Genomic DNA, 112,220 nt, shown 5'->3' on the forward strand with positions numbered 1-112,220 from the left:
AACTACCGGAGACCTCACTCATTTCGGCCGACGACACGCCCAGCACAGTCAACTCCAGCTCAACCTGCCGGAGACAACTTCGATACAGGCCCTAGGACGTCCGGGTGGTGTGCCGGTGCCCCGACCCGGCACGCCACCCGGCTTCAGGCTTGGGCGGCGGTGAGCGCTTCGGTCCGCCGGAACGCGGCGGGGGAGAGCTGGAACCACACGAGGACCGCGCTGACACCCTGCACGGCCGCGCCCATCACCCAGACCGCGCGCAGGCCCCAGTGTGCCGCGACCAGGCCGCCGGCGAGGGCGCCCAGTGGCGTCAGGCCCCAGGCCAGCGCCCGGTGGCTGGTGAGCACCCGGCCCAGCAGCGGCGCCGGCGTGAAGCGCTGGCGGCTGGACTGCGAGCAGACGTTCCAGATCAGCACGGTCGCCGTCAGCGAGATCAGCACGACGCCCACCAGCGGCGGCCACGGCGGGACGATGGCGATCAGCAGTGTCGTCACCGCGCCGAAGCTCTGCGCGAACCGCATCGACCACGAGTAGCCGAGCCGGTCGACGATCTTCTGCACCACGAACGACGAAGCGACCCAGCCGACGGCGAGACAGGCGAGCAACAGGCCGTAGCCGACCGGGCCGACGTGCAGGACCTGCGTCGCGTAGAGCACGAACATCGCGTTGCCGGCGCTCGCGGCGAACGAGCCGAGGGCGACGTTGATCGTGATCGACCGCAGCAGCGGTGTCCGCACCAGGTGCCGCAGCCCGGCCGAGAGGTCCCGCAGCGGGTGCGTCGTCGCGGCCACGACGGACTGCGAAGGAATCCGGCGGGCGAGCACCAGGGCGAGGAGCGCGCAGCCCGCGGCCAGCCAGGCGGGCGCGCCGCCGCTCACCGCGATCAGGAATCCGGTCGCCGGCGGCACGACGAACCGCACGACACCCTGGTCGATCACGGTGAGCCGCGCGTTGGCGTGGGCGAGCCGGCCGGGACCCACCACCTCCGGGACGAGCGCGCCGCTGGCGCCGTCCCCGAGCACCCGCGCCGAGGTGATGACGAAGGCGACCACCACCAGCACGGGCAGGCTGAGCAGGCCGGCGGAGGCGACCGCGGCGAGCACGACGGCGGCCCCGGCCAGCACGGCATAGGCCCAGGCCAGCACCGTGGTCCGGCGCACCCGGTCGATGAGCACCCCGGCGAACAGGGACAGCAGCAGCCACGGCGCTTCCCCGACGACGTTGATCAGCGAGACTTCGCGCGGATCAGTGGTGACCGACACCGCCAGCAGGGGGATGGCGGCCAGCAACAGGCCTTCGGCGGACGAACCGGACACCGCGACGGCCTGCAGCCGCACCCACCTGGACGCCATGGCCCGAGCCTGCCGAAGCGATCGGTGAATTCCAACCGATTTAGCGGACCGGGCGGGGAAAGGTCAGCGGCGCACCCGGGTCGACTCGCGGACGACCAGCTCCGGCGTGAACACCACCGCCTGCCGCTCCGGTTTCGTGTCCGACGTCTCCGCCAGCAGCAGTTCCGCGGCCGTGCGGCCGAGGCGGCGGGCCGGCTGGCGGACCGACGTCAGCGGGACCGCCGCCGCGCCCGCGAACTCGATGTCGTCGTAGCCGACGATCGCCATCTCGTCCGGGACCCGGACGCCCGCGCCGACCATCGCCTGCAGCACGCCCAGCGCCAGCAGGTCGTTCGCGCAGAACACCGCCGTCGGCCGGGGGCTCGCGCCGAGCAGGCGTGCGCCGGCGTCGCGGCCCGAGGGCACGTCGAGGCCGATCGCCTCCAGCACCGTCAGTTCCGCGCCGGAGCCGGTCAGCGCGTTGCGCAGCCCCTGCTCGCGGTCGCGGCACTGGGTCAGGATCGCGGGGCCGTTGACGAAGGCGATCCGCCGGTGCCCGGTCTCGAGCAGGTGCCGCCCGCCGAGCGCGCCGCCGGCGACGTCGTCGACCGACACCGAACTCGCCTCCGACGCGGGGGCTTTGCGGTCGACGAAGACGTACGGCGTGCCGGTGCGCCGGAACGTCCGCAGCGCTTCGCCGGAGGTCGCGACCGGGCTCAGCAGCACGCCGCGGACCCGTTGCTCGGCGAACATCGCCAGGTACGACGCTTCCAGCTCGGACCGCTGGCCGCTGTTGCAGGTGATGATGTTGAGGCCCTCGGCGTGCGCGGCCTGCTCGGCCCCGCGGGCGACGTCGACGAAGAACGGGTTCCCGAGGTCGAGCACGAGCAGCCCGATGACCCGGCTGCGCCCGGCCCGCAGCTGCCGCGCGGACTCGTCGCGGACGTACCCGAGCTCCTCGATCACCGAAAGCACGCGGCTGCGCGTCGCGGCCGCGACCACGTGCGGCCGGTTGACCACATTGGACACCGTGCCGATCGAGACGCCCGCGCGCTTCGCGACGTCCTTGATGCCGACCACCACACCCCCTCGCCGAGAGGCGTGAGCCTATCATGATCTGAAACGTTTCAGAAGCCGATTACCGACGTTGGTCGGATGATCGCGCCGCTAGGCTCCGAGCCGGGTGGGCGGGTCGCCGGGAGGAGTGCGGGTGCGGATCTTCACGATCGTCCTTTCACTGGTGCTGACGTGGGTGCTGTCCGGGTCGGTCGCCTCGGCCTCGCCGGTCGTCGAAGGCGATACGGACAATCCCGTCGCCATCGCGCCCGGGGTCACCCGGCCGGACACGCCGCACTGCAGCGTCACGCTCGCCGACGGCTTCCGCTCCAACGCCGCCGACGGCAGCCCGCAGTACTACGAAGGCACCCTCGCGCCGCCCAAGGCCTGCCCCGGGCCGTGGGCGAAGGTCGTCATGGACCAGACCGTCACCGTGAGCGGGCGCCAGTACGACCGGATCGGCGACCTGAAGATCGGCGGCACCGAAGTCTGGTGGGGCACGACCGAGGAGCCCAGCGGGGAAGGCAAACGCGCGATCACCTACCACTTCGACAAGGACCTCACGCCCTACAGCGCGCTGCTGCGCACGCCGCAGCCCTTCCACGGCGGCATCGAGAACTACAACTCGCCGATCTACACCGGTGTCTACGCCCAGACCGTGACGCTCACCTACTACCAGGCGGACCGCAGGCACCCCGCGCCCGAGACGCCCGGCCACGTCGCCGGGTTCGGCCACGCCGACGCGACACCCGGCGCGCCCACCGTGCACTTCACCGCGAAGGACCTGCCGCGCAACATCACCCGCGCCTACATCGAGGTCACGCTCGAGGGCCACGCCTGCGACGAGCAGTGGTTCGACGACGTCCCCGACGACGTGGCCGCGAAGTACCCGGCGGCCGGCCTCTGCGGGAAGGGCCCGTACCGCGAAGCGAACTTCGCCATCGACAGCACCCCCGCCGGGAGCGCGTTCACCTTCCCGCACATCTACTCCGGCGGGATCGTGCCCCAGCTGTGGCGGCCGATCGTCGCGATCGACACCTTCAGCCTGCACGCCGAGACCTACGACGTGACGCCCTTCGCGGGGCGTCTCGTCGACGGCGGTACCCATGACCTCTCCTTCTCCTTCCCGGACATCGGCGGCGAATTCACCGTCGTCCCGACGCTACTGCTCTACACCGACAAAAACGCCGCGCAGACGTCCGGCGCCCTCACCCGGCACGACGTCGCGGCCGCACCGGACCGCCGGACGACGGTGAAGGACATCCCCGGCGGCGTGAACGTCACGGTCACGGCCAAACGCGACGACGTGACGGCGGGCTACGTCGACACCTCCGCGGGCCGCGTCTACACGCGGGTCGAGCGCACCCGCGACTACCGCAACAGCGACGACGTCACCGGCGACGGCTTCACCCAGCACGTCGTGCAGGCGGATTCCGGGCAGCAGACGTCGACGTCCACAGTGGACGGCCGGGTCCACGCGGCGAGGCACACGTGGTCCTACCCGCTGACCACCGACGCGACGGCCAACATCACCGACGACCAGAACCTGCGCATCTCGGGTTCGGTGGACATGACGAAGATCCTCGGCGACTTCACCGGCGACGGCCGGAACTGGCGGCCGGTGAGCGCGTCGCGGGAGTGGCTGGCGTCGTCGGGCGTGCTGGCCCGCACGAACGGCGTGAACACCGAGGCCGACGGCCGGTCGAAGACGCTCTTCACCGGCGCGGACGACCTGGGCCGGCCGTACTTCCACCACGTCGCCAGCGAGCACGGGCTGATCACCGGGAACCGGGAGCTGCCGCCGCACTAGTCTTCCGGCATGCCTTCCGGTCAGGTCTCGGTCTGGGTGCCGATCGTCGTGGGGATCATCGGCTTGCTCGGGGTCGTCACCGGCCAGCTGATCAACAGCCGCCGGGAAGACCGGCGGTGGGAGCGCGAGGCGGCGCGGGAGGAGCTGCGGCACCGGCGGGAGAGCGAACGGCTGGCCGCCGACCGGGCCCACGCGATCGCGCTGCACTGGGCGCAGGAGCGCAAGGACGCTTACGCCGGTCTGCTCAAGGAGACCGGTGAGTACCTGAGCGCTCTGCTCAAGTGCATGGAGGCAGTGGCGCGTGGCGAAACGCCCGGCGAGTCCATGAAGCTCATGGGCGAGCACGCGCACGCCGCCGCGTCCTTCCACGCGGCCGTCGACATCCTCGCCTCGCCGCGCATCCGCACGACGGCCGACGATCTGATGCAGGCCGCGGTCGGCGCGCGGATCACCGTCAGCTCCTCCACCGGCATGGACGTCCGCTCCCGGGAGGTGGCCCTGCGCGAGGCCGAGCGCGCCAGGGACGCGTTCCTCGCCGAAGTCCGCGCGGAACTCGGCGTGGACACTCCGGCGGAGCGTCCGGGGCCGGCCGATGCGGACCGATAGGGTCCCGGCTCGTGACCGAACCCGCCTTCGTGACCGAGACGCGGACCGCCTACGACACCGTCGCCGACTCCTACGCCGAGGAGCTGCGGGGCCTCCTCGACGAGAGCCCGTGGGACCGGGCGATGCTGGGCACGTTCGCCGAGCTGGTCGGGAGGAGCGGGCCGGTCGGTGATCTCGGCTGCGGCCCGGGCCGGTTGACCGGGTACCTGGCCTCGCTCGGGCTGGACGTGTTCGGCGTCGACCTCTCGCCCGGCATGGTCGGCGCGGCCCGCCGGGCGCATCCGGGGCTGCGGTTCGAGGTCGGGTCGATGGCCGCCCTCGACCTGGAAGACGGTGGCCTGGCGGGGGCGGTGGCGTGGTACTCGCTGATCCACACGCCGCCGGAGGAGCTGCCGGCGGTGGTGGCGGAGCTGGCGCGGGTGCTGGCGCCGGGCGGGCGGCTGCTGACCGGGTTCCAGGTCGGCGACGAGCGCCGTCGCATCACGCACGGCTACGGCCACGACGTCTCCTTCGACGCGTACCGGTTCCCGCCGGACTTCGTGGCCGAGCTGTGCGCCGCCGCCGGGCTCGTCGTGGAAGCGCGGCTGGTCCGCGAGCCGGACGGCCGGTACGAGAAGACGCCCCAGGCGTCGCTGCTGGCCCGCAGGCCGGGGTGAACCCCGTCTCGCTTCTCGTCACCCGATCGGGCTAGTACGGTACTGTCGGTTCCATGGGGAGTCTCCGCTCACGGGTAATGGGCTGGGTCGGCCGGCGCTACCTCGCCCGGCAGTCGAAAAAGGGCTTCGACCTCGAAAAGATGTCGGCCATCCTGCCCGATTCGGCGCTGCTGCCGTTGAAGCGGGAGGGCCTCGACCCGGTGCCCGCGATGGCCGCGCGGCGGAGCGAGGCGCCGATCGGCAAGCTCGACCTGCCGTTCGGGATGAACGCCTGGCTCGTCACGGGCTACGACGAGGCGAAGGCCGTGCTCGGCAAGGCGACCGGGTTCTCCAGCGACTTCGGCAACCTCGTCGGCAACGCCGGGGTGACCGCCGACCAGAACCCGGGCGGCCTCGGCTTCGCGGACCCGCCGGTGCACACGCGGCTGCGGAAGCTGCTCACGCCGGAGTTCACCATGCGACGGCTGAGCCGGCTGGCCCCGCGCATCGACGAGATCGTCGCCGAGCAGCTCGACGCGATGGCCGCGGCCGACGGCCCGGTCGACCTGTGGCAGGCGTTCGCGCTGCCGATCCCGTCGCTGACCATCTGCGAGCTGCTCGGCGTGTCCTATGAGGACCGCGAGGACTTCCAGCGGCTGAGCACCGCCCGCTTCGACCTCTTCGGCGGTGCGGGCGCCTCGCTCGGCGCGATGTCGGAGTCGCTGACCTACCTGCTCGACATCGTCAAGAAGCAGCGCGAACAACCCGGCGACGGCCTGCTCGGCATGCTGATCAAGGAACACGGCGACGAGATCGACGACCGCGAGCTGGCCGGCCTGGCCGACGGCGTGCTCACCGGCGGCCTGGAGACCACGGCGAGCATGCTGGCGCTCGGCGCGCTGGTGCTGCTGCGCGACGAGAAGGCGATGGACGCCGTCCGCGGCGACGACGAGTCGGTGCACCGCTTCGTCGAGGAACTGCTGCGCTACCTGACCGTGGTGCAGATGGCGTTCCCCCGGTTCGCCAAGGAGGACATGGAGATCGGCGGCGTGCGGATCGCCGAGGGCGACATCGTGCTGGTGTCGCTGTCGGCGGCCGACCGCGACCCGAAGCTGGGCCCGGACATGGAGACGTTCGACGCGACCCGCGAGCCGACGTCGCACCTGGCGTTCAGCTACGGCATCCACCGCTGCATCGGCGCGGAGCTGGCCCGGATGGAGCTGCGCACCGCGTACCCGGCGCTGATCAGCCGCTTCCCGAACCTGCGGCTGGCGGTGCCGGAGGAGCGGCTGTCGTTCCGCAAGGTGTCCATTGTGTACGGTCTGGACGAGCTGCCGGTGCTGGTGGACTGACGGGTCAGTGCGGGATGTGCCGCCACGGGCGGCGCGTGACGCGGTCCCGGTGCGCCTCGATGACCATCGCGACTTCGGCGGCGGTGTTCGTGGTCGCGAGCTGCGCCAGGTAGCCGACCCCGGCGGCCAGGGTCACCGGGTCCACGGCGAAGTAGACGCCCATCAGCGGGTTCACGAACAGCTCGCTGCCCGCGGTGCGGGTGGTGCCGTGCACGTTCCCGAACTCGCCCCGCAACGCGGCGGCGATCTGCCCCTGGACGATGCTCGGCCGGCTCGGCGTCGCGCGGTTCGCGTGCGCGACGGCGTCCAGGTAGGCGGCCGCTTCCGGGGACGCCGACGGGATCGACAGCGCGCCCAGGTACCCGCCGGCCCGGTCGAGGGCGGCGAGGTTCTCCAGCACGTGCGCGTGGCAGACGCCGTGGAAGGCGTCGATGCCGAAGCCGAGGCTGACGACGACGCGGTCGACGCCCTCGAGCGCGGCCACCGCGGTGAGGCTCGCCATGTCCTCTTCGGGGGTGCCGAGCCCGGACTCGTCCCCGCGCAGCAGGATGTCCGTGCCGCCGTCGACGAGCACCACCGCGTCGACCGCGAGCTGCGCGACGAGGGCTTCGTAGGCGGCTCGCAGCGGCCGGGCTCCGACGCGCGGAAAGGCGTGCACGACCGGCGGCCACCCCTGCGTGGCGAGCCACGCGGCGAGGGTCCGTTCGGGGAAGTAGGTGTCGTCGCCCGCGCTGCCGGGCCGCACCCGCGCGACGTCCGGCGCGATCCAGTCGTCCAGCTCGAGCCGGTTCAGGTCGCTGAAGGCCAGGTTCGCGAAGTGGACTTCCTTGCCCTGGGCGCGCAGGGCGAAGGCGAGCGGGAGGCCGGCGTAGACGTCGAACCCGCCGCCCGCGCCGGCGATCAGGACCCGGCGGGCGGGCCGCAGCCGCGTGAACAGCGGCGGTTCGGCGAGGGAGAACACGCCGCCATCGTAGGGCGGGTTTCAGCGGACGCCGCGGGGCCGGAACTGGATGCTGATCCGCGGCCCGGCCGCCCGGGTCGTCTTCGGTACCGCGTGCTCCCACGTCCGCTGGCACGAGCCGCCCATGACGATCAGGTCGCCGTGGCCGAGGGCGTACCGGTGGGACTCGCCGCCGCCGCGGGGGCGCAGGGCCAGCTGGCGGGCCGTGCCCACCGAGAGGATCGCGACCATCGTGTCCTCGGTGCTGCCGCGGCCGATCGTGTCGCCGTGCCAGGCCACGCTGTCGCGTCCGTCGCGGTAGTAGCACAGGCCCGCCGTGCGGAACGGCTCGCCGAGTTCGCCGGCGTAGTGCTCGCTCAGCGCGGCGCGGGCCTCCGCGAGCACGGGGTGGGGGAGGGGCGCCTCTTCCCGGTAGAAGCACAGCAGCCGCGGGACGTCGACGAAGCGGTCGTACATCTTCCGCCGCTCGGCCTGCCACGGGACGCCGGTGGCGAGGTCGGCGAACATCTCGTCGGCGCCGGCGAGCCAGCCCGGCTGCACGTCGACCCACGCGCCGGAGCCGAGCTCGGTCCGGCGCGGTGCCAGGGCGCGCAGGGTGACAGGGCCGGATTCGCCGAACAGCGATGCCTGCAGGGCCGGGGTCGTCATGGGTCCGACCGTACACGATGTTCGAACAGATGTTCTACGTGAAACATCGGCCGGACCCGGCGCCGGTCAGTGGGTGACGTCGTAGACCAGCTTCTGCACCCCGTTGCCGTAGGCCTCGCTCTCGACGAGCTTCAGGTTCTGCTTGTCCTTGTCGGTCTCGCTGAACAGCCGCTTGCCGGCGCCGAGCAGGACGGGGAAGACCAGCAGGTGGTAGCGGTCGATGAGGCCCGCGTCGGCCAGGGCGCGGTTGAGGGTGGCGCTGCCGGCGACGATGATCGGGCCGCCTTCGGTCTCCTTGAAGGCCGCGACCTCGTCCAGCGAACGCAGGATCGTGGTCTCGCCCCAGTTGTCGACCAGGTCCGCCTCGGTGAGGGTGGTCGACACGACGTACTTCGGCATCGCGTTGTACCCGGCGAACTCCACGGTCATGCCCGGCCAGACCGGCGCGAACGCCTCGTAGCTGACCCGGCCCATCAGGAGTGCCGTGGCTTCCTCCTGCTCGCTGCCCTTGATCGCGTAGGCGGCCGGGTCGAACTCGACGTCCTTGAACGTCCAGCCCGCGTTGCGGTAGCCCGGCTCGCCGCCGGGGGCTTCGACAACGCCGTCGAGCGAGACGAACGAGCTGGAGATCAGGGTGCGCATGTGGTGCTCCTCGGTGGTCGATCCGGTATCTGCAAGTCTGTCGAACGGGGAAAGCCGGATTCGACACCGGCCTGGTCGAAAACTTCCGACACACCTCGCGGCGGAAAGGGAAGGTCTTGCCCGTCGTGGTCCGGGCTCGTACAGTCACACCTACGCCGAACAAAGGTCTGGACCTGTTGTCGGTGACCGCCGCCTCGAGTGACACAGGAGGTTGACGGTGCACAGACTTCGCGGTGCGGGCGTGCTCGCGGCGACGGCGCTGGGGCTCGCGGTGTTCACCCCGACGGCGGACGCCCAGGTCGGGACGGGTCCATGGGTCTCGGATTCGCCGGGCTACTCGGAGCAGGAGCGGGGCTGCGGTGACATCTCCGGGCTGACGTTCAAGCTCACCTGCTCGACCGGCAGCGGCGACCAGCGCGCGGAACGCCGCTACACCACCTACACCGGCGGCACCCACCAGTTCGAGGGATCGTTCAAGATCACCAGCATGGGCGGCAGCCGGATCAGCCTGAAGCAGACGTTCCGGGACGGCTCCAATGCCGGGCCGTTCTTCCTGCTGGCGGTGGAGAAGGGCGGCCGGCTCTACGCCGTGCACGGCGGCGAGACGATCGCCACCGGGGCGACCGTAGGCACGAGCGTCCGGGTGAACACGATCAACCAGGTCGGCAGCACGCACAAGGTGTACATCAACGGCTCGCAGAAGGACTCGGTTTCGAGCCCGGGTGGCAGCTACTACGACAAGTTCGGCAGCTACCGCACCGCGAGCGGCAAGGGGCCGATCACGGTGGAGTGGAGCGGGATCAGGTTCTGGCACAAGTGAAGCCCGCGGCGTCCCCGGTTCACGCCGGGGGCGCCGCCCAGGCCTCGGGGTCGTCCCAGGCCGCCAGCCGCCGCCGGCTGGTGAACCGGCGGTGGGCGCCGGTCAGCGGGTCGTCGAAGTCGAGCACCTTGGCCAGCAGCTGCAGCGGTTTCGTGAAGTCGCCCAGCGGTTTTTCGCGCAGCCGCGGGTAGAAGTCGTCGCCGAGGATCGGGACGCCGAGGCCGCTCAGGTGCACGCGCAGCTGGTGGGTCCGGCCGGTCGAGGGGACCAGCCGGTAGCGGCCCCGGCCGTCACGGTGTTCGAGCAGCTCGACGTAGGTTTCGGCGTTCGGCTCGCCCGGCACCTCTTGGGCGGCCAGCACCCCGCGGTCCTTGACGATCCGGCTGCGGACGGTCCTCGGCAGGGCCAGCGCCGGGTCGTACGGGGCGATCGCCTCGTACTCCTTGTGCACCCGGCGGTCGCGGAACAGCGTCTGGTAGCGGCCGCGCAGCTCGGGGGTGATCACGAACATCACCAGTCCCGCCGTAACGCGGTCCAGGCGGTGCGCGGGGGACAGGTGCGGCAGGTCGAGGTCGCGGCGCAGCCGCACGAGCGCCGTCTCCAGGATGTGCTGCCCGCGCGGGATGGTGGCCAGGAAGTGCGGTTTGTCGACGACCAGCAGGTGCTCGTCGCGGTGGACGACGTCGATCGCGAACGGCACCGGCACCTCGTCGGGCAGGTCGCGGTGGAACCAGATGAACGAGCCGGGCGCGTACGGCGTGTCGACGCCGAGCGGGCCGTCCGTGCCGTGGATCCGCTCCTCGCGGAGCATCTGCTCGATGCGATCGGGGGTGACCCGCGGCAGCCGGTCGACGAGGTGGGCCAGCAGGGTCGGCCACTCGCCGTCGGGCAGTTTCAGCCGGGCGGGGTCCAGCCCGTGGCGGGGCGGGATCGGCGGGCGGAGCTTGCGTCTCATCGCCCCCGACTGTAACCGTGGCTAGCCCTCCGACGGCGTCCGGTAGCGCGCGAGGTAGCGGGCGGTCACCTCGGCGTTCTTCGCTTCGGCGGCCTCGGCCCGGATGCGGCGCCCGGTGCCGTGCGGGAAGCCCTGCCGGCCGAGCCGGTGCTCGACGCTCTCTTCCATGTAGGCGCACGAGTAGAAGTAGGCGACCAGGGCGGCCATCAGGACCAGGGAAAGCCGCAGCCAGATCGAGCCGGGCAGCAGCAGCCACACGGCGCACAGCGGCAGGATGCCGACCGACCGCTGGAGCACGTACCGCCCGCGCCAGTGCTTCGACGTCGCGTCGTGCAACGCCCAGTCGTTGTAGCGCTCGGGGAGCCGTACGCCCACGGCGTACCCGGACCAGCGGAGCACGTTCGGTCGTTCCATGGGGTCGATAGTACACTAATACTTAGTGCGCTAATCATTAGGACGTACAGTAGGATCGGACCATGATCGACCTGGGTGAGGACCCCCTGAAGCTCGACCGGCAGGTGTGCTTCGCGCTGTCGGTGGCTTCGCGCAGCGTGATCGCGATCTACCGGCCGCTGCTCGAGCCGTACGGCCTGACCCACCCGCAGTACCTGGTGATGCTCGCGCTGTGGGAGCGGTCGCCGCGCTCGGTGAAGGATCTCGGCGCGGCCCTGCGCCACGAGCCCGCGACGCTGTCGCCGCTGCTCAAGCGCCTGGAGGCACTGGGGTACGTGACGCGCACCCGCAGCCGCGCGGACGAACGCCTGCTGATGGTCGAGCTGACCGCCGCGGGCCGGGCGCTGCGGGCGGAGGCCGAGAAGATCCCGTACAAGGTGGTCGAGACGCTCGGGATGGACGTCGCCGAGCTGGAAGCCCTGCACGGCGTGCTGACCCGGGTCATCGACGCGACCGCCTGAGGAATTCCCGGCCGCCCGGCGCGTTGCTCACGGAGAGCCTTCCGGGAGGAACCTTGCTGAAGATCAGGCTGGGCGTCGCGCCCGCGGCCGGGACCGGGCCGGCGGAGTTCGCCGGGCTGGCGGCGCGGCTGGAGGACGCCGGCGTCGACTCGCTGTGGCTGTCCGAGCTGGTCCACTCGCCCGAAGTCGACCCGATGATCGGCATGGCGCACGCGCTGGCGCGGACGTCGAAGCTGAAGGTCGGCACCGGCGTCGCGATCCTGCCGGGCCGGCACCCGGTCCTGGTCGCCAAGCAGCTGCTCACGCTGGCCGGGCTCGCGCCGAAGCGGGTCCTGCCGGTGTTCGGCCTCCGGCCGGCCCGCGCGGCCGAAACCGGCCTGTTCCCGGTGCCCGCCGGCCGCCGCGCCGCGGTGTTCGACGAGTCGCTCGTGCTGCTGCGCCGGCTGCTGGAGGAGGACGACGTCTCCTTCGACGGCGAGTTCTTCCAGGTCGACGGTGTCCACCTGGGCCCGCGCCCGCGGAAACGCCTCGACGTCTGGCTGGGCGGATCGGCCCCGGCGGCCCTGCGCCGGACCGGCCGTCTCGCGGACGGCTGGCTGGGCAGTTTCCGGACGCCGTCGCAGGCTCGCGACGCCCGGATCGCGATCCAGCGGGCCGCGGCGGAGGCGGGGCGCGAGATCGAGGAGGACCACTTCGGGCTCAGCCTCGCCGTCGCCGACCGGGGGATCCCGGAGCAGCTCGCCGCGGCGGCGGCCCGCCGCAACCCCGGTGTCCCCGTGACGGACCTGGTGGCGACGAGCTGGCCGGACGCCCGGCGGCTGGTGGAGCAGCACATCGAAGCCGGCCTGTCGAAGTTCGTGATCCGGCCCGTGCACGGCGATTTCGACGGCTTCCTGGAAAAGTTCCTGGCGGAACTGGGGCCGCTGCAGAACTAGCCGTGGTTCAGGTTGCCGTGCACCTGGCCGATCTGGAACGCGGTCCCGCGCACCGTTCCGGTGATCGTGTTCGTCGTGCTGCCCGGTGCCGGCTCGATCGCCGCCTTGGCCGCGGCCAGGTCCTCCTCGTAGCCGTCCCCGGCGCCGTGCCGCAGCAGGTCCCCGCTCGGGTTCGGGATGTAGAGGTAGACCGTGCCGCGGTACTCCTTGATCGAGACGTCCACCGGGACGACCTTGGTGGTGGGCAGGCTCGCGTACTCGCCGGCCAGCACGTCTTCGAACACCCGCTGGGAGAGCGCCACCGCGAGGAACGTCTGGTCGGGGTCCGAGCGCTCCAGCACCGCACGCACCGGGGCGGCGTCGAGCAGCCGGTGCGTGGTGATCACGGCACGGCCGATCGCGGCGGCGGAGGACGTACCCGGCGCCGGTTCGAGCATCGGCCCGACGTTCAGGCCGGCCCGCATCCGCAGCCGGACCGACCGCGGCCGCGCGTCCCGCTCGGCGAGCACGGCTTGGAGCTCGTCGAAGAACCGGCTGACCACGGCGGGCAGGAACCGCGGGTCGAAGCCGAGGCCGTAGCCGTCACCGGTGCCGTGCGGGAACAGCGCGGTCTCCCAGACTTCCCGCAGCCCGGCGCGGGCGAACGCTTGGGAAAGAACGTCGGGAATGGCGGCGGAGACCATCGCTTGGGTGACGTCGGGGTTGCTGCCGAACCCCTTGGTGTCGACCACCAGCAGGGCCCGGTAGGGCGGGAGTTCGTCGACGGACAAGGGCAGGCCTTCCTGTTGCCGGTACCCCTGATTCTGACGGACGGGCGTGCTTCACGGGGATGGGTCTAGAACTCCAGTTGTTCGGTCTTCCGCGGCATCAGCAACAGCGCTCCCACCGACAGAACGGCCACGGCCAACAACCCCAAGAACACGTAGTGCGTCGCATCGGCCAGAGCCCCGCGCACGAACACCGCCGCCGCGGAGTCGGCATGCCCGCCGCCCAGTACCAGGCTGGTCGCGTCCACCGACGGCGGCAGCGGGCCCACTCCCGGCGGCGGCGAAGCGAACCGGGACGCCAAAGTCGCGTTCGCGATCGCCCCGAACACCGCCGCCCCCACGGCGCTGCCCAGCGAGCGGCTGAACAGGTTCGTCGCCGTCACCACGCCGCGGCGGTCCCAGCCCACCACCGACTGGATCGCCACCAGCGTCGGGCTCGCCGCCAGGCCCAGGCCGATCCCGAGGACGAACGCCGCGAACGCCGCCGCCCACAGGGACGACCCCGCGCCGAGCAGGGCCACCAGCACGCCGCCCGCGATGATGAACACGCTGCCGATCAGCGCCGTGTCGCGGAAGCCGATGCGCAGGTAGATCTTGCCCGCCAGGGACGCCGAAATCGGCCAGCCGACCGTCAACGCCGCCACCGCGAACCCGGCCACCAGCGCGCCCGCGCCGAGCACCCCCTGCGCGTACGTCGGCAGGTACGACGTCAGTCCCATCAGGACCGCGCCGACCACCAGCGCCACCAGGTTGCCGCCCACCAGTACCCGGCGGGTGAACACCCACAGCGGCAGCACCGGCTCCGCCGCGCGCTTCTCCACCAGCACGAACGCCACCAGCAACACCGCGCCCGCCACGAAGATCGCCACACTCGGCAGCGACCCCCACGCCCACGCGACGCCGCCTTCGAGCAGGCCCAGGATCACCAGCGAACAGCCGATGGTGAGCAGCGCCGCGCCCAGGTAGTCGACCTGGTGCGGCTTGCGCTCCACGCGCTCGGCGAAGTTGCGGTGCAGCATCAGCGCGGCGAGCGCGCCCAGCGGCAGGTTGATGAAGAAGATCCACCGCCAGTCCAGGTACTCGGCGAACAGGCCGCCGAGCGTCGGGCCGACCACCGAAGCGACCCCCCAGACGCTGGCCACGTAGCCCTGCACCCTGGCGCGTTCCTCCACCGTGTACAGGTCGCCGATCACCGTCATCGACATCGGCTGGATCGCGCCGGCGCCGATGCCCTGGACCGCGCGGGCGGCGATCAGCACCGGCATGCTCCACGCGGCGCCGCACAGCACCGAACCGACCAGGAACGCCGCGATCCCGAAGAACATCACCGGCCGCCGGCCGAGGACGTCGGCGAACTTGCCGTACAGCGGCACCGTCACGGCCTGGGTGAGCAGGTAGATCGAGAACAGCCACGGGAACTGCGCGAACCCGCCGAGGTCGCGCACCACCGACGGGACGGCGGTCGCGATGATCGTGCTGTCCAGCGCGACCAGCGCCGTGCTGAGCATGACCGCGATCAGCACGGGGCCGCGTTCGGACCGGAAACCGACCCCCGTGGTGGCGGCGGACGTCGTCATCGGCGGGGTGCTCCTCGGAACGGTCATGACCGGAGTCAACTGCTTTGCAGTCCTAAGCATTCCATCCCGGCGGTACCGGCCCCAGCGAATTTCCGGACGCCCGTGGCGCAAGATGGTCAGGATGAGCGACTGGATCCGGCCGATCGGGCGGGGCTGGGTGGTCCGCAACGCGGTCCCCGGCCCCGACGTCGACGAATTCGCCGAGCCCGAGCGGGTGATCGCCGCGCTGGCCGCGCCCGGTGGCGCGGACAGCCTGCTGGCCGTGCAGCACCCCGCCCGCACGCCCGCGGCCCTGGCCCGCGGCCTGGACCTGACGGCCGCCGTCCCGATCGCCCGCGCCGTGCTCGAACGGCTCCGCAAGCGGTTCTACCGGCCGGTGCGCGACGTCATCGCGCCCTACCGCGTGGAAGGGCCGGACGGCGTGGCGCTCGGCCTGCTCTGCCTGGTCGACCCGGCGGCGGTGACCGACGAGGGCGCCGCGCGCGTCCGCCACACCGAGGACGTCTACCCCGACGTCGTCGCCGAACGGGCCGCGGTGCTCGCCGGCCTGGGCTGCGCGACGAGCGCGGCGATGCTCGTCCCGGCCGCCGGCGGCCCGGAGCTGACCGAGCTGGTCGAGCAGGCCTGCGCCGGCCTCGGCCTGCCCGATCTGTCCACTTCGGACGCGGCCGGGCGGCGGCACGACCTGTGGGTGGTGCCCGAAGGACCGCTGCAGAGCCGCCTGCTGGCCGCGGTCGCCGGCACGGACCTGCTGGTGGCCGACGGCAACCACCGCGTGGCCGCCGCGGCGACGGCCGGCCACGGCGCCCTGCTCGCGCTGGTCACCGCGGGACCCGCGCTGCGGATCGGCGCGATCCACCGCGTGCTCACCGGCACCGGGCTCGGCCCGGAGGACCTGGTGACCCGCTGGTGCGCGGCCGGCCTGGACGTCCGCTACGACGAGCACGCCGTGCCGGCCGCCGGCGAGGTCGTGGTGCGCGCCGGCGCGGCCGTGCTGCGGGTCCCGCTGCCGGCCTCGGACGGGCCCTGGCCGGTGATCGACCACGAGCTCGTCGAGCAGGTGCTGTTCGCGACGGCGCTCGGTGTCGACCCGGACGGGCCGTGCGTCCGCCCGCTCCCGGCGGGGCGCCCGCTGCCGCCGGACGCGGACGCGGTGGTGCTGCTGGCGCCGGTGAGCTTCGCGGACGTCCTGGCCGTGCACGCGGCCGGCCGCCGGATGCCGCGCAAGGCCACCTACTTCACGCCGAAGCCGCGCAGCGGGCTCCTGCTGGCGCAGCTTTAACGGGCGCCCCACCAGTGCAGGACCCGAGCAGGTCCGCTACGCCCCCGTGACGCCGTCGATCGCCTCGCGCAGGAAGTCCGCGTGGCCGTTGTGCCGGGCGTACTCGTGGATCATGTGCAGCATCACCAGCCGGAGCGAGACGTCCTCGCCCCAGCGCGCCTGGTGGCCCGTGACGTCGAGCGACTCGGCCGCCTCTTCGATCTTGCGTGCCTGCTCGACCTCGGCCTGCCACGCCGCGAAGGCTTCCGACCGCGTCGACGAACTCGCGTCGTAAGCGGCCTGGAAGTCGTTCTCGTCCGACCACACCAACGGGACGTCCTCGGCGTTGATCACCCGCCGGAACCACGTGCGCTCGACCTCGGCCATGTGCCGGACCAGGCCGAGCAGCGAGAGGGTGGACGGCGGGCTCGAGGCCCGGCGGAGGTCCTCGTCGGACAGTCCGTCGCACTTCATCGCGAGGGTGGCGCGGTGGAAGTCGAGGAAGGTGCGCAGCATTTCGCGCTCGCCCCCGGTGAGGGGTGGTTCGGGACGTTCAGTGGTCACGAAGGAGTGTGTATCACGCCCGGAAATGTCGTACTCGTGTTTTAAGCTCGCGCGGTGGACTTGCCCGTCATGCCGCCGGTGCGGCCGATGCTCGCGAAAGCGGTGCACGAGGTGCCTCGTGCCCCGGGGCTGCTGTACGAGCCGAAGTGGGACGGCTTCCGCTGCGTCGTGTTCCGCGACGGCGACGAGATCGAGCTCGGCTCCCGCAACGACCGCCCGCTGACCCGCTACTTCCCGGAGCTGGTGGAGCTGCTGGCCGCCGCGCTGCCGCCCCGGTGCGTCGTGGACGGCGAGATCGTGCTGGTCACGCCGCAGGGGCTCGATTTCGAGGTGCTCCAGCTGCGGCTGCACCCGGCGGCCTCGCGGGTGCGCAAGCTGGCCGAGGAGACACCGGCCAGCTTCATCGCTTTCGACCTGCTCGCCCTCGGCGACACCGACCTCACCGGCGAGCCGTTCCGCGAGCGGCGCAAGCAGCTGGAAAGCGTGCTCTCCACCGGCGCCGAAGGGCTGCAGCGGGTCCACCTGACCCCGCTGAGCGAAGACCCGGCGCAGGCCGAAGACTGGTTCACCCGGTTCGAGGGCGCGGGCTTCGACGGCGTCATGGCCAAACCCGGCGACCTGCCGTACGAGCAGGACAAGCGCGTCATGCTGAAGGTCAAGCACGAGCGCACGGCCGACTGCGTGGTCACCGGGTTCCGCTGGCACAAGGACGGCGTCGGCGTCGGTTCGCTGCTGCTCGGGTTGTTCGACGACGAGGGCGTGCTGCACCACGTCGGCGTGGCCAGCAGCTTCACCAAGGCCCGGCGGGCCGAGCTGGTGGAGGAGCTCGCGCCGCTGCGCGAGAACGCGCTCGAAAACCACCCGTGGCGGTCCTGGGCAGTGTCCAATGCCGCCTCCGCGGGGAAGAGCACGTCGGCGGAATACGAGCCCGAGCCCGGCCGGCAACCGGGCGCGAACAGCCGGTGGGCGCCGCAGAAGGACCTCTCGTGGGAGCCGCTGCGGCCGGAATGGGTGGCCGAGGTCCGCTACGAGCACCTGCAGGGCGGCCGGTTCCGGCACGGCGGGCGGCTGGTCCGCTTCCGCCCCGACCGCACGCCGGAGTCCTGCACGTACGCCCAGCTCGACGAGGCACCGCCCGCCGAGCTCGCGAAGCTGTTCGGGGAGGCGCGATGAGCGCGGCGGTCCTGCTGGACGTCGACGGCGTCGAGGTCAAGATCAGCAGCCCGGACAAGGTCTACTTCCCGGAGCGCGGCGAGACGAAGCTCGACCTCGTCGAGTACTACCGGGCGATTTCCGGGCCGCTGCTGGCCCGGCTCGGCGGGCGCCCGCTGCTGCTGGAGCGCTACCCGGACGGCGCCGGCGGCAAGAACTGGTTCCAGAAGCGCGTCCCGAAGGGCGCGCCGCCGTGGCTGACCACCACCGTCGTCTCGACGCCGAACGGCACGACGAGCGACGCTCTGGTGGCCAAGGACCTGGCCCACATCCTCTGGGCGGTGAACCTCGGCTGCCTCGGCTTCCACGTCTGGCCCTACCGCGCCGACACGCCCGAGGTCACCGACGAGCTGCGCGTCGACCTCGATCCGTCGCCCGGCATCGGCTTCGACGAGCTGCGCGAAGCCGCGGTGCTGACCCGTGAGTTCCTGGCCGAGCACGGGATCGAAGGCCACCTGAAGACGTCGGGTTCGCGCGGGCTGCACCTGTACGTGCTGCTCGAGCCGCGCTGGGACAGCTTCCAGGTGCGGGCCGCCGCGGTCGCGCTGGCGCGGGCGCTCGAACGGCGGCACCCGGAGAAGATCACCGCGCAGTGGTGGAAGGAAGAACGCGGCACCCGGGTGTTCGTCGACTTCAACCAGAACGCCCCGCACAAGACGGTGTTCGGCACCTGGTGCGTGCGCCCGCGCGTCGGCGGCCAGGTGTCCACGCCGATCGGCTGGGCCGAGCTGGACACCGTCGAGCCCGACGCGCTGACACTCAGCACGGTGCCCGCCCGGGTGGCCGAGCGCGGCGATCCGTGGGCCGGCGCGGGGGAGCGGCCGCAGTCGATCGAGCCGCTGCTGGAGCTGTCCGAACGCGACATGGCGGCCGGGCTGATGGACGCGCCGTGGCCCCCGGTGTACCCGAAGATGCCCAACGAGCCGCCGCGGGTGGCGCCGAGCCGCGCGAAGAAGGCGTGATCAGGGTGGGCCGAGGCGCGGGTGGAGCTGGCTCCACCCGGTGAGCGCGACCAGGGCGGTCAGCCCGAACACCGCCGCGGACCCGACGCCGGCGGCCAGCGCGCCGGCCAGAGGTGAGCCGACGGTCTGGCCGACGCCGAGCCCGGCGAACGACCAGGTGATGCCCCGGGCGGGCCGTTCGGGAAACAGGTGGGCGGCCCACAGGATGCACAGCCCGGTCAGCGCCATGTAGGTGACGCCGAACAGCGCGCCGGAAAGCAGGGCGACGGGGACCCCCGGGTGCGGCAGGGCGAGAAGTGCGATGCCCGCGGCCGCCAGGGTCCAGATCGCCAGGTTGACCGTCCGCAGGCCCGCGCGTCCGGCCGCCCGGCCCGCGACGCCGCCGAGCAGGCCGGCCGCGCCGATCGTGGCCCAGCACCAGGTCGCGGCCACCGGGCTCAGCCCGGCTTCGGCGAGCCGGGAAGTGGAAAACGTCCAGTACGGCGCACTGGTCACGCCGATGAGCACGGAGTTCACCACGAGCGGGACCATCCCGCGGGCGGGACCGGCGGCCGCGGGGGTGCCCGGCGACCGTGGCAGGGTCCGCCACGCGAGGAACAGCACCGCCACGCCGAGCGCGGCGAACACCGACCAGATCACCGGCCAGCCGAAGGCGAGCAACGGGGTGAACGCCGACGCGGCCAGCCCCAGACCGGTCCCGGTGTTGGCCCAGGTCTGCGCCCGGTCGCGGGCGCCCGCCCCGACCGTCTCGCCGATCAGCTGCGCGACGCCCGGCGAGACGAGCCCCGCGCCGGCGCCCGCGACGACGATCCCGGCGCCGAACACCGCGACGTGCGGTGCCAGGGCCATGAGCGCGAGTCCGGCCGTCGCCGAGGCCGCCGCCAGCAGCACGGTGCCCCGGGCCGACCGCGCCGACGTTCTCGGCGCGAGCAGCAGCCCGAGGCCGTACCCCGCGGTGGAGAGGCCACCGAGGACGCCGACGCCGACCGTCGTCAGCCCGAACGTCTCGCTGAACCGCGGGACGAACGGCCCGTAGGCGTAGCGCGCGAACCCGTAGCAGAGGGCGATCACGACCGCGCCGACCGTGGCCGTGGCCCACCAGGTGTCCGTCTTCGTTCCGGTCGCCATCGACCCCAGCGAACAGACAGGTCTGTCTGGTGTCAAGCGATGGTAGGATCACCGCAGGTGAGTGCACATACCGATCTGTTCGGAGGAGTGCGGTGGGCCGGACCCGTCCCGGCGATGCGGGTGCAAAGGTGCTTCAGGCCGCGTCGACGCTGTTCTACCGCGACGGCATCCACGCCGTCGGTGTCGACACGGTGGCGGCCGAGGCCGGGGTGACGAAGGCGGCCCTGTACGGCAACTTCGGGTCGAAGAGCGGGCTCGTCGTCGCGTACCTGCGGGAACGCGACCGGCGGTGGCAGGAGGAGATCGACCGGATCACCGCCGCGCACCCCGACCCGCGGGCGCGGGTGCTGGCGGTCTTCGACGCCTATGGCGCCTGGCTTTCCCGCGACGGCTACCGCGGCTGTGCGTTCCTGAACGCGACCTCGGAGTTCCCCGACCCCGCCGACCCGGTGCGCGAAGTGGTCCGCCACCACAAGAGCGGGTTGCACGGCTACCTGCGGGCGCAGTTGCGCAATGGCGAACCCGGGCTCGCCGACGAGCTGATGCTCCTGCTGGAAGGTGCGGCGGTCACGTCGGTCGTCGCCCAGAGCTCGCAGCCGTTCGCCACGGCGAAGCGGCTCGCGCAGACCCTGATCTAGACCGGCAGGTCGAGGGCCAGCTGGCCGCGGTCCTCGCCGACGCCGGACAGTGTCGCGACGCACTCCGGGCACGGGGTCAGCTCGGCTGTCGTCAGGTCCACGGGCTTCCAGCTGCGGGACTCGCGCGCCCCGCAGGCCGAGCGCCGGTAGCGGAGGTCGCCGGAGCGGGTCATCAGGTGGGCCAGGGGGACGTCTTCGGGCAGCACGCCGACCAGGTACCAGCGTGGTGCGCTCACCGCGGTGGTCGTCATGGCGGTCAGTGTCCGTCGCGGTGGCCGGGACACCGGCGCATTTGCCGATCTTCGGCGTGGCGGGGAGCTCAGGCCTGGTCGGGCAGGTAGCGCAGGATGTGCAGCAGGCCGCGCTCGTCCACGGTGTCCGGGTCGTCGGCCAGGCACCGGTCCAGGTCGGCGAGCACGGCGTCGGTGTCGAGGCCGGCGCCGATCAGCACCAGTTCGGTCCGCCGCGGCTCGCCCGGCGGCCAGGCCGAGCGCTCCAGCTGCACGAACCCGCCGACGGTGTGCAGGTGGAAGCGCGCTTGCGGGCCGGTGGGACCGAAGTCGGCCTGCCCCTTCATCCGGTAGAGCCCGGCCGGCCGCCGCTCGAGGAACTCGACGAAGGCGCGCGGCGCCAGCGGCGTCCCGGCGGTGAAGGTGACCGTCTGGTACTCGGCGTGCAGGTGCCGCGAGTGGTCGTGGTCGTCCTCGCGCAGGTCGTCGAACGACAGCTGGCCGGCCCGCTCGCCGCGGGGTTCCGGGTCGAAGAACAGCCGCGGGTCGACCCGCCCGTGCTCGGTGACCAGCAGCGGGCGGCCCGGCGCCAGCTCTTCGACGGTCGCGGTGAGCTTCGCGAGCGTCTCGGCGGGCACGCGGTCGGCCTTGTTCAGCACCACGAGGTCGGCCAGCCGCAGGTGGTCGGCCAGTTCGGGGTGGCGTTCGCGGGCGGCCTCGAACTCCGCGGCGTCGACGACCTCGGCCAGCCCGCCGTAGCGGATGTCCGGGTTCTCGCTGGCGATCATCAGCCGGATGAGATCGCGGGGTTCGGCGATGCCGCTGGCTTCGACGACGATGACGTCGATGCCCGCCTCGGCGCTCGACAGCTTGGTGAGCATCGCGTCGAGCCCGCTCGCGTCGACCGCGCAGCACAGGCAGCCGTTGCCGAGGGAGACCATCGTGTCGACCTGGCCGGCGACGGCGAGCGCGTCGACGTTCACCCGGCCGAAGTCGTTGACCACTACGCCGACCCGGGCGCCCTCGCGGTTGGCGAGCAGGTGGTTGAGCAGCGTCGTCTTGCCCGCGCCGAGGAATCCGGCGACGAGGACCACGGGGATGCGCCTGGCGTTCACGAAACTCCCTCCTCTGCCGATCGCCGCGACTCTAACGCGGGCGCGCGTACCCGGGTGGCCGCCCCCGGTGAAGGCCGTTCGGCGAATGCCCACGAAAAGACGAACGCCGGCACCCGGAAAAGGATCACGGCGCTTTGCCGTCCCGGAGTGATCGATTGGCGGAAAACGCGCTGTGCCATGTCCGCCTAACGCTTCGTAGCAGTTATTTTTTCAGCAGGGGCCTGGTTTTCGCCGGTATTCCGGGATAGGCGGGACGACGTTCCCGACTGGCGGAGTCCACCCGGCGGAACGTGGGGTATCCTCCCCCGCCTGGCCGGAGTTCCCAGGGCGGTGGGGACTTCCGGTGCGCAGTGTCGTCGGCGACCTCGGAGGAACGGTGAATCTTTTCGTCGGGCTGCAGATCGCGATTTCGGAGAGTGGGGAACCGCGGTGACCGTTACACCCGAGCGGGTGACGGCAGCGTTGCCGCTCTACCCGCAGCGCGTCTCGGAGGAGCAAAGCGTCAATTCCGCGGAAGCGGAGGAATTCCTGGACCGGATGTTCGCCGAAGGGGCGGCGGAAGAGGGCGACCGGTTCGAGACCCGGTTGGCCGCGGTCCGCGCGGAAATCCAGGAAACCGGCACCTACCGGCACACCCCGGCCGAGCTGGCGTACGGCGCGCGCATCGCGTGGCGCAACTCGGCGCGCTGCATCGGCCGGCTGTACTGGCGCAGCCTGCGGATCCGCGACCGCCGCCGGGTCACCGACCCCGCCGCGATCGCCGGCGAGTGCGTCGCCCACCTGCGCCAGGCCACCCGCGGCGGGCGGATCCGGCCGACGGTCACGGTGTTCGCGCCGGACACCCCGGACACGCCGGGTCCGCGCATCCACAACGAGCAGCTCATCCGCTACGCCGGCTACCGCTTCGAAGACGGCTCGGTCCTCGGCGACCCGCGCTACACCGGGTTCACCGAGCAGGTGCGCGGACTCGGCTGGCGGCCACCGGAGCGGAAGGGCTCCTTCGACGTTCTGCCCCTGCTGATCGAGGCCGTGCCCGGCGAGCCGCGGCTGTTCACGCTGCCCCCGGACGCCGTCCTGGAGGTGCCGCTGACCCACCCCGACCACCGCTGGTTCGCCGGGCTGGGGCTGCGCTGGCACGCCGTGCCCGCGATCAGCAACATGCCGCTGGAGATCGGCGGCGTCACCTACCCGGCCGCGCCGTTCAACGGCTGGTACCTCGGCACCGAGGTCGGCGCCCGGAACCTGGCCGACGAGCAGCGCTACGACCTGCTGCCCGTCATCGCCGAGCTGATGGGGCTGGACACCGGGTCCGAGCGCACGCTGTGGCGCGACCGGGCGGTGGTGGAGCTGACGCTGGCGGTGCAGCACTCCTTCGACGCGGCCGGGGTCACGATGGCCGACCACCACACCGAGTCGCAGCGGTTCCTGTCCCACCTGGAACGCGAGGAGCGGGCCGGGCGCCGGTGCCCCGCGGAGTGGAGCTGGATCGTGCCGCCGATTTCGGGTGGGCAGACCGCGGTCTTCCACCGCTATTACGACGAACCGGACCCGGCGGAGCGGCCGGCTTTCCTGCCGCCGCCGTGAGCGATGCGGAGAGTAGCGTGGAAGCGCCCGTTCGGCGGATCGTGCGCGACCCGCGGGGCAGTCCGGCCCCCGAGGGCCGACAATGGAACGCATGACCGCAGTCCTCGTCGCCTACGCCGGGCGTCACGGCGGAACCCGGCAGATCGCCGAGGTCATCGCCGCCGAGCTCGGTGAAGCGGGCCTGACCGTCGACGTGCGCGACGCCGCCGACGTCGCCGGCGTCGAGCACTACGCCGCGGTCGTCGTCGGCAGCGCGCTGTACTACCACCGCTGGCGGCCGGAGGCCGTCCGGCTGCTGGAGCGCAACGCGCGGGCGCTCGCCGAGCGTCCGGTGTGGTTGTTCCACAGCGGACCGTGCGGCCCCGGCGCGGCCACGCACCAGGTCAGCCTGCCGGCGAACGTGGCGCTGCTGGCCGCTCGCATCGACGCGGAGCGCACGGCCACGTTCGGCGGCCGGCTGGACCCGGCGACCGTGCGAGGCCTGATCCCCAGGCTGCTGGCGTCGGGCCGGCGGGCAGGCGACTTCCGCGACTGGGACCGGATCAAGGCGTGGGCCCGGGACGTCGGCCGCCGGGTGCGCACCCGCGTCGCGCTCTGAGCCCCTTGCCCGCCCGGGGTGGTGGGTGATAGACCGAACCTGAGGTATTCCGGTGGGAAACCGACGGAACGGGGCGAACGTGACGGATCGGAAAGCGCTTACCTCGGACCAGCGCAACGCCTTCCTCGCGGCGCTGCTCGGCTGGAGCATGGACTCCTTCGACTACTTCCTCGTCGTGTTCGTGCTGGCGGACATCGCGAAGGACTCCTCGTTCGGCGCGACCGCCACCCAGCTGGCGTTCATCACGACGGCAACACTGGTGATGCGCCCGGTCGGCGCGCTCCTGTTCGGGCTGTGGGCCGACCGGGTCGGCCGCCGGATCCCGCTGATGGCCGACGTCCTGCTGTATTCGGTGGCCGGCCTGCTGTGCGCGTTCGCCCCGAACTTCGCGGTGCTGCTGGTGCTGCGGTTCGTGTACGGCATCGGCATGGGCGGCGAGTGGGGCCTGGGCGCGGCGCTGGCGATGGAGAAGATCCCGGTCGAGCGCCGCGGCTTCTTTTCGGGCCTGCTGCAGGTCGGCTACTCGATCGGCTACCTGCTGGCGGCGCTGGCGTACCTGCTGTTCCATTCGGCGCTGGGCCTGCAGTGGCGCTGGATCTTCGTGTTGAGCATCTTCCCGGCGCTGATCAGCCTGCTGATCCGCGCACGCGTCCGCGAGTCGGAGGTGTGGGAGGCGGCGCGCGAGAAGCTGAAGGTGACGCGGACGTCGGTGAAGGACATCTTGGTCAACCCGAAGGTGATCCGCCGCTTCGGCTACCTCATCCTGCTGATGACGGCGTTCAACTGGATGAGCCACGGAACCCAGGACGTCTACCCGAGCTTCCTCAAGGCCCACGACAACGGCGGCGCGGGCTTGAGCGCCTCGACGAGCACGTGGATCGCGGTGCTGTACAACGTCGGCGCCATCATCGGCGGGTGTGCGTTCGGGACGCTGTCGGAGAAGCTGGGCCGCCGCCGCACCATCGTGACGGCGGCGGTGCTGGGGCTGCCGGTGGTCCCGATCTTCGCGATCGACCACGGAGCCGGGATGCTGGCGCTGGGCTCGTTCCTGATGCAGATCATGGTCCAGGGCGCGTGGGGCGTGATCCCGGCGCACCTGACGGAGATGTCCCCGGACGCCATCCGCGGCTTCTACCCGGGAGTGACGTACCAGCTGGGAAACCTGCTGGCGGCGCTGAACCTGCCGATCCAACAGGCGATCGCGGAGTCCCACGGGTACACCTCGGCTCTGGTGTGGACGGTGGTGCCGGGGTTGATCGCGGTGGCGGTGCTGACGGCGATCGGCAAGGAGGCGAAGGGAATCAAGTTCGGCGAGTCCGCGGTGGCGACGGCGCCGGCGGGGTCGCGGTGATCAGTCGGTCCGGCCGCCGGATCCGAACTTCTCGAGCAGGCTCGCTGCCGCATGGTGCCCCTTTGCGACCGCGTAGGTCCGCAGTTGCGCGATGGTGTCGACTCGGTTTCGAACGGCGAGGCGCGCGTCGAGCCCGCCCGGGACGAGGAAGCGCTCGAGGTCGTCGAGCCAGACCACGGTGTCCGTGAGGTTCGCCCCGGCGATCGTCCGCAATGCCGGGCCGTCGATGGGGACCAGCAAGTCGTGCGAAGGACGCAGCCGGCGCAGCGCCTCGGCCGCCGCGCGGCTCTTGCCCGCGGCGGCGCGGCCGTGGAGCACCACCAGGCCGCCGCTCGCGATCGCCCACTCCAGATCCTCGTCGCGGTCGCGGGGGACGTACCGGGGGAGGTCCCGGTCGTCGGACGTGTCCACCGCCCGCTTCACCCGCAACGCCAGCAGTGGCACGTCGGCCACCTTCGGCAGCCGATCGCCGTCGAGGTGCAGAGCGCGGCCCACATACACGCCGTGCTCGACGACCGGTTCCGGGCGCTGCTTGCGCAGTTCGAGCAGGGCGAAACCCACACCCCCGAGCGCGGCCACCCAGCTGAGCGCTTCGAGCACATTGCGGACGGCGCCGCCGTCCGCGATGAGCCAGCTCAGCCGGCCGAACCGCAGCGCCACCAAGAACACGACGGGAACGAGAAGGAGCAAGGCGCGGCGAACCCAGCGGGAGTTCACGGCGTCACGAGCGCCGCTTCGTAAGCGAAGATCGTCAGCTGCACCCGGTTCGAAACGTCCAGCTTCGCGAACGTCCGCGTGATGTGCGTCTTCACCGTCGCCTCGCTGAGAAACAGCTCCGCCGCGATCTCCGCGTTCGGCTTTCCCTGCGCCACCGCCGTCACGATTTCGCGTTCCCGCTCACTGAGCAGCTCCAGCTTCGCCTGGGCCCGCGACCGCCGCGGGTTCGCCCGCGACGCCACGAACTCGCCGATCAGCTGCTTCGTCATCCGGGGCGACAACATCGCGTCGCCGTTCGCCACCACCCGGACGCCTTCGATGATCTCCTGCGGCGAGCCCTCCTTCAGCAGGAAGCCGCTCGCTCCCGCCGCCAGTGCCTCGAACACGTACTCGTCCAGGTCGAACGTCGTCAGGATCAGGACCTTCGGCGGGCGGGGCTGGGCCAGCACCGCCGCCGTCGCCACCAGGCCGTTCATCCGGCGCATGCGGATGTCCATGATCACCACGTCCGGCGCGTGCCGGGCGACCTGCTGGACCGCTTCGTCGCCATCGCCCGCCTCCGCGACCACCTGCAGGTCCGGCGTGCTGCCCAGGATCATGGACAGTCCGGTGCGGACCAGCGGGTCGTCGTCGACGAGCAGTACGCGCACGCTCACCCGCCCATGCTAGGGCGCCGGTGCCACCCACGGCAGCCAGGCCCGCAGCGCGAACGTCCGCCCGTCGACCGGGCCCGCCGACAACGAGCCGCCCAGGAGAGAGACGCGCTCGTTGACACCGGTGAGCCCGGTGCCCGAGCCCGGTGACGGCACCGGGTGCGCCGGGAGCGGGTTGAAGACCTCGACCGACAGCCCCGCGCCCGGGCCGCCGCGGACCCGCAGTTCCGCCGTCGCTCCCGGTGCGTGCCGCAGCACGTTCGTCAACGCCTCCTGGAGGATCCGGTACGCCGCCGTGCCGAGCGGGGCCGGGGCCGTCGACGCCTGGTCGAGCAGGATCGTCACGTTGACCGCCAAGCCGGCCTGCCGGGCACCGGCGACGAGGTCGGGGATGTCGGCCAGCGTCGGCTGGGGCGGCTCCGCGGGCCCGCCGGGTGGCCGGTCGGCGAAGCCCGAACCGCGCAGCACGCCGATCACCTGGCGCAGGTCGTCGAGTGACTGCCGCGCGGTGGTCCGCACCGTCTTGGCCGCCTCCACGGCGTCCGGCGCCGTCGCCGCGGTGACCTCCAACGCACCCGCCTGCAGCGAAAGCAGGGAGAGCCGGTGCCCGAGGACGTCGTGCATCTCGCGGGCGATCCGCGCCTGCTCCTCCCGGCGGGCGACCTGGTCGCGCAGCGCCGCCTCCTCGGCGGCGAGGCGGCGCTTCTCGGTGATGTTGTGCCGGACGATCCCCAGCGTGAGCGGGATCGCCGTGTACACCGCGGCGGTGATGGCGACCCCGATCAGCTTGGCGCCGGTGGTTTCGGTCGAGATCCACGCCTCGGCCAGTGAACTTTCGGTGACCCGGCTGGCGTCGCGCCACACCGCGAGCCCGGTCGCGGCGAACACCAGCGCCGCCGCGCCCCAGCGCCACCAACCGGTGTAGCGGGTCGCGAGCGCGGCGAGGGCGATCAACGCGGCCAGCGAGTCGGACACCAGCAGCAACGGCGGCACCACCGCGATGCCGGTCACCACCAGGGGCCGGTGCCACCGCCAGACCAGCATGATCGACGCGCCGATCCCGAAGAACCAGCCCAGTACCGCCGCGGCCGTCACGTGCAGTTCGTCGGTGCCGGGCAGGCTGATCTCCAGTGCCACGTTCACGATGCCGGTCACCACGCTCGCGGCGACTGCCAGCACGGTGCACACCACGCCCAGCACGGACCGTCCCATGGGGGCAGCCTACGAGGTGGCGACCGCGCGCCCATCAGCCGATCCGCTCGTCCACGCCGCGGCCGGTGACGACTTTCGTCGTAACGCGTCGAGGCTTGCGGACGACGCGGGCCGGACCGCGCCGCTGGTTTCCTTCACGCCGTCAGGAAGAGGCGAAAGGAAACCCCGATGACCGACTACACCCCGATCCAGCAGCAGGCGGCCCCGCCGGCCGCGCCGCCGCGCAACGGCCTGGGCACGGCCGGGTTCGTCCTCGGCCTGATCGGGCTCGTGTTCGCCCCGATCCCGCTGGTCGGCGTGGTCGCTTGGCCCCTGTGCGTGCTCGGCCTGATCCTCTCCGCGGTGGGCGTGGCCAGAGTCCGCTCCCGGAAGGCGACCAACAAGGGCCTCTCGATCGCCGGCGTCGTCGTGTCGCTGCTCGGCCTGGTCGTCTGCGTCCTGTGGGCGGTGGTGATCGGCAAGGCGATCAGCGACGTCAACGAGCAGGCCACCGCGCACCACACCATCGTCTACGAGGTGACCGGCGACGCGAAGGCCGTCGACATCGACTACAGCACCTTCGACCGGAACACGATCCTGGTCAACACCGAGGCCGGCGCCCCGGTGCCGTGGACCAAGACCGTCGAGGCCACCGGCTTCCTCGCCGGGGCCCAGTTCACCGCGACCGCCGGGCCGGACGGCGGTTCGGTCAGCTGCAAGGTGGTCGTCGACGGCAAGGAGGCCAAGACGGCGACCGCGGCCGGCGCCGGGGCCGTCGCCAGCTGCACCGGCTTCTGAACCGCCAGGGTGGCCGGGCCGCGTGACGGAGGGTGGGACCCGGCCCAGGGGCGGGTCCCACCCGTCGCGGTTCAGCTGCAGTGCTCGAATTCGCTGTCGTAGGCCTGGCCGCCGGCCGAGCCGCCCCACTTCACGCACTTGTCCGCCGCCGTCGCCTTGACCGGGCCGGCGAACCAGGAGAACGAGCCCGAGTCGGTCTGCCGCGCCGAGCCCTTGACCTCCAGGTAGGCCGAGATCGTCGTGGCCGTCCCGGCGGAGGCGTTCTTCATGGTGCTGACGCAGTTCTGGCCGTTGGAAGCGTTGTACGACAGGTAAACCGTGCCGGCCGCGCCGCCGGTGCCCAGCGGCGCCGAGTCGATGACGCTGTAGCCGCCACCGCAGGCCGGGGCGCCGAGCGCGGCTTCGGTGACCGTGGCGAAGCGGATCGCGTCGTAGGGGTGCTCGGTGGGGCCCACTTCGAACAGCACCCCGGCCGACGACTGCGACAGCTGCACCATGTCCGAGTACGCCGCGCCCCCTCCCCACACCAGCAGGCTGCCGGCGTTGCCGGTCCAGTTGGCGCCTTCGTCGAACGACGAGTGCACCCGCAGCTGCTCGCGCTCACCGCACACGGACGGCGCGGCGAACAGGATCCGGTTGTACTTGCCGCCGGTGTCGGTCGCGCTCATCCGGGCCGTCGAGCCCTCGACCGTCGGCGCGACGAGGTCGGTGGCGAAGTCGAACTTCGAGCTGAACGTCTCGCCGCCGTCCGAGCTGATCGCGAACGCGCGGTTGTGGGTGCCGTCCGCGAGGCACTTGTCGCCGTCGTTCGCCTGGTTGCGCGCGGCGGCGTAGATCCGGCCGTCCCGGAGCTCGGTGACGCTGATCTCCTGCGGGTTGATCGCGCTCGTCGTCGGCTTGTCGGTGGCGCCGAGGTGCCAGGTGCTGCCCTGGTCGTCGCTGTAGACCAGCGCGCCGATGTTCGAGTAGCTCATCCCGGCGACGAGCCGGCCCTTGTGCGCGCCGCGCGTCAGCACGATCCCGTGGGACGGCCCGGTGGCCAGCCAGCCCGGCGCGGTCGAGAAGCCGAGTTCCGTGGTCAGCGTCTTCGGCGCGCCCCACGTCTTCCCGTTGTCCTCGCTGATGGACACGCGCGGGATCCGGCCGCAGTCGGGGTTGGTGTAGCACTGCATGGTCGACAGCAGCACGATCCGGTTGCTGCCCGGGATCACGATCGGCGCGGGGTTGCCCTTCGTGTCGCCGAACGCGGTGATGACGGTGTTCAGCGCGCCCCACGTCTTGCCACCGTCGGTGGAACGCTTCATCACGAGATCGATCTTGCCCAGGTCGGCGCAGGCGTGGGCGCCGCCGTTGCGGCCTTCGGCGAAGGCGAGCAGGTCGCCGTTGTTCGCCTTGACGACGGTGGGAATGCGATAACAGTCGTGGCCTTCGGTGTTCTTGGTGAACACCAGCGTGCTGGCCACATCGGCCTGGGCGGTCGCGGCGCCGACGGCCGCCGGGACGCCGAGGGCGGCGCACCCCAGCAGCCCGGCCAGCAGCCCCTGGGCGAGTCGGGTGATCTTCACGGTTCGGGCTCCCTACGGATTCGGTCTTCGTCTCGCCAGCAGCGTCGACACGATCCGTACAAGAGCCGTACAACCTCACGTATAACGAACTATACGTGAACGGGAGGGAGAATTCAGGTGAACGCGGCCAGCGTACCGAACCCGGTCACCACCACCAGAAGCGTGGACAGGAGGCCCAGGAGCAGGGCCCGGCCGCCGCCGCGCAGCAACGCGCCCGGCCGGACGGCGCAGCCGAGACCGAAGAGCGCGCCGGCGAGCAGGAGGGTCGACGCGGTCTTCGCGACGTCGAGCACGAATCCCGGGACGAGCCCGGTGCTCCGGACCGCGACCAGCGCGAGGAAGCCGAGGACGAACAGCGGCACGAGCGGGGTGCGGGTGTCGCGGCGGCCGCGTTCGGCGGCCCCGACGAGCGCGACCACCGGGGCGAGCAGGACGACGCGGCTGAGCTTCACCACCACGGCGACCCCGACCGCGGCGGCGCCCGCGGGCCCGGCGGCCGCGACGACCTGGGCGACCTCGTGCACCGAGAGCCCGGCCCAGCTGCCCGTCCGGACGGCGTCGAGGCCGAGCGCGTGGGCGAGCAGGGGGAGTGCGGCCAGGGTGAGGCTGCCGAAGCAGGTGACGAGTGCGACGGCGGTGGCGACGTCTTCGTCGTCGCGCTCGATCACGCCTTCCACGGCGGCGATCGCCGAGGCGCCGCAGATCGAGAAGCCGGTGGCCACCAGCAGGGCGAGCCCGCGCGGCACCCGGACCAGCCGGGCGAGGCCGAGCGTGCCGAGGAAGGTGACCGCGACGGTCAGCACGACCGCGGCGAGCGTGCCGGGGCCGAGCGCGAGCACGGTCGGGACGGCGAGCTGCAGCCCGAGCAGGACGACGCCCGCGCGCAGCAGGCGCTTCGTGAGCCGGGCGACAGCTTGGCGGTGCTCCCCGGTCAGGACCGGGGTACTGCCGGCGACCACGCCCAGCACGACCGCGGCGGTCAGGGCGCCGACCACCGGCCACGCCGAGCTGAGCGCGTACGCCGCGGCGACACCGAGCCCGGTGATCGCCAGGCCGGAGGTCTTCGCCGTCGTCAGTGCCATTCCTGCAGCTTCGCCGCTGCCCGGCGTGCGCGGTAGCCGGTGGTGCGTGCCGAGGTCATAGACTGAAGCTATGACCGGACCGGACCTGGACTCCCTGCGCCTGCTGGTGCTCGTCGACGACCTCGGCAGCATCGGCCAGGCGGCCGGGGTGCTCGGCATCGCCCAGCCGTCGGCGAGCAAACGGCTGTCCACTTTGGAACGCCAGCTGGGACTGTCCCTGGTGGACCGGACCCGGCGCGGCTCGGCGCTGACCCCGGACGGCCGGGTGATCGCCGGCTGGGCGCACCGCGTGCTGGCCGAAGTGGACGGACTGCGCACGGGAGCGGAGGCCCTGCGCACCCAGCGCGGCGCGCAGCTGCGGGTCGCGGCCAGCATGACGCTCGCCGAGCACTTCGTGCCCGCCTGGATCGGCGAGATCAAGCGGACCGGCCCGGACACCTACGTCGGGCTCGAGGTGGTGAACTCCGAGCAGGTCGCCGAGCTGGTCGTGCGCGGCCGGGTGGACCTGGGGTTCGTCGAGTCGCCGGGGCCGTGGCCGGGCCTGGCGACGCGCCGCGTCGCGGCCGACCGGCTCGTGGTGGTGGTGCCGGCCGGCCACGCCTGGGCGCGGCGCCGTCGTCCGCTGCGGGCCGGCGAGCTGGCCGCGACGCCGTTGGTGGTGCGCGAACCGGGCTCGGGAACCCGCGAGACGGTCGAGGCGGCACTGCGCCGGGCCGGGGCGGGCCCGGTGAAACCGTTGCTGGAGCTGGGTTCGGCGTCGGCGGTGCGCAACGCGGTGATCGCGGGCGCCGGCCCGGCGGTGATCAGCGATCTCGACGTCGTGCGCGAAGTGGCGGGCCGCCGGCTGGTGCCGGTGCCGGTCGAGGACGTCGAACTGGGCCGCGTGCTGCGCGCGGTGTGGCCGGCGGGGCGGCGGCTGACCGGCCCGGCGGCGGACCTGCTGACGCTGGCGGTGAAGTCCGGTTCTCAGCGGTTCGGTCCGGCCGAGGTGCCGGGCCGGCACCTCGGCTGACGCGGTGGTGGCCTTGCCCTCGATCGAGTGGCGATATATCGTGTGAATGTCGCCGATACGATAGGAGAGCATCATGGAACCGAGCGCGGGAGCGGGCCGGATCTTCGCCGGGTTCGGGGGGCACTTCGGGCACCACGGACCCGGGCACGGTGGGCACGGCCACGTCGGGCACCCGGGGCACGACGTGCTCGGGCACCTGGGGCACGGCGGGTTCGGGCGCGGGCATTTCGGGCCGGAGCGGGGAGGTGGGGGGCACGCCTACTTGGGGCCCGAGCCTGGTGATGCCGGGCAGGGGCACCTGGGGTCGGAGCATGCCGGTGCAGGGCGCGGACGCCTCGGGCCGGAGCACACCGGGCCAGGGCGCGGGCACCTCGGGCCGGAGCACGGGGTGCCGGGGCAGGAGGACTGGGATGGCGGTCCGGAGCTGGCGCGCGGATTCCCGCCGCCACCGCCCCACCCACCCCACCCGCCGCAGCCTCCCGGTGGGCCGGGCTTCCCCGGGTTCCCGGGCGGCCCGGGCTCGTTCGGCGGCCCGGGTGGCTGGTTCGGCGGCGCCGGACCGTTCCAGCGGGTCCGCGAGTTCCGCGGCGGCGGCCGCCCGCAGGCGCGCCCGGTGCGGCCGGCGGTGCTGGCGCTGCTGGCCGAGGAACCGAGGCACGGATACCAGCTGATGCAGGAGATCCGCCGCCGGACGCACGACCGCTGGCGCCCCAGCCCGGGGTCGGTGTACCCGATCCTGCAGCAGCTCGAGGACGAAGGCCTGGTCCACACGGTGGAGACGGCCGGCCGCCGGGTCGCCGAGCTGACCGATGCGGGCCGCGAGCACGTGGCGGGCCGCGAGGAGGAGTTCGCGGCACTGTGGGAGGAGCCGGAGGAGGAACCGGGCGCCGACCGGTTCGCCGCGCTGTGGCACGCACTGGGCGAGCTGTCCGGCGCGGCGGCGCAGGTGGGGTACAGCGGCAACGAGGCCCAGGTGGCCGAGGTGAAGAAGATCCTGGCCGACGCGCGCCGCCGGGTGTACGCGGTGCTCGCCGACGCGGGCCTGGAGGACGAGGACGCCTGACCGCCCGCCCGGCCGGATCGTCCACATCGGACGGTCCGGCCGGGCGGGTACGCTACCCCCATGGAGGAGAAGGACTTCGCCGCGCACCTGACCGCGACCATGACCGGCAGCGCCCTCACCATGCTCATCGGCGTCGGCCACCGCACCGGCCTCCTCGCCGCCGCCGCTCGCGGGCCCGCCACCAGCGCCGGGCTCGCCGAACGCGCGAACCTGCGGGAACGCTACGTCCGCGAGTGGCTCGGCGCCATGGTCACTGGCGGCATCTTCACCTACGACGGCCGCGAGTACACCTTCCCGCCGCAGCACGCCAAGTTCCTGCTCGGCGAAACCGCGGCGAACCTGATGCCGTCGCTGCTGACCCTGTCGGCGTTCACCGGCATCCTGCCGGAGCTGGAACGCGCGTTCGCCGAGGGCGGCGGCGTCCCGAGGGCCGCCTACGGCCCCCACCTGGAAAGCCTCGGCGCGAAAACCGGCGACAGCTGGAAGCACATCTACCGCGAGCACCTCGTGGACGGCTTCTTCGGCGCGGTCCCCGGCCTCGTGGACCGGCTCAGCGACGGCGTGCGCGTGCTCGACCTCGGCTGCGGCACCGGGAACGCCGTCGCCGTCGCCGCCCGGGCGTTCCCCGCCTCGCACTTCACCGGCCTGGACATCAATGCGAGCGTCGTCGAGCAGGCGAACGAAAACAGGCCGGCGAACGCCGGATTCGTCGTCGGGGACGCCGCCGAGCTGACCGCCGATCCGCCCTTCGACGTCATCACCGCCTTCGACGCCGTCCACGACCAGGACCGCCCGGACGTCGTGCTGCGCCGGGTCCGCGAGGCGCTCGCCCCGGACGGCCTGTTCTTCATGGTGGACACCAACTTCTCCAGCCACCTGGAGAACAACGTCGGCAACCCGCTGGCGGCGCTGACCTACGCGATCAGCCTGATGTACTGCACGACGACGTCACTCGCCGAGGGCGGCGCCGCGCTGGGCGCGGTGTGGGGCACCGAAAAAGCGGCGGAAATGCTGGCGGACGCGGGGTTCCGGCACGTCGAAGTGCTCGGATCCCCGCGCCCGCAGAACTGCATCTACGTCTGCCGCCCGTGACTCACTGCTGGTACGGCGCCGCGGCGGCCTTCGCGGCGGTGACCAGCGCACCCTTGTTCTTCGGCCAGAACGTGCTGTCGACGCAGGTGTAGCGCGGCAGGAAGCCACCGCACGTGCCGCTCGAGCTGCCGACCTCGAACGTCACGCTGGCGACACCGAGTTCGCCGTAGGTGAAGTCGTCGGTGGTGCCGGTCGTGTCGTAGCCGACGGTCTCCTCGTTGGTGCCGACGAGGTAGCCGTTGGACGCGGCGTACTTCGCGCCGAGCCTGCGGTACTGGGCGTCGTTCGGCGAGGTGGCCTGGGTGAAGCCCCACGGGATGATGATGTCGTTGCCGTAGCTGTGCAGCGTGATCATCGTGCCGGTGGCGGTCGACGGCGCCGGGTCGTTGTTGCCCGTGCCGCGCTGGTCCGGGTAGATCGCGCGGGCCAGCTTCTCCAGCGCCTGCACCTCCGGCTCCGAACCCGCGCTGACGCCCTGGTAGGTCTCGGAGCAGGCGGAGTTGGAGTCGCCGCCCCACTTGAACGTCGAGTTGCGGTTGAGGTCGACGCCGATGCCCGTGCCGGTGCAGCTGCCCCGCGAGTTGTTCGCGTTCTTGCGCTGCAGCTTCGGCGAGTTCCCGCCGGAGGCGACGATGTCGACGCCGTCGGGGTTGGCGATCGGCACCACCCACACCTCGGTGGTGTCCAAAATGGACTTGGCGGTGGCGTCGGTGGCGTAGCCGTCGGCGAGGTAGTCGATCCAGCGCCAGGCGAGCTCGCCGGTCGACAGCTCGCGCGCGTGGATCTGGGCCATCAGGAAGAACTTCGGCTTCTTCGACGTCGTCGACAGCGTGCAGTCGCCGGTCTGCTTCTTGGTCAGGCAGATCGCCTGGATGTCGTGCCCGCCCTGGCCCTTCGTCTTCTTCCACGACTGGCCGATCGTGTACTTCGTGGCCAGGTCGGGGTGCGCCGAGGCGACGGCGGCGAGGTGGTTCTCGTGCGCGGTGACGGTCCGGTACCCGCCGTAGTAGGTGTCCGCCGCCAGCCGGTTCGTCTCGGCGGGCAGTTCCTTGTAGACGGTGTCGAAGAAGGAGGGCCGGTAGCCGAGCGCCCGCAGCTTCGCGGCGACGGCCCGGCCGCCGACGACGTTGACGCTCGCGGCGTCGTCCCCTTCTTCGACGTCGAAACCGGCCTCGGTGAGCGCCTGCGCTTGGGCGGCGGTGGCCGGGACGCGCCAGAACACCGGCGTGTCCGCCGTCTGCGCGGTGGCGGTGCCCCCGAGCAGGGAGGTGAGCAGGACGCCGGTCGCCGCGAGGGCGAGCCGGGACAGGGACCTTGACGCCATCGGGTGATCTCCTCACGCCGCACGGATGGACGCCGGCGGGGACCCGTGCCCACGGTCACCGTACCGGCACGCACAGTGTGTCGGCCCGCCGCAATGGGGCCATACCCCCGAAAGTCGCGAAACCCGCGCATCACCGCCCCGTGAGGTGGGGCCGCTGCGAACAGCGGCCCCACCGGTGCCGGCGAGCCGGCGGTTCGTCCACCAGGTGCTGTCAGCCGCAGTGCGAGTCGAACTGGTACCAGCTCGCGGACCCGATGACGCCACCCCAATCGACGCAGTGACCACGCCCGTACACGTAGACGGGGCCGGCCCACTTGCTCCAGTTGCCGGGGTCGGTGTCCTCCCAGTTCGGGTCACCCGACAGGCCGATCAGCGCGTCCATGTGGTTCGACCCCGTCGAATTGCGGATCGTCACCGCGCAGTTGTTGCCGGAGGAGTTGCTGAAGGTGAGGAAAATCGTGCCACCGGTGATGTTGTGCTGGTCGATCACGCCGTAACCGCTCCCGCACTGCCCGCCGTAGGTCGCGGCGGATGCGGTTCCCGCGCCGACCAGGAGCGCCGTCGACACGACCGTCGCGCTCACCCCTGCCACACAGGCGATCTTCTTCAGGTTCACGGCTGCCCCCCGTAGTTCGCTCGATTCCCGGTCATGGAAATCGTCCTCCCACTCGCACAGCGCCGAATCGACGCGGGTACCGGTGGTACCCGGTACGTCCACGCGGGAGTACGCGACCCGGTTTAGTCGCGGCGACGGAGAAGCCGGAGGACGGCACTTCCGGGAAGTGCCGTCCTTCGGCGATATCAGCGCTTCAGGCCGTGTTCGATCGCTTCGATGATCCGCGGCCGCAGCTCGGCCGCCGAGATGATCGCGTCCACCGAGCCGACCTCGACCGCTCGCTGGATGCTGTGCACCCGGTCGAACTCCGCCGCCACCTCGCTCACCTTCTCCGCGCGGACCGCCGACTGGACCTCCGCCAGCTGGGCGCTCAGCGCGGCCCGCGCGGCGCCGCCGGCCGCCGCCACCCGGGACTGCAGCTCCGTGACGCGCGGGTCGTTCGCCGTGCGGTTGTTCACCTCGCCCGCGAACACCACCGCCGCCGCCGGGGCGCCGCCGAGCACCGAGGCGAACGAGCCCTCCAGGGCCAGCACCGTCATGTTCGGGTTCAACGCCTTGGAGAACACCACGAACGCGCCGCCGTGGTAGCGCGAGATCACGCAGAACACGATCGGGCCCTCGAAGTTGACGATCGCCCGGCCGATTTCCGCGCCGTACTCGAGCTGCAGCTTCCGCAGCGACTCCGGCGAGCCGTCGAACCCGGACAGGTTCGCCAGCACCACCAGCGGCCGGTTGCCCGACGCCGCGTTGATCGCGCGGGCCGTCTTCTTCGACGAGCGCGGGAACAGCGTGCCGGCCGTGTAGGTGTCCGGGCCGTCGGTGGGCGGGAAGCCACGGCGGGGGACCGACCGCGACTCGATGCCGATCAGGCAGACCGGGCGGCCGCCGATGTGCACGTCCTGCACCGCCGCGGTGTCCGCGTCGGCCATGCCCGCCCAGCGCTCCAGCACCGGGTGGTCCTGGTCGGACAGCGCGCGCATCACCGTGCGGATGTCGAACGGCTTCTTGCGGTCCGGGTTGTGTTCGGCCGAGAAGATCTGGCCCACGGTCGTGAAGTCGCTGCCGACGATCGCGTGCGGGAACGGCGAGACGTCCCGGTCGACCGGGTCGGTCGTGCCCACCTTGCGCGGGCCGGCCTCACCCGGCACCACGTACGTGTGGTCGTAGTGCGCCATCAGCACTTCCCGCGCGGCCGGCAGGTTCGGCGCCCAGTACTGCGCCTGCCCGTTCGGGCCCATCACGCGGTCGTAGCCGCCGATGCCGAAGTTGTCCTCGGCCGACACGCCACCCGAGAAGTCGAGCGCCTGCTTGCCGGTGAGCACCATCGCCGAATCCGGGGTCATCACCAGGATGCCCTTGGTGTGCATGAGCATCGTGGCTTCGGCGTTCCAGTACGGCTGGGCGCCGACGTTGATCCCGTTGACGATGATGTTGATCTCGCCGCCGTCCTGGGTGAACGTGACGATCCGCTTGAGCGCCGCGGCGACCCAGTCCATGTTCTCGGTGCCCGAGGACATCGAGATCCGCGCGCCCGACGACAGCGCGAACCACTCCAGCGGGACCTGCATCCGCTCGGCCAGGTCGAGCGCCGCGATCACCCGCGAGCACTCCGGCTCCGACAACGCACCCAGCGACTTCGTCGGGTCGCCCAGCAGCACGACCCGGGTGACGCCCTCGGGGTGCCGCTCGGTCGGCGTCGTGACGACACCGGCGACGATCGCCGCGGTGTTCTTGCCCTTCGGCCGGTCCACGGGCACCAGGGTGCCGCCGCCCGAGGCACTCTTTCCCGCCGAGGGCGCATCGGACCCAGTGTCCAGGTCGTGTTCGACGAAGGTACCCGCCGGGCCGGAGAGCAGGCCGGTGAGCTCGTACGGGTAGAAGGTCCCGCGCCGCGCCGCGCGCAGCACCTTCAGGCGGTAGTCGTCGAGGGGTTTCACCGGCTCGGCCGACGGCGCCTCGACGTGCAGCCGCGCGCCCTGCCCGGCGTCGAGGGCGATCCGGACGGCGAGCTCGGTCAGCTTGCCCGCGTCCGTGCGCCGCCGCGCCAGGAACTGGACCTCCTCCAGGCCGGCGCCCACCGAGGTCGGCAGGATGCGCTGGACGAGGGTGTTCAGCTCCTCGGTGGTCAGGTCGGTCGGCGGCCAGACGTACATCATGATCCGGTTCGTGTCGAACCGCTTGTTCGGCGGCCGCTGCGCCTGGATGTTGCGGATCGAGTCGAGGCACGCGGTGACGGCGTCCTCGAGCGCGGGCAGCGCGACCAGCCGGCCGTCGGCCTCGCGCAGTGGCGTCAGGTCGCGGACCTGGCCCATCGCGATCAGCCGCTCGTCGGCCGGGTTGGTCTTCGCCGCGGCCTTGAACAGGTAGATCTCCTCGTCCGCCGACGGCAGCCGGGTGAGGTCGAACTCGCGCAGCCGCTGCAGCTGCAGGCGCTGGGCGATCTGCGGGTGCAGGCCGCGGATCAGCCGGTCCTCGGTGAAGCCGTCACCTTCGCGTTCGAAGGTGAAGTGGTGGTGCATCACCGCGCCGCCGGTGCCGGCCACGGTCACCACGACCCGGCGCACGCCGGCGGGCAGCGGGTGCTCGGCCAGCAGCGTGCCCAGCCGCTCCGCGGTCGCGTCGACGTCCGGCTGGTCCTCCCAGCGCAGGTACAGGTCGGCGACGACGCCGTCGGTGGCCACCTCGCCGAGCGCGTGCAGGGCGCCGGGCAGCTCGGCGATGTCGACGGCGGTGGTGACCAGCGGCAGCACGCCTTCGGGGGCGTTCAGCTCGGCGGTCAGCCAGCGGTGCCCGCCGGCTTCGCGGACGGCGACCCCGGAGAGCCGGCGGTTGCCGTAGTACCGGCGGGTCAGCACCTCCAGCAGCGGCGAGTGGTCGCGGCCCGGCCGTCCGATCCGCTGCCCGATCAGCCGGACCAGCGGCTGCGAGCCGGTGATCATGGCCTGGATCCGCTCGGCGCGGTCCGGCGCGTCCGGGTGCTGGTCGAGGTAGGTCAGCTCGGTGCGGACGGCGGCGTAGACGCGGGCGCGGTTGCGGCGCAGCAGCGGCTGGGCGAACCAGCGGAAGACCACGCCGCGGGCCAGGTCGGACACCGCGGGGAAGCGGACCTGGGTGGCCTCGACCACGTGTTCCAGGGTGAGCCCGGCGCGTTCGCTCAGCGCCTCGGCCGGCGGGGCGCCGGTCAGCCACTGGCGCAGCAGCTCCGAGACGACCGCGACGTCGGCCGCCGTCCGCTGCTGGGCCAGGAAGATCCGGAAGACGGCGGCCTCCAGCTCCGGCGTGCGCTCCAGGTCTTCGACGCCGTAGTGCGCGAGGACGCGCTTCAGCTTCGCCTGGAAGCCTTCGGTGACGCCGGCGCGTTCGACGTCGAGGCTCTGCAGGTAGGTGTGGAAGAACTCGCGCGGGCTGTGCACCGCGCCGTTGGGCACGGTGTCTTCGCCGCCCGGGGTGTTGCGGCTCAGCTCGCTCAGGTCGGCGAAGACGGTGAGCAGCTCCAGCTCGCCCTCCACCGGCCGGTTGCCCAGCTCGGTGCGGGCCTCGAGGTACGCCGTCACGAGCCGCTTGCGCTCGGCCGGGTCGACGTCGAAGCCGAGCAGGAGGCTGCGGAGGTCCTGCAGGCCGCGCTCGACGCGCTCGGCGGCGGACACGCCGTCCGGCACCGAAGGCAGCTCGATCTCGACGGTCTCGCCGGCTTCGGCGGCTTCCTCGGCGGCGTCGTCGGCCAGTGGCTCCAGGCGCATCAGCGGCGCGCCGGTCTCGACCTGGCTGCCGACGGACACCGGGCACTCGCGGACGCGGGCGCGGAACGGCGCGCGCAGCACCGTCTCCATCTTCATGCTCTCCAGCACGAGGATCGGGGCGTTCGCCTCGACCTCGTCGCCGACGGAGAGGGGCGTGGCGACGACCAGCGCCGGCGCGGGGGAGCGGACGACGCCGCCTTCGTCGCGGCTGATGCGGTGGGTGACGCCGTCGACCTCGACCAGGTGGATCGGGCCGTGGGTGGCCGCGACCAGCCGGAAGCGCCGCCCGTTGACCAGGATCTGGCCGCTGTGGGCGTCGAACCGGTCGATCTCGATGTCGGCGTGGTGGACGTCGGACGCGCCGGCCGAGATGCCGACGCGGAAGCGGCTGCGGCCGGCCCGGGCGACGGAGACGCGGTAGCCGACGCCGCGGAGCTTGAGGTCGAGGGGGCGGCCGCTCTCGTGCTGGACCTGCGGGCGGCCGCCGTGCGCGGTGGACAGCAGCCGCTGGACGGAGACCTCTTCTTCGTCCTGGTAGGCCTCGATGGCGGCCGCGGCGAGCGCGATCGCCGAGTGCCGGTGGGTGACCAGGCGGCCTTCGGCGCGGACGCGGTCGATCCAGCCGGTGTCGGCGCTGGCGTCGATCACCTCGGGCTGGTCGAGCAGGTCGAGCACGAAGCTCTTGTTGGTCGCGCCGCCCTCGATGATGACGGTGGTCTCGGCCATCGCGCGGCGCAGCCGGCCCAGCGCCTCGTCGCGGTCGCGGCCGTAGGCGATGATCTTCGCGATCATCGAGTCGAAGTCGGCCGGGATGGTGTCGCCTTCGCTGACGCCGGTGTCGACGCGGATGCCGGGGCCGGCGGGCAGGGCCAGCCGCGCGATGCGGCCGGGGGAGGGCGCGAAGTCGCGGTCCGGGTCTTCGGCGTTCAGGCGTGCCTCGACGGCGTGGCCGAGCTCGGCGGGCTGCTCGCCTTCGAGTTTGCCGCCGCCCGCGACGTGCAGCTGCAGCTTGACCAGGTCGGTGCCGGTGGTGATCTCGGTGATCGGGTGCTCGACCTGCAGGCGGGTGTTGACCTCGAGGAAGGCGAACAGCTTCTCGCCCGGGTGGTAGAGGAACTCGACGGTGCACGCGCCGCGGTAGCCGACGGCCACCGCGAGCCGCTCCGCCGACGCCTTCAGCTCGGCCGTCTGCGCCGGGGCGAGGACCGGCGACGCCGACTCTTCGATGATCTTCTGGTTGCGCCGCTGCACCGAGCAGTCGCGGACGCCGAGCGCCCACGCCGTCGCGCCGTCGGAGATCACCTGGACCTCGACGTGGCGGGCGCCGGTGACCAGGCGCTCCAGGAAGACGACGCCGGAGCCGAAGGCCCGCAGCGCCTCCTGGCTGGTGCGCTCGTAGGCGTCGGCGAGGTCCTCGCCGGAGGCGACCATGCGGATGCCGCGCCCGCCGCCGCCCGCGGTGGCCTTCAGCATCAGGGGGTAGCCGATGCGCTCGCCGGCCGCCAGCGCGTCTTCGAGGGTGGCGACCTCGCCGCGGCTCCACGGCGCGACCGGCACGCCGACCTCTTCGGCGATCAGCTTCGCGCCGATCTTGTCGCCGAGCTTGCGCATCGCGTCCGCGCTCGGCCCGACGAAGGTGACGCCGACCTTCTCGCACAGTTCGGCGAACGCCGGGTCCTCGGCCACGAAGCCCCAGCCGACCCAGGCGGCGTCGGCCTTCGTCTCGACCAGCGCCTGCTCCAGCTTGGCCAGGTCGAGGTACGGACGCGCGGCGGCCGGGCCCAGGTCGTAGGCCAGGTCGGCCTCGCGGACGAACGTGGCGGTGCGATCGGCGTCGGTGTAGAGGGCGACCGTCTCGATCCGCGTCCCGGTTTCCGCCGACAGATCCCGGACGGCGTGGATGAGCCGCATCGCGGCCTCTCCGCGGTTGACGATGGCGACACGACTGAACACCGGCTGAGCCTCCCAAGTACCCACGCGCAGAAGGCGACGTACCCGTCCTGGAACGTCGCGGCGCACCTGTCTACACCCTGGTGGATGACGACGGGTCGGACCAATGTCCGCCATGGCGCATGCCGAGGCGGCTGCTTTGTGGGAACCCCACAAAAAGCGACCCGCGCCACACCGTCCGGACGCGCTTTCACGCGAGGTTCGCGACAAAGCACGCTACGGGCGCGCAAACGGCGGGTGACGCGGGGACGATCAGGAGGCGAGCAGGACGCCGGAGTCCAGCACCTGCCCCAGCTCACGGCGCTCCGCCTCCGACAGCGGGACGGCGGCGACGTCGCTGCGGCCGTCGGCGCCGGGCGCGGTGGTGACCACCAGCGTGGGCCGCCCGTCCACCTCCCGCAGCGTCACGCGGCCGCCGCACGCCAGGTCGACGGTGACGCCCGGGCGGTCGCGATGCCTGCCCAGCCAGCGGCTGACGAAATCGAAGGTCATCGCGGTCTCCCCTCGGTACGGCGCACTCCCCCGGAGTACAGGTGTCTCCTGGTCATTCCCCGGATACCTCGGGTTTACACCCGTTCGAGCGAAACGACGGGCCGGCACCCCCCGACGCGGTGCCGGCCCGTCCGCTCTTCCCGGTGGTCAGCGCAGGGGTGCCTCCAGGACGTACCGCTTCGCGAGCCCCGCGCCGCAGTCGACTTCGACGGTCCGCCGGACGACCGGAGCACCGTCGTCGCCGCGCAGCGCGTAGCCGACCGCCGTCGAGTCCGGGATCGTGCGGACCTCGGCGGGCACGCGGCCGCCGGCCGCCAGGCGGCGCAGCAGCCGCTGCAGCGGGGCGTCGAGCGCCTCGTCCACGGTGGACGGCGCGCGGGTGGGTTCCGCCGCCGCCGACGGCGCGGTGGGTGCGCCGTCGCTCAGCCGCTCGACCTCGCGGGTGGCGTCGACGATCGTGGTCACCGTGCCGCCGCCGTCGATGGCGACGCGCACCTCGCCGAGGCCGGGCGTGACGACCGGGTGGCCGTCGACCAGCTGCGTGAACACCACGTGGGTCTCGCGCACCCGCGGGTCGGCGACGTCCTCGGCCGTGCCGCCGGCGTGGTACTGGTGGCGCACCTTGTCGGCGACCAGGTCGACGCGGTCGGCCAGGCCGAACGTCTCGACGGCGTCCTGGGCGATCCGGACGGCTTCGTCCGCGCTCGGCGCGTCCCGCCCGGTGCCGTCGGCGTCGGCGAAGGTGATCTCGCGGACGCCGCGGTGGTCGACGCTCAGCCGCGGCCCGCCCTGGTCGGCGCCCAGCACTACGCCGTGCGGGCCCATCGCGTCGTCGGCCACCCCGCTGCCGAGCCGGACGCCGTAGTGGCCGGCCAGCTCGGCCAGCCGCGCCCCCGAAAGCCGCGGCGGCGCGAACCGCGCGGTCTGCGCCGCGCCCGGCAGTTCCAGCCGCGGCGCCCGGATGCTCCTGGCGGCGTCGTACCAGGTCCACCACCACCAGTTCTTCGACGCGGCGGCGGTCTGGAAGGACCCTTCGTTCCACAACCGGTCCTGTGCCTCGGCCTGCGTGGCCCCGCAGGCGACGGCCGAGGGCGCCTGGTGGTGGTCGATGTCCCACGACGCGTCCAGCCACGCCTTGCTGAACTTGTGGCCGTTGCCGTTCCACTTGCTGAAGAAGTAGGCGCCGTAGTTCGGGCTGTCGACGCTGGTCGTCTCGAAGCCGAAGATCATCCGCAGGCCCAGGTTGGCGGCGTCCCACGTGCGGATCGGGCTGTTGCCGTCGCCGATGCGCAGCGAGAGGCAGGTGGAGAAGAACAGGTACCGCGCGACCTCGTTGCCCAGCCGCATGTCGGCCGAACTCGCCCAGGCCGACCCGCCCCAGGTGCCGCCCATCGGCATCCAGAAGACACCGTTGCCGTCCATCGTCCCGTGTCCGGAGTGGTACTCGGCGACGCAGGCGTCGAAGCCGTAGGTGCCCTGCCAGTCGTCGTACTGTTCGCCGTAGATCCACGACAGCACACCGCCGTCGGTGTACCAGAAGTTCGGCGCGGTGAACTGCTTGACGTAATTGTAGAAACCACCGGCGTCGTCGTGGGTGTAGGAAAGGTCGTTGATGCCGGGCGGGAAGTCCTCGATGGAGCAGACCCCATACCGGTTCGCACCCCGATCGGCGGCGGCGCCGGTGCCGGCGGCGAACGGATCTGCCGAGGTCAGCGCCCGTGCGCCGGCGGGCGCGCCCGGTGGTGCGGCGACCACGCCGTTCTTGAGCAGTGCCATGGTTCCTCCCCGTGGGTGGCAGAATGCAGCGCTCGGACGGTAGCCGCCGAAGCGGTGAAAACTTTCGGATACCTCTTTTTGCCACACCTTCAGCGCAATTTTTTCAGCGCTGCACCGATTCCGTGGAACGTTTTTGCGCGCGGCCGGGAACCGGCCAGCGGGCACCGGCCACTGTGGACGGCGGGCGGCTGTGGACGGCGGGCGGCCGCGGGGGCGCCCCCCGTTTTCCACGCTACCGGAGACCACCGACAAAACCGGGTTCTCCGCCACCCATGAGGCGCGCCCGAGCCCGGCGGCGGCCCATGCTGGCCGGATGGAACTCGGGCAGCTGGCATCGGCCGCGCGGCGGATCTTCTCCGCCCGGCTCGTCTACGGCGAACCGGTCGAGCGCGATGGCGTCACCGTGGTCCCGGCCGCCGCCGTGTTCGGGGGTGGTGGCGGGGGTGGCGGCGACGCCCTGCCCGTGCGCGAGGGCGCCGGGTTCGGCGTGTTCGCCCGGCCGGTCGGGGCCTTCGTCGTCCGCGGGGAACGCGTGACCTGGGTCCCCGCCGTCGACGTCACGCGGCTCGGGCTGGCCGCCGCCGTCACCGTCGTCGCGCTCGGCAGGATCCTGGCGAAACGCCGCTGATTCCGCCGAAAGTTCACCGCCGGTTCGTGTTCGCGTTCGTCCGGGACGCCTAGCGTCCGATGCGGAGGTGGGCATGAGTGACTTCAGCCGCCGGACGCTGCTGCTGGCCGGTGGGGCGGCGATGCTGCCCGGTGTCGCGTTCGCCGATCAGCCGGGCGGCACCAGCCGGACGCAAACCGTCGCCGGCACGCTGGAACCGGACGTGCCGGACTGGTACTACCTGCCCGTCGACGTCCCGCGCGGGGTGCGGCAGCTCGACGTCGTGTACTCCTACGACAAGCCCCCGGTGCCGGCCGGCACCCGCGGGAACGCCTGCGACATCGGCATCTTCGGCCCCGAAGGCCACGACCTCGGCAACGCGCGCGGGTTCCGCGGCTGGTCCGGCGGCTTCCGCGACCGGTTCTCGATCAGCGCGTCCGAGGCCACGCCCGGTTACCTCGCCGGCCCGATCAAGCCCGGCCGGTGGCACGTCATCCTCGGCCCGTACACCGTTGCGCCCCAAGGGCTGAACTACCGGGTCGACATCACCCTCACCTTCGGTCCCGACGGCCCGCCGTTCAAACCGAACCCGGCGCCGGAAACCGCTCCGGCGCGGGACAGGGGCCGGGCCTGGTACCGCGGCGACAGCCACCTGCACACCGTCCACTCCGACGGCCGCCGCACGCCGGAGCAGCTCGTCGCCGACGCCCGGGCCGCCGGCCTCGACTTCATCGTCTCCACCGACCACAACACCTCGAGCTCCCAGCTCGTCTGGGGCGACCACGCCACCGACGACCTGCTGATCCTCAACGGCGAAGAGGTGACGACCCGGTCCGGGCACTGGCCCGCGATCGGCCTGCCCGCCGGCACCTGGATCGACTGGCGCTACCGCGCGGCCGACCCGCGGGACTTCCGGCGCTGCACCGAGCAGGTGCACCGCGCCGGCGGCCTGGTCACCGCGGCGCACCCCTTCGCGAACTGCTTCGGCTGCACCTACGAATTCGCCTACGAGATCGCCGACCTCGTCGAGGTCTGGAACGGCCCTTGGACGCAGGACGACGAGGCGAGCGTCGTCCACTGGGACGGGCTGCTGCGCGGCGGCCGGTTCATCCCGGCGATCGGCGACTCCGACGCGCACCACCCGGACCAGCGGGTGGCCCTGCCGCACACCGTCGTGCTCGCCGACCGGCTGCGCCGCCGGGAACTGCTGGCCGGGCTGAAGGCCGGGCGCTCGTGGCTGGCGGAGTCGGCGTCGGTCCAGCTGGACTTCACCGTCTCCGGCGGCGGCGGCGGCGCGAGCGCGGGCATCGGCGAGCGGCTCGCCGCGGGCACCGGGACGCCGGTGACGGTCAAAGCGGTGGTGGCGGGCGTGCCGGGGACGACGGTGACGTTCCTCGACCAGCTCGGCCCGGAACACACCGAGCCGATCGGCGGCTCGGGCGCGGCCACGGTCACCTGGACGACCTACCCCCGCTACAGCCGGTGGGTGCGCGTCGAGGTCCGTCGCCCGTCCGGTGGCCCGAACACGACGGTCCCGAACGCCATGGTGGCGATGTCCAACCCGATCTTCCTCGGCCCCGGCCACTGAACCCCGCCCGCCGCACCGCGTCCTCCTATTGGGCAGACTGGTGCGAACGGGTGAAGGGGAGGCAGGGTGCGCGGTTGTGGCCTGAAGCTGGCCATGGTCCTGGGGGCGGTCATCGCGGGAGTCGCGGGGATCGTCGTGGTGGTGGCGCTGACGCGCGACCCGGTGCGGACGCCGGGGTGCACGGTCGCGCTGCCGGGGGACGACGCGACCGCCTACACGTTCACCCCGGAACAGATGAACAACGCCGCGACGATCTCGGCCGTCGGCACCAAGCTGGGGCTGCCCGCCCACGCGGCAACGGTCGCGCTGGCGACGGCGTTGCAGGAGTCGAAGCTGCGCAACCTCGAGGGCGGTGATCGCGACTCGGTCGGGCTGTTCCAGCAGCGGCCCAGCCAGGGCTGGGGCACGATCGCCCAGCTGCGCGACCCGGTCTACGCGGCGACGGAGTTCTACGAGAAGCTCGAGAAGCTGCCGAACTGGGAGACGATGCCGATCACGGTGGCCGCGCAGGCGGTCCAGCGCTCCGGCGTCCCGGACGCGTATGCGCAGTGGGAGCCGCAGTCCCGCGCCATGGCGGCGGCGTTCAACGGCCAGTTCCCGGCCGCGCTGACCTGCCGGAACCTTACCCTGGCCGCGCCCGCGGACCTCGCCGCGGCGGCCACGGCGGAGCTGGGCACCGCCGGCCTGAGCGGCGCCCACCCGGCGGCTCAGGGCTGGACGTACGCGACCTGGCTGGTCGGTCGGGCGGAGGCGCTGGGCGTGGACAAGGTGAGCTTCGCCGGCCGGACGTGGACGGCGGAGTCCGGCGCCTGGGCCGACGATGCGGCCGCGGGGCAGGACCTCTCGCTGCACCAGACCACGGCGGCCCAGGTCAGCGAATAGCCCCCGGCTTATACGCCCCAATGTGGCATTGGGTGCATGTGACGCACCCAATGCCACATTGGGGCGCTTGGGGTCAGCGGGTGGCGGCGGCCCAGCGGACCGCCGGGCCCATCGCCCAGCCGGCGCCGAGGAACACCAGGCCGAGCACGAGCCAGCCCGCGAAGCCCCACCCGAGCACCACCGTGCTCAGCAGCACCGGGCCGACCGCGCGGGCCACCGAGACCCCGCTGCCGAAGAACCCCTGGTACTCGCCCTGCCGGTCCGCCGGGGCCAGGGCGAAGCCGAGCTCCCACGAGCCGGCCGACTGGAGCATCTCGCCGAGCACCTGCACCAGCGCCCCCACGACGAGCACCGCGAACGCCACCGCCGGTGACGTCCCCAGCGCCGAGAGCGCGAACGCCACGCACGACGCCAGCAGCACCACGCCCGACCGGCGCACCGTCCGCGCCGCCGAGGCGGGCGAGGCCGGCCTGCCCGCGACGCGGACCTGCAGCAGCACCACCACGACCGTGTTGAGCACGAACAACGCCGACACCGTCCAGCCCGGCGCCGCGGTGCGCTCGACGATCCACAGCGGGATCGCCACGCTCAGCAGCGGCATCCGCAGCAGCAGGATCGCGTTGAGCAGCGTCACCAGCGCGTAGGGCCGGTCGCGCAGCACGGCCGGCTTCGGTGCTCCCGGGCGCGCGGAAGCCCGCGGGACCGGCGGCAGCGCGTGCAGCAGCGCCGCCGTCACGACGAAGGCCGCCGCGTCGAGGACGAACACGGTCAGGTACGCCGACGCCGTGTCGGCCGACAGCGCGAGGCCGCCCAGCCCCGCGCCCACGGCGAGCCCGGCGTTGCCCGCCGACTGCAGGTGCGCCCGGACGCGCGTCCGCCGCTCGGGGTCGGCGAGTGCGGCCAGCAGGGCCTGGCGGACCGCGGCCAGCCCGGTCTGGCAGCTGCCGTAGAGGCACGCCGCCAGGACGAACGCCACCGGCGAGCGCACGACGAGGAACGCGAGGATCGACGTGCCCGTCGCCAGCGCCAGCAGCACCGCCGAGCCGCGGGCGCCGTGGCGGTCGGCCAGGCGCCCGAGCGGTACCCCGGCGACCGAGCCCACCGCCCAGCCGAGCGTGAGCCCGAGCCCGACCTGTGCCGGGGTCAGCGCGGCGATCCGCGTGAAGAACAGCACCGAGCAGGTCAGGAACGCGCCGTCGCCGAGCGAGGCGACCAGCTGGGCGGCGGCGAGCAGGCGGGCGGCCGGCCGGGTCTTCGGGCGTTCGGGAAGCCGTTCGAGAAGCGCTGTCATGGGAGAAACGTTAGGGCGGGATTTGGCCCGATCCCAGATCCAATTCCAGCCGATCGGATTGGGCCAATATAGGCTCGCCGGATGGACTTCCACGTGAGCCTGGCCGGCCGCGGCGACCTGAGCGTCCGCATCTACCGCCAGCTGCGCGACGCCGTCCTGGACGGCAGGCTGCGGGCAGGGGAGCGGCTGCCGCCGACCCGGGAACTCGCCCGGCGCCTGGCCGTCTCGCGCAACACCGTCGTGGTCGCCTACGACCGCCTCACCGCCGACGGCTTCCTCACCGGCCGCGTCGGCGCCGGGACCTACGTCACCGCGGAGCTCCCGGCGCCGAAGCCGCGCAAAGCCCCTTCGACGCGGGGGCCGCAGCCCAAAGCGGTGTGGCGGTCACTGCCGTCGCCGTCCGTCGCGGCCGCGGCTCCGGTGTTCGACTTCCGCGTCGGCATCCCCGACGCCACGCTCTTCCCGCTGGACACCTGGCGGCGCCTGCTCGCGCGGGAACTCCGTGACACCGCGGGATTCGCGCACTACGCCGAGCCCGGCGGCCACCCCGGGCTGCGGGCGGCGATCGCCCGGCACGTCGGCGTCTCCCGCTCGGTCCGCGCCGGCGCCGACGACGTGCTCGTCACCCAAGGTGCCCAGCAGGCCCTCGACCTGCTGTGCCGCGTGCTGCTCGAACCCGGCGACCGCGTGGCCGTCGAGGAGCCGGGCTACCGGATGGCGAAGCTGCTCTTCGCCTCGCACGGCGCCGAAGTCGTCGGCGTGCCGGTGGACGGCGAGGGACTCGACGTCGCCGCGCTGCCGTCGCGCGCGAAACTGGTGTACGTCACGCCGTCGCACCAGTTCCCGCTCGGCACCGCGATGTCCCTCGCCCGGCGCACGGCGCTGCTCGCGTGGGCCGCTCGGGCCGGCGCGGTCGTCGTCGAGGACGACTACGACAGCGAATTCCGGTTCTCCGACCGCCCGCTCGAGCCGTTGCAGAGCCTGGACCGCGACGGCCGGGTGGCCTACGTCGGCTCGTTCTCGAAGACGCTGCTTCCCATGCTGCGCCTGGGTTTCCTGATCGCGCCGGCGTCCCTGCGCGACGCGCTGCACCACGCCCGGCAGCTGTCGGGCTGGCACGGCGACCTGCCCGCGCAGGCCGCGCTGGCCGGGTTCGTCGACGAAGGCCTGTTCGCCCGCCACCTCCGCCGCGCGACGAAGGTGTACGCGGACCGCCACGAGCGCATCACGACGACCCTGGAAAGGGTTTTCGCGGGCCGGCTCAAGCCGGTGCCCTCGGCGGCGGGCCTGCACCTGTGTGCACTGGCCGGCGACGAGGTGGACCTGGCACCGATCGCGGCCCGCGCGGCGGCGGCCGGGGCGGCGATCCAGACGCTGTCGGACCTCTGCGGCGGTTTCCCGCGTCAGGGCGTGGTCCTCGGCTACGGCTCGATCCCCTCGGCGAGCATCGACGCCGGGCTCGCGGTGCTGGACGCGGCCTGGGGCTCGGCGTAGTGGTCCGTCCGCCGCCGTGCGGCGATCAGCACGCCGCCGGCGCAGGTCGCCACCGCGGTGGCCAGGATCACCAGCCAGCCCCGGCGGAAGTCCGCCAGGTCCGGCGTCCCGGCGAAGACCGCGATCAGCACCGCGGTGCCCAGGACCGTGCCGACCTGCCGGGCGGTGTTCACCATCGACGAGCCCGCGCCCCAGCGGGACGGCGGCAGGACCGTGCCCACCACACCCGACAGGCTCGGCAGGATCAGCCCGACGCCGAGGCCGGTCAGCAGCTGGCCGGGCAGCATCGACGCCGCGTAGTCGGGCGTCGATCCCATGCGCAGCACCCAGACCAGCACGCCCGCCCCGAACGCCACGCCGCCGAGGGCGACCACCGGGCCCGGGCCGAAGCGGTGCACGAACCGCCCGCCGAAGATCGACACCGGCACCACCACCAGCGGGCCCGGCGCCAGTGACAGCCCGGCGACCAGGATCGAGTCGTGCCAGACCGACGTCAGGAACAGCACGTTGCCGAACAGCATCGCCGCGAACCCGGCCGCGAACACCCCGGTGGTCAGGCAGGCCAGCCACAACGTCGGGACGCGCAGCGCCGGCAGGTCCAGCACCGGCACCGGGTGGCGCGCCGAGCGCAGCGGGACCCAGGCCAGCGCGACGGCGGCCACCGCGAAGGCCGGCAGCACCGGCTGCCCGCCCCAGCCGTGGTCGGACGCTTCGACCAGCGCGTACGCCAACGCGCCGACACCCACCAGCAGCCCGGCCGCGCCCAGGACGTCCGGGACGCCGGTGGTGGTGTCCCGCGACTCGCGCAGCACGCGCGGCCCGGCCAGCAGCGTCACCGCGCAGATCGGCAGGTTCACCAGGAACACCCAGCGCCAGGACGCCTCGACGAGCAGGCCGCCGACCGGCGGGCCGAGCGCCGCGGCCGCCGCGCCGACCGACGCCCAGACCCCGACCGCCACCGGGCGGCGGTGCGGCGGGAACGCCGTCAGCAGCAGCGCCAGCGACGTCGGCATGACGAGCGCGGCGCCGATCGCCTGCACCGCGCGGAAGGCGACCAGCACGCCGATCGACGGCGCGGCCGCGCAGGCGGCCGAGGCCAGCGTGAACACCGCGACCCCGGCGAGGAACAGCCGCTTGCGGCCGTACCGGTCGGCGAGCCGTCCCGCCGGGGCGAGGCAGGCCGCGAACAGCACCGTGTAGCCGTTGAGCACCCACGACAGGCTCGCCAGGTCGTCGCCGGGGAACGCGGCCCGGATGCCGGGGAAGGCGATCGTGACGATGAACGTGTCCAGGCTCGCGAGGAACGCGGCCGTCGAGACGACGAGCAGCACGAGGCCGGGCTTCGGCGGGGCGGAAGTCATGGTCCTCCTAGGTTCGATAAGACAACCTAGCTGGACGCAGTAGGTTTCAACAAGAGACTCAGGCGGCGGCGCGTTCTTCGGCCCTGGCCTTCAGCGCCGCGAGGGTGTGCTCGATCGACCGGACGTTGTACCCGGGCCGGTCGGCGCGGCCGGTGACCCGCGGCCCCATGAACTTCCGCACGATCCAGCTGCCGATCCGGTACCAGTTCTCGGTGACGACGCAGCCGTCCGCGGCCGGCGCCAGCACGTACTCCCACCGCGAAACCCGCGAGCCGAACGGCGTGCGCACGTCGAAGGCGAACCGGCGGCCCGGCTCGAACGCGACCACCCGCACCCGCGTCCACCACTGCAGCTCGCCGTTGCGGTTGCGGCCGCGGAACCGCGCGCCGAGCGCGGGCCCCGTGTCGTCGAGCCAGCGGCCGCCGACGTTCTCCGGGCTCAGCTCGCCCATCCTCGGCAGGTCGGTGACCCACGACCACACCGTGCCGGGGTCGGCGGAGACGGTCACACTGCGCGAAATCGTCGGTTCCACGCCCCGACGGTGACAGCGGCCGCCGGGGCCGGGCAAGGCGCCGGGGCGTACTCCGCAGCCGAGAAGAGGCCGCCTGGGAAAACCCGGCCGCCGGATCGGGTTGCGAACCCCCGGTTGTGGGTATTACGCGCGCGAAGGACGACTCCCCCGACACGGAGGGTGCGGTGGTCGGCGTGATCCCGATCGAAGTGGTGGGCATGGCCGTTCCGGTCCCCGGTGAGGCGCCCCTGATGTTGCTGCGCGAGCCCGAGGGTGCTCGCCGCTGGCTGGCGATCATGATCGGCTACGGCGAGGCCGAGGCCCTGGTGCGGGCGCGGGAACAGATCGCGCAGCCGCGCCCGGGCACGATCGAGCTGCTCGGCGACGTGCTCGCCGCGTTCGGCCAGGGCCTCGCCGCGGTCGAGCTCACCGAAGTGCGGGACGGCATCTTCTACGCCGACCTCGTGCTCGCCTCCGGCACCCGCGTCTCGGCCCGCCCGAGTGACGCCGTCGCGCTCGGCCTGCGCCAGGGCGCGCCCATCCGCGTCGCCGAAGAGGTGCTGGACGTCGCGTCCGTGCAGCTCGAGGTCGAGCAGGAAGCCGAGGGACCGGCCGCCGACGTGCTGGACGCCGAAGCCGAGGTCGAACGGTTCCGCGCCGAGCTCGACGGCCTGCGGCCCGAGGACTTCGACGACCTGTAGAAAATGTTCTCCCGCGGTCGATGAATTCCGGCGGTGGCGCCGGTACACCCACCGAAGCCGCCGCCGACGGGAGAACGATGCAGGACTTCGCGACGCGCACCGAACCGCACCGGCGTGAGCTGCTGGCGCACTGCTACCGCATGCTCGGCTCGGTCCACGAGGCCGAGGACCTGGTGCAGGAGACGCTGGTGCGGGCCTGGAAGGCGTGGCCGGGCTACGACCCGGCGCGCGCCTCGGTGCGCACCTGGCTCTACCGCATCGCCACCAACGCCTGCCTGACCGCGCTCGACGGACGGGCCCGGCGGCCGCTGCCGTCCGGGCTCGGCGGCCCGGGCGACGATCCGGGCGCGCCGCTGACGCCGTCGTTCGAAATCCCCTGGCTGCACCCGTTCCCGGACGCCCGCCTCGACGACCCGGGCCGGGCGCTGGCCCGTCGTGGCACGCTCCGGCTGGCCCTGCTGGCGGCGATGCAGACCCTGCCGCCGAAGCAGCGCGCGGTGCTGATCCTGCGGGACGTCCTGGAATTCAGCGCGGCGGAGGTGGCGGGCTTCCTCGGCACGACTCCGGCCGCGGTCAACAGCGCCCTGCAGCGGGCCCGGGCGCGCCTCGGTGGCCTGTCGGCGGACGAGGTGCCCGAACCGGACGACACCGCGGTCGAAGCGGTGCTCGACCGCTACGTGCGGGCGTTCGAGCGCGCCGACGTCGCCGGGCTGGTCGAGCTGCTCACCGACGACGTCGTCATGGAGATGCCGCCGGTGCCGCTGTGGTTCCGTGGCCCCGACGACTACGGCCGCTTCATGGAGCGGCTGTTCGGCATGCGCGGCCCGGAGTGGCGCATGACGCGCACGGCGGCCAACGGGCTACCGGCGCTCGTGGCCTACTGCCGCGACGACACCGGCGTGTTCCGGCTGCACACCCTGCAGGTGTTGACCGTGCGGGGCGGGCGGATCGCGCACAATGTCGTGTTCGCCGATCCGGGCGTGCTGGCGCTGTTCGACCTGCCGGCGACTCAGCCGGCGGCGCGCGCCTCCGACGGTCGACCGTAGGCGCCGCCGTCGTTGCTGCGCTGCAACAGGCCTTCGTCGACGAGGTAGCGGCGCAGCGTCGCGTGGTCGTCGTGGACCATCGAGAGCTTCTCGCGGACGTCCTGCTCGGTGTAGAGCCGGCCGGGTTCGAAGCGCTCGGCGAGGTACGCCAGCAGCAGCTGCCGCCGCTTGCCCGAGTGCGGGACGGAGACGAGCCGCCCGTGACGGAAGAGCGCGTCGAGCGGATCGACCGGGGCCTTGGCGAGCGCGTCGCGGAACACCGACGGCACGGCCCGGTAGCGGCCCCCGGCCTCGGTGACGAGTCCCGCGTCGACGAGCCGCCTGGTGGGCTTGGCCGGAGCGGCGGACGCCTCGAGCCCGTCGGGGGCGGTGCAGATGCGGGCGAAGAGCTGCAGCCGGTCCTCGTCCGCGAGAGCGGAGACCAGCGCTTCCGGTACGGCCATGGTCTGCGACCGTACCCGCGCTCGCCCCGGGCGTGAACCGGGTTTCCGGGGGCCGGTAGGTTGCCCGGCGTGCCCCGTCCGACCGCGCCGGTGACCGTGCCCGAGGCGGTGCTGCGCACTTCGATCGTCGAGCACCTGTTCGCCCGCGCCGGTGACGAGCGTCCGCTGTTCACCCACCAGGACCACGGCCGCGGCGTCGAACACACGGTGACGTGGGCGGAGTTCGCCGCCCGGGTCCGCGTGGTGGCGGGCGAGCTGCGCCGGGTGGCGGCGCCGGGGGAGCGCGTCGCGATCCTCGCCGGCCAGGAACTCGCCTACCCGCTGGCGTTCTTCGGCGCGCTGGCCGCCGGCCTGATCGCCGTCCCGCTGATGGTGCCCGCGAACCCCGCGCAGGCGGACCGGCTAGCCGGCGTCCTGGCCGACGCGAGCGCGCGGGTGTGGCTGACGTCGAAGGCCGAGGTGGCGCGGCTGCCCGCGCACGAGCCCGTCGTGGTGGTCGACGAGCTCACCGGGCCCGGCGCCGATCCGGTGCCGGTGACCCCCGACAGCCCGGCCTACCTGCAGTACACCTCCGGCTCGACGCGGGAGCCGGCCGGTGCGGTGATCCCGCACCGGGCGATCGTCGCCGCCTGCTGGCAGGGCAGCCTCGCCTACGCCGTCGACGAGGGCACCACCTGTGCCGGCTGGATCCCGTTCTTCCACGACATGGGCCTGATCCAGCTGCTGTGCCTGCCCGTCTTCGCCGGCGGGCGGGCGGTGTTCATGGCCCCGGCCGAGTTCGTGCACCGGCCGATGCGGTGGCTGCGGCAGCTGGCGGCGTACCCGGCGGTGTTCACCGCCGCCCCGAACTTCGCCTACGACCTCGCCGCCGACGCCGACACCGGCGAAGACCTCGACCTGGGCGGAGTCCGGATCGCGCTCAACGGCAGCGAACCGGTCCGGCCGCGCACGATCGAGCGCTTCCACGAGGTGTTCGGGCCACGCGGCTTCCGGCGGACGGCGCACCGGCCGTCCTACGGGCTCGCCGAAGCCACGGTCTACGTCGCGAGCGCCGGCGAGGAAGGGCCGCGCGGCGCGGTGTTCGACCGGGAAGCCCTCGCGCAGGGCCGGGCCGTCGAAACCGAGGGCGGGCAGGAACTCGTGTCGGTCGGGCGGCCGGTCGGGCAGCTCGTCCGGGTCGTCCAGGACGGCCGGGAGCAGCCCGAAGGCCTGGTCGGCGAGATCTGGGTGCACGGGCAGAACGTCGCGGACGGCTACTGGGGCCGCGGCGACGCCGGCGCGTTCGGCGCCGAGCTCGACGGCCTGGGCGGCTGGCTGCGCACCGGCGACCTGGGCGTCGTGCACCGCGGCGACCTGTACATCACCGGCCGGCTCAAGGACCTCATCGTCATCGACGGCCGCAACTTCCACCCGCAGGACATCGAAGCGGCCGCCGGCGAGGCCCACCCGGCGGTCCGCCGCGACCGGGTCGCCGCGTTCGGCGTCGCCGACGACGAGGGCGAGGGCGCGGTGGTGGTGGCCGAGTGGGCGCGCGGCGCCGACGCCGACGACCGGGAGGTGATCCGGGCGGTGCTGCGCGCGGTGTCCCGCGAGCACGGCCTCACGCTGCGCGCGGTACGTCTGGTCCCTTCCGGTGGACTTCCGCGCACATCGAGCGGCAAGGTCGCCCGGTCGGCCGCCAAGGCACGTTATGGTGACTTCCGTGGGTGATCACCGCGCCGAGGTCACGAAGGTCGTCTGCGACACCTTCCGGCTCGACCCGGCTCTCGTCGAGCCCGACGCGCCCCTGGAGGAGCTGGGCATCGACTCGAAGGGGCGGATCAAGCTGCTGGCGGCGCTGGAGATCTATTACGGCGTGACGATCGACCTGGACCGGCTCGACCGGTTCACCGACGTGGGGTCCGTGGCCGACGTGCTGGCGGACGCACTGAGAAGTGAGGGGCGCTGACATGAGCGGCGGGGGGTACACCGCGACGACCGAGGCGTTGTCGGCGGCGTCCAAGACCATCGGTGACCTGGCGGAGCACCTGCTGGACGACAACCCGGACCTGCAGACACCGCAGGTGACGGCGGAGAAGTTCGGCCGGGCGCACGGCACGCACGCCACCAAGTACACCGCCGGCGCGCAGGCGCTGTGGGCCGCCGTTTCCGGCTACAGCGCCACGCTCGGCTCGTTCGGCGGGAACCTCAAGACCGCCGGCTCGGCCTACAGCACCAACGAGGGCAACCAGGCCGGCGCGATCACGAACGCCGGGGGCTCGCTCTGATGGCCGAGAAGAAGAAGTGGTCCGACGTCAAGGCGGTCCTGGACGACCCGAGCGTGCCGCCGGCGCAGAAGAGCGCGCTGATCAGCAGCTGGCTGCGGGAAAACCCGCCGCCGCCGCCGTTCCTGGCCGACCAGGAGCCGGACGAGATCAAGCAGAAGCGGCAGGAAGCCGCCAAGTACGCGAACGCCTACAACGCGAACCCGCTGTTCGCGGGACAGTCGGTCGACGAGGCCTACGACAAGGCGAAGAAGAGCGGCGACCAGAACAGCTACAACGAGGACCAGGAGAAGAAGGCCGTCGACGACGGCAAGAAGAAGCTCGACGAGACGAAGCCGCCGGCCGCCGGTGAGGACGGCAGCGGCAGCGGGACCAAGACGTCCGACGAGATCTTCGACGCCGCCGCGCCCGCGCTCAAGCTGTTCGAGACCTTCGGGTCGCTGCTGGCGAAGATCCCGGCCGACTGCCGCGGCAACACCCGCGCGCTCGACCTCGACAAGGACATCCGGGCGCCGTTCGACGAGCAGCGCGGGATCAGCTTCGCGGACTTCGTCGCCGACGCCGGGCACTTCAAGCGCGGTTCGGAGACGGTCGACCGGACGCTGCAGGACACCGGCTCGCAGCTGAGCACCCTGTACCAGAGCTGGAGCGGCGCGGGTGCCGACGCCGCGTCGGACAACTACAACGACAAGATCCAGCCGAAGGCCGCCAAGCTGTCCCAGACGCTCGGCAACGCGAGCGAAGCGACGCTGAACACCGCCACGACGGTGTTCCAGCTGTGCAAGGGCAAGGCCGACGCCGTCATCGGGATGTACACCGACCTGGTCGGCAAGGCCGACTACACGATGGCGCAGAAGGTCGTCGCCGTCGCCAACGGCGAGCACGGCAACGAGAAGGACCTGGCCCAGATCGCGGGCTGGATGGACCTCAACTTCGGCACGAACCTGGTCAAGACGCTCAACGACCAGGGCTGCTGCGACGGCGACGAGATCAAGAAGCACGGCCAGGACCTGGCCAAGCAGTGGGTGCAGAACCAGTTCAACCCCGACATGTGGGACCGGCTGTACCAGGGGTTCGCGAAGACCTGCAAGGACACGAAGGATCTCGTCGACCAGGCGTACGACGCGCTCGACAAGGTGATGGGCGGGATCCGCAACGAGTTCGAGGGCGCTTCGACGTCCGGGGCCGGCGGGCCGGGCAGCACCACGGGTGGCACGGGCGGTGGCCCCGGTGGGGGCGGCGCCGGGACGACCGGCGGCACCGGCGGCGGCACGGGTGGTTCCGGTGCGGGGGCAGGCTCGGGCGGGTCCGGTGGTGGTTCGGGCGCCGGCGGCGGTGGCGGTTCGGTGCCGCCGATCCCGGACACGAGCTCGGGTTCCGGGGTGCCCGGTGGTGGTTCGGGCGCCGGTGGTGGCGCCGGGACCGATCTGCCCAGCGGCGCGGGTTCCGGTGGTGGCTCGGGTTCGGGCAGCGGCTCGGGTGCCGGCGGCGGCGGTTCCGTGCCGCCGATCCCGGAGGGGTCCGGGGGTTCCGGCGGCGGCTCCGGCGGCGGCTCCGGCTCGCCGGGCGGCCAGGACGACGGGGCGGCCGCGGCGGAAGAGGCCAGGCAGCGGGAAGCGGAAGAAGCCAAGCAGCGGGCGGCCCAGGAGGCCGAGGCGGCGAAGCAGAAGGCCGCCGACGCGTTGAAGGAGTTCAGCGGCCCGGGCATCCAGACCGACAGCGGCGCCGGCGCGGGAGCCGGGCTGGGTGGCGGTTCGGGTTCGGGTGGCGGCTCGGGTCCGGGATCCGACAGCACGGCACCGTCTTCGGTGCCGCCGCCGTCGGACAGCGGCCAGGACGCCGCGGCCGCGGCCGCCGAGGCGGCGAAGAAGAAGGCCGCGGACGCGTTGAAGGAGTTCAGCGGTCCGGGCATCGAGACGGAGTCCGGCGACGGCGCGGGCGGCCTGGGCGGCGGATCGGGTTCGGGTTCCGGGGACGAGGGCAAGGCCGAGGCCGAACAGGCCGCGGAGGCGGCGAAGAAGAAGGCCGCGGATGCGCTGAAGGAGTTCAGTGGTCCGGGCATCGAGACGGAGTCCGGCGACGGCGCGGGCGGCCTGGGCGGCGGCTCCGGCTCGGGCTCGGATTCCGGTTCGGGTTCGGGTTCCGGGGACGACGGCAAGGCCGAAGCCGAACAGGCCGCGGAGGACGCGAAGAAGAAAGCCGCGGACGCGTTGAAGGAGTTCGGCGGCCCGGGCATCGAGACCGATCCCGGCGGCAAACCCGACGGCCTGCTCGGCGAGGACGGCAAGCCCGGCGACGACGACCGGGACGTCCTCAAGGTCAAGCAGGGCGACAAGACCTTCGAGATGACCGAGCCGGACCACGACGGCAAGATGGACATCAAGGTCGGCGACGGACCGGGCGACCCGAAGGACTTCAAGCTCGACTGGTCCGACGGCAAGCCCGCGGACGGTCCACAAGGGACGGACACCGACACGTACCGCCCCGGCCCGGACGGCAAGATCCACATCCGCGACGGCGACCTCGAGATCACCGCGGAGCGCCCCGACGGCCCGGACGGCCCGACGACGGTGACCGTCGACGACGGGAAGGGCACCCCGACCACCTACACGCTGGGCGAGGACGACAAGCCGGACGCTCTCGGCGACACCCCCCAGAAGCGGCTCGACGACCTGCCCACCCACCGCGGCACCCTGGCGGACCTCTCGCCGCAAGGCGGTGGCGACCCCAGCTCGCCCGGTGCGGACGGCCCGCGCCACGGCGGTGACTTCGGCGACCCGACCTCGCCGGACGGCTCCCACCACGGCGGCGGCCCGGAGCACGGCAGCGGGAGCGGCTCGCCCGGCGACCCGGGCTCGTCCGACGGCAGCGGCTCCCACGGCGGCGGTGGCGCCCACCCCGCCGGCATCGGGGGCGGCTCGCCCGGCGGCGCCGGCTTCTCCGGCGCGGGCTTCGACCCGGCCGCCGCCGGGCTCGGCGAAACTCCCGTGTCCGGCGGAGCCCACACCGGCGTGGGCCCGGCCCAGCCGCAGCCCGCGTTCGCGTCGGCGGCCGGTGCGCCCGGGGCCGGCGGCGCGGCCGGCTCGTCGATGTCGGGCATGCCCGGCATGGGTGCCATGGGCGGCGCCCACGGCGGCGGTGGCGGCGACACCGAACGCCGTGCTCCCGCCTACCGGATCGAAGGGGCCGTGTTCGACAACCTCGGTGAGCCCGGGCGGCGGATCATCGGCTCCCTCGACGACGAAGACCCGCCGTCGGCCAGGACCTGGTAGGAGGACGCATGACCGACATCGCCGGGATGAAGGCCGAGCTCGACGGCCTCGTGCGCGAACAGGCCGATCGCCGTGCCCTGCGGGAACAGCAGGGCGAGGAGATCAAGGCCCGCTCCCACGAGTACATGACCAAGCAGGTCCAGGCGGCCGAGCGGTACGTCCAGCACGTCCGCGAGATGGCCCAGCGCAAGACCAAGTCCGGCTGGAGCACCGACCGCTCGCACGCCGAACCGGCCTCCGCCTTCGACGCGGAGGCCTATCCCGGCCCGGGCGGGTTCGAACCGGCGCCGCCGCCGGGTCCGGCACCGTCGCGGCCGGCGCGGGACGAGCCGCGCGCCGCCCGGCGTCCCCGCGCCGCCGTCGAAGAGGACGAGGACTTCAACAACCCCTGGTGAACCACAGGTCGACGGCGAATTCGGACAACCGCACGGTGAACGTCTCCGCCGGGGCCAGCCGCCGCCGCAGCTCAGCCTCGAATTCGGCCCGCCGCTCGCCGAACAGGTGCGGTGCCGAGCTCGACAGCGAGAACACCCCGGCGACGACCTCGTCGACCGTGCGGGTCACCACCCGCCCCGGCACCGCGAACCGCCGGGGGCCGTGGAAGCCCGCCGCGCGGTAGACCTCCGCCTCGCCGCCGGGCGTGCCGCCCGGCAGCGAACCGCGTCCGGCGCGCCGCACCGGACCCAGGTATTCGCGTACCAGCTCCGGGATCGCGGGGTCGACGATCTCGTGCGTCGACGCGTGCACGTGGGCGCAGGCCCCGCCCGGCGCCAGCATTCCGTGCACCGCGGCGGCGACGCGGGGCCGGTCGAACCAGTGGAACGACTGGGCGAAGGTGATCAGCCGGAACCGGCCCAGCCCGGCGGGCAGCTCTTCCGCGCGCCGGTGCACCCACCGGCAGTTCCCGATGCCCGCCTCCGCCGCCAGCCGGGCCGCTTCGGCGAGCATGTCAGCGTCGGCGTCGAGCCCGACGGCCTCCTCGAACGAGCCGGCCAGCGGCAGCGTCAGCGACCCCGGCCCGCAGCCGATGTCGAGCAGCCGGCCCGACCCGTCCAGCCCGAGTTCGGCGGCGAAGGCCGTGGCGAGGTCCGCGGGATACGCCACGCGGCCCCGCGCGTAGAACCGCGCGCTGCCCGAATAGAGGGACGGGTCCCATTCCCACGTGTCGGTCACCTCCCCAGCGTAGGTACCCGGGACCGTGGACGACCGGTGAGTTCCCGCCCTCGGCGCCGGCGACGTGGAGTGTGCGGCCGCCGGACCGCAGCGGGCGGGGCTCGCGCGAACCGGCCATCGAAGCGCCCGACGCCGCGGGAGGGCTCGCCGGGAGTTGAACACCCGCCACCCGGACGGGTTGGGTGGTGGGTGTGAAACCCGGCGCGGCGGGGTATCCGGTCGCGTTCGTTTCGCCGCCGAATCAGCCGGAGGTCTTCCGATGCCCGTGCGCACCGCCACCCCACCCGCCAGTGACGTCGTCGGCCTGGCACTGGAAGTCCTTGCCGCGCAAGGGCTCAGCCGGCCGGCCGCGCACGCCGCTCTGGTCTCCATGGCGAAGGAAAGAGGCCTCACCGTGGCGCGGTGCGCCGCGCTCGTGGTGGCCGCCGTCGACGGGCGGGTGGGCTGATGGCGTTCACCGCCCGGGCCGGGAACCAGGACACCGCTTCCGTCGGCGGGGGCGTGCTCCTCGCCGTCGGGCTCGTGGTCGCTTTCTTCGGCTGGTGGTCCTGGTGGGCCGTCGCCGGGCTCGCCCTGGCCGCCGCGGGCGCGCTGTGGCTCACACTCGCCCAGCGCGACGAGTAACCCGTCCGGGACGGGGAACGCCGCTTCCGACCGAACACCGAGCGAGGAGGAGGCCGGCCATGGCGGAGCACGACGAGGACGTCATCGAGTTCCTGCAGCGCCAGCACCGTGAGATCCGCGAGCTGTTCGCCACGCTGGAAACCGCGGAAGGCGACCGGCGGCGGGAGGCGTTCCACGACCTCGTGCGGCTGCTGGCCGTGCACGAGACGGCGGAGGAACTGGTCGTGCACCCGGAGATCCGCGACCTCGAGCCCGCGGCGGAGCCTGTCGTCGAAGCCCGGCTGGGCGAGGAGCACCGGGCCAAGGAACTGCTGACCACGCTGCAGAAGATGGGCCCGGAGGCCGACGGCTTCGACACCCTGCTCGTCCAGCTGCGCGAAGACGTGCTCGCACACGCCGAGCACGAGGAGCGCGAGGAGTTCCCGCTGCTGCGGGCGCACCGCCCGCCGGAGCGGCTGCGGGCGATGGCCGCCACCGCGAAGGTGGCCGAAGCGGTCGGGCCGACCCGGCCGCACCCCGGTGTCGAGAGCGCGAAGGCGAACCTGCTGCTGGGCCCGCCCGCGGCGATCATGGACCGGGCGCGCGACCTCATCCGCGGCGCGCTGGGAGGCCGGGCATGACCGAGCCCGACGGCACCGATCCGGCCGAAGACGCCACCGACCCGGAGGAGTTCGCCGAGCAGGCGGGCACCGACCCGACCCCGCAGGAGGTCGCCGAGTACGAGGAGCTGGCGAAGAAGAACCCGCCCTGGTCGGCACCGCAACCCGATTGACGGGGTACTCCTGGGACATGGCAGCAGACCCGGCCCGCAAACTGCGGCGTTACCAGGAGATGCGGGACTTCGGCCGGACCGCGGAGCCGGCCGGCGGGGCCGCCGGTCCGGACGGCCACCGGTTCGTGGTGCAGCGGCACCGCGCGCGCCGGCTGCACTACGACTTCCGGCTCGAACTCGACGGTGTGCTGGTCAGCTGGGCGGTGCCGAAGGGACCCACGCTGGACCCGAAGGCCCGCCGGCTGGCCGTGCACGTCGAAGATCACCCGATCGAGTACGCCGGGTTCGAGGGCGTCATCCCGCGCGGCGAATACGGCGGCGGGGACGTCATCGTCTGGGACCGTGGCGTCTGGCGGCCGGTCGAAGCCGACCCGGCCCGCGCGATCGAGGCCGGGACGCTGCACTTCGACCTCGAAGGCGAGAAGCTGGCCGGGCGCTTCGTCCTGGTCCGCACCAGCCGCGGCGAGAAGGACCAGTGGTTCCTCCTGCACAAGCAGGACGAGCACGCGCAGCCCGGCTGGGACGCCGAAGACCACCCGCGTTCGGTGAAGAGCGGCCGCACCAACGACGAGGTCGCGGCCGCGCCGGACGCCCTCTGGCACGGCGACCGCCCGGCCGCGGAAGCGGAAGAAACCGTCGGCGGCTGGGAGGCACCCACCGAGGACGAACTGGCCGCGCTCGACGCACTGGGCGCGAAGGGCCGGTGGTCGGTGGCGGGCCGCGAGCTGGCCCTGACCAACCTGGACAAGGTGCTCTTCCCCGCGGCCGAGGGCGGGCAGCCGGTCACCAAGCGGGATCTCGTCCGGTACTACGTCACCGTCGGCCCGGCGATGCTGCCGTACCTGGCCGGCCGCCCGCTCAACACCCACCGGTTCCCGCAGGGCGTCACCGAGCCGGGCTTCTGGCAGAAGGAGGTTCCGCAGCACGCGCCCGACTGGCTGACCACCTGGCGCAACGAACGCGCCGAGCCGGGGGAGAGCCGGCGGTACGTCGTCGCCGACAGCGTCGCGACCCTGGCCTGGCTGGCCAACTACGGCGCACTGGAGCTGCACGCCTGGACCTCCCGCGCCGCCGACGTCGACCACCCGACGTGGGTGCTGTTCGACATCGACCCGGGCCCGGAGACGACGTTCGAGGAGGTCGTGGACCTGGCGCGGCTGCACCGCACCGCGCTCGAGCACTTCGGCCTCGACGGCCGGCCCAAGGTGACCGGGCAGCGCGGCATCCAGGTGTGGGTGCCGATCGCGCCGCACTGCACCTTCGAACAGACCCGCACGTGGGCGGAGACGGTGTCCAAGACGATCGGGCGGGTGCTGCCCGACCTGGTCAGCTGGGCCTGGACGAAGGACAAGCGCCGCGGCCGCGCCCGGCTCGACTACACGCAGAACGTGCTGAACAAGACGCTCGTCGCGCCCTACAGCGTCCGTCCGCGGGCCGGGGCGCCGGTTTCGGTGCCGCTGGAGTGGGACGAGCTGGACGACCCGGAGCTCGCGCCGGACCGGTGGACGATCCGGGACGTCCCGGCTCGCCTGGCCGAGCGGGGCGACCCGTTCTCGGCGCTCCTGGGGCTCCGGCAGAAGCTGCCCGGCCTTTAGGCCTCAAGCCTGGACGGTTTCCAGCTCCCGCGGCTGCAGCCGGTCGAGTTCGGCGCGGGACAGGCACGGCCGCCCGCCCGCGTGCCCGGTGGTCGCCGCGGCGGCCGCGACGGCCAGGCTCGCCGCCGTCTCCAGCGGGCGGCGGCGGGTCAGCGCCGCGGTCAGGGTGGCGACGAGCGCGTCACCGGCGCCGGTCGGGTCGACGACGTCGGTCTCGACGTCCGGCACGAACCACGTGCCTTCCGGCCCGGCGAACAGGTTTCCCTGCCCGGACACCTCCAGCACGACCAGCGACGGCCCGCGCCGCCGGAGTTCCGTCGCGGCCCGGGCGGCCGAGCCGACGTCGGCCACCTCCTGCCCGGTGAGGAGCTCGGCTTCGTGGGCGTCGGCGCGCACGACGTCGGCGAGGGCGAGCAGGTCGGCGGTGAGCGTGTCGGACTGCGGTGCCCCGTCGAGGACGACCCGGGTGCCCGCCGTGTGCGCCAGCCGGGCCGCCAGCAGGGCCGCGGGCGCCGGCTGCTGCAGCTGCACGATGAGGGACGCGGCGGCCGAGATCGGGGCGGCCGCGGCGAAGACGTCGTTCTCGGTGAGCAGCGTCCCGTCCGGGACGTGCTCGAGGTACCGGCGGCGGCCGTGGTCCTCGACGACGTCGACGAGCAGCGCCGTCTCGGTGCCCGGCCGCCGGATCACGTGCGAGGTGCCGATCCGGTCGGCCCGCGCCTGGGCGAGCAGGGCGTCGCCGATGCGGTCGCGGCCGACGACGCCGACCAGCGACACCGACATCCCGAGCTGGCCCAGCGCCACGGCCTGGTTCGCGCCCTTCCCGCCGAGCAGCTCCTGCCGGTGCTTCACGGGCGCCGAAGAGTCCTCGCCCGGCACGTCCGGGACCTCGATCACCAGGTCGCGGGCGATCTGCCCGGCGACGACGACTTCGCTGAACATCATCGGGACCACCGGTGGGTCATGGCGCCTCCTCGGCTCACCGTCCGGCTACCCCGGGCGCGCCGCCGGGTAAACCGCTCGTTCGGGTCGGTGACGGCTGGGCGCCGTCCGGGGCCGCCGTGCCGCCCCTGAGCGACGGCCCGCGGCCGGGCGGCGGGTTACCCCGGACGGCCGTGCCGGTTGGCCCTTCTGCGTGGCCACGGCCACGAAACCCGGCCGCGTCGGAGGCGGCGGAGCGCGGTTTGCGGTAAATCAAGGGAACCGAGACAGGTGGAGGTTCGGTGACCGAGACACTCATGAACGCGGCGGATCGCTGGAGACCGCTCGCCGAACTGCTGCAGGCGCTGCTCGAGCGCATCTCCGGCGAGCTGCCGGGGTGGCTCGGCGCCGGCCTGACCGTGAGCCGCGGCGACCGGCCGCTGCGGGTGCTCGCCACCGCCGGCGTCGCCGAACAGCTGATCCCCGCCCAGCTGGCGCACGGCGGCCCGGTGCCGGTCGCGGACACCACCGGCGAGCCGGTCGTCACGGACCGCCTCTTCGGCGACCAGCGCTGGCCGGAGCTGACCCGCGAGACCGTGTTCGACGCCGGCCCGGCGGTCGAGGCGATCCGTGGCGCCGCGGCGCTGCCCGGGTTCTGGGACGAGGACGGCGCTTTCGTGCTGTCGGTCACGCTCGACCGCGTGCCGGGCGACGAAACCCTCGCCGTCCTGCGGCGGTACGCGAAACTCACCGAGATGACCCTGGTGGTCGCCGAGACCGCCACCGCGGGCGATCCCGACCAGATGCTGGACCTGCTGGCCTCCCGGGCCGCCATCGAGCAGGCGAAGGGCGCGATCATGGCGGTCCGGCGGTGCCCGCCGGAGGAAGCCTGGCAGACGTTGCGTCGCGCCAGCCAGGAGTTCAACGTCAAGGTCCGCGAGCTGGCCGTCGCCCTCGTCGAGCACCTCGGCGGCCAGGTGACGGCACCGGCGGAGGGCGTCCGCGAGATCCGGCCGGGCGCCCCGGCCCACCACGCCGCGGAACGGCTCTGGTCGGCCTTCACGAGCGTCTCGCCCTGAAGGAGAGCGTTTCCGGATCGGGCGTTTGGGTATCTAGACCCCGTCCTTGATCACGTCCCCGCTCTTGATCCGACACTGCGTCGCCGGCCTCGGCCGGCGCGGAAGGCCAACTGAACCCGTGTCCCCTGCCTATCCGGTCCCCACCCGGTCCGCGCCGCTGGTCGCGCGCCGGACGGAGTACCGCCCCGGTTTCCTCGTGCTCACCTTCGCCGGCGAAATCGACGCGCTGACCCTGCCGATCCTCGAGCGTGAGCTGGGTGCGGCGCCACCGGGGACGACGGTGGTGGACCTCACGCAGGTGGCTTTCGTCGGCCTGGCCGGCGCCCGCGCGCTGGCCGCGGCCGCCGAGCGGGCCGGTGCCGCGGGACGGCGGTTCGGGGTGGTGGCGAGCGGCCGGACGCTGGCGCGGCTGTTCCGGATCACCGGGCTGGCGGCGGTGGTGCCGATGTTCGCGTCGTTGTCGGACGCGCTGCGGGAACTGCTGGCGGCCGAGGTGCACCACGCCGCCTGCTGAGGGCGCTCAGCGTGAAGTCCACCGCGCGATCAGCACCCCCGCGTCCTGCCGGAACCCGCCGCCACCGTGGGCGAGCACCGCGCGGGTGAGCCGGCGGGCGATCTCCGGCGGCAGCTCGCCCGCGTCCCGGCCGAGCTGCCCGGCGATCCGGGCCCGGCCGAACGGTTCCCCGGTGCCGTCCTCGGTTTCGGCGACCCCCCGCGAACACAGCGCGAGCAGGTCGCCCGGGGCGAGCCGGAACTCGGTGACCGGCGGCGGCCCGCCCGCCGCGGCGAACCGCGGGGCGGCGCGCACGGCGACCGGCACCGCCTCGCCGCGGCGGACGACCAGCGGCGCGGGCTGCCCGACACCCAGCAGCCGCAGCAGGCCGGTGGCCAGGTCCAGTTCGGCGAGCACGCCGCCGACGGCCGGCCCGCCGTCGAGCTCGGCGCCGACCGCGGCGAACTGCTCGGCCAGTGAACCTCCGCTGTGCCGGGCGGCGCGGTAGGCGGCGAGCGCGCTCACCACCGCGGTGTTCGCGGCGCGGGTGCGCGCGCCGGCGTCGAACATCGCCAGCTGCGCCCGCTCCTCCGAGAGGGCGTAGTCGAACACGGTGCCGCACAGGTCGTACGCCGGCTGGACGCTCACGCCCACGACGACGCTTTCGGTCGCCCCGGTGAGCGGCGGCAGGGTCTGCCACAGCAGTTCGGCGGGGGAGTCGCGGCTCCGGTGCCGGCGACGGCGGTCCAGGCCGTCGCCGTACTGGGTCGTGATGGTGACGAGGTGCCCGAGCAGGGCGGCCAGCCACCGGCACTGCTCCCGCAGCGCCGGGTCGTCCGGGTCCGCGTCGCCGGCCGGGACGATTTCGAGGACCCCGAGCCGTTCGACGCCGTCCAGCAGGACCGTCCACAATGTCCCGTCGCGGGTCACCGTGCCGGCGCGGCGGAACACGTCGCCGCCGACGGTGGTCTCGATGTCGAGCTCCGCCGCGCCCGGCCGCAGCGGCACCAGCGTGCGCTGGTCGTAGTCGGCCAGGTAGACGCCGATCGTCAGGTCGAGCGCGCGGCCTGCCTCGGCGACCACGGCCGGGAGCCGCTCCGGCGGGGCGCGGTGGGCGCCTTCGAGCAGGTCGACGAGCGCTTTCAACGGACCGTGCAACGGTTTCGCGTCCCGGACCGAGTGGCTGTAGGGCGCGCGGGCCGGCCCGGTCACCTCGTCGAGCCGCTCGTTGACGGCGTGGGCGATCATGTCGCGGTCGACGCGGGGCAGCGTGACCAGCCCGTTGAGGTAGGCGTCCAGTTCCAGCAGGGGCAGGCTGCCGCCGAGGGCGAAGTACCGCATCCAGAGCTGTTCCAGCGTCAGGTCGCTCCGGGCGAAGCAGGCGGCGACCAGCCGCCGCTGTTCCTCCTCGGGCAGGAAACGCATGTTTTCACCCTTCCCGTGGCGCGGGACCGACGAGCTGGGCGGCGGCCTCGGCCGGGCTGGTGCCGTGGGCGCGGGCCAGCGAGAGCAGGTGGTCGAACGCGGCGTCCTCGCCGAGGCCGTCCCGCCCCATGAGGAAGCCCTTCGCCATGGCGATCCGGTCCCGGTCGTGGAGGGTGTCCTTGAACCGCTCGCTGAACCGGCCGGCCCGGTCGTAGGCGCGGGCGTTGGCGACGAGGACCGCGGCGCGGTCGGCGAAGGTCGCCAGCGCCCGCTCGTCGGCGGGCCCGAAGGCGCCGGCCGCGGTCGCGTAGACCTTGATGGCGCCGTGGCAGCCCTCTTCGGTGACCATCGGCGCGGTCAGCACCGACCGCAACCCGGAGCCGGCGACCGCGGCGCACCACCGGGCCCAGCGCCGTTCGGTGGCGGCGTCGTCGATCCGCTGCGGCGAACACCCGGCCAGCGCGGCGAGGCAGGGGCCTTCGGCCAGCTCGTACTGCAGGGCGTCGGCCTCGCGCACCAGCGGGGCCGACGCGCTCGTCGTGACGAGGCCGCCGTCGGCCTCGACCAGGGTCACGCCCGCGCCCGCGGCGGCGGGGATCGTCCGGCCGGCCAGCGAAACGATCAGCTCCAGCACCGAGTCCACGGATTCCCGGGAAAGCAGCAGCCCGGACATCCGGGCGGCGACCACGGCCAGCTCACCGTCCAGCGGCAGCTCGCCCGGCGAGGCCTGTTCCGACGACATGACCGGGGATTACCAATCCGGGGTCGCCGGTAAACCCGGCCGGCGGCCTCGGTGCCGGGCGCGTCAGGCCGGTCGGTGGGTCAGTTCCGCGGCCCCGAAGGACACGTCGAAGCGGTCGCACCAGACGCTCACGCTGGTGTAGGCGGCCGGGTCGGTGCCGGCGGGCAGGGAGTAGTTCTGGTTTCCCTTGTTCCCCTTCAGCTTGCCCGCGTCGACGTGCTTGCCGTCGTCGAACACGCCCCAGCCGTCCTTGCCCGGTTTCACCGGCGCGTCGGTGAGCCACACGTGCACGTCGGGGCCGCTGCTGGTGTCGAGGTTCTCCAGGCGCAGCACGAGGGTGCCGTCGGCCGAGCGCAGGATCCGGACGGTGCCGCTGGTCCGGTGCTCGTGGCTGATCAGGGTGCCGCTCGCGACTTCGGCGGGCGCCGCCGGGGGATCGGACGGCGAGGGCGCCGGTGGCGGGACAGCCGCCGGCGCGGCGGCCGGCAGGGCCTCCTGCACCGTCTCGTCGACCACCAGCTGCCACGGCTGGAACCAGTACAGGCCGCCCGCGACGGCGACCAGGCCCGCCGCCAGGGTGCCCAGGACCCAGGGCCGGGTGAGCAGCCGCTTGCGGTTCATCTGTTCTCCTCCGTCTTCGTCCGCCGACGCTCCATTCAACGGGACGAATCGCCCACCGGCGCCCGGCGCGCGGTTACCGATCTCTTACGCGCGAGGCGGGTTGCCCGCGTCGCGCGTGCCGCCGCAGCGGCTACCTTGGCATCGGGAGGCACCAATGAGCCGGTGGCTGGGGCGGGGCATCAACTTCGGCAACGCGCTCGACGCGCCGGCCGGCGGTCCGGAGCTCCCGCTCGCCGAGCGGTACTTCGACGAGGTGGCCGCGGCCGGCTTCGACACCGTCCGCCTGCCGGTGCGGTGGTCGGCGCACGCCGGGGCCGCGCCGCCGTACGCGATCGATCCCGCGTTCTTCGCCCGGGTCGACGCGGGCGTGGGCGCGGCGCTCGACCGCGGCCTGCGGGTCGTGGTGAACGTCCACCACTACCACGAGCTCTGCGAAGCACCGGAAGACCAGCGTCCCCGCTTCCTCGCGCTCTGGCGGCAGATCGCGGCCCGCTACGCCGGCCACCCCGGCGGGCTCTGCTTCGAACTGCTCAACGAACCCCGCGGCCGGCTCACGGCCGCCCGGTGGAACGCCGTGCTGGCGGACGCCCTCGCCGTCGTCCGGGCGGCCGATCCCGGGCGGACCGTGATCATCGGGCCGGCCGGGATGAACGGTCTCGAGGCGCTCTCGGCGCTCGCCGTGCCCGACGACGGCAACCTCATCGCCACGATCCACTACTACGCCCCGTTCGAATTCACCCACCAAGGCGCCGGCTGGGTGGCCGGCGCGCAGCGGTGGCTCGGCCGCACCTGGGGCGGCGCCGCCGACGAGGACGCCGTGCGCGCCGATCTGGCCCGGGCCGCGGCCTGGGGGCGGGAGCGGCGGGTTCCCCTGTTCGTCGGCGAGTTCGGCGCCTTCTCCGCGGCGGACCCGGTCTCCCGCGAGCGGTGGACGGCGTTCGTCCGGGCCGAGGCCGAGCGCCTCGGCATGAGCTGGGCCTACTGGGAGTTCGGCACGGACTTCGGCGCCTTCGACCTCGAGCGCTCCGCTTGGCGCGAGCCGTTGCGGCGGGCCCTCCTCGGCGAAGAGGCGGCCGCCGGCCGGGTGCGCTGACCAGGCCGGACATGGAACGACGGTGAAGTGGGTACTCGTGGGCACTTCGCGCCCGAGCGGGAGGAGCACCCATGGACCGACCGGACCCCATCGCCCCGGCCGCGCCGCTGTTCGACGAGGTCACCGGGGCGCTGGAAGCCCTCACCGCGGTGCTGGGGGCGGAGGACGACTTCCGGATCCTGCTGCGCCACGTGTGCCTGCAGGTGCGCCACGCCGTCCCCGGCGTCGACGAGGCGTCGGTCACCCTGGTCACCGGCGAGGTGCCGCACACGGCGACCGCCACCAGCGCGGTGGTGAACGAACTCGACGGCGAGCAGTACCGGATCGGCGACGGCCCCTGCCTCGAGGCCGTCCGCGGCGGCAAGATCGTCCGCACCACGGTGGCCGACGCGCTCGAGCGCTGGCCGCGCTTCGCCCGCGGGGCCCGGGAGGCGGGCTTCGGGAGCTTCCTCGCCGCACCCCTGGTGGCCGACGAGCGGTTCTCCGGCGCGGTCAACTGCTACGGACGGCAGGACGACGGCTTCGAGGAGGTCGAAGCCCGGCTGCTGGAGCTCTACACGACCGCGGTGGAGGCGATCCTCCGCGTGTACCACCGGTACCTGCGGGCCCGGGAGACCGCCGAGCACCTGCGGACCGCCCTGACCTCCCGCGCGGTCATCGACCAGGCCAAGGGCATGCTGATGGCGATCCGCCAGGTGGACGCCGAAGACGCCTTCGCCGTGCTGGTGGAGCAGTCCCAGCGGGAGAACGTCAAGCTGCGCGAGGTCGCCGAGCGGCTGGTCGAGCGGGTGGTCACGGGGCACGTCCTGCCGCGGTAGGGTGGGCGCGTGGCGGGGAGCCGGATCACGGTGCAGGTCGGCGAGCGGCAGCTGACGATCTCGAACCTCGAAAAGGTGCTGTACCCGCGGCACGGCTTCACCAAGGGCGAGGTGCTCGACTACTACACGAGGATCGCGCCGGTGCTGCTGCCGCACGTCCGCGACCGGGCGATGACGTTCGTGCGGTTCCCCGAGGGCGTCACCGGCAGTTCGTTCTTCGAGAAGGACGTTTCCCGGCACGCCCCGGACTGGGTCCGCACCGCGCGCCTGACCGTCGGCGGCCGGGGCAAGGACCCCGAGATCGTCGCCTACCCGCTGATCAACGGCCTGCCCGAACTCGTGTGGGCGGCCAACCTCGCCGCGCTCGAACTGCACGTCCACCAGTGGACCGTCGGGCCCGGCGACGAGCGCGGCACCCCGGACCGGCTGGTGTTCGACCTCGACCCGGGGCCCGGCGCGACGGTCGTCGACTGCTGCCGGGTCGCCGAGCGGCTCCACGACGTCCTCGTCGCGGACGGGCTCACCCCGGTGGCGAAGACCAGCGGCTCCAAGGGCATGCAGCTGTACGCGGGCGTCGTGACGACGGACGCCGGTGAGCCGTCCCGCTACGCGAAGGCGCTGGCCGAGCGGCTCGCCGCCGAGACGCCGGACCTCGTGGTGGCGCGGATGACGAAGAACCTGCGCCCGGGCAAGGTGTTCATCGACTGGAGCCAGAACAACCCGTTCAAGACCACCGTGGCGCCGTACTCGCTGCGCGGGCGGGAGGAACCGACGGTGTCGGCTCCGGTCACGTGGGACGAGGTCCGCGCCTGCCGGCACGTCACGCACCTGAAGTTCACCGCGGGCGAGGTGCCGGCGCGTGTCGACGAACTGGGCGATCTGTTCGCCGATCTGGAACGCACCCGGGTGCCGATTCCTGCGTTCGGCTGAACTTCGGCGTCTTCCATTCCGCCCGGTTGCTCGGCCGGGGTTTTCCGGTAATTGCGGAAAACGTCTTCACCTGCGGATTTGATCGTCCACAGTGGAGCTGTGCACGTGCAGACGGCCGTGTCGCTGCACGGAGCACAAGTGCGGATGTCCGGCGGTGGGCCGAAGTCCGCGAAATGGGTACGGTCTACGCACGAAGCGCGACGGCCGTCGCGGTGGCGAAAGACAATGACGTGGCGACTGTTGCCGGTCTTGTCGAACGTGGCGAAAGGAAACGGGTGTCCGGCCTGATCGACACCGATCTCGAATTCTGGTTCCAGCGCGGGCTGCGCGCGTATCTCGGCGAGGTGGCGCGCGCACTCGGCTTCGGCCTGGAATCCTGCACCGTGGACCTCGACGTCCCGGTGTCGGCGTACGTGGCGGTGGACTGGCGGCTGCGCCGGTTCCCCGAGCGCGACGTGGCGCTGCTCTGGGACGAGGTGCACGGCTGGGCGGTCGCCGTCGAGGCGGCGTGCGGCGAGGAGATGATCGTGCTGTCCTACCTCGGCGGCGCGGACATCCTGCCGCCACCGGGCGAGGTCGTGCGCTTCGTGGCCGCGCTGCGGTCCGGCGCCCGGGCACCGGACCACCCGGGCTCACCGGTCCTGCGGCGCGCGGGCTCCCATCAGGAGCTGCTGCCCCTGCTGCGGGCCCGCTGACGCTCCACAGTGGACTCGCGAGTGGTGGCGCGGGTTGGAACCCGCGTCACCACTCACGGTCTGCTGCACTGCTCAGCCGAAGGTCACCAGGCTGATCGACGGGCGCAGATCACGCAGGCCGGGCAGGTCCGCGAGCTTCCGCAAGGTGCCCGAGCGCCAGGCCTTGCGGCCGGGCGGCGGCTGCACGTCCTCGACGGCGGCCACACCGGGAATCCGCCCGGGCAGCCGGGCCGCTTCGGAGACCGTGAGGCCGAACGGCATCGGCGGTGCGGTGTAGCGGGCCGACAGGCGCAGCCCGGAATTGTCGGTGGTGGCCGGTAGAGTGGAAAACGGGGGGCGCCCCCGCGGCCGGGTCTCCGAAGCCCGGCGGCCGCTCGAAGTCTGCCCGCCCTCGGAGGCCGGCCCGCTCGCCGAATTCCGCCCGCCCTCCAGAGTTGGCCCGCCGCCCCGAGCCGGGCCGCCCTCGGAGGCCGCCCCGCCCTCGGAGGCCGGCCCGCTCGCCGAATTCCGCCCGCCCCCCGGAGCTGGCCCGCCGCCCCGAGCTGGGCCGCCTCGCAGTGTCCGCCGGCTGAGCCACGGCGGGATGGAGTCGAAGAACAGCTGCCCGCCGGGGAACCGCGCCGCGCAGTCGGCGATCAGGGCGAGCACCTCGGCGCGCTCGAAGTACATGAACAGCCCTTCGGCCGAGATGAACACGCCCCGCGCCGGATCGGGGACCTCCAGCCAGCTCCGGTCGAGCGCCGAGCCTTCGAACACGCTCATCCGCGGCTCCGCCGGGAGCAGGCGCCGGCGCAGGTCGGCCACCGGGGGCAGGTCCACCGACAGCCAGTCGACGGCGGGCCGTCCCAGGCGCCAGTAGGTGGTCTGCAGGCCCTCCCCGAGGGCGACCACCGTGGCGGCGGGATGCCGGTCCAGGTAGGCGCGGATCGCGCAGTCCAAGGCGGCCGCGCGCAGCGCGTGGATCTGGTCCGGCTTGCCGAACTTGGCGTAGTCGTAGGAAATCCCGCGCTGGAGGCGCTCGGCCAGCGGGTCGGCGAACGCCGAGCCGGGGTGCCGCGACTCCTCGGCGCGGTTGCGCAGCGTCCACAGGCAGGTGGCCGCCACCCCGTCCAGGCCGGCGCCGTCGATCGGGGCCGCGGTCATGCCGGGTCCACGGCGAAAGAAGCCCGAAGGAAGCCGAGGATCTCCGCCGCCGCGGCCTCGGCATGCCGGGCCTGTGGGACCAGGCCCGGCATGCTGAGGAACGCGTGCCCGGCGCCGGCGTACTCGGACAGCCGGACCGCCGTGCCCGCCGCCTCGAGGCGCTCGGCGTAGCGGCGGCCGTGGTCGGCCAGCGGGTCGTCCGTGGGCACCACCACGAGCGCCGGGGCCAGCCCGCCCAAGGAGCCGGCCCGCAGCGGGGAAAGCCCGCGGGCGTCGGTGCCGGGCGGGACGGCGAGCCGCCGGAACAGCCGCAGCACCGGCACCGTGAGGGTCGGCGTGTGGGCGTGCTCGGCGGCGGACGGGCTGTCGAGCATCGCGTCGGTGACGTCGACCGCCGGGTTGACCAGCACCTGCGCGCGCAGCGGCAGCCCGGCCTCCCGGGCCCGGATCGCGGCCAGCGCGCCGATCAGGCCGCCGCAGCTTTCGCCGAACACGGCGACCCGTGCCGGGTCGATGCCCCAGGTGCCGGCGTCCCGCACCAGGTGCCGGAGCGCGTCCCAGCCGTCGTCGGCCGCGTCCGGGAGGGGGTGGTCCGGGGCGACGAGCCGGTGTTCGACCGAGACGACGACCGCGGGCAGCCCGGCGGCGAGGCGGCTGTTCACCCAGTCGCTCTGCACCGCGGTGCCCACGAACCCGCCGCCGTGGACGTGGACGACGAGCGGCAGCGCGACACCGTCGTGCGCGGCCGGCCGGTACACCCGGATCGGCAGGTCGCGCCCGGGCAGCGCCAGGTCCCGCCACTCGATCACGGCGTCCGGGTGCGGTTCCCCGGTGATCGCCCGCGCGGCGGCGGACGCCCGGAAGCGGTTCTCCGCCGCGCGGTAGGCGAGCAGCTCCCCGGTGGTCATCGCGAGCCAGTCCGGCTCCGGCGGGCGCTGCGCGGTCGTGTCGGCCGACATGGTCACTCCCTAGTTTCGAAACCTGAGGTATCGAAACCAACGGTAGCGGAAACCGGTAGGCTCCCGCCATGGCTCCTTCCGCCCGGCCGCCGGGCCGTCCTCGCGCCGGCCTCCACGACGTGGTGTTCGCCGCGACGCTGAGCACGGTCGCCGAGCTCGGCTACGCGAAGGCGACCGTCGAGCGCATCGCGGCGGCGGCCGGCGTCGCGAAGACGACGATCTACCGGCGCTGGCCGTCCAAGGGCGAGCTGATCGTGGACTGCCTCCTCGACGCGTTCGGCCCGGCGCCGCTGGCCGGGGAGAGCCGGGCGGAACTGCTGACCGCGGTCATCCGCTGGGCGGCGGCCAAGATCGGCGAACCCGGCGTCGGCGACGCGTTCGCCGGCGTGTTCAGCGACGCGGTCAGCGATCCGGCGCTGCGCGTGGTGCTGTCCTCGCGGCTGCAGGATCCCTACCGGCTCGCACTCGAAGACGCGCTCGGCGAACCGGAGCACCGGGTGCTCTTCTTCGTCGACGTCGTGGTCGGCGCGCTGCTGCACCGGATGGGCATGACCGGCGAGCCGATGGCCGACGCCGACGTCGACGCGCTGGCCGAGATGGTCGTGGCGCACTTCCGGGGGCGGTGACGGCCGTCACGCGCGGGGCTGTCACATCGGCTGGGACCGCGGAGTCGTGGGGGTGACGGCCCCCGACGGCGGGGCCGCGAACCCGCAAGGAGCTTGCGATGAACACCGCGCACCTGATCGTCACCATCGCCGCCGCCGCTTGGGTCGGCTTCTCGGCAGTTTCGATGTTCGCCCGCGCGAAGTGGGTCGTCGAGCCGATCACCGAGTACGGCGTGCCCCGGTCGTGGTGGAACCTGCTCGGCACGGCCAAGGCGGCCGGCGCCGTGGGGCTGCTGGCCGGGCTCTACTGGCCGCCGATCGGCATCGCCGCGGCGATCGGCCTGGTGCTGTACTTCGGCGGCGCGCTCATCACGGTGGCGCGGGCGCGGTCGTACGCCCACCTGGTGTTCCCGCTGCTCTACCTGGCGCCGGTGGTCGCTTCGCCGGCGCTGCTGCCCTGACCGGCGAGCCAGGTGAGGGCGTCGGCGGCGTGGCGCAGCACGGACAAGTGGCCTTCGCCGGGCACGGGCCGGTACTCGGCGTGCGGGCACCGCCCGGCGAGCCACGCGCTGTGCGTGGCGGGGACCATCCGGTCCTGCTCGCCGTGCAGGAGGAGGACGGGCGCGGTGATCCGCGCGGGATCGGCGCCCCACGGTGTGACGTAGGCGAGGTCGTCGTCGATCAGCCCGCCGGGCCCGTCCGCGAGCGCCGCGTGGACGACCTCGTCCAGCCACGACCACGACCCGGCGAGCGCCGCCAGGTCGGCGTCGGTGAAGAGGTCCGGATCGGATTCGGCGGAAGCTTCGTACTTCTCCTTGGCGGCCCGGCCTTCCGCGGCGGCTCGCATCGAGGCGGCACTCGCGGCGGCCATGCCGCCGAACCAGTCGAGCCCCTCGGCGTCGAAGGGGGCGACGGCGGCCAGGCTCGCGACGGCGAAGACCCGCCCGGGCAGCAGGGCGGCGGAGGCGAGCGCGTGGGAACCGCCGCCGGAGTGCCCCAGCAAGGCGAACTCGGCGATCCCGAGCGCGTCGGCCACGGCGGTGACGCACTCGGCGGCGTTCCCGACGGTGCGCCCCGGCGCCGGCGTCGAGGTGCGGTAGCCGGGCCGGTCGTAGGACACGAACCGGACCCCGAGCTCCGCGGCCGTCGGCAGCAACGGCCCGGGCGGGGCGCCGGTGTTGGGGGTGCCGTGGTGCCAGAAGACGGTGCACCGCGCGGGGCCGCCGGTGTCGTAGACGTGCAGCGCGCGGCCGCCGGGCAGGGCCAGCTCGGTCTCGGTGACCATCAGCGGGCCAGCCGTTCCGCCAGCCAGGCCAGCGAAAGCGGGTACCGGTGGTCGATCCCGCCGTGGCCGGCGTCGAACAGCTCGAAGTGCACGCGGTCGTCCGGCAGGCCCGCGCGGGCCACCTCGGCCCGGAACGCCTCCGCGCCGACGTCCAGGAAGTACTCGTCGCTCGTGCCCGCGTCGATCCACACCGCGCGCAGCGACCGGACCGCCTCCGCGTGGCCCGCCACCATCCGCACCGGGTCCCAGCCGAGCCAGCGCTGCCACTGCTCCGGCCGCAGCGCTCCGGTCAGCGGGTCGAACGGCAGCTCCGGCGTCCCGTCCGCACGCGCCGAGAAGCACGCCGCAACGCCGAGCACCGTCAACAGGGTCGCGTCTTCCGGCTTGGTGAACGCCGGGCGGCTCCGGAAGTCCGCCCACCACGCCTGGATGTCCTGGTCGTAGCCGCGCAGCGCGCGGACCGCCTTGCCGAAGTCGGGGACATAGCACAGCTCGTACAGCGTGTCGCCCGCGTGCGTCGCCAGTGCGCCGAACAGGTCCGGCCGCAGCATCGGCGTGATCATCGCGCCGAAGCCGCCCGACGACTTGCCCGCGATCGCCCGGGACGCGCGGTCGGGAAGGGTCCGGTAGTGCTCGTCGACCCACGGCACGATCTCGTCGCACAGGTACGAGTGGTAGCGGCCGGTGCCCGGCGAATCGACGAACTGCGAGCCGCCGTACGCGGTCCACGCGTCGGCGTACACCACGATGCAGGCCGGTGCGCCCCCGGCGAAGACCGCGTCGGCCGTCTCCACGAACGGCTGCCGGAACGGCGTGCGGTTGGCCCACATCGTCAGGTGCCCGGTGTAGCCCTGGATGACGTACACCGCCGGATAACGCTCGTCGCCGTCGTCGTAGCCGGGCGGGACGCACACCCACAGCGGCCGTTCGTGGGGGTCACCCAGCGGATTGCCGCGCAGCAGCGTGGAAGTCACGGTGTGCCGGTCGAGCCTTCCGGCGAGTTCGCCGTCCCAGGGCAGCATGCCGCCAGTCAACCACGTGCACGGGCTAAGCATTACCTCTTTTCGACGCGTAGCGTTGAGCCGTTTCGGCCCGCGGTTCGTGTTGCGGACACGGTGGTGGACCAGGGAGAGCGGGGAAGACCATGAGACATCCGGGGCCGTTGTTCACGTTGCTCGCCGGCGTGCTGCTCGCCGGCGGGATCAGCGTCGCCAACCTGGCGACGGGCGCCGGCGCGCCGACGGTCGCCGGCGCCGCGAACGCCGCGAGCACCCCGACGGCCGCGCAGCCCGCGCCGGCCACGGCGGCCACGGCGTCGACGACGTCGGTGCCGCCGAAGCCCGACGTGCCCGCGCGGGCGAACTACGCCGGGAAGGTGACGGGCGGCGGCGCGTCGATCGCGGTGTCGGCGCGCGACGGCCACGCCATCGCGTACCTCTGCGACGGCAAGAAGGTCGAAGCCTGGCTCCAGGGCGTGGCCGCCGGCGGGAAACTGGACCTCAAGGGAGCCCCGGACGCGAGCCTGACGGGCAGTTTCGACGCCGCTTCGGTCACTGGGACCGTGACGGTGGCGGGCAAGACGTACCAGTTCACCGCACCGACGGCCAAAAAGCCCGCCGGCCTCTACCGGGCGGCGCCGAAGGTGCAGGGCAAGGCGGCGAAGGCCGGCTGGATCGTGCAGTCCGACGGCAGCCAGGTCGGCCTCCTCACGACGGAGGGGGACTCGACGCCCGCGCCGGTGCTCGACCCGGCCGCCGGGACGGCGACCGTCGACGGTGCGCCGGTGACCGCCGAGGCGGTCACCGGCCTGGCCGGGACCGGTGACTTCTGATGGCCGCCCCGGCAGCGGGCCACCGCGCCGCGGTCGCGCTCGTCGTGCCCCTGGGGGTGGGCGCCGTCGTCTCGGTGGCCCTCGGTGTCTACGGCGGCCTGCACACGCCGACCGGGGTCGCGGTGAACGTCGCCGGGTTCTCCGGCCCGCAGGCGGTGAAGGCGTGGCTCGCCACGGTCGTCGTCGTGCTCGCCCTCGTCCAGCTCGGTTCGGCACTGGCGATGTACGGCAAGCTCGGCGGCAGCGCGCCCGCATGGGTCGCGCCGGTCCACCGGTGGTCGGGACGGTTGGCCTTCCTCGTCTCGATCCCGGTCGCGATGCACTGCCTCTACGCGCTCGGGTTCCAGGCGTTCGACACGCGCGTCCTCCTGCATTCCCTGCTCGGGTGCTTCTTCTACGGCGTGTTCGCCGCGAAGATGCTCCTGCTGCGCAAGGACGGCGCGCCGGCGTGGTCGCTCCCGCTGGTGGGCGGCCTGGTGTTCACCGCGCTGGTGGGGCTCTGGCTGAGCGCGTCGCTGTGGTTCTTCACCCAGTCCGGCCTGACCTTCTGATCCGTACTGCTCTCGGAGGACGAAACGTGCGCAACGACGACGTGGACCCGGTGCTGGCGCGCCGGACGGCCCTCGCGGTCCTCGGTGCCGGGCTGGCGGCCGGCTGCACCACCTACGGCGGCACCGCGGGCGGGACGTCGGCGGCCCCGGCGCCCGGCGGCACGGAACTCGGTGCGGCCGCGGACGTGCCGGTCGGCGGCGGCAAGGTGTTCGCGGACAAGCAGGTGGTGGTGACGCAGCCGGTGGCGGGGACCTTCGCGGCCTTCTCGGCGATCTGCACCCACCAGGGCTGCACGGTCGACGCCGTCGCCGGCGGCACGATCAACTGCCCGTGCCACGGCAGCAAGTTCAAGATCGCCGACGGCTCGGTGGCGAACGGCCCGGCGTCGAAGCCGCTGGAGAAGAAGCCGATCACGGTCACGGGCGGCAAGATCACCCTGGCCTAGGCGTAGGCCTGCGCGATGGTCCGGCCCTCGATCGTCCACAACGGACTCGACGTGTCGGGCTCACCGTGCAGGACGGTCCGTCCGTCCGCACAGGTGTACCGGATGTCCGGCGCCGCGACGGCGGTGCACTGCAGCCCGTTCGCCAGCACGAGCAGGAAGGGGTCGGCCGTCCCGCCGGGCCGGGGCGGCGACGGCAGCGCGCCGGGGTAGGTCAGCCGGACCGCTCCGGTCGCCGAAGTCGGGCACGAGACCTGCGGCTGCGGCCCCGGCGCGGCGAAACACGGGTCGTACGTCGTGCCGCCGGCCGAACAGCGGTAGGCGTCGTGGCGGCCGGACACCGCGGAAACCACCGCGCAGGGCCCGGTTGCCCGTGCCGTCGTGGTGCCGGCCCGCGGGCGGTACTCGACGAGCTGCGTGAACCGCTGCGCGCGGCTGGTGGTCACCGGGATCTCGAACGCGGGGTTCGCGTCGGCGAAGCTGCTCGTCACCGGCCCGATCCCGGCGGCGACGAGCCGGTGCACCGCCGCGCCGCCGTCCGGGTGGCACGGTTCGAGCGCCGCCCACACGTCGGCCGCGACGTCGGCGAAGGGCCGGTCCGGGGTGTACCGGGCGGCGCCGGCGTCCGCGGCGCAGGTCAGCACGCCGGCCGACGGGCCGGTTGCGTCGGCCGCGCCGAACAGCGACGCCGCGCGGTGGGCCACCGCGGCGAGCGCCGTCCCGAGGGCGGGCCCGGGATCGGCCTGGCCGCGGATGCTCGACGGCAGCAGGCCGAACGGGACGGGGTAGGTCACGCCGGCACCGGGCCAGAGCAGGTCGCGCCGGCGCGGGCCGTTGAGCAGCTGCAGGGCGGGCGTACCCGCCGCCGCGGTCCAGGTGTCCGGTTCCGGCCAGCCCGGCGGCAGGACGATCCGGTACGGCACCCTCGAATGCGAGGTCAGCGTGACGTTCGCGTGGCCGTTGCCGACGGTCACGCAGGCCCACACCGGAGACCGCGGATCCGGCTCGCCGAGGCCGACGGTCGTCCCGGCGGAACTCGCGGCGCGCCCGGCGCAGTCCGGCCGTGGCCCCGGGTCGGCTTCGCGGCCCAGCGCGGCGAGGTCGAGCAGCCCGCCCCAGAAGCCGCCCTGGTGCGTCAGCCGGGCGACGATGCTCCGGGTGGCACCGTCGTAGCCGGCGGCCACGAGCCGCGGGCCGTTTTCGGCGATGACGACGGGCACGAATCCCGGGGGCGGCGCGGCGGGCACCGCGATCCGCACCTGCGGTGGCGGGCCGCCGTCGAAGCCGAGGTCGGCACCACCGCCGATCCGGCGGGTCATCGGGGCCGGGGCGTCCGGTTCGGGCGCCGGCCGTACGGAGACCCGGGTGCCGGCGGGGGCGATCACCTCGATCCCGTCGATGCCCGGCGCCGCCACCGCCTCCGCCGCGAGCAGCTCTTGCCGCACCAGGGTTCCCGAGCCGCCCAGCAGGAGCACGACCACGGCCGCCGTCAGGGCGAGCCGGGCCGGTCGTTCGTTCGTGGCCATCGGCACCTCCCGGAACACCTGCTCTTCGCGAGTCACCGGACCCGGGGCGGTCGTTAGCCGCCGTGGCCCAACCGTGACCCCGGCCGGTAATCCCCTCGCCCGCGGCCGGCGCGTTCTGGCACGATCGGGCGGGTGCGCCCGGTCGAGATCGCCTGCGACGAATCGGGTTCGGAGGGCGAGAACCTGCTCGGCGGCGAGACGGACGTCTTCGCCCACGCGGGCGTCCGGATGTCCTGGCCCGAGGCGACGGCCTGCGTGCGGGAGATCCGCGCCCGGATCGGCTCGCCCGCCGAGGAGTACAAGGCCAACCACCTGCTGCGGGCCAAGCACCGGGCGGTCCTCGAATGGCTGCTCGCCCCGGACGGCCCGCTCGCCGACCGCGGGCACGTCCACCTGACCGGCAAGACGTTCTTCGCGGTGCGGGCGGCGGTCACCCTGCTGGCCGGCGACGGCACGGACGCGATGGCCCGCACCCTCCACCGCGCCGGCCCGGCGGAATTCGGCGCCGCGCGCTGGGAGTTCTTCCTGACGGCGTTCGTCAGCGCGCTGCGGCTGAAGCCCCGGCGTGGCGTGACGACGTCACCGGCGGAGTTCTTCGCGCTGGTCGACGAGCTCGCGCGCGTGCCGGGCGAAGCCGGCGAGATCGTCGCCCGCTTCCGCGGCGGCGCCGAGCGCGTGGCCGCCTACCGGGCGCGGCTGGCGACCGACCCGGGCCTGGTCCCGGTGCTGGACCCGCTGGTGCCGGCGGTGATCCACACGGTCCGCCACTGGAGTGCCGGCGGCACGCCGGTCGAGCTGGTCCACGACGAGCAGCTGGCGCTGACCGCCGAGCGGATCCTGCAGCTCAAGGCGACCCTCGGACCCCGGCTGGCGGGCGTCCGGTTCGTCGATTCCCGAGCCGACGCACGGGTCCAGGTGGCCGACTTCCTGGCGGGCGTGGCCCGCCGCATCGCCTCCGACGAGCTCAACGGCCGCGGGGACGCCCGGTTGACCACGCTGCTGCGGTCCTTCGTGGACGCCGGCTCGGTCTGGGCCGAGCCGATGGGGTGACCTCGGAAGGTGGTGGGACAGAACGCATTCGCCGCTGTCCCACCACTGGTCACCGAATCCGCGCTCTACGCAAGAGCGCTTCCCAGCGCGAAGGTGAACACTTCAGGATTCCAGTAGCCGGTCTGAAGGAATACGGCGGCTACAGCGAAAAGTGCCAGCGCAAAGCCGGCGACGAGCTTCAATTTCCGCGACATGAAGTGGTCGGTCTCTCTGTGTGGGGATGCGGTAATCGCCGAAGCAATTACGCAAGGTGAACTAACTGCGGTGGCATCACCCTACAGAAGGGTGGTGACGTCTCGAACGGGTGGGGGTGATCTTACTTACCGTGTTGCAGGTGATCACGCTCAAGTCGCAAACCGAACGGTAGTACTATTTCCCGCTTAACCGGTGTTCAAAAGCGGGCCGAGTCGCGGAGGACGTGGTGAGGCCCGCGAGGTCTTCTTCGAGGTGCTGCACGCGTTCGTGGTCGCCCAGGTCGGCATAGATACCGGCTGCCGCTTGCCAGCCTTCTGCGGCCGCGGCGACGAAACCCACCTCTTGCAGCGCATGGGAAAGGACGTGAAGGGCCTCGGCTTCGACCGGCGAATTCCGGGTTCGCGCGGCGAGCCGCACGGCCTGTCGTGCGTAGCCGATCGCCGCCGCGTGCTGGGCCTGCCGGTAGTGGACGGTGGCCAGGACGCAACACGCTCGGGGGGCGACTTCCAGGTCGTGGATTCGTTGGACGATGGTCAATGAGTGCAGGCCGTGCCGCTGTGCGTCTTCGTACCGGTGCTGTTCGGTCGAAACGGCCGCGATCTCGGCCAGGGTTTCGGCCTGGCCGTGGTGGTTGCCGATGCCTTCCCGGAGGCTCAATGCCTCGCGGTAGAGGGCCAGCGCCTCCTCGTGACGACCGCGCCGGTGCAGGGTTCCGGCGAGCCGGTGCAGCGTGGCGGACTCGGCCCCCGGGTCGGCGGTCGCGGCGAGCTGGTCCAGTGCGCGCCGGTACAGCTCTTCGGCGGCGTCCAGGTTGCCGACGCCGGCTTCGTACGTCCCCAGGTGTGACAACGAGATGGCGATCCCCATCGGGCTCTGCGTCTGCTGGGCGATGGCGGCCGCCAGGTGGAATTCCTGCAATGCCGAATCATGTTCGCCCAGTGCGAAGAATATCAGGCCACGATCCGCGCGGGTGGCCCCTTCTGATTCGAGGTCGTGCACTGCCTGTGCGGAAGACACCGCCACGCCGTAGGTATCCCGGAGTGTTCGATAAAAACCGTAGCGACGGTAGAGACCGTAGAAATTGTGGGGAATTCTCCAGGCGAATTCATGGTATCCGCGTTCCGCCGACCAGGGTACCAACCTGGCGAAGGTGGATCGCTCACTCAGGAGAAAATTCGCCGCGTCTTCTTCCGAGGTGAACTCCCGCACGGGTATTCCGCTCAGTGGTGGTGGCATCGGTACCGGCGGCCGGAACGGGAAAAGCACCCGGTTGGCGTCGAAGCTGGCGGTCAGATAATACGCGAGCAGGCGGCGCTCGGCTTCTTCCCGTCCGTCGGCTCGCTCGGCGAGTTCGCGGGCGAAGGCCCGGAGCAGGTCGTGGACGCGGTAGCGGTCGCGGGAACCCGTGTGGGTGAGGAAATGAGTGCTGACGAGCACGTCGAGGGCGCGCTGGACCTCCTTGGCCGGCAAGCCGGCCAGCGCGGCCGCGGCGTGCAGGGTCAGTTCCGGCGCCGGGGAAAGCCCGATCAGCCGGAACAGATTCCGCGCTGCCGGCGCGAGGGCGTGGTAGGTGACCGAGAGAGCGGCTCGCACGTTCGCGGGCGGATCGTCCCCGTCGTCGCCGATGTCGAGCAGCCGGCTCTCGTCCCGCAGCTCGTCGGCGAACTCGGTCAGTGCGGTGCCGCGGCGGTTTTCGATGTGGTGAGCGACCAGCTGGAGCGCGAGGGGAATTCCGCCGCACAGCGCGGTGATCCGCGCGAGCGCCGCCGGTTCGGCGGCGGCCCGGTCGCCGATGCGCCCGCTCAGGAGCCGGACGGCGTGCGCGTCGTCGAGCAAGGTCATCGAGCAGCGCCGGGCCCCGTGCCGGCTGGTCAGCACGGTGAGGCCCTGGCGGCTGGTCACGAGGACCAGGCACGGGGAGAGCGTGGTCAGCAGCGGCAGCACGTGCGCCGAATTCACGGCGTTGTCGAGCACGACCAGGGTCCGGTTCGCCGCAAGGACTTCGCGGAGTTTCGCCTCCCGCCGCGTGCGGGTGCCGAGCCGGGCGATGGGCAGGTCGTACGCGTCGAGGAGCCCGTCGACCACGTCGCCGGGCGACACCGGGCGCTCGCCGTCGAAGCCGTGCAGGTCCAGGTACAACGCGGTGTCGGCCAGCCGGCCGTACTGCTGGTGTGCCCAGTGCACCGCGAGTGCGGTCTTTCCGATGCCCGCCAGGCCGTCCAGGACGATCACGCCGGGGCGGAACCGGCCCTCGGCGGTGTGCGCCAAGCCGTCGAGCGTCTTCAGCAGGTCGTCGTGGCCGACGAAATCCGCGGGCGCCGGCGGCAGCAGTGACCGCCGCCGGGGCGCGAAGTCCGGCAGCAGGCTGCGTGGCCGGGCCTGGTCGGACGGCGGCCGCGGGCGGGGGAGCGAGGCCAGCCGCTCGGCCGCGGTGCGGGCGCCCGGCGCGGTTCGCCTGCCCGGCCCGGTTTTCGAGATCAAGGTGTCGTAGTACTTGAGCAGGTCGGCCGCGGCGGCGTGGTCGCCCTCGGCCTGGAGCAGCTTTCGCACGGCCACGTGGTAGGCGCCCATGTCGTCGGTCCGGTCGAGTTCGTGCAGCGTCTGCAGGCGGCGCCGGGCCAGCCCGAGGTCGGTCCGGTGCTCGCGCTGGAGCTCGTCGAGCTTCCGCAGCGCGGTGTCGAACCGTTCGAGGGCGATCAGCTCGCCCAGCAGCAGCTGGTTCGCCGGCAGCCAGGCGTTGTGCACCGCCGCATGGCGCCAGGTTCGGGCCGGCTGCGAGGTCAGGTCCGCGAGCGGCGGCCCCTGCCAGAGCGCCAGCGCGGCCGTGGCCACCTCGCAGGCGGCCTCGTGCTCGTGGGCCCTGCTGTGGCGCCGAGCCGTTTCGATCAGCTTTTCGAAGGCGAAATAGTCGATTGTGGACCGTTCGGCCTCGAGGTGCAGCGCGCCGTCGATCGTGCGGAGGGTGGCGGGAAGGGCTGCTTCGCGGATCGCCTTGCCGATGCGCCCGGAGTAGGTGCGGAACGTGGAAACCGGGTCGTTCGGCTCCGGCTCGTCGACCGACCAGACCCACTCCGCCAGGGTGGCCATCCCCATGCGCACCTTCGGATTCGTGAGCAACGCGGCCAGCACCCTGCGGAGCTTGAGCGAGCCCCAGTCGGTGGTCAACTGACCGTGCATTCGCATGGTAGTCTGCCCGAGAATTCCGAATGCGATCTCCATCCCGCCAGCTTTCCCCCCTCCTGTGGGATCGCTGATCCTCCTCGCCGATTTCGAGTTTCCCATTCGCTCGCGCCCGCGCCACCGCTCTGACCTGTGCTGACATTGATTTGTCACGTTCGATCCGGCCGTGTTGCGGGTTTGACCGTGCCTCCGGCATGTCGTTGACAGCGGCGGGTTCCATGCTTCCGGTGTCCGGTCGAGCATCGGCCGGGCGGGGCGCAGATGCCGGAAAGGAGCACGAATTCATGATCGAATTCATCGAACCGGAGCGGGAAACGACCTTCAGCCACCCCACCCAGAACAGCTAGCGACGCCGAGGAGGAAATGGCCGTGCAGCGACCCGTGATCAAACCCGAGCACCTCCCGGTCCGCCACGGCGGCGATCGTGTCCAGATCGGCGGGATCGTGCGCGGAATCGCCGCCGACATCCGCGATCCCGACGGGTGGGTGTGGGCGCTGCTGGAACTGCTCGACGGTTCGCGGACCACGGACCAGGTCGTCGCCGACCTGGTCCGCCTGCACCCGGCGGGGACCGGGGCCGAGGTCCGGGCGGCCATCGGGGACCTGGTGGCGGCCGGGTACGTCGAAGACGCCGGCGAGCCCGACCCCGCCGGGCTGAGCGCCGCCGAACGGGAACGCTACCGGCGGAGCCGGGCGCTCTTCCGGTGGATGGACCGCACCCCGCGCCGGACGAGCTGGGACACGCAGTTGCTGCTGCGCGGGGCGCGGGTCGTCGTCATCGGGATCGGCGGTGTCGGCTGCACCGCCGCCCAGACCCTGGTGGTTTCCGGGGTCGGGCACGTCCACTGCGTCGAACCCGACGTGGTCGAGCTGTCCAACCTCAACCGGCAGATCCTGTACACCGAACGGGACCTCGGCCGCCCCAAGGCCGAGGCCGCGGTCGAGCGGCTGCGTGCGCACAACTCCGAGGTCCGGGTCACCGGAGCGCGGCTGGTCGTCGACGGCCCCGCGGTGCTGCGGACGCTGGCGACCGGGTTCGACGTCGTGCTGCTGGCCGCGGACCAGCCGGCGGAGATCCGCTCTTGGACCAACCAGGCGTGCCTGGCGACCGGGACGGCGTGGGTGCACGGCGGCTACCACGGTCCCCAGGTCGGCTGCGGGCTGTACCGGCCGGGTACCGGTCCGTGCTACGACTGCGCCCGGGCCGCCGAGCGGGAACGGCGCGCCGGGCTGCCGCCGCGGACCTTCCCGGCCGCGGCCGGGAAGGTCCGGTCGCACGCGGCCAACGCGGTGTCGGCCGGCGTCGCGGGGCAGTTGGCCGCGCACGCCGCGCTGAGCTTCGTCACCGGCGCGCCCGCGTTGCGGACCAACTGCGAGTTCGGCTTCAACCTCGTCACCCTGCAGGACAGCTTCGCGTTCGGCCCCGAGTCACCCCGGCCCGACTGCCCGGCCTGCGGCTGACGTCACGCGCCGGACGTCAGGTCCCGGACGCGGGCGCGCAGGGATTCGGCGTGCTCCACGTCGAGGTCGTCGAGGAGCGCGGCGGCTTCCGCGAGGCATTCCGCCGCGCGCGAGCCGTCCCCGGTGCGTTCGAGCGAGGCTGCCGCCGTTTCGAGGGCTTCGGCGAGCAGAGCCTCGGTGCCGGCGAGCGCCCGGTACCGCGCGATGGCCTGCCCGGCGTACTCGATCGCCTGTTCGTGGGCCTGGAGTCCCTGCAGCGCAATGGCCATGTCGCACAGGGCATAGGCTTCGCCGACGCGGTCCGCGGTCTCGCGGCGCACCGCGAGTTCTCGTTCGGCGTGCGCCCGGGCCTGCTCGAACTCACCCAGCCGGACGCTGATCCGGCTGAGGTTGCACTCCACGACGGCTTCCGGCCGCCCGCCGCCCGCCTGCCGGGCGAGGGGCAGTGCCCGGAGGTAGTAGTCCCGCGCCTCGGCGTACCGCTGCTGCCGGAAGCGGATCTGCCCCAGGCCGGCCAGGGCCATCTCGTGCCGGACGGCGTCGCCGAGGTCGCGGGCCAGGACGAGCTGACGGCCGAAGTCGGCTTCCGCCTCGTCCCAGCGCCCCAGGTCCGCGAACGTGTCACCCCGGAAGCCGAGCAGGAGCGCCTCGGCGGCTTGGTCACCGGCGGCTCTCGCGGCCTCGACGCCGAGCGTTTCGGCCTCGAGGCGCACCGACCAGAGGGCGCGGTCCCGGAGGCTGAGGAACCTCGCGGCCGCCGCCAGCACGACGGCGGTGGGCTCCTCGGTGGCCGACCGCAGGACCGCGAGCAGGTTCGCCTGCTCGGTGTTCAGCCACGCGAGGGCCTGGGCGCGGTCGGCGAGCGGCAGGTCCGGGCCCACCGGCGGCAGTTCGACGGCCGGGGCCTCGAGACCGGGGAAGACGAGCCGGTCGGCCGCCTGCGCGGTGCGCGCGTACCAGGCGGACAGCCGGGACGCGGTCTCGCGCCGGCCGTCCGGGGTGTCGTCGCGCTCGGCGCGATGCGCCGCGTAGGCGTGCAGGAGGTCGTGGAACCGGTAGCGCCGGGCCCCGACGGACTCGATCAGGTGCACGTCGGCCAGCGCCTCCAGCAGCCGGTACGCCGTGGCGTCGTCGATCCCGGCCACCGCGGCGGCGGCGGGCACCCCGAACTCGGCGCCGGGATGCAGGCCGAGCCGGCGGAACAGGCCGGCGTGTTCGGCCGAGAGCCGCGTGTACGACCAGTCGAACACGCTTCGCACGGCACTGCGCTCGTCTTCGCTGCTGCTCAACACGTCCAACCTGTCCCGGCCGCCGGCGATGTCGGCCACGACCTCGGCGACGCTGGTGTGGCGGCGGGTGGCGATGCGGGTGGCGGCGATCCGCAGCGCCAGGGGCAGCCGCGCGCACACCTCGACGAGGTCGGCGACGGCGTCGGGCTCGGCGGCGATCCGCGCGGGCCCGAGGATCCGCCGGAGCAGCACGTGGGCTTCGTCCGGGCTGAACAGCTCGAGGGTGACCTGGCTGGCGGCTTCGGCGACGAGCAACCCGGTCAGGCTGGCCCGGCTGGTGACCAGCACGACACAGCCGGGGGAGCCCGGCAGCAGCGGCCGGACCTGTTCGGCGGTGCCGGCGTTGTCCAGCAGGATCAGCACCCGGCGGCCGGCGAGCACCGAGCGGTACATGCTCACCTGGGCCTCCAGCCCAGCCGGGATCCGGTCCTCGTCGACGCCCAGCACCCGGAGGAACGAGGCGAGCACGAGATCCGGGCGCACCGGCGCGCTCGGGCCGTAACCGCGCAGGTCGGCGAACAGCGTGCCGTCGGCGAAGCGGTGTTCCACCCGGTGCGCCCACTGCACGGCCAGCGCCGTCTTCCCGACCCCGGCGGTGCCGTCCAGTGCCGAGATCACCGTGGCGGCCGGGCGGCTGTCGTCCCGGTCGAGCAGGAGGCCGTCCAGCCGGGCGAGCTGCTCGGCCCGGCCGGCGAAGTCGCGCACCGCCGGCGGCAGCTGGCGGGGCACCGGGAGTTCCTGCCGCTGCGCGGGCGGCAGGACGACCTGCCGGATCGTGCCCGCTTGGACGACGGAACCCACCACGGTGCCCGCTACCTCGTTGGACACCGGTCTCGTGCCGTGCTCGTGCTCCGGTTCGTCGACCATCGCATCCCAGCCCGCAGCTCGACAGCAGAACTTCCGGTGTACCGCAGGGGCCGCGAGCCGGGGAAGCTGAATGTGACACGGTCAACGCGTACTGTCACCGGAATGGCCAAGCTGTCCGCAACCCAGGACAGAGTTCTCTGACTATGGTCAGAGAATGGACTCAGGCCTGGTCGACGGCGTCCGGCGGTTCAACCGGACGGTCACCCAGCGGATCGGTGCGCTCGACGACGCCTTCCTCGCCCGGGCCCGGCCGCTCGGCCAAGCGCGGGTGCTGTGGGAGATCGGTGCGGCCGGGCGGGACGTCCACGAGCTGCGGGCACGGCTCGACCTCGACTCCGGCTACCTCAGCCGGCTGCTGCGCGGCCTGGAGCGCGACGGGCTGGTGCGGGTCGAGCCCAGCCGGGACGACGGCCGGGTGCGGACCGCGGTGCTCACCGAGGCCGGGCTGGCCGAACGGGCCACCCTCGACCGGCTTTCCGACGACGCGGCCGCCGCTCTCCTGGCGCCGCTGTCCGGTGGGCAGCGCACCCGGCTCGTCGCCGCCATGGCCGAGGTGGAACGGCTGCTGACGGCGTCGGCGGTCGAGGTCGCCCCCACACCGCCCGGGCACGCCGATGCCCGCCGCTGCCTACGCTCCTACTTCGCCGAGCTGGCCGGGCGGTTCGACGACGGCTTCGACCCGGCGCGCAGCATTTCCGCGGCCGACGCCGAAATGACCCCGCCGGCCGGGGTGCTGCTGGTCGCCGAACTGCACGGCGAACCCGTGGGCTGCGGCGCGCTCAAGCTCCCCGCCGGTTCGCCCGCCGAGGTCAAGCGGATGTGGGTCGCGCCGTCCGTGCGTGGTCTCGGGCTGGGGCGCCGCCTGCTGGCCGAGCTGGAGGCGTACGCCTTCGACGCCGGTGTCCGCACGCTGCGGCTGGAGACGAACCGCGCGCTCGCCGAAGCGATCGGGCTGTACCGCGCCGCCGGGTTCCGGGAGGTCGCGCCGTTCAACGACGAGCACTACGCCGATCACTGGTTCGAGAAGACCCTCACCGGCCCACGTACGCTGGCGTAGTGCGGACCCGGCCCACCCTCTCCTGGACGTCGGCGGACGCGCCGCTGCCGCGGACGTCCAGCCTCGACGAGCTGACGGCTGTCGTCGCGCGCGGGCGGGTGGCCGTGCTCAGCGGGGCCGGGCTGTCCACCGAGTCCGGGATCCCGGACTACCGCGGGGAAAGCGGCAGCCTGCGCCGGCACACGCCGATGACCTACGACGAGTTCGTCACCAGCGCCGAAGGGCGGCAGCGGTACTGGGCGCGCAGCCACCTCGGCTGGCGCACGATCGCCCGCGCCCACCCCAACGACGGCCACCGCGCGGTGACGGCGCTGCGCGAAGGCGGGTACGTCGGCGGCGTCATCACGCAGAACGTCGACGGCCTGCACCAGGCGGCCGGCACCGCGGACGCCGTGGAGCTGCACGGCAGCCTGGACCGCGTCATCTGCCTGGACTGCCGCCGCACCAGCCCGCGCGCGGAGCTGGACCGCCGGCTGCGCGCGGCCAACCCCGGCTTCACCGGCGCGGCCACCCGCATCAACCCGGACGGCGACGTCGAGCTGCCCGCCGACGTGGTCCGCGGCTTCCGGCCGGTCCCGTGCGAGGCCTGCGAAGGCGTCCTCAAGCCGGACGTCGTGTTCTTCGGCGAGAACGTGCCGCGGCCCCGGGTCGAGCAGTGCTACGGGCTGGTCGACGCCGCCGAGGCGCTGCTGGTGCTCGGCTCGTCCCTGACGGTGATGTCCGGCCTCCGCTTCGTCCGCCACGCGGCAAAGGCGGGCAAGCCGGTGGTGATCGTCAACCGCGGCGAAACCCGCGGCGACCGCTACGCCTCGGTGCGCGTCGACCGGCCGCTGGGGCCTGCGCTGACCGAGCTGGTCGGCCGCCTCGGTGAGGAGCGCGGCCGGACCGCGTGAGCGGCGCGGCGGCTTGGACGAGCCGGTCCGGGCGGGTGGGGGGAACCCGGCCGGACCGGCTCTGGCGACGGACCTCCACAGCCGGTCGTCGCCTGCAAGACGCGGCGGCCGCCCCGGTCGTTACAGTGCCGATGGTTACCGATCCGACCACAGCCACGGCCGAATGGCTTCGTAGCAGCGGTTACGTGCCGCGTGGGGGGCCTACTTTTGGCCGGATCGGTACCGGGGCTGCAACCCGTTCCACGACCAGCGGGGCACGGCGAGCCCCGCGGGGACCTCGGCGGGTGGGCCGGGGTAGGTGAGCACCTCGGCCACCGCCCACTCCATGTACGCCCGCAGCGCGGCGCGGAACTCCGGGTCGGCCGGCAGCCCGGCGTCGTCCGCGGCCCGCACGAAGCAGGCGACGAACCGGCGGCCGAGGTCGCTCATGTCGCCGTTGCCCGCGTGCATCCGCAGCATCGCCGAGTGGTCGCTGCACTCGCGCGAGAACCGGGGCGGCCCGCCCATCACCTCGGCCCAGTACCAGGCGAGCCGCTCGACGTGCCGCGGGTGCTGATCCTGCTTCGAGAACGGGTGGTTCAGCTCCGGGTCGGCCAGGCAGCGCTCGTGGTGGGCGGCGGCCAGCGCGCGGAACGCGGGGTCGCAGCCGGCGAATTCGTACAACGTCGGACGCACCCGCCGAGCCTGGCACGCCGGGGCGCCACAAGCTAGCGCGCGCCGGCGGCCGCGCGCTCCACCGTCGGGGAGAAGCCGCCGAACGCGTCGACCGCCCGCCGGACGTCCTCGGCGACCAGGTCGTGGTTCAGCGCGCCGGCGGCGGCCGCGCCCTGGGCCGCGGCGATGATCACGGTCGCCCGCGCGTCGACGACGTTCCCCGCGGCCCACACACCGGGCACGCCGGTCTTCCCGGACGGGTCGACGTCGCCTTCGACGTATCCGAGGTCGCGCAGCAGCTCGTCGTGCGGGACGGTCCGGGTGCGGAGGAACAGCGCCGTCCGCGGCACGAACCGGGCCCCGAGCTCGACGCCGGTGAGGCGGCCGTCTTCACGCCGGACCGCGGTCACCAGGCCCTCGACGACGCGGATCCCGCGCGCGTCGAGCCGCTCACGGTCCTCTTCGGACACCGGAACGGTGTGCGCGAAGTACACGACGTCCGGCGACCACTGGCGCACCAGCAGCGCGTGCTCGACGCTCGCCGGCTCGGTGCCGAGGACGCCGAGGGGCTGGTCGCGGACTTCGTAACCGTGGCAGTAGGGGCAGGTCACCGCGTCGGTACCCCAGCTCTCCCGCAGGCCCGGGAGGTCCGGCAGGTCGTCGTGGACGCCGGTGGCGACCAGGACGCGCCGGGCGGTCAGCTCCCGGCCACCCGCCAGCCGGGCGGTGAAGCCCGGATCGAGCCGGGCCACCCGGTCTTCGACGAGCTCCACGCCGTAGCCGCGGAGTTCGCCGCGGCCGATTTCCAGGAGTTCGGACGGCGGCAGGCCGTCGCGGGAGAGGAAGCCGTGCATGTGCGACGCCGGCGCGTTGCGCGGGGCGCCCGCGTCGACGACCGCGACGCGCCGCCGCGCCCGGCCCAGCATCAGGGCCGCGCTGAGTCCCGCGGCGCCGCCACCCACCACCAGTACGTCGAAGCTGTTGTTTTCGCTCATGCCGCCACCATGACCCCGGCTTCGCGAATCCGACAACTAATGTTGCCGTTTCCGGGACAAGCGGGTTTCCTGGGGGCATGACGGACGCGATCACCCAGGCCCTCGCCGAGGTCGGCCCCCGCCTGAAGCGGGTGCGCACACAGCGGCGGGTCACGCTCGCCGACCTGTCGGCGGCGACGGGCATTTCGAAGAGCACGCTGTCCCGGCTGGAGTCCGGCCAGCGCAAACCGAGCCTGGAACTGCTGCTGCCGATCGCCCAGGCCCACCAGGTGCCGCTCGACGAGCTGGTGGGCGCGCCGGAGGTCGGCGACCCCCGGGTCCGGCTGACCGCGCGCCGCATCCCGCGCCACAACGGCGCGGCGATGACGGTGCTGCCGCTGACCCGCCAGCCGGGCGCGCCCCAGGCGTTCAAGATGATCCTGGAACCGGAGACCGGCGAACCCGATCCCCAGGTCCACGAGGGGTACGAGTGGCTGTACGTCCTGTCGGGCCGCTTGCGCCTGATCCTGGCGGACCGGGACCTGACGCTGGGTCCGGGCGAGGCGGCGGAGTTCGACACGCGCCTCCCGCACTGGTTCGGCGCGGTCGACGGCCGGCCGGCGGAGATCCTCAGCCTGTTCGGGAAGCAGGGGGAGCGGCTGCACCTGCGCGCGAAGTCTCGTTAGCCCAGTTCGCGTTGCATCAGGATGGTGTCGAGCCAGCGGTCGTGCTTGAAGCCGACGCGCCGCAGCACACCGGCGTCGGTGAACCCGGCCGCTCGGTGCAGGTTTCGCGACGCGGGGTTGCCGGAGTCGACGATGACCGCGATCGCCTGCTGGGCCCCGGCTTTCTCGCACCGCTTCAGCAGCTCGTCGAGCAGCCGTCGCCCGTGACCGCGGCCGGCGGCCTGCGGCGCGAGGTAGATCGTCGTCTCCACCGAGAACCGGTATGCCGGCTTCGGCCGCCACGGCGCGGCCAGCGCGTAGCCGAGGATTTCGCCGTCTTCGGCGAGCACGAGGAACGGCCACGTGCTCTCGCGGATCTTCGCGCGCCACTGGTCCGCGGTGGGCGGCGTGGTCTCGAAGGTGAAGACGGAGTCGGTGACGTACGGCGCGAAGACGGCGGCAATGCCTTCGGCGTCGGCCTCCGTCGCTTCCGCTATAGTGGACATAGTCGCTATTATAGAGGAATGATTGATCCGGTGTCGCTCGGCCGTCACCTTCACGACCTGCGCACGGGCCGCGGGCTGTCGTTGAACGCCCTGGCAGTGGCGGCGGGCGTCAGCGTCAGCATGCTGTCGGCCATCGAGCGCGGCGAGAAGACGCCGACGGTCGTGGTGCTGTCCCGGATCGCCGACGGCCTCGGGCTGCCGGTGTCCCGGCTGCTGGCCGGCCTGGAGAGCGACCGGGTGATCGTCCGCCGCGCGGCGGAGCAGGACCACGTCGCCGAGCCCGGCGGCTGGCACCGCACGGTGCTGACGCCGGTCGTTCCCGGCGTCAACTTCGAATGGATCCGCACCACGCTGCCGCCGGGGTGCGACGCGGGTGCTTTTCCGGCGTACGCACCGGGTTCCCACGAGTTCGTCGCCGTCGAATCGGGCGAGCTGTGCCTGGGCGTCGGCGACGCGGAGTACGTCCTGGCGGCGGGGGATTCGGTGTACTTTCCCGCCGACGCAACGCATTCCTACGCGAACCGCACCGGAAACCCTTGTGTGTACTCCGTTGCGGCGTTGATCATGCGGTCCCGCTCGGCGGGGTGAGGCCGAGCGACGAGATCAGCCGCGTGATCTCGTTGCGGTACAGCTTGGCGGGGTTGGTGGTCTGGGCGCGCAGGTGGCCGAGGACCTCGAGGGAGACCAGCCCGTGCAGGTGCCCCCAGATCCGCAGGGCGGGCTGGTCGACGAAGCCGAGCTGCCGCGGTTCGTCCAGCGCCGGTTCACCGTCGGCTACCGGGAAATCGAGGTGACACGGCCACGACGGTCGTGTCACCCTTCCGGTCATGTTCCCCGTGTCCGACAGCGCGACGCTCGCAGGCCTGTCCCTGCCGAGCGCCCTGTCGGCACGGCTTTCCGCCCTGCTGACCGGCGCTCGAAGCTGACCCTTCCCCGATTTCCCCCGCCCTGGGCGCGAAACCGCCGGGGGAGGGTCGACACGCTCCGCCCGGTTTCGCGCATTCTTCTTCCAGCGCAGGGAAAAGCCATGACCAAGCAGCAGTACGTGCGGACCAAGCCGCACCTGAACATCGGCACGATGGGCCACGTCGACCACGGCAAGACCACGCTCACCGCCGCCATCACCAAGGTGCTCGCCGAACAGGGCGGGACCAACCGCTACGTCGCCTTCGACCGCATCGACCGCGCGCCGGAGGAGATCGAGCGCGGCATCACCATCAACATCGCGCACGTCGAGTACGAGACGCCGACCCGGCACTACGCGCACGTCGACATGCCGGGGCACGCCGACTACGTCAAGAACATGATCACCGGCGCGGCCCAGCTGGACGGCGCCGTGCTCGTGGTCTCGGCGCAGGACGGCGCGATGCCGCAGACGCGCGAGCACGTCGTCCTGGCGCGCCGGATCGGGGTCGAGCACCTCGTGGTGGCGCTCAACAAGGCCGACCTCGCCGACGACGAGGAGCTGCTCGACCTGGTCGAGCTCGAGGTGCGCGAGCTGCTGACCCGCTACGGGTTCGACGGCGACGCCGTGCCCGTGGTCCGGGTGTCCGGGCTGCGCGCGCTCGACGGCGACCCGCGGTGGACGCAGCGGATCCTCGACCTGCTCGCCGCCGTCGACGAGCACGTGCCGATCCCGCCGCGGCGGCTCGACCTGCCGTTCCTGATGCCGATCGAGAACGTCCTCACCATCACCGGCCGCGGCACCGTCGTGACCGGTGCGGTGGAGCAGGGCACCCTCGCCGTCGGCGACGCGGTCGAGGTGATCGGGCTCGGCCCGGCGGTGGCCAGCGTGGCCACCGGGCTCGAGACGTTCGGCAAGCCGATGGACCGCGCCGAGGCGGGTGACAACGCCGCAGTGCTGCTGCGCGGGGTGAAGCGCGGCGAAGTCCGGCGCGGCCAGGTGGTCTGCCTGCCCGGCAGCGTCCGGCCGCACCGGCGGTTCCGCGCGGACGTCCACGTGCTGTCGGCCGCCGAGGGTGGCAGGCGGACGCCGTTCGCGGCGAACTACCGGCCGCAGTTCCACTTCCGCACCAGTGACGTCGTCGGGGTGGTCGCCCTCGCCGAGGGCGTCACGGTCGTCCGGCCGGGCGACGCGGCGGAGCTGACGGTGGAGCTGGGGCAGCCGGTCGCGATGAGCCCTGGCCTCGGGTTCGCCATGCGCGAAGGCCGGCTGACGGTCGCCGCGGGCACCGTGCGCGAAGTGCTGGACTGAAGATCGGGCTCGTCCCCGCCTGCGGGCGGGGACGAGCTTGACTCATCCGATCTTTTGCTCTTAGCTGAAGGACGCATTCCCGATCCGCCGTCGGAAGCACCTTGCTGGGCTTCCGCCGTGGCGAGAAAGGGAGTTGAAGTGGGAAGAGCGTTGAGCCGCCGCCGGGTCGTTGCTTGGGGAGCCGCGGGTGCGGCCGGTGCCGCCCTGCCATTGGTCGGATCTCCGGCGGCCGGAGCCGAGGAATTCGGGAGCCCGTCGGGCCGCTTCTTCGACGTCACGAAGTTCGGCGCGAAAGGCGACGGGCGCACGATCGACACCGCCGCGATCAACCGCGCGATCGACGCGGCCGCGACCCGCGGCGGCACCGTGTACTTCCCGGCCGGGACGTACGCGAGCTATTCGATCCACCTCAAGAGCAACATCGCGCTGTACCTCGGCGCCAACGCGACGATCCTGGCCGCCGCGCCGGCCGGCGGCCAGGGCTACGACCCCGCCGAACCTGGCGCCGGCAACCCGTACCAGGACTTCGGGCACAGCCACTGGCACAACAGCCTGATCTGGGGCGAGAACCTCGAGAACGTCACCATCGAAGGGCCCGGCAAGATCGACGGCAAGGGCCTGGTCGCCGGCGGCAGCGCGGAATCCGCGCCGCTCAACGGGAACAAGGCGATCGCGCTCAAGCTGTGCCGCAACATCGCGATCCGCGACATCACCATCGTCAACGGCGGGCACTTCGGCATCCTTCCCACCGGCGTCGACAACTTCCGCATCGACGGCCTGGTGATCGACACCAACCGCGACGGCATCAACATCGACTGCTGCAAGAACGTCCGCATCGCCAACACGACGGTGAACTCGCCGAACGACGACGCCATCGTCCTCAAGAGCTCGTATGCCCTGAACCAGGTGCGCGACACCGAAAACGTCACCATCGACAACTGCTTCGTCAGCGGCTACGACCTCGGCACCCTCGTCGGCGGCACGTTCAAGACGGCGGCGTCGTACGGCCGCACCGGCCGCGTCAAGTTCGGCACCGAGTCCAACGGCGGTTTCCGCAACATCGCGATTTCCAACGTGGTCTTCGAGCATTGCCGGGGCCTGGCCCTGGAAACGGTCGACGGCGGGTGGCTGGAGGACGTCACGATCAGCAACCTGACCATGCGCAACGTCCAGATGCCGCTGTTCCTGCGGCTGGGGGCGCGGATGCGCGGGCCGGCGGGCATCCCGGTCGGGTTCCTGCGCCGGGTCAGCATCAGCGACGTCACGACGATCGACGCGGACCCGCGCTACCCGTCGTGCTTCTCCGGCATCCCGGGCCACCCCGTCGAGGACGTCAAGCTGAGCAACATCCGCCACCACCTGGCAGGAGGCCTGACGCCGGGCGACGCGGTGCAGAACCCGCCGGAGCTGGAAACCGCGTACCCCGAGCCGTCGATGTTCGGAACCCTGCCGGCGTACGGCTTCTTCGTCCGCCACGCCCGGGGCATCAGCTGGGACAACGTGGATGTCCGGTTCGGCAAGCCCGACACCCGCCCGGCGTTCGTCCTGCGGGACGTGGCCGACGCCGACGTGCACCACTGCCGGGCCGACCAGGCGGCGGGCACGCCGACGTTCGTCCTCGACGCGGTGGACGACTTCCGGGTGAGCGTGGGCCGCCCGGTGCCGGAGGCCCGGGTGGACCACGCGGATCACCAGGAGCTGTAACGACTTCCGGCCGGGTCCCGGCGCCGCCGCGGGGCCCGGCCGGTCAGCGGCCGCGCAGCTTCGGCCGGACCAGGCCGACCGCGGACATGACGATCAGGGCCACCGCCGCCACCGCGGCGATCACCGTCAGCACGGGTGCCCGGCTGTCCGTGCCGGTCAGGCTGAGAATGCTCGACACGAGCAGAACCGCCCCTACGGCCAGGAAGAGCCAGCACAGCGCAGCCGTTTCCGGGATGAAGTGCCAACGCCGTTCGGCCATCGCAACCTCCTCGATCGGGTGTGTCCCGGAATTTCCCCGATCGGGAGTCGATCAAACCGGCGGACGTCCGAGGTGACCCCGCGCGGCGATCAAGTCGCCGCATTCCTGCTGGCTTCCGTGAAGTGCCGGCGTCGCCGCGGGGACCCGGTCGGTCAGGTTGCGATCCAGCGACGATGCCCGGACCGCGGTAACCGGCACGGCCTCCGCGACGACTGCATCACGGTCCGGTTGTTCGAAGTCGCCGAGGAAGCGCACATGAAGACATGGTGGTTGGGGATGCTGCTCGCCGTAGGTGTGGCGACAGCGGCATGCGGCACGTCCCCGCCGGCCCTGCAGGTGCCCGCTTCGCCCCACACGACCGAACCGGTGCTCACCATTGAGCCGACGCCTGTCCTGACAGTCACCACGACACCCGTTTCCAGCGTCCCGTCGACGACATCGGCGCAGGCGCCGGCCGGCACGACCAAGGCGCCAGTGCGCAAGACGCCGGCCCGGAAGCCACCTCGGTACGGGTACGAGTGCCGAGACGGCGATGAACTGAAGTACGACATCTGCGCCAGCCACAAGGCCTGGGTCGACGGGCAGCGCGAATTCGCCGATTGCCTGTCTGGCGGCGGCACCTGGGACGAGGTGACCCAGCGCTGCGTTCGCCCCTGAACGCGGCGCCGGCCGCGCTCGCCGCTCGGCAGCGACCCGGCACCGGACCGGGCGTTCCGGTGAACGGAACGTCTGACTGTCTTCGGCCGTGGGCCCGGTGCGACCGTCGGGGCATGGCTCCCGTGATGGCGGCGATCGTCGGCCCTGGCAACATCGGCACCGATTTGCTGGCGAAGCTGCGACGCAGTGAAGTGATCGAAGTCGGCTACGTCGTCGGCGTGGTCGAGTCGGACGGCCTCGAGCGGGCCCGTGCGCAGGGGATCGCGGCTTCGGCGGAAGGCGTCGACTGGCTGCTGCGCCAGGACCCCCTGCCGGAACTCGTGTTCGAAGCGACGTCGGCGAAGGCGCACGCCGCCAACGCCCCGCGGTACGAGGAGGCCGGCATCCAGGCGATCGACCTGACCCCGGCGCACCTCGGCCCGATGGTGTGCCCGCCGGTGAACCTCGGCGCGCACCTCGACGCCCCGAACGTCTCGATGATCACCTGCGGCGGTCAGGCCACGATCCCGATGGTGCACGCCGTTTCCCGGGTCACGCCGGTGCCGTACGCCGAGATCGTCGCGTCGGTCGCTTCGCGCGGTGCGGGCCCGGGGACGCGGGCGAACATCGACGAGTTCACCCGCACGACGTCGCAGGCGGTGGCCGAGATCGGCGGTGCCGGGCGCGGCAAGGCGATCATCATCCTCAACCCGGTCGAGCCGCCGATGATCATGCGGGACACGGTGTTCTGCGCGATCCCGCTCGACGCCGACCGCGACGCGATCAGCGCGTCGATCCACGAGATGGTCGGCGAAGTGCGGAAGTACGTGCCGGGCTACACACTGCGGGCGGATCCGCAGTTCGACGACGCGCGCGAAGACTGGGACGGCAACGCGCGGGTCGGCATCTTCCTCGAGGTCCGCGGCAACGGCGACTACCTGCCCGAATACGCCGGGAACCTGGACATCATGACCGCCGCGGCCGCCCGCGTCGGCGAGCTGATGGCGCGCGCGAAGCAGGAGGTGCCCGCATGAGCCGCCCCGAACTGAAGCACGACGTCCGGATCGTCGACACGACGCTGCGCGACGGCAGCCACGCGATGGCCCACCGCTTCACCGAGCAGCAGGTGCGCGACACCGTGCGCGCGCTCGACCGCGCGGGCGTCGAGGTGATCGAGGTGACCCACGGCGACGGCCTCGGTGGCTCGTCGTTCACCTACGGTTTCTCGGCCGTCGACGAGCTCAAGCTGATCGCGGCGGCGCGCGAAGAGGCGAAACAGGCGAAGATCGCGGTGCTGCTCGTGCCGGGCATCGGCACGGCGGAGGACCTGCAGCGCGCGTTCGACGCGGGTGCGGAGATGGTCCGGGTGGCGACGCACTGCACCGAAGCCGACGTCTCGCCGCAGCACTTCGGCCTGGCGCGCGAACTGGGCATGGAGACGGCCGGGTTCCTGATGATGGCGCACCGGACGCCGCCGGAGGACCTGGCGAAGCAGGCCCGGATCATGGTGGACGCGGGCTGCCAGGCGGCGTACGTGACGGACTCCGCGGGCGCGTTGCTGATGCACGAGGCCCGCGCCCGGTTCGAAGCGCTGGTCGCCGAGGTCGGCGACACGGCGTGGGTCGGCTACCACGGGCACCAGAACCTTTCGCTCGGCGTCGCGAACTCGGTGCTGGCCTACGAAGCGGGCGTCCGGTACATCGACGGCTCGCTGTGCGCCCTCGGCGCGGGCGCGGGCAACTCGCCCACGGAGGTACTGGCGGCGGTGTTCGACCGCCTGGACATCGACACGGGCCTCGACGTCGGCGCCCTGCTCGACGCGGCGGAGGAGGTCGTCCGCCCGTACCTGCACCGCTGGCCGAAGATGGACCGCAACGCGATCGTCCAGGGCTGGGCGGGCGTGTACTCGAGCTTCCTGCTGCACGCCGAGCGCGCGGCGGAGCGCTACGGCGTCCCGGCGCAGGCGATCCTGCGCCGGTGTGGCGAGCTCGCGCTGGTGGGCGGGCAGGAGGACATGATCATCGACGTGGCGGTGCAGCTGGCCGCGGAGAAGTAGGCAACCGGAAAGCGGTTGCGAGCGTGATGACGCCATGGAACGAATCCGGCTCGCGCTCGCGGTGGTACCGGTAGCGGCCTGTCTCGCCGCCTGCTCGAGTCCGATCACCCCCGCGATCCCGCTGCTCACCACGCCGAAACCGGTCACCTCGGCACCGACGGCGGCGGCCACGACCACCAAGCCGCCGCCGTTCACGCCGCCGGCGTCGCCGGTGAAGGTCACCGCCGCCTGCCCGTTCCTCGGCACGGCGGAGCTGCAGGAGCTCCTGGGGACCAGCGAAGACCTCCTGGCGACCGAGCAGCCGCCCGACGAGACGTACGTGCCGGACACCGAGTTCCAGTGCCGCTACGAGGGCAAGTACGTGCACCCCTGGCTGCTCGACCTGTGGATCATCTCCTCAGCCCGCTCCTACCCGCCCGCGAAGGCGCTGGAGAACTCCAAAAAGGACTGCGGCGGTCCGGTGACGGCGGTGCCCGGGGCCGGCGAGGGCGCTTACTTCTGCGACCTCGCCGGCACCGGCAACGCGGAGATGATCATCACCGGCAAGCACGTCCACGGCCAGAACCGGCTCGCGATCGCCTACCTGGTCAAACACCGCAAGGAGGTCTACGCCCGCCTGGCGGTGCTGCTCGGCGAGCGGATCTGAGCCTGGGCGAACCGGTCGAGCGCGGCGAGCTTCCAGGCGCGTTTGACGTCACTGGCGTCGTGTCCGGACCGGTCGTCGACGAGCAGTTCGGCACCCGGCCACGCCTGGGCCAGCTCCCAGGCCGTCGTCACCGGGCAGCTGAGGTCGAGCCGGCCGTGGATCAGCACGCCGGGGATGCCCGCGAGGCGCCCGGCGTCGCGGATCACCGCGCCCTCTTCGAGCCAGCCCGCGTGCGCGTAGTAGTGCGTGGTGAGCCGGACGAACGCCCGCAGCGCGTCGTCCGGCGGTCCACTGTGGACCTCCGCGGAGGCTCCCGGTTCGAGGGACAGGACCGTTCTTTCCCAGGCGTCCCAAGCCAGGACGGCGTCGTCCCGCCGGTCCGGGTCCGCCATCAGCCCGGCGTAGGCGGCCACGACGTCGTCGTCCCCGGCGAAGTCGCGGAAGCGTTGCCACGCCTCGGGGAAGAAGCGGCCGGCGCCGCGGTACAGCCAGTCGATCTCCGACCGGCGCGTCGTGCTGATCGCGCTGACCACGATTTCCGTCACCCGGTGCGGGAAGCGTTCGGCGTACACGAGCGCGAGCGTCGTGCCCCACGAACCACCCGTCACCAGCCAGCGTTCGATGCCGAGGTGTTCCCGCAGCCGCTCGAGGTCGGCGACGAGGTGGTCCGTGGTGTTGTGCCGCAGCGACGCCGCGGGGTCGGCGGCGTGCGGACGGCTCCGGCCGCAGCCGCGCTGGTCCAGCAGCACGACGCGGTAGCGGGCCGGGTCGAACATCCGCCGCATGCCCGGCGTGCAGCCCTGCCCGGGGCCGCCGTGCAGCACGACCGCCGGCTTGCCGTGCGGGTTCCCGCAGGTCTCCCAGTACACGTGGTGCCCGTCGCCGACGTCGAGCAGCCCGTGGTCGTAGGGCTCGACGGGCGGGTGGAGTCCGCTCACCCGCCCCATCCTGCCCGGCTCTCAGGCGGGCTCGCCGAACCACCCGCGCAGGGCGCCTTCGAGGCCGGCCGTCGTCCCGTCCTCGCGCGCCCAGGCGATGTGCCCGTCCGGCCGGACCAGCACGCCGGTCAGCGACGGCTCGCTGTCGCACTTCGCGGTCAGCACGTTCACGCGCCCGCCCCAGCCGGCCGCCGTCTCGCGCAGGCCGGCGTGGTCGCCGAGGTCGAGCAGCAGGCCCTTGCCGTCGTGGAGGCGTTCGCCGAGCCGGGTGCCGTCGGCGAAGGCGAAGTCGGGCGCGGCGCGGCCGGTGAGGTCGTGCTCGCCCTCGATCGGGTAGCGGTGCAGGACACCGGAGAGCTTCTTCGCGAGGTACGTCGCGCCGTCGCCGGTGTGCAGCAGGTTGTCGACGACCCGGCGCAGCGCCTTCGTCCGCACGTCGCTGCGCATCAGCGCGACCTGCGCCCGGGTCCACTCGAGGACCCACTCGCCGATCGGGTGCCGCTCGGTCGTGTAGGTGTCGAGCAGGCCGTCCGGCGCCCAGCCGTGGATGGTCGCGGCGAGCTTCCAGCCGAGGTTGACGGCGTCGCCGATGCCGAGGTTGAGGCCCTGCCCGCCGAAGGGGGAGTGGACGTGCGCCGCGTCCCCGGCCAGCAGCACGCGGCCCTGGCGGTAGGTGCTCGCCTGGCGTGCGTTGTCGGTGAAGCGCGTGGCGCTGTGGAGCTTCGTCACCCGGACGTCCGCACCGGAGACGCGCCGGAAGCTGTCTTCGACTTCCTGCGCGGTGACCGGCGCGTCCCGGTCCTCGGGCGGTCCGTCGAACTCGACGGTGAGGATCCGCCCGGGCGTCGGCCCGTGGACGTAGAGGCCGCCGGTGCCGTGCTGCCACCCGGCGGGCAGCGCTTCGGCGCCGGTGAGCTCGGTGAGCGCCTGCCGTCCGGTGATGGCGGGATCGGTCCCGGGGAACTCGAAGCCCGCCAGCTTGCGGACCCGGCTGCGGCCCCCGTCGCACCCGACGAGCCAGCCGGCGCGCACGGATTCGCCGTCACCGAGGTGCACGGTGACACCGTCGCCGTCGGCGTCGAACCCGGTGAGCTCGACGCCACGCCGGACCTCGACCCCCAGTTCGGCGGCGCGTCCGGCGAGGATCGCCTCGACGTCCTGCTGCTGGATCACGACCACCCGGGCGGCGGGCCCGACCTCCCGGAAGGCGGGGTCGTCGAAGTCGACCCCGTCGGAGGTGACCATGATCCCGGCGAAGTGCCCGACGGGGACGGCCTTCGGCCCACTCCCGCCGCGTGACTCGAGGAACTTCTGGATCTGCGCGAAGTTCCGCTGCACGACCGCGTCCATGGCGGGCAGCAGCCCCCGCCGGTAGAAGGCTTCGGCCGTGGTCAGGTTGACCGACCCGGCCTTGATCGTCTGGTCCGGCTCGGGCAGCCGTTCGACGACGAGCACGTCCACGCCCGCCAGCCGCAGTTCACAGGCCAGCATCAAGCCGACCGGTCCGCCCCCGGAGATCACCACATCCATGTTCATGGGACCGATGATGCCGCGAAACTTTTACCGAGTCAAACTTTGGGCTCGGTCTATACTCGGCGCATGGCGGACCCCGGACTGCGCGAGCGGAAGAAGCAGGCCACCCGCCTGCTGATCTCCAACGTGGCCACAGGCTTGTTCATCGAGCGCGGCTTCGAGGAGGTGACGGTGGCGGAGATAGCCGAGGCGGCGGGCGTCTCGAAGATGACGGTGTTCAACTACTTCCCCCGCAAGGAGGACTTGTTCCTGGACCGCCACGCGGACCGCCTGGCGGAGCTGACCTCGGTGCTCCGTACTCGTCCGGCCGGGGTGTCACCGTGTGAGGCGTTACGCCGCCACCAGCACTCGCTGTTGGCTTCGGGCCACCCCCTGTCGGGCGCGATCGCGGGCGGCCCGGGGTTCTGGTGGGTGCTGACGTCGAGCCCGGCGCTGATGGCGCGGTGGTACGAGCAGGAGCGGGAGATCGCGGACGCGTTCACCTCGGTGCTGACAGAGGAGACGGGGGAGGCTTTCCGGTCTCGCATGGTGGCGGGCCTGCTGACGACGGCGATCACGACCGTGTTCGCGCACGCGATGGGTCGCATCGTGGCCGGGGACGATGCGGAGGTGGTGCGGCGGGAGCAGGTGGCCGTGATCGATCAGGCGTTTGACCTGGTGGAACACGGCGTGGGCGACTTCCCCGGCTGAGCGTTCTGGAATCCGCGCTGGTGCGCCGCTAGGTTTGACCGCATGTCTGCTCCAAGCCCCGCGTCCGGCCCGCTGAACGACTGATGACCGGACACCGCAACGAAATCAAGGACGGAACTTTTTCCGGGCCGGTGGTGCAGGCGGGCAGCATCGAGCAGCTGAGCATTCACCTCGGTGGCGAGGCTCCGCCACGGCCGCCGCTGACGTCGTGGGACGACCGGCCGGAGCTCACGCCTCAGCTCCGGGACCTGCTGACCGCGCAGCAAGGGGCAACCGAGTCGCTGCCGTACGCGCTGCTCGGCGTCCGGCAGCCGGACCTCGTCGACGTCTACGTGCAGCAGACGATGCGGGCGCAGGCCACCGATCGGTCGCCCGAGCCAGACCGGGGAACAGCGGAACTCGAGCGTCGAACCGGTGAGCCGGGTGAGCGCACCCTCACGATGACCGAGGCGCTCAACCGCGGCGGGCACCTCCTGATCACCGGCGAGCCCGGCGCGGGAAAGTCGACCGTCGGCTACATGTACGTGCAGCAGATCTTGAAGTACTGGCTCGGCGCCGACCGCGGTGGGCCCCCGATTGCCGAGCCGGTGCTGCCGGTGCGGATCCCGGCGCGTGCGCTGGCCGAGAACGCGGCCTGGGGTGAGCTGCTGGCTTCCGGGCTGCAAGCCGTGCTGGGGCAGCGGCTCGACGAGAAGCCCCGGCCCGAATTGCTGGCGCGCCGGGCGCTGGGTGCTCGCTGGCTCGTGTTCATCGACGGCCTGGACGAAATCGTCGAACCGCAGACCCGCGCCCAGGTGATCGCCGCCCTCGCCGACCGCATCCGGCGGAGCATGGACCACCGGCTGGTCATCACCACCCGGCCGCTGCCCCACCACGAACTGCTGCCGCTCGAACGCACCGACATCGACGGCTTCCAGATCCAGCCGTTCAGCCCGGTCGAGCTCGAAGAGTTCGCCCGAGTCTGGTTCCGGGACCAGAACCCGCTCGAGCCGATCAAGCAGGCCGGGCAAGCTGCCGAGTTCGTACGGCAGATCCGGGACAGCAGGCTGCGCGAGCTCGTCCGAAACCCCCTGCAGGCCACCATCGCCGCGATCGCCTACACGCTCGAGCCGGGCCGGCCGCTGCCGAACAGCAGAATCGATCTTTACGGCCGCTTCATGGCCTACCTCCTCGACGAAGGCGCGAGCCGTCGCGACACCTTCGCCGAGCTGCGGCGCGGGGCCCGTGACCACCCGGCCCGGCTGGCCTTGCTGGACTGGCTGCAGGGACAGCGCGTCGATCTCGTCGAGCACCTCGCCGTCCACCGCCTCGAGACCGAGTCGCCGCTGATCGAAGCCGCCCAGGAATGGGTGACTGACCGGCGCGCCGATGTCCCGGACGGGTGGCAGGGAGACCTCCGCGCGGTCTTGACCGGGACCGGTGTTTTCGTGCCCCGCGAGGGCGACCTGGAGTTTCGGCACCACTCCTTCGCCGAGTTTCTCGCGGCCCGGTCCCGGGCCGGCGAGATCCCGGCTGATTTCCCCAACCTGGAGGAGTGGATCGAGCGCGGGCTGAGCGACGCCAAACGCGTCCTCGCGCTCTTCACCTTCGTGCTGTGGGGACGCGAGAACCACGACGTCGGACGCGTCCTGCGTGCGCTCCTCCAAGGCACCGGCGAACGAGTGCTGCTCGCCGGCCGGCTCGTCGGCGAGGGTATCGACGTCGACGACGAGCTCACCGCGGCAGTGGTCGACCGGCTCCTGGATCTCCTGGTCTGCCACGGCGTACGGGACAGTCCGTGGGACGACGTCGAATCGGTCGGCGAAGTCCTGAGTCTGTTGATGCCGCAGATGCTGGGTTCTCGTGGCATCGACCGCTTGCGTGCGCTGCGGGACGGCGCCGATCCGGCCGAGGCCATCCGGATCGAGGCCGCCGCCGTGCTCGGCCGCCTCACCGATGCGCAGGCCGCGGCCGACTGGCTCGAAGGCTTCCTCCGGCACGCCAGTTTGGCCGGAATGAAGCGCGGTTTCGAAGTGCTTCGGGACGTGGTGCCGGACGGTTCTCGACGCGTCGAGAAACTGGTGGCCAGGATCACCGCGACGGCCGAACATGACCGCGTGCTGACCATGGCGCTGATCTCGTTCCTCCTGGAATCCGACTGCACGGTATCGGCCGCGAAAATGGTTCGCGACCTGGTCGGCAATCTGCGTGCCGGTGCTGATGCCGAGGGTGGCGGCTTCGAGTACACCGAGAACGACAGCCGCTTGGCGGATTCTTGGGACGGCGGTGCCGCGAGCTGGGGTGCGGTGGCTCACCTCGCCGCGCGAGCGGGCTGCCGCGACGAGGCTTTGTGGGCTGCTCGCCGAATCTTCGCTTCGGCTGATTCCCGTGCCGCGGATTTCCGGGACGCTGCGGACGCGGTGCTTTCCGTGGGGCAGTCCGACGCGGTCACGGAGGTCGCCGCCGCCGCGGCCGGCCGGCCGGGCCGTCACCTGGTGGAAGCCGCCCAAGCGTTGGAGTCGAAACTGCACTCCGCGGCCGCACTGGAAGCCGCTGGTCACGCTCTCGCCAATCCGCACGCAGGAGAGCTCGAACTGATGCTGGCCGCTGTGGTGTTCACCTCCTGCAACGCCACGGCCGACCTGCTGGAGCAGGCGGAAAAGTTACCGCCTTGGAGTGGGCAACGTCTGGTCAGGGTCGTTTTGCCGTTTCTCGGCGACAAGAGCCTTTCCATGATCCGTGAGTCGGCGCGGCTCGCCCTCAATGACGGACCCCTCGGACGCCGGGATTTCGACAACGCCTGCCGGGTTTTGCTTGAAGAGCACGATCAAGAAGAGGCCCGGTTCGTCTATGAAACCAGCATCAGCCGCGGCCCGGAATATTGGGTGCGGGCGGCAGCTCCTCTTTGCTCCTCCGGCCACGAGGCTCTCGGGGACGAGCTCATCACGAAGGTGCGCGTCGAGGCCACCGCGGAAAGGTGGATCGATCTCGCTCTCGAGCTCCTCGAAAACCAACAACCCGGCCGGGCGGCGAATCTGCTCACTGCAGCGGTCGAACACGTCTTGGAATGCTCGGAGTACCAGCAGCTTCGGCTCGCCAAGGCTCTGAACGCAGCGGGCATGAAGACCGAGGCGATCGATGTGGTCAACCGCTCTGTGCGCAGCAGATTCGAAGACAGTAAGCTGGACGGGTGGGTCGCGGTGTGGATCGAGATCCGCGGCGCAGCCGAGGCCGAAAGCATCTCGACGGAGGTGCTGACGCGTGACGTCGGCGCCGAACAGCGTGTGAAGGTCGCGGACGAATTCGCGAAGGCCGGATTGCTGAACGCGGCGATCAGGGTCTGGCTGGACGTGCTGCGGCACCACGGTGAGGCCGTCGACCAGGGCGTGCTCGCGGCCTCCAACCTGGTGAAAAGCGGACACCGAGCCGAGGCCGCCGCGCTGTTGACCGACGCCCTCGCCGACAAGCGCCTTTCCGCCCCGGTCCGTGATCGGCTGCGGTCGCTGCACGCGTGGGTCACGGCCGGATAGTGCCGGTCAGGGCAGTGCCCGCCGGATCCGTTCGAGCCGTTCGGTGGCTTCGAGGTCGTCGAGGCGCGCCAGCTGGCCGGCCGCTTCCCGGCGGACCTCGACGGCCTCGTCGCCGTCTCCGGCCGCCACCAGCGACTCCGCGAGGTTCTCCAGAACCAGCCCCAGTACCCAGGGCGAGCCGGTCTCACCGGCCACTTTGGCCGCCTGGCGGTGGAACGGGACGGCGTCGGACGGACGGCCGAGCTCGCGGAACGTCGTGCCGGTTCCGTCGAGCGACCAGGCCAGCCGGTCCAGGACGCCCGCGTCTTCATGGATGGTCGTGGCTCGCCGGTAGGAGACGAGCGCGTCCTCGGACCGGCCCGCGAGCCGCTGGATCCGGCCGTAGTCCAGCAGCGCCCAGCCCTCGGTGCGCGTGTCTCGTTGTTCCCGCGCGATCTCGACACCGCGTGCGGCGTCGGTGAGTGCGTCGGCGACGTCGCCGAGGTTCGCGGTCGCCCGCGCCAGGAAGACGAGGCCGACGAGCTCGATGTGCCGGTTTCCCAGCTCCCGCCCCAGTTCCACACTGCGGCGAGCGGCTTCGACCGCGTCCCGGTGCCGCCGGATCCCGTCGTAGGCCTCGGCCAGGTTGAACAGGGCCGCGGCCTCGCCTTCGACGTCTCCCTCGGTCTGCTGCAGCGCCCGCAGGACCTCGAACCGGCTGGACGCCTCGCCGAACCTCCGCCGGTGCAACAGGTTCACCCCGAGGAAGTTGAGGACGATCCGCTCACCGTGGTGGTCACCGAGCTCGCGGAAGATCGCCAACGCCTCCTCGGCGCGGGCCGCGGCGTCGTCGAACCGCCCCTGCAGCCGGTCGATCTCGGCGAGCGTCGCCAGGAGATCCGCTTCGCCTTGCCGAGCCTGGTCGCGGCGGGCCGCTTCGAGGGCGATGTCCACCGCGACGCGCTGGTCGTGGATCGGTACCCGCCGCATAGCCGGTTCGGTGGCCAGGGTCAGTTGCCAAGTCACCGCGTCGAGCCCGGATTTGGCCGCGGCCTGGATCGCGGCGAACAGGTTCGGCCATTCGAGGTAACACCATTGCACCGCCGAGTCGTGGTCGGGGAACTGCAGCGCGGTGGCGGGTGCGGGCAGTGCGTCCGGGGCCAGCATCCGACCCCACTGGTGCATGACCTCGCAGGTCGCGTAGGCCGTGTGCAAGTACCACGCCAGTATCCGGGCCAGCGCCTCGTACTGCTGCTCCAACGGTTCCTCGTGATGGGCGGCATCGGTGGCATAGGCACGCAGGAGATCGTGGAACTGGTACCGGTCGGCCGCGGTCTGCTCCAGCATGTGCGCGCCGACGATGGAGTCGAGCAGGTACCGGGCGGTGGTCACCGGCACGCCGGCCGCCTCGGCCGCGATGCTCGTGCCGAACTCCGCGGTGGGGTGCAGGCCGAGCACGCGGAACATGCGCGCCGCCTCGGGGGAGAACGAGCGGTAGGACCAGGCGAACACGGCGCGGACGCCGTCGTATTCCTCGCCGCTGCTGGCCGCCAGCTCGTCCCAGAGCCGGGATTCGTCGCGCAGGTTGCGGATCAGCTCGGTCAGCGGCATCCACGGGCGGGAGGCCGCGCGTTCGGCCGCGATACGCAACGCCAGCGGCAGCCGGGCGCACAGCCGGGCGAGTTCGGCGAAATCCGCTGCCTCGTCTCCGGCTCGGTAGTCGGTGGTCAACGTCCGGATCAAGGCCACGGCTTCGGGCTCCGGCAGGATCTCGACGGTGACGCGCTGCGCCCCGTCGTGCGCCATCACCCCTTCGAGGCGGTCGCGGCTGGTGACGATGATCCTGGAGGCCGAACCGCCCGTCAGCAGCGGGCGGACCTGGCTGATGTTCGCGGCGTTGTCCAGGACGATCAGCACGCGGCGCTCGGCGAGCAGCGACCGGTAGAGCGCGGCCTTTCCCTCGACGTCATCGGGAATCCGGCCGGACGGCGCCCCCAGCGCACGGAGGAAACGGTCCAGCGCCTGCTCGGCGGTGACCGGTGAACCCGGGTCGTAGCCGCGAAGGTTCACGTACAGCTGCCCGTCCGGGAACTGGCCCATCGAGCGGTGCGCCCAGCGGAGGGCCAGCGCGGTCTTGCCGACGCCCGCCGTACCCACGATCACGGTCAGCCCGGCCGGCTCGGGCCCCAGCAGCACGCGGTCCAGTCGATCGATTTCGGCGGTCCGGTTGACAAATCCACGTACGTCACCGAGCAATTGCCGGGGAACGCCGGAATCCGGCGGGCGCGAACGGTGGAAATGCACCCCGCCGCTGACATCGCGAGCCTGCACGACCTCGCCTGCGCGTCCGGACAGCACCGAACGGGTCCCGTCCTGGGGGACCGGTACCGGGTCGTCGCCGGCTGCGTCGGGTCGGCCCATCACTCCCCTTGGAAGGTCCGGCTGCCGAGTATATCCGTACCGTCTCCCGCTGGGCGACCAACGCTGCGAGACTGGATTCCCTACCGGCCCTCGAACCAGCAGGGGTGACTGTGCAGACTCGGGATCGGCACGATGACGGCTTTGCGGCCCCGGTTGATCTCGTTTGGCTGGAAATCACCGGAAAATGCCAGCTCATGTGCATCCACTGCTACGCCGAAAGTGCCCCGGCCGGCCGCCACGGCCCGATGACCCGCACCGACTGGATCCGCGTCATCGACCAGGCCGCGGCCTGCGGCGCGCGGAAGGTGCAGTTCATCGGCGGCGAGCCCACCTTGCGGCCGGAGCTGCCCGAGCTCGTCGGCCACGCGGTGGCGGCGGGCCTGCGGGTGGAGATCACGTCGAACCTGCTCCGCCTGTCCGCGCGCATGTGGACCGCGGTCGCGTTGCCCGGTGTCGAGCTGGGGACGAGTTACTACTCGGACGACCCGGCCGAGCACGACGCGATCGTCGGCAGGCGGGGCAGTCATGCCAGGACGACGGCGACGATCGAGACAGCGGTCTCAAGGGGGATCCCGGTGAACGTCGGAGTCATCGATGTCCGTCCCGGGCAGCGTGTCGAAGGCGCCAAGGTGGCGCTCCTGGAGCTGGGCGCCACGCGGATAGTGGTGGACCGGCTGAGGCACTTCGGCCGGGGCGCGGCAGGCCGGCGTCCGGAAGTCACGGAGCTGTGCGGCCGGTGCGCGAAGGACGTCGTCGCGGTGTTGCCCGACGGATCCGTGACCCCGTGCCCGATGTCGCGCTGGTTGTCGTTCGGGAATGTCAGGGAGTTCCCGTTGGCGACGCTGGTCCGCGGGGCGGCGGCCCGGCGGATCCGGGCGACGATCGGCGAGGCGACGACCTGGACTGCGAACTGCGCGTCGGGCAGCAGCGGCAGCGGCGGTGGGTGTTCGCCTTAGCACCGGCCGGCGGCCAGCGCGCGAGGGCGACAGTACTCAGCGCAGAGATTGCGTCGCGCCGTCGAGCGCCAGATCGAACATCACGAACGCTAATGTTGCGTAAGAATCTTTAGCTGGAGTAACGCGCTGCTCGGTCATAGCGTTGCGGGGTGCTTCCTCTCCTCCTGGCCGGCTTCGGTACCGGACTGTCGCTGATCGTGGCCATCGGCTCGCAGAACGCCTTTCTGCTCCAGCAAGGCCTGCGTGGTGGTGTGGTGGCTCCGCTCGTCGTCATCTGTGCGGTGTCCGATCTGGTGCTGATCGGGCTGGGGGTCAGCGGGGTGGGGGCCGTGCTGGAGCGGTGGCCGGCTGCTGTTGGGGTTGTGGCCGTTGGGGGTGGG

The 112,220-nt window shown here is 72.6% G+C and carries 108 protein-coding genes (1 of these 108 running past the window's edge); 61 read left to right on the forward strand and 47 right to left on the reverse strand.

Translation table 11 applies throughout. The features are described from left to right. Positions 1–143: 143 nt before the first annotated feature. Both ACWED2_RS15930 and ACWED2_RS15935 read right to left on the reverse strand, forming a co-directional pair. Positions 144–1,352, reverse strand: coding sequence for an MFS transporter (locus ACWED2_RS15930; protein ID WP_449691205.1), 1,209 nt, complete (start codon positions 1,350–1,352; stop codon positions 144–146). 63 nt (positions 1,353–1,415) lie between these two features. Further along, positions 1,416–2,411: a LacI family DNA-binding transcriptional regulator gene (locus tag ACWED2_RS15935; protein ID WP_449691206.1), complete on the reverse strand. Its 996-nt coding sequence runs from the start codon at positions 2,409–2,411 to the stop codon at positions 1,416–1,418. Positions 2,412–2,541: 130 nt separating this feature from the next. On the opposite strand from ACWED2_RS15935, the gene ACWED2_RS15940 reads away from it, so the two are divergent. From ACWED2_RS15940 to ACWED2_RS15955, 4 genes are read left to right on the forward strand one after another with little or no spacing between them, the layout of a single operon-like run. Continuing rightward, positions 2,542–4,197, forward strand: coding sequence for a peptide-N4-asparagine amidase (locus ACWED2_RS15940; protein ID WP_449691207.1), 1,656 nt, complete (start codon positions 2,542–2,544; stop codon positions 4,195–4,197). Positions 4,198–4,206: 9 nt separating this feature from the next. Continuing rightward, positions 4,207–4,803, forward strand: coding sequence for a hypothetical protein (locus ACWED2_RS15945; RefSeq protein ID WP_449691208.1), 597 nt, complete (start codon positions 4,207–4,209; stop codon positions 4,801–4,803). 11 nt (positions 4,804–4,814) lie between these two features. Continuing rightward, the gene (locus ACWED2_RS15950; RefSeq protein ID WP_449691209.1) at positions 4,815–5,459 is read left to right on the forward strand and encodes a class I SAM-dependent DNA methyltransferase; all 645 of its coding nucleotides are present in this window, start codon (positions 4,815–4,817) and stop codon (positions 5,457–5,459) included. Positions 5,460–5,512: 53 nt separating this feature from the next. Next, on the forward strand, positions 5,513–6,790 hold the full coding sequence (locus ACWED2_RS15955) for a cytochrome P450 (protein WP_449691210.1): 1,278 nt from the start codon (positions 5,513–5,515) through the stop codon (positions 6,788–6,790). A gap of 4 nt (positions 6,791–6,794) precedes the next feature. Here the strand turns inward: ACWED2_RS15955 and ACWED2_RS15960 are convergent, their stop codons facing one another. The 3 genes from ACWED2_RS15960 to ACWED2_RS15970 all read right to left on the reverse strand — a co-directional run bounded on the left by ACWED2_RS15960 (position 6,795) and on the right by ACWED2_RS15970 (position 9,041). Beyond that, positions 6,795–7,751: a DUF1152 domain-containing protein gene (locus ACWED2_RS15960; protein ID WP_449691211.1), complete on the reverse strand. Its 957-nt coding sequence runs from the start codon at positions 7,749–7,751 to the stop codon at positions 6,795–6,797. A 21-nt stretch (positions 7,752–7,772) separates the two neighbouring features. After that, the gene (locus tag ACWED2_RS15965) at positions 7,773–8,399 is read right to left on the reverse strand and encodes an alpha-ketoglutarate-dependent dioxygenase AlkB (RefSeq protein ID WP_449691212.1); all 627 of its coding nucleotides are present in this window, start codon (positions 8,397–8,399) and stop codon (positions 7,773–7,775) included. A 66-nt stretch (positions 8,400–8,465) separates the two neighbouring features. Further along, on the reverse strand, positions 8,466–9,041 hold the full coding sequence (locus ACWED2_RS15970; RefSeq protein WP_449691213.1) for a dihydrofolate reductase family protein: 576 nt from the start codon (positions 9,039–9,041) through the stop codon (positions 8,466–8,468). Between the two features lie 241 nt (positions 9,042–9,282). Here ACWED2_RS15970 and ACWED2_RS15975 point away from each other — a divergent pair, with 241 nt between their 5' ends. Further along, positions 9,283–9,861, forward strand: coding sequence for a hypothetical protein (locus tag ACWED2_RS15975; protein ID WP_449691410.1), 579 nt, complete (start codon positions 9,283–9,285; stop codon positions 9,859–9,861). 19 nt (positions 9,862–9,880) lie between these two features. On the opposite strand, the gene ACWED2_RS15980 is transcribed toward ACWED2_RS15975, so the two are convergent. Next, positions 9,881–10,816, reverse strand: a complete 936-nt coding sequence (locus tag ACWED2_RS15980) for an RluA family pseudouridine synthase (RefSeq protein WP_449691214.1) — start codon at positions 10,814–10,816, stop codon at positions 9,881–9,883. A 21-nt stretch (positions 10,817–10,837) separates the two neighbouring features. After that, the gene (locus ACWED2_RS15985) at positions 10,838–11,215 is read right to left on the reverse strand and encodes a DUF5313 domain-containing protein (protein ID WP_449691411.1); all 378 of its coding nucleotides are present in this window, start codon (positions 11,213–11,215) and stop codon (positions 10,838–10,840) included. 77 nt (positions 11,216–11,292) lie between these two features. Here ACWED2_RS15985 and ACWED2_RS15990 point away from each other — a divergent pair, with 77 nt between their 5' ends. Both ACWED2_RS15990 and ACWED2_RS15995 read left to right on the forward strand, forming a co-directional pair. Further along, positions 11,293–11,730: a MarR family winged helix-turn-helix transcriptional regulator gene (locus tag ACWED2_RS15990; protein ID WP_449691215.1), complete on the forward strand. Its 438-nt coding sequence runs from the start codon at positions 11,293–11,295 to the stop codon at positions 11,728–11,730. Positions 11,731–11,783: 53 nt separating this feature from the next. Then, complete coding sequence (locus ACWED2_RS15995; RefSeq protein WP_449691216.1) at positions 11,784–12,665, forward strand: TIGR03854 family LLM class F420-dependent oxidoreductase; 882 nt, start codon at positions 11,784–11,786, stop codon at positions 12,663–12,665. Here the strand turns inward: ACWED2_RS15995 and ACWED2_RS16000 are convergent. Beyond that, a complete protein-coding gene (locus ACWED2_RS16000) occupies positions 12,662–13,435 on the reverse strand; it encodes a hypothetical protein (RefSeq protein WP_449691217.1) in 774 nt (257 codons plus the stop codon). The two genes, ACWED2_RS15995 and ACWED2_RS16000, sit on opposite strands and share 4 nt — an antisense overlap. A 65-nt stretch (positions 13,436–13,500) precedes the next feature. Then, a complete protein-coding gene (locus tag ACWED2_RS16005; RefSeq protein WP_449691412.1) occupies positions 13,501–15,009 on the reverse strand; it encodes an MDR family MFS transporter in 1,509 nt (502 codons plus the stop codon). Between the two features lie 121 nt (positions 15,010–15,130). Between ACWED2_RS16005 and ACWED2_RS16010 the strand changes: the two genes are divergently transcribed. After that, positions 15,131–16,291, forward strand: coding sequence for a DUF1015 family protein (locus ACWED2_RS16010; protein ID WP_449691218.1), 1,161 nt, complete (start codon positions 15,131–15,133; stop codon positions 16,289–16,291). Positions 16,292–16,327: 36 nt separating this feature from the next. Here the strand turns inward: ACWED2_RS16010 and ACWED2_RS16015 are convergent, their stop codons facing one another. Further along, positions 16,328–16,834, reverse strand: a complete 507-nt coding sequence (locus tag ACWED2_RS16015; RefSeq protein ID WP_449691219.1) for a DinB family protein — start codon at positions 16,832–16,834, stop codon at positions 16,328–16,330. 54 nt (positions 16,835–16,888) lie between these two features. Between ACWED2_RS16015 and ACWED2_RS16020 the strand changes: the two genes are divergently transcribed. Continuing rightward, a complete protein-coding gene (locus ACWED2_RS16020) occupies positions 16,889–18,007 on the forward strand; it encodes an ATP-dependent DNA ligase (RefSeq protein WP_449691220.1) in 1,119 nt (372 codons plus the stop codon). Further along, positions 18,004–19,008, forward strand: a complete 1,005-nt coding sequence (gene ligD, locus ACWED2_RS16025) for a non-homologous end-joining DNA ligase (protein ID WP_449691221.1) — start codon at positions 18,004–18,006, stop codon at positions 19,006–19,008. Before ACWED2_RS16020 ends, ligD (ACWED2_RS16025) begins: the two co-directional genes overlap by 4 nt. Here the strand turns inward: ligD (ACWED2_RS16025) and ACWED2_RS16030 are convergent, their stop codons facing one another. Next, entirely contained in the window at positions 19,009–20,136 is a 1,128-nt protein-coding gene (locus tag ACWED2_RS16030; protein ID WP_449691222.1) for an MFS transporter, read from the reverse strand. Between the two features lie 128 nt (positions 20,137–20,264). On the opposite strand from ACWED2_RS16030, the gene ACWED2_RS16035 reads away from it, so the two are divergent. After that, positions 20,265–20,774: a TetR/AcrR family transcriptional regulator gene (locus tag ACWED2_RS16035; RefSeq protein ID WP_449691223.1), complete on the forward strand. Its 510-nt coding sequence runs from the start codon at positions 20,265–20,267 to the stop codon at positions 20,772–20,774. Here the strand turns inward: ACWED2_RS16035 and ACWED2_RS16040 are convergent. Together ACWED2_RS16040 and ACWED2_RS16045 are read right to left on the reverse strand one after the other, a co-directional pair. After that, entirely contained in the window at positions 20,771–21,025 is a 255-nt protein-coding gene (locus ACWED2_RS16040; protein WP_449691224.1) for a hypothetical protein, read from the reverse strand. The two genes, ACWED2_RS16035 and ACWED2_RS16040, sit on opposite strands and share 4 nt — an antisense overlap. Positions 21,026–21,093: 68 nt before the next feature. Then, the gene (locus ACWED2_RS16045) at positions 21,094–22,119 is read right to left on the reverse strand and encodes a CobW family GTP-binding protein (RefSeq protein WP_449691225.1); all 1,026 of its coding nucleotides are present in this window, start codon (positions 22,117–22,119) and stop codon (positions 21,094–21,096) included. Between the two features lie 450 nt (positions 22,120–22,569). On the opposite strand from ACWED2_RS16045, the gene ACWED2_RS16050 reads away from it, so the two are divergent. From ACWED2_RS16050 to ACWED2_RS16060, 3 genes are all read left to right on the forward strand, one after another. Next, positions 22,570–23,703 (forward strand): nitric oxide synthase oxygenase, encoded by a 1,134-nt coding sequence (locus tag ACWED2_RS16050; RefSeq protein WP_449691413.1) that lies wholly within the window; start codon positions 22,570–22,572, stop codon positions 23,701–23,703. A 91-nt stretch (positions 23,704–23,794) separates the two neighbouring features. Continuing rightward, positions 23,795–24,301: a flavodoxin domain-containing protein gene (locus ACWED2_RS16055; RefSeq protein WP_449691226.1), complete on the forward strand. Its 507-nt coding sequence runs from the start codon at positions 23,795–23,797 to the stop codon at positions 24,299–24,301. A gap of 79 nt (positions 24,302–24,380) precedes the next feature. After that, positions 24,381–25,652: an MFS transporter gene (locus tag ACWED2_RS16060; RefSeq protein ID WP_449691227.1), complete on the forward strand. Its 1,272-nt coding sequence runs from the start codon at positions 24,381–24,383 to the stop codon at positions 25,650–25,652. Here the strand turns inward: ACWED2_RS16060 and ACWED2_RS16065 are convergent, their stop codons facing one another. Genes ACWED2_RS16065 through ACWED2_RS16075 form a run of 3 tightly spaced genes read right to left on the reverse strand, consistent with a single transcriptional unit; the run spans position 25,653 to position 28,234 of the window. Continuing rightward, positions 25,653–26,321 carry a hypothetical protein gene (locus ACWED2_RS16065; protein WP_449691228.1) on the reverse strand — a complete coding sequence of 223 codons (669 nt, stop codon included), beginning with the start codon at positions 26,319–26,321 and terminating at the stop codon, positions 25,653–25,655. A 44-nt stretch (positions 26,322–26,365) separates the two neighbouring features. Beyond that, positions 26,366–27,025, reverse strand: a complete 660-nt coding sequence (locus tag ACWED2_RS16070; protein WP_449691229.1) for a response regulator transcription factor — start codon at positions 27,023–27,025, stop codon at positions 26,366–26,368. A gap of 9 nt (positions 27,026–27,034) precedes the next feature. Further along, entirely contained in the window at positions 27,035–28,234 is a 1,200-nt protein-coding gene (locus ACWED2_RS16075; RefSeq protein WP_449691230.1) for a sensor histidine kinase, read from the reverse strand. Between the two features lie 168 nt (positions 28,235–28,402). On the opposite strand from ACWED2_RS16075, the gene ACWED2_RS16080 reads away from it, so the two are divergent. Beyond that, positions 28,403–29,011, forward strand: a complete 609-nt coding sequence (locus tag ACWED2_RS16080) for an MmpS family transport accessory protein (protein ID WP_449691231.1) — start codon at positions 28,403–28,405, stop codon at positions 29,009–29,011. Positions 29,012–29,082: 71 nt separating this feature from the next. Here the strand turns inward: ACWED2_RS16080 and ACWED2_RS16085 are convergent, their stop codons facing one another. Together ACWED2_RS16085 and ACWED2_RS16090 are read right to left on the reverse strand one after the other, a co-directional pair. Next, positions 29,083–30,576, reverse strand: coding sequence for a sialidase family protein (locus ACWED2_RS16085; RefSeq protein ID WP_449691232.1), 1,494 nt, complete (start codon positions 30,574–30,576; stop codon positions 29,083–29,085). A gap of 113 nt (positions 30,577–30,689) precedes the next feature. Then, positions 30,690–31,658 (reverse strand): YeiH family protein, encoded by a 969-nt coding sequence (locus ACWED2_RS16090; protein WP_449691233.1) that lies wholly within the window; start codon positions 31,656–31,658, stop codon positions 30,690–30,692. Positions 31,659–31,728: 70 nt separating this feature from the next. On the opposite strand from ACWED2_RS16090, the gene ACWED2_RS16095 reads away from it, so the two are divergent. The 3 genes from ACWED2_RS16095 (at position 31,729) to ACWED2_RS16105 (ending at position 34,825) form a co-directional block, all read left to right on the forward strand. Then, a complete protein-coding gene (locus tag ACWED2_RS16095; RefSeq protein ID WP_449691234.1) occupies positions 31,729–32,670 on the forward strand; it encodes a LysR family transcriptional regulator in 942 nt (313 codons plus the stop codon). A gap of 73 nt (positions 32,671–32,743) precedes the next feature. Beyond that, the gene (locus tag ACWED2_RS16100; RefSeq protein ID WP_449691235.1) at positions 32,744–33,733 is read left to right on the forward strand and encodes a PadR family transcriptional regulator; all 990 of its coding nucleotides are present in this window, start codon (positions 32,744–32,746) and stop codon (positions 33,731–33,733) included. Positions 33,734–33,793: 60 nt separating this feature from the next. Beyond that, positions 33,794–34,825, forward strand: a complete 1,032-nt coding sequence (locus tag ACWED2_RS16105) for a class I SAM-dependent methyltransferase (RefSeq protein WP_449691236.1) — start codon at positions 33,794–33,796, stop codon at positions 34,823–34,825. A 1-nt stretch (position 34,826) separates the two neighbouring features. On the opposite strand, the gene ACWED2_RS16110 is transcribed toward ACWED2_RS16105, so the two are convergent. The 5 genes from ACWED2_RS16110 to ACWED2_RS16130 all read right to left on the reverse strand — a co-directional run bounded on the left by ACWED2_RS16110 (position 34,827) and on the right by ACWED2_RS16130 (position 44,723). After that, positions 34,827–36,149, reverse strand: coding sequence for a M14 family zinc carboxypeptidase (locus ACWED2_RS16110; protein ID WP_449691237.1), 1,323 nt, complete (start codon positions 36,147–36,149; stop codon positions 34,827–34,829). Between the two features lie 211 nt (positions 36,150–36,360). After that, on the reverse strand, positions 36,361–36,765 hold the full coding sequence (locus ACWED2_RS16115; protein ID WP_449691238.1) for a spore-associated protein A: 405 nt from the start codon (positions 36,763–36,765) through the stop codon (positions 36,361–36,363). A gap of 185 nt (positions 36,766–36,950) precedes the next feature. Continuing rightward, positions 36,951–42,458, reverse strand: coding sequence for an ATP-binding protein (locus tag ACWED2_RS16120; RefSeq protein ID WP_449691239.1), 5,508 nt, complete (start codon positions 42,456–42,458; stop codon positions 36,951–36,953). A gap of 249 nt (positions 42,459–42,707) precedes the next feature. Next, complete coding sequence (locus tag ACWED2_RS16125) at positions 42,708–42,947, reverse strand: hypothetical protein (protein WP_449691240.1); 240 nt, start codon at positions 42,945–42,947, stop codon at positions 42,708–42,710. 147 nt (positions 42,948–43,094) lie between these two features. Further along, a complete protein-coding gene (locus tag ACWED2_RS16130) occupies positions 43,095–44,723 on the reverse strand; it encodes a DUF6345 domain-containing protein (RefSeq protein WP_449691241.1) in 1,629 nt (542 codons plus the stop codon). Between the two features lie 313 nt (positions 44,724–45,036). On the opposite strand from ACWED2_RS16130, the gene ACWED2_RS16135 reads away from it, so the two are divergent. From ACWED2_RS16135 to ACWED2_RS16145, 3 genes are all read left to right on the forward strand, one after another. Then, a complete protein-coding gene (locus tag ACWED2_RS16135; RefSeq protein WP_449691242.1) occupies positions 45,037–45,351 on the forward strand; it encodes a hypothetical protein in 315 nt (104 codons plus the stop codon). Positions 45,352–45,424: 73 nt separating this feature from the next. Then, positions 45,425–46,918: a CehA/McbA family metallohydrolase gene (locus tag ACWED2_RS16140; RefSeq protein WP_449691243.1), complete on the forward strand. Its 1,494-nt coding sequence runs from the start codon at positions 45,425–45,427 to the stop codon at positions 46,916–46,918. A gap of 66 nt (positions 46,919–46,984) precedes the next feature. Next, complete coding sequence (locus tag ACWED2_RS16145; protein ID WP_449691244.1) at positions 46,985–47,800, forward strand: hypothetical protein; 816 nt, start codon at positions 46,985–46,987, stop codon at positions 47,798–47,800. Positions 47,801–47,873: 73 nt separating this feature from the next. On the opposite strand, the gene ACWED2_RS16150 is transcribed toward ACWED2_RS16145, so the two are convergent. Then, entirely contained in the window at positions 47,874–49,091 is a 1,218-nt protein-coding gene (locus tag ACWED2_RS16150) for an MFS transporter (protein WP_449691245.1), read from the reverse strand. Between the two features lie 81 nt (positions 49,092–49,172). Between ACWED2_RS16150 and pdxR the strand changes: the two genes are divergently transcribed. Then, positions 49,173–50,585, forward strand: a complete 1,413-nt coding sequence (gene pdxR, locus ACWED2_RS16155) for a MocR-like pyridoxine biosynthesis transcription factor PdxR (RefSeq protein ID WP_449691246.1) — start codon at positions 49,173–49,175, stop codon at positions 50,583–50,585. Here the strand turns inward: pdxR and ACWED2_RS16160 are convergent. Together ACWED2_RS16160 and ACWED2_RS16165 are read right to left on the reverse strand one after the other, a co-directional pair. Continuing rightward, positions 50,513–51,946, reverse strand: a complete 1,434-nt coding sequence (locus tag ACWED2_RS16160; RefSeq protein WP_449691247.1) for an MFS transporter — start codon at positions 51,944–51,946, stop codon at positions 50,513–50,515. The genes pdxR and ACWED2_RS16160 overlap by 73 nt on opposite strands. A 58-nt stretch (positions 51,947–52,004) precedes the next feature. Then, on the reverse strand, positions 52,005–52,478 hold the full coding sequence (locus ACWED2_RS16165) for an SRPBCC family protein (protein WP_449691248.1): 474 nt from the start codon (positions 52,476–52,478) through the stop codon (positions 52,005–52,007). 164 nt (positions 52,479–52,642) lie between these two features. On the opposite strand from ACWED2_RS16165, the gene ACWED2_RS16170 reads away from it, so the two are divergent. Together ACWED2_RS16170 and ACWED2_RS16175 are read left to right on the forward strand one after the other, a co-directional pair. Then, positions 52,643–53,158 carry a bifunctional nuclease family protein gene (locus tag ACWED2_RS16170; protein ID WP_449691249.1) on the forward strand — a complete coding sequence of 172 codons (516 nt, stop codon included), beginning with the start codon at positions 52,643–52,645 and terminating at the stop codon, positions 53,156–53,158. 77 nt (positions 53,159–53,235) lie between these two features. Continuing rightward, entirely contained in the window at positions 53,236–54,204 is a 969-nt protein-coding gene (locus tag ACWED2_RS16175) for a sigma-70 family RNA polymerase sigma factor (RefSeq protein WP_449691250.1), read from the forward strand. On the opposite strand, the gene ACWED2_RS16180 is transcribed toward ACWED2_RS16175, so the two are convergent. Then, positions 54,168–54,647, reverse strand: a complete 480-nt coding sequence (locus ACWED2_RS16180; RefSeq protein ID WP_449691251.1) for a DUF2087 domain-containing protein — start codon at positions 54,645–54,647, stop codon at positions 54,168–54,170. The genes ACWED2_RS16175 and ACWED2_RS16180 overlap by 37 nt on opposite strands. 69 nt (positions 54,648–54,716) lie before the next feature. Here ACWED2_RS16180 and ACWED2_RS16185 point away from each other — a divergent pair, with 69 nt between their 5' ends. From ACWED2_RS16185 to ACWED2_RS16205, 5 genes are read left to right on the forward strand one after another with little or no spacing between them, the layout of a single operon-like run. After that, positions 54,717–56,357 carry a fatty acyl-AMP ligase gene (locus tag ACWED2_RS16185; protein ID WP_449691252.1) on the forward strand — a complete coding sequence of 547 codons (1,641 nt, stop codon included), beginning with the start codon at positions 54,717–54,719 and terminating at the stop codon, positions 56,355–56,357. Next, positions 56,350–56,595: an acyl carrier protein gene (locus ACWED2_RS16190; RefSeq protein WP_449691253.1), complete on the forward strand. Its 246-nt coding sequence runs from the start codon at positions 56,350–56,352 to the stop codon at positions 56,593–56,595. The genes ACWED2_RS16185 and ACWED2_RS16190 overlap by 8 nt, the downstream gene beginning before the upstream one ends. 1 nt (position 56,596) lies before the next feature. Next, on the forward strand, positions 56,597–56,914 hold the full coding sequence (locus ACWED2_RS16195) for a hypothetical protein (RefSeq protein ID WP_449691254.1): 318 nt from the start codon (positions 56,597–56,599) through the stop codon (positions 56,912–56,914). Beyond that, positions 56,914–60,183, forward strand: coding sequence for a WXG100 family type VII secretion target (locus ACWED2_RS16200; protein ID WP_449691255.1), 3,270 nt, complete (start codon positions 56,914–56,916; stop codon positions 60,181–60,183). Before ACWED2_RS16195 ends, ACWED2_RS16200 begins: the two co-directional genes overlap by 1 nt. Positions 60,184–60,191: 8 nt before the next feature. After that, complete coding sequence (locus ACWED2_RS16205; protein WP_449691256.1) at positions 60,192–60,578, forward strand: hypothetical protein; 387 nt, start codon at positions 60,192–60,194, stop codon at positions 60,576–60,578. Here ACWED2_RS16205 and ACWED2_RS16210 read toward each other — a convergent pair. Continuing rightward, a complete protein-coding gene (locus ACWED2_RS16210) occupies positions 60,562–61,356 on the reverse strand; it encodes a class I SAM-dependent methyltransferase (protein ID WP_449691257.1) in 795 nt (264 codons plus the stop codon). The two genes, ACWED2_RS16205 and ACWED2_RS16210, sit on opposite strands and share 17 nt — an antisense overlap. 259 nt (positions 61,357–61,615) lie before the next feature. On the opposite strand from ACWED2_RS16210, the gene ACWED2_RS16215 reads away from it, so the two are divergent. The 5 genes from ACWED2_RS16215 to ligD (ACWED2_RS16235) are packed head-to-tail and all read left to right on the forward strand — an operon-like array spanning position 61,616 to position 64,347. Then, on the forward strand, positions 61,616–61,804 hold the full coding sequence (locus ACWED2_RS16215) for a hypothetical protein (protein ID WP_449691258.1): 189 nt from the start codon (positions 61,616–61,618) through the stop codon (positions 61,802–61,804). Next, positions 61,804–61,980 carry a hypothetical protein gene (locus tag ACWED2_RS16220; protein ID WP_449691259.1) on the forward strand — a complete coding sequence of 59 codons (177 nt, stop codon included), beginning with the start codon at positions 61,804–61,806 and terminating at the stop codon, positions 61,978–61,980. Before ACWED2_RS16215 ends, ACWED2_RS16220 begins: the two co-directional genes overlap by 1 nt. A gap of 59 nt (positions 61,981–62,039) precedes the next feature. After that, positions 62,040–62,600, forward strand: a complete 561-nt coding sequence (locus ACWED2_RS16225; protein ID WP_449691260.1) for a hemerythrin domain-containing protein — start codon at positions 62,040–62,042, stop codon at positions 62,598–62,600. Next, positions 62,597–62,752, forward strand: coding sequence for a hypothetical protein (locus ACWED2_RS16230; RefSeq protein WP_449691261.1), 156 nt, complete (start codon positions 62,597–62,599; stop codon positions 62,750–62,752). The genes ACWED2_RS16225 and ACWED2_RS16230 overlap by 4 nt, the downstream gene beginning before the upstream one ends. 17 nt (positions 62,753–62,769) lie before the next feature. Next, positions 62,770–64,347, forward strand: a complete 1,578-nt coding sequence (gene ligD, locus ACWED2_RS16235) for a non-homologous end-joining DNA ligase (RefSeq protein WP_449691262.1) — start codon at positions 62,770–62,772, stop codon at positions 64,345–64,347. Positions 64,348–64,350: 3 nt separating this feature from the next. Here the strand turns inward: ligD (ACWED2_RS16235) and ACWED2_RS16240 are convergent, their stop codons facing one another. Continuing rightward, a complete protein-coding gene (locus ACWED2_RS16240; RefSeq protein ID WP_449691263.1) occupies positions 64,351–65,292 on the reverse strand; it encodes a PfkB family carbohydrate kinase in 942 nt (313 codons plus the stop codon). Between the two features lie 278 nt (positions 65,293–65,570). Between ACWED2_RS16240 and ACWED2_RS16245 the strand changes: the two genes are divergently transcribed. Together ACWED2_RS16245 and ACWED2_RS16250 are read left to right on the forward strand one after the other, a co-directional pair. Next, positions 65,571–66,347 carry an ANTAR domain-containing protein gene (locus ACWED2_RS16245; RefSeq protein WP_449691264.1) on the forward strand — a complete coding sequence of 259 codons (777 nt, stop codon included), beginning with the start codon at positions 65,571–65,573 and terminating at the stop codon, positions 66,345–66,347. 118 nt (positions 66,348–66,465) lie between these two features. Then, the gene (locus ACWED2_RS16250) at positions 66,466–66,861 is read left to right on the forward strand and encodes an STAS domain-containing protein (protein ID WP_449691265.1); all 396 of its coding nucleotides are present in this window, start codon (positions 66,466–66,468) and stop codon (positions 66,859–66,861) included. Positions 66,862–66,867: 6 nt separating this feature from the next. On the opposite strand, the gene ACWED2_RS16255 is transcribed toward ACWED2_RS16250, so the two are convergent. The 3 genes from ACWED2_RS16255 to ACWED2_RS16265 all read right to left on the reverse strand — a co-directional run bounded on the left by ACWED2_RS16255 (position 66,868) and on the right by ACWED2_RS16265 (position 69,628). Then, on the reverse strand, positions 66,868–68,265 hold the full coding sequence (locus ACWED2_RS16255) for a PP2C family protein-serine/threonine phosphatase (protein WP_449691266.1): 1,398 nt from the start codon (positions 68,263–68,265) through the stop codon (positions 66,868–66,870). Between the two features lie 4 nt (positions 68,266–68,269). Continuing rightward, positions 68,270–69,007 carry a GAF domain-containing protein gene (locus ACWED2_RS16260; protein ID WP_449691267.1) on the reverse strand — a complete coding sequence of 246 codons (738 nt, stop codon included), beginning with the start codon at positions 69,005–69,007 and terminating at the stop codon, positions 68,270–68,272. Between the two features lie 63 nt (positions 69,008–69,070). Continuing rightward, the gene (locus tag ACWED2_RS16265) at positions 69,071–69,628 is read right to left on the reverse strand and encodes a DM13 domain-containing protein (protein ID WP_449691268.1); all 558 of its coding nucleotides are present in this window, start codon (positions 69,626–69,628) and stop codon (positions 69,071–69,073) included. Positions 69,629–69,782: 154 nt separating this feature from the next. Here ACWED2_RS16265 and ACWED2_RS16270 point away from each other — a divergent pair, with 154 nt between their 5' ends. From ACWED2_RS16270 to ACWED2_RS16285, 4 genes are all read left to right on the forward strand, one after another. After that, complete coding sequence (locus tag ACWED2_RS16270) at positions 69,783–70,721, forward strand: glycoside hydrolase family 5 protein (protein ID WP_449691269.1); 939 nt, start codon at positions 69,783–69,785, stop codon at positions 70,719–70,721. A gap of 71 nt (positions 70,722–70,792) precedes the next feature. Further along, entirely contained in the window at positions 70,793–71,539 is a 747-nt protein-coding gene (locus tag ACWED2_RS16275) for an ANTAR domain-containing protein (protein WP_449691270.1), read from the forward strand. 9 nt (positions 71,540–71,548) lie between these two features. Next, a complete protein-coding gene (gene ligD / locus ACWED2_RS16280; RefSeq protein WP_449691271.1) occupies positions 71,549–72,469 on the forward strand; it encodes a non-homologous end-joining DNA ligase in 921 nt (306 codons plus the stop codon). A gap of 275 nt (positions 72,470–72,744) precedes the next feature. Continuing rightward, entirely contained in the window at positions 72,745–73,164 is a 420-nt protein-coding gene (locus ACWED2_RS16285) for a DUF6292 family protein (protein WP_449691272.1), read from the forward strand. A gap of 72 nt (positions 73,165–73,236) precedes the next feature. Here ACWED2_RS16285 and ACWED2_RS16290 read toward each other — a convergent pair whose 3' ends face one another. Together ACWED2_RS16290 and ACWED2_RS16295 are read right to left on the reverse strand one after the other, a co-directional pair. Then, a complete protein-coding gene (locus ACWED2_RS16290) occupies positions 73,237–74,307 on the reverse strand; it encodes a class I SAM-dependent methyltransferase (protein WP_449691273.1) in 1,071 nt (356 codons plus the stop codon). Then, the gene (locus ACWED2_RS16295) at positions 74,304–75,266 is read right to left on the reverse strand and encodes an alpha/beta hydrolase (RefSeq protein WP_449691274.1); all 963 of its coding nucleotides are present in this window, start codon (positions 75,264–75,266) and stop codon (positions 74,304–74,306) included. The genes ACWED2_RS16290 and ACWED2_RS16295 overlap by 4 nt, the downstream gene beginning before the upstream one ends. Positions 75,267–75,334: 68 nt before the next feature. On the opposite strand from ACWED2_RS16295, the gene ACWED2_RS16300 reads away from it, so the two are divergent. Together ACWED2_RS16300 and ACWED2_RS16305 are read left to right on the forward strand one after the other, a co-directional pair. Further along, the gene (locus ACWED2_RS16300; protein ID WP_449691275.1) at positions 75,335–75,892 is read left to right on the forward strand and encodes a TetR/AcrR family transcriptional regulator; all 558 of its coding nucleotides are present in this window, start codon (positions 75,335–75,337) and stop codon (positions 75,890–75,892) included. A 98-nt stretch (positions 75,893–75,990) separates the two neighbouring features. Continuing rightward, entirely contained in the window at positions 75,991–76,332 is a 342-nt protein-coding gene (locus ACWED2_RS16305) for a DoxX family protein (RefSeq protein ID WP_449691276.1), read from the forward strand. On the opposite strand, the gene ACWED2_RS16310 is transcribed toward ACWED2_RS16305, so the two are convergent. Both ACWED2_RS16310 and ACWED2_RS16315 read right to left on the reverse strand, forming a co-directional pair. Continuing rightward, positions 76,290–77,156, reverse strand: coding sequence for an alpha/beta fold hydrolase (locus tag ACWED2_RS16310; protein ID WP_449691277.1), 867 nt, complete (start codon positions 77,154–77,156; stop codon positions 76,290–76,292). The two genes, ACWED2_RS16305 and ACWED2_RS16310, sit on opposite strands and share 43 nt — an antisense overlap. Next, entirely contained in the window at positions 77,156–78,178 is a 1,023-nt protein-coding gene (locus ACWED2_RS16315) for an alpha/beta hydrolase-fold protein (RefSeq protein WP_449691278.1), read from the reverse strand. Before ACWED2_RS16315 ends, ACWED2_RS16310 begins: the two co-directional genes overlap by 1 nt. A 122-nt stretch (positions 78,179–78,300) precedes the next feature. On the opposite strand from ACWED2_RS16315, the gene ACWED2_RS16320 reads away from it, so the two are divergent. From ACWED2_RS16320 to ACWED2_RS16330, 3 genes are read left to right on the forward strand one after another with little or no spacing between them, the layout of a single operon-like run. Then, on the forward strand, positions 78,301–78,987 hold the full coding sequence (locus ACWED2_RS16320) for a hypothetical protein (RefSeq protein WP_449691279.1): 687 nt from the start codon (positions 78,301–78,303) through the stop codon (positions 78,985–78,987). Beyond that, complete coding sequence (locus ACWED2_RS16325) at positions 78,987–79,538, forward strand: DUF6529 family protein (protein ID WP_449691280.1); 552 nt, start codon at positions 78,987–78,989, stop codon at positions 79,536–79,538. Before ACWED2_RS16320 ends, ACWED2_RS16325 begins: the two co-directional genes overlap by 1 nt. 26 nt (positions 79,539–79,564) lie before the next feature. Then, positions 79,565–79,984 (forward strand): Rieske (2Fe-2S) protein, encoded by a 420-nt coding sequence (locus tag ACWED2_RS16330; protein ID WP_449691281.1) that lies wholly within the window; start codon positions 79,565–79,567, stop codon positions 79,982–79,984. Here ACWED2_RS16330 and ACWED2_RS16335 read toward each other — a convergent pair. Continuing rightward, positions 79,981–81,507, reverse strand: coding sequence for a hypothetical protein (locus ACWED2_RS16335; RefSeq protein ID WP_449691282.1), 1,527 nt, complete (start codon positions 81,505–81,507; stop codon positions 79,981–79,983). The two genes, ACWED2_RS16330 and ACWED2_RS16335, sit on opposite strands and share 4 nt — an antisense overlap. Before the next feature lie 132 nt (positions 81,508–81,639). On the opposite strand from ACWED2_RS16335, the gene ACWED2_RS16340 reads away from it, so the two are divergent. Next, the gene (locus ACWED2_RS16340) at positions 81,640–82,557 is read left to right on the forward strand and encodes a DUF3800 domain-containing protein (RefSeq protein ID WP_449691283.1); all 918 of its coding nucleotides are present in this window, start codon (positions 81,640–81,642) and stop codon (positions 82,555–82,557) included. Between the two features lie 369 nt (positions 82,558–82,926). Here the strand turns inward: ACWED2_RS16340 and ACWED2_RS16345 are convergent, their stop codons facing one another. Beyond that, positions 82,927–85,929 (reverse strand): tetratricopeptide repeat protein, encoded by a 3,003-nt coding sequence (locus ACWED2_RS16345; RefSeq protein WP_449691284.1) that lies wholly within the window; start codon positions 85,927–85,929, stop codon positions 82,927–82,929. A gap of 366 nt (positions 85,930–86,295) precedes the next feature. Here ACWED2_RS16345 and ACWED2_RS16350 point away from each other — a divergent pair, with 366 nt between their 5' ends. Continuing rightward, on the forward strand, positions 86,296–87,393 hold the full coding sequence (locus tag ACWED2_RS16350; RefSeq protein ID WP_449691285.1) for a HesA/MoeB/ThiF family protein: 1,098 nt from the start codon (positions 86,296–86,298) through the stop codon (positions 87,391–87,393). A 2-nt stretch (positions 87,394–87,395) separates the two neighbouring features. On the opposite strand, the gene ACWED2_RS16355 is transcribed toward ACWED2_RS16350, so the two are convergent. Then, entirely contained in the window at positions 87,396–89,549 is a 2,154-nt protein-coding gene (locus ACWED2_RS16355) for an ATP-binding protein (protein ID WP_449691286.1), read from the reverse strand. 154 nt (positions 89,550–89,703) lie between these two features. On the opposite strand from ACWED2_RS16355, the gene ACWED2_RS16360 reads away from it, so the two are divergent. Both ACWED2_RS16360 and ACWED2_RS16365 read left to right on the forward strand, forming a co-directional pair. Then, positions 89,704–90,606, forward strand: coding sequence for a bifunctional helix-turn-helix transcriptional regulator/GNAT family N-acetyltransferase (locus ACWED2_RS16360; protein WP_449691287.1), 903 nt, complete (start codon positions 89,704–89,706; stop codon positions 90,604–90,606). Further along, on the forward strand, positions 90,606–91,499 hold the full coding sequence (locus ACWED2_RS16365; protein ID WP_449691288.1) for an NAD-dependent protein deacetylase: 894 nt from the start codon (positions 90,606–90,608) through the stop codon (positions 91,497–91,499). Before ACWED2_RS16360 ends, ACWED2_RS16365 begins: the two co-directional genes overlap by 1 nt. 201 nt (positions 91,500–91,700) lie before the next feature. Here ACWED2_RS16365 and ACWED2_RS16370 read toward each other — a convergent pair whose 3' ends face one another. Both ACWED2_RS16370 and ACWED2_RS16375 read right to left on the reverse strand, forming a co-directional pair. Continuing rightward, positions 91,701–92,174, reverse strand: a complete 474-nt coding sequence (locus ACWED2_RS16370; protein ID WP_449691289.1) for a group II truncated hemoglobin — start codon at positions 92,172–92,174, stop codon at positions 91,701–91,703. Positions 92,175–92,206: 32 nt separating this feature from the next. Beyond that, positions 92,207–93,148, reverse strand: a complete 942-nt coding sequence (locus ACWED2_RS16375; RefSeq protein ID WP_449691290.1) for an NAD(P)/FAD-dependent oxidoreductase — start codon at positions 93,146–93,148, stop codon at positions 92,207–92,209. A gap of 77 nt (positions 93,149–93,225) precedes the next feature. Between ACWED2_RS16375 and ACWED2_RS16380 the strand changes: the two genes are divergently transcribed. After that, positions 93,226–93,813, forward strand: a complete 588-nt coding sequence (locus tag ACWED2_RS16380; RefSeq protein ID WP_449691291.1) for a helix-turn-helix domain-containing protein — start codon at positions 93,226–93,228, stop codon at positions 93,811–93,813. On the opposite strand, the gene ACWED2_RS16385 is transcribed toward ACWED2_RS16380, so the two are convergent. After that, positions 93,810–94,298 carry an N-acetyltransferase family protein gene (locus ACWED2_RS16385; RefSeq protein ID WP_449691292.1) on the reverse strand — a complete coding sequence of 163 codons (489 nt, stop codon included), beginning with the start codon at positions 94,296–94,298 and terminating at the stop codon, positions 93,810–93,812. The two genes, ACWED2_RS16380 and ACWED2_RS16385, sit on opposite strands and share 4 nt — an antisense overlap. Before the next feature lie 18 nt (positions 94,299–94,316). On the opposite strand from ACWED2_RS16385, the gene ACWED2_RS16390 reads away from it, so the two are divergent. After that, positions 94,317–94,886: a helix-turn-helix domain-containing protein gene (locus ACWED2_RS16390; protein WP_449691293.1), complete on the forward strand. Its 570-nt coding sequence runs from the start codon at positions 94,317–94,319 to the stop codon at positions 94,884–94,886. Here the strand turns inward: ACWED2_RS16390 and ACWED2_RS16395 are convergent. Next, the gene (locus ACWED2_RS16395) at positions 94,861–95,115 is read right to left on the reverse strand and encodes a TetR-like C-terminal domain-containing protein (RefSeq protein ID WP_449691294.1); all 255 of its coding nucleotides are present in this window, start codon (positions 95,113–95,115) and stop codon (positions 94,861–94,863) included. The two genes, ACWED2_RS16390 and ACWED2_RS16395, sit on opposite strands and share 26 nt — an antisense overlap. Before the next feature lie 210 nt (positions 95,116–95,325). Here ACWED2_RS16395 and tuf point away from each other — a divergent pair, with 210 nt between their 5' ends. Together tuf and ACWED2_RS16405 are read left to right on the forward strand one after the other, a co-directional pair. After that, entirely contained in the window at positions 95,326–96,513 is a 1,188-nt protein-coding gene (gene tuf / locus ACWED2_RS16400) for an elongation factor Tu (protein ID WP_449691295.1), read from the forward strand. A gap of 210 nt (positions 96,514–96,723) precedes the next feature. Then, a complete protein-coding gene (locus ACWED2_RS16405) occupies positions 96,724–98,217 on the forward strand; it encodes a rhamnogalacturonidase (protein ID WP_449691414.1) in 1,494 nt (497 codons plus the stop codon). Between the two features lie 43 nt (positions 98,218–98,260). Here ACWED2_RS16405 and ACWED2_RS16410 read toward each other — a convergent pair whose 3' ends face one another. Then, entirely contained in the window at positions 98,261–98,476 is a 216-nt protein-coding gene (locus ACWED2_RS16410) for a hypothetical protein (protein ID WP_449691296.1), read from the reverse strand. 72 nt (positions 98,477–98,548) lie between these two features. Between ACWED2_RS16410 and ACWED2_RS16415 the strand changes: the two genes are divergently transcribed. The 4 genes from ACWED2_RS16415 (at position 98,549) to ACWED2_RS16430 (ending at position 101,814) form a co-directional block, all read left to right on the forward strand. Continuing rightward, the gene (locus ACWED2_RS16415; protein WP_449691297.1) at positions 98,549–99,133 is read left to right on the forward strand and encodes a hypothetical protein; all 585 of its coding nucleotides are present in this window, start codon (positions 98,549–98,551) and stop codon (positions 99,131–99,133) included. 113 nt (positions 99,134–99,246) lie between these two features. Beyond that, entirely contained in the window at positions 99,247–100,146 is a 900-nt protein-coding gene (locus ACWED2_RS16420; RefSeq protein ID WP_449691298.1) for an acetaldehyde dehydrogenase (acetylating), read from the forward strand. Next, on the forward strand, positions 100,143–101,168 hold the full coding sequence (dmpG, locus tag ACWED2_RS16425) for a 4-hydroxy-2-oxovalerate aldolase (RefSeq protein ID WP_449691299.1): 1,026 nt from the start codon (positions 100,143–100,145) through the stop codon (positions 101,166–101,168). Before ACWED2_RS16420 ends, dmpG begins: the two co-directional genes overlap by 4 nt. Positions 101,169–101,202: 34 nt before the next feature. Beyond that, complete coding sequence (locus ACWED2_RS16430) at positions 101,203–101,814, forward strand: hypothetical protein (protein ID WP_449691300.1); 612 nt, start codon at positions 101,203–101,205, stop codon at positions 101,812–101,814. Here the strand turns inward: ACWED2_RS16430 and pip are convergent. Next, on the reverse strand, positions 101,775–102,752 hold the full coding sequence (pip, locus tag ACWED2_RS16435; protein ID WP_449691301.1) for a prolyl aminopeptidase: 978 nt from the start codon (positions 102,750–102,752) through the stop codon (positions 101,775–101,777). The two genes, ACWED2_RS16430 and pip, sit on opposite strands and share 40 nt — an antisense overlap. A 21-nt stretch (positions 102,753–102,773) precedes the next feature. Further along, complete coding sequence (locus tag ACWED2_RS16440; RefSeq protein ID WP_449691303.1) at positions 102,774–104,288, reverse strand: FAD-dependent monooxygenase; 1,515 nt, start codon at positions 104,286–104,288, stop codon at positions 102,774–102,776. A 63-nt stretch (positions 104,289–104,351) separates the two neighbouring features. On the opposite strand from ACWED2_RS16440, the gene ACWED2_RS16445 reads away from it, so the two are divergent. Beyond that, positions 104,352–104,975 carry a TetR/AcrR family transcriptional regulator gene (locus tag ACWED2_RS16445; protein ID WP_449691304.1) on the forward strand — a complete coding sequence of 208 codons (624 nt, stop codon included), beginning with the start codon at positions 104,352–104,354 and terminating at the stop codon, positions 104,973–104,975. An 83-nt stretch (positions 104,976–105,058) separates the two neighbouring features. After that, on the forward strand, positions 105,059–108,484 hold the full coding sequence (locus ACWED2_RS16450; RefSeq protein WP_449691305.1) for an NACHT domain-containing protein: 3,426 nt from the start codon (positions 105,059–105,061) through the stop codon (positions 108,482–108,484). 6 nt (positions 108,485–108,490) lie between these two features. Here ACWED2_RS16450 and ACWED2_RS16455 read toward each other — a convergent pair whose 3' ends face one another. Then, positions 108,491–110,884 (reverse strand): ATP-binding protein, encoded by a 2,394-nt coding sequence (locus ACWED2_RS16455; protein ID WP_449691306.1) that lies wholly within the window; start codon positions 110,882–110,884, stop codon positions 108,491–108,493. Positions 110,885–110,994: 110 nt separating this feature from the next. On the opposite strand from ACWED2_RS16455, the gene ACWED2_RS16460 reads away from it, so the two are divergent. Further along, complete coding sequence (locus ACWED2_RS16460; RefSeq protein WP_449691415.1) at positions 110,995–111,840, forward strand: radical SAM/SPASM domain-containing protein; 846 nt, start codon at positions 110,995–110,997, stop codon at positions 111,838–111,840. Between the two features lie 149 nt (positions 111,841–111,989). After that, positions 111,990–112,220 carry the 5' end (the start) of a LysE/ArgO family amino acid transporter gene (locus ACWED2_RS16465; protein WP_449691307.1) on the forward strand. Its footprint extends 369 nt past the window's final position, so only the first 231 of its 600 coding nucleotides appear in the window; it begins with the start codon at positions 111,990–111,992; the stop codon falls past the right edge of the window.

The organism is Amycolatopsis sp. NPDC005003 (assembly GCF_053600695.1).

Bases quoted from the DNA above. Each gene is read 5' to 3' on its own strand.
- ACWED2_RS15930 (WP_449691205.1), bottom strand. From the start codon at position 1,352: ATGGCGTCCAGGTGGGTGCGGCTGCAGGCCGTCGCGGTGTCCGGTTCG.
- ACWED2_RS15945 (WP_449691208.1), top strand. From the start codon at position 4,207: ATGCCTTCCGGTCAGGTCTCGGTCTGGGTGCCGATCGTCGTGGGGATC.
- ACWED2_RS15955 (WP_449691210.1), top strand. From the start codon at position 5,513: ATGGGGAGTCTCCGCTCACGGGTAATGGGCTGGGTCGGCCGGCGCTAC.
- ACWED2_RS15965 (WP_449691212.1), bottom strand. From the start codon at position 8,399: ATGACGACCCCGGCCCTGCAGGCATCGCTGTTCGGCGAATCCGGCCCT.
- ACWED2_RS15970 (WP_449691213.1), bottom strand. From the start codon at position 9,041: ATGCGCACCCTGATCTCCAGCTCGTTCGTCTCGCTCGACGGCGTTGTC.
- ACWED2_RS15980 (WP_449691214.1), bottom strand. From the start codon at position 10,816: ATGAGACGCAAGCTCCGCCCGCCGATCCCGCCCCGCCACGGGCTGGAC.
- ACWED2_RS15990 (WP_449691215.1), top strand. From the start codon at position 11,293: ATGATCGACCTGGGTGAGGACCCCCTGAAGCTCGACCGGCAGGTGTGC.
- ACWED2_RS16005 (WP_449691412.1), bottom strand. From the start codon at position 15,009: ATGACGACGTCCGCCGCCACCACGGGGGTCGGTTTCCGGTCCGAACGC.
- ACWED2_RS16010 (WP_449691218.1), top strand. From the start codon at position 15,131: ATGAGCGACTGGATCCGGCCGATCGGGCGGGGCTGGGTGGTCCGCAAC.
- ligD (WP_449691221.1), top strand. From the start codon at position 18,004: ATGAGCGCGGCGGTCCTGCTGGACGTCGACGGCGTCGAGGTCAAGATC.
- ACWED2_RS16030 (WP_449691222.1), bottom strand. From the start codon at position 20,136: ATGGCGACCGGAACGAAGACGGACACCTGGTGGGCCACGGCCACGGTC.
- ACWED2_RS16040 (WP_449691224.1), bottom strand. From the start codon at position 21,025: ATGACGACCACCGCGGTGAGCGCACCACGCTGGTACCTGGTCGGCGTG.
- ACWED2_RS16055 (WP_449691226.1), top strand. From the start codon at position 23,795: ATGACCGCAGTCCTCGTCGCCTACGCCGGGCGTCACGGCGGAACCCGG.
- ACWED2_RS16075 (WP_449691230.1), bottom strand. From the start codon at position 28,234: ATGGGACGGTCCGTGCTGGGCGTGGTGTGCACCGTGCTGGCAGTCGCC.
- ACWED2_RS16080 (WP_449691231.1), top strand. From the start codon at position 28,403: ATGACCGACTACACCCCGATCCAGCAGCAGGCGGCCCCGCCGGCCGCG.
- ACWED2_RS16090 (WP_449691233.1), bottom strand. From the start codon at position 31,658: ATGGCACTGACGACGGCGAAGACCTCCGGCCTGGCGATCACCGGGCTC.
- ACWED2_RS16095 (WP_449691234.1), top strand. From the start codon at position 31,729: ATGACCGGACCGGACCTGGACTCCCTGCGCCTGCTGGTGCTCGTCGAC.
- ACWED2_RS16100 (WP_449691235.1), top strand. From the start codon at position 32,744: ATGGAACCGAGCGCGGGAGCGGGCCGGATCTTCGCCGGGTTCGGGGGG.
- ACWED2_RS16105 (WP_449691236.1), top strand. From the start codon at position 33,794: ATGGAGGAGAAGGACTTCGCCGCGCACCTGACCGCGACCATGACCGGC.
- ACWED2_RS16110 (WP_449691237.1), bottom strand. From the start codon at position 36,149: ATGGCGTCAAGGTCCCTGTCCCGGCTCGCCCTCGCGGCGACCGGCGTC.
- ACWED2_RS16125 (WP_449691240.1), bottom strand. From the start codon at position 42,947: ATGACCTTCGATTTCGTCAGCCGCTGGCTGGGCAGGCATCGCGACCGC.
- ACWED2_RS16130 (WP_449691241.1), bottom strand. From the start codon at position 44,723: ATGGCACTGCTCAAGAACGGCGTGGTCGCCGCACCACCGGGCGCGCCC.
- ACWED2_RS16135 (WP_449691242.1), top strand. From the start codon at position 45,037: ATGGAACTCGGGCAGCTGGCATCGGCCGCGCGGCGGATCTTCTCCGCC.
- ACWED2_RS16140 (WP_449691243.1), top strand. From the start codon at position 45,425: ATGAGTGACTTCAGCCGCCGGACGCTGCTGCTGGCCGGTGGGGCGGCG.
- ACWED2_RS16150 (WP_449691245.1), bottom strand. From the start codon at position 49,091: ATGACAGCGCTTCTCGAACGGCTTCCCGAACGCCCGAAGACCCGGCCG.
- pdxR (WP_449691246.1), top strand. From the start codon at position 49,173: ATGGACTTCCACGTGAGCCTGGCCGGCCGCGGCGACCTGAGCGTCCGC.
- ACWED2_RS16160 (WP_449691247.1), bottom strand. From the start codon at position 51,946: ATGACTTCCGCCCCGCCGAAGCCCGGCCTCGTGCTGCTCGTCGTCTCG.
- ACWED2_RS16175 (WP_449691250.1), top strand. From the start codon at position 53,236: ATGCAGGACTTCGCGACGCGCACCGAACCGCACCGGCGTGAGCTGCTG.
- ACWED2_RS16180 (WP_449691251.1), bottom strand. From the start codon at position 54,647: ATGGCCGTACCGGAAGCGCTGGTCTCCGCTCTCGCGGACGAGGACCGG.
- ACWED2_RS16195 (WP_449691254.1), top strand. From the start codon at position 56,597: ATGAGCGGCGGGGGGTACACCGCGACGACCGAGGCGTTGTCGGCGGCG.
- ACWED2_RS16200 (WP_449691255.1), top strand. From the start codon at position 56,914: ATGGCCGAGAAGAAGAAGTGGTCCGACGTCAAGGCGGTCCTGGACGAC.
- ACWED2_RS16205 (WP_449691256.1), top strand. From the start codon at position 60,192: ATGACCGACATCGCCGGGATGAAGGCCGAGCTCGACGGCCTCGTGCGC.
- ACWED2_RS16215 (WP_449691258.1), top strand. From the start codon at position 61,616: ATGCCCGTGCGCACCGCCACCCCACCCGCCAGTGACGTCGTCGGCCTG.
- ACWED2_RS16220 (WP_449691259.1), top strand. From the start codon at position 61,804: ATGGCGTTCACCGCCCGGGCCGGGAACCAGGACACCGCTTCCGTCGGC.
- ACWED2_RS16225 (WP_449691260.1), top strand. From the start codon at position 62,040: ATGGCGGAGCACGACGAGGACGTCATCGAGTTCCTGCAGCGCCAGCAC.
- ACWED2_RS16230 (WP_449691261.1), top strand. From the start codon at position 62,597: ATGACCGAGCCCGACGGCACCGATCCGGCCGAAGACGCCACCGACCCG.
- ligD (WP_449691262.1), top strand. From the start codon at position 62,770: ATGGCAGCAGACCCGGCCCGCAAACTGCGGCGTTACCAGGAGATGCGG.
- ACWED2_RS16240 (WP_449691263.1), bottom strand. From the start codon at position 65,292: ATGATGTTCAGCGAAGTCGTCGTCGCCGGGCAGATCGCCCGCGACCTG.
- ACWED2_RS16255 (WP_449691266.1), bottom strand. From the start codon at position 68,265: ATGCGTTTCCTGCCCGAGGAGGAACAGCGGCGGCTGGTCGCCGCCTGC.
- ACWED2_RS16260 (WP_449691267.1), bottom strand. From the start codon at position 69,007: ATGTCGTCGGAACAGGCCTCGCCGGGCGAGCTGCCGCTGGACGGTGAG.
- ACWED2_RS16265 (WP_449691268.1), bottom strand. From the start codon at position 69,628: ATGAACCGCAAGCGGCTGCTCACCCGGCCCTGGGTCCTGGGCACCCTG.
- ACWED2_RS16270 (WP_449691269.1), top strand. From the start codon at position 69,783: ATGAGCCGGTGGCTGGGGCGGGGCATCAACTTCGGCAACGCGCTCGAC.
- ACWED2_RS16275 (WP_449691270.1), top strand. From the start codon at position 70,793: ATGGACCGACCGGACCCCATCGCCCCGGCCGCGCCGCTGTTCGACGAG.
- ACWED2_RS16290 (WP_449691273.1), bottom strand. From the start codon at position 74,307: ATGACCGCGGCCCCGATCGACGGCGCCGGCCTGGACGGGGTGGCGGCC.
- ACWED2_RS16295 (WP_449691274.1), bottom strand. From the start codon at position 75,266: ATGTCGGCCGACACGACCGCGCAGCGCCCGCCGGAGCCGGACTGGCTC.
- ACWED2_RS16300 (WP_449691275.1), top strand. From the start codon at position 75,335: ATGGCTCCTTCCGCCCGGCCGCCGGGCCGTCCTCGCGCCGGCCTCCAC.
- ACWED2_RS16305 (WP_449691276.1), top strand. From the start codon at position 75,991: ATGAACACCGCGCACCTGATCGTCACCATCGCCGCCGCCGCTTGGGTC.
- ACWED2_RS16310 (WP_449691277.1), bottom strand. From the start codon at position 77,156: ATGGTCACCGAGACCGAGCTGGCCCTGCCCGGCGGCCGCGCGCTGCAC.
- ACWED2_RS16315 (WP_449691278.1), bottom strand. From the start codon at position 78,178: ATGCTGCCCTGGGACGGCGAACTCGCCGGAAGGCTCGACCGGCACACC.
- ACWED2_RS16320 (WP_449691279.1), top strand. From the start codon at position 78,301: ATGAGACATCCGGGGCCGTTGTTCACGTTGCTCGCCGGCGTGCTGCTC.
- ACWED2_RS16325 (WP_449691280.1), top strand. From the start codon at position 78,987: ATGGCCGCCCCGGCAGCGGGCCACCGCGCCGCGGTCGCGCTCGTCGTG.
- ACWED2_RS16335 (WP_449691282.1), bottom strand. From the start codon at position 81,507: ATGGCCACGAACGAACGACCGGCCCGGCTCGCCCTGACGGCGGCCGTG.
- ACWED2_RS16345 (WP_449691284.1), bottom strand. From the start codon at position 85,929: ATGCACGGTCAGTTGACCACCGACTGGGGCTCGCTCAAGCTCCGCAGG.
- ACWED2_RS16350 (WP_449691285.1), top strand. From the start codon at position 86,296: ATGGCCGTGCAGCGACCCGTGATCAAACCCGAGCACCTCCCGGTCCGC.
- ACWED2_RS16355 (WP_449691286.1), bottom strand. From the start codon at position 89,549: ATGGTCGACGAACCGGAGCACGAGCACGGCACGAGACCGGTGTCCAAC.
- ACWED2_RS16360 (WP_449691287.1), top strand. From the start codon at position 89,704: ATGGACTCAGGCCTGGTCGACGGCGTCCGGCGGTTCAACCGGACGGTC.
- ACWED2_RS16375 (WP_449691290.1), bottom strand. From the start codon at position 93,148: ATGAGCGAAAACAACAGCTTCGACGTACTGGTGGTGGGTGGCGGCGCC.
- ACWED2_RS16380 (WP_449691291.1), top strand. From the start codon at position 93,226: ATGACGGACGCGATCACCCAGGCCCTCGCCGAGGTCGGCCCCCGCCTG.
- ACWED2_RS16385 (WP_449691292.1), bottom strand. From the start codon at position 94,298: ATGTCCACTATAGCGGAAGCGACGGAGGCCGACGCCGAAGGCATTGCC.
- ACWED2_RS16390 (WP_449691293.1), top strand. From the start codon at position 94,317: ATGATTGATCCGGTGTCGCTCGGCCGTCACCTTCACGACCTGCGCACG.
- tuf (WP_449691295.1), top strand. From the start codon at position 95,326: ATGACCAAGCAGCAGTACGTGCGGACCAAGCCGCACCTGAACATCGGC.
- ACWED2_RS16410 (WP_449691296.1), bottom strand. From the start codon at position 98,476: ATGGCCGAACGGCGTTGGCACTTCATCCCGGAAACGGCTGCGCTGTGC.
- ACWED2_RS16420 (WP_449691298.1), top strand. From the start codon at position 99,247: ATGGCTCCCGTGATGGCGGCGATCGTCGGCCCTGGCAACATCGGCACC.
- dmpG (WP_449691299.1), top strand. From the start codon at position 100,143: ATGAGCCGCCCCGAACTGAAGCACGACGTCCGGATCGTCGACACGACG.
- ACWED2_RS16430 (WP_449691300.1), top strand. From the start codon at position 101,203: ATGGAACGAATCCGGCTCGCGCTCGCGGTGGTACCGGTAGCGGCCTGT.
- ACWED2_RS16440 (WP_449691303.1), bottom strand. From the start codon at position 104,288: ATGAACATGGATGTGGTGATCTCCGGGGGCGGACCGGTCGGCTTGATG.
- ACWED2_RS16445 (WP_449691304.1), top strand. From the start codon at position 104,352: ATGGCGGACCCCGGACTGCGCGAGCGGAAGAAGCAGGCCACCCGCCTG.
- ACWED2_RS16450 (WP_449691305.1), top strand. From the start codon at position 105,059: ATGACCGGACACCGCAACGAAATCAAGGACGGAACTTTTTCCGGGCCG.
- ACWED2_RS16455 (WP_449691306.1), bottom strand. From the start codon at position 110,884: ATGGGCCGACCCGACGCAGCCGGCGACGACCCGGTACCGGTCCCCCAG.